The 113,023-nt window shown below is 66.4% G+C and carries 110 protein-coding genes, 1 rRNA gene and 1 riboswitch (1 of these 112 cut by a window edge); of the genes, 76 read left to right on the plus strand and 35 right to left on the minus strand.

Going from position 1 to position 113,023, the window contains the following annotated elements; all coding sequences use genetic code 11:
- Nucleotides 1-160 precede the first annotated feature (160 nt).
- Nucleotides 161-273 (plus strand): 5S ribosomal RNA (gene rrf / locus BM252_RS22115).
- 136 nt (nt 274-409) lie between these two features.
- On the opposite strand, the gene BM252_RS22120 is transcribed toward rrf, so the two are convergent.
- From BM252_RS22120 to BM252_RS22135, 4 genes are all read right to left on the minus strand, one after another.
- Entirely contained in the window at nt 410-751 is a 342-nt protein-coding gene (locus tag BM252_RS22120) for a DUF1840 domain-containing protein (RefSeq protein WP_093389849.1), read from the minus strand.
- A 133-nt stretch (nt 752-884) separates the two neighbouring features.
- A complete protein-coding gene (locus BM252_RS22125; RefSeq protein ID WP_093389850.1) occupies nt 885-1,430 on the minus strand; it encodes a hypothetical protein in 546 nt (181 codons plus the stop codon).
- Between the two features lie 46 nt (nt 1,431-1,476).
- Complete coding sequence (locus BM252_RS22130; RefSeq protein ID WP_093389851.1) at nt 1,477-2,988, minus strand: YifB family Mg chelatase-like AAA ATPase; 1,512 nt, start codon at nt 2,986-2,988, stop codon at nt 1,477-1,479.
- Nucleotides 2,989-3,302: 314 nt separating this feature from the next.
- Nucleotides 3,303-3,548, minus strand: coding sequence for an accessory factor UbiK family protein (locus BM252_RS22135; RefSeq protein WP_093389852.1), 246 nt, complete (start codon nt 3,546-3,548; stop codon nt 3,303-3,305).
- Between the two features lie 264 nt (nt 3,549-3,812).
- Here BM252_RS22135 and BM252_RS22140 point away from each other — a divergent pair, with 264 nt between their 5' ends.
- From BM252_RS22140 to BM252_RS22200, 13 genes are all read left to right on the plus strand, one after another.
- On the plus strand, nt 3,813-4,568 hold the full coding sequence (locus BM252_RS22140; protein ID WP_093389853.1) for a TorF family putative porin: 756 nt from the start codon (nt 3,813-3,815) through the stop codon (nt 4,566-4,568).
- An 11-nt stretch (nt 4,569-4,579) separates the two neighbouring features.
- Nucleotides 4,580-4,918, plus strand: coding sequence for a P-II family nitrogen regulator (locus BM252_RS22145; RefSeq protein WP_010393464.1), 339 nt, complete (start codon nt 4,580-4,582; stop codon nt 4,916-4,918).
- An 11-nt stretch (nt 4,919-4,929) separates the two neighbouring features.
- Nucleotides 4,930-6,480: an ammonium transporter gene (locus BM252_RS22150; RefSeq protein ID WP_093389854.1), complete on the plus strand. Its 1,551-nt coding sequence runs from the start codon at nt 4,930-4,932 to the stop codon at nt 6,478-6,480.
- Between the two features lie 178 nt (nt 6,481-6,658).
- Nucleotides 6,659-7,960: a glutamate--cysteine ligase gene (gene gshA, locus BM252_RS22155; protein WP_093389855.1), complete on the plus strand. Its 1,302-nt coding sequence runs from the start codon at nt 6,659-6,661 to the stop codon at nt 7,958-7,960.
- A gap of 82 nt (nt 7,961-8,042) precedes the next feature.
- Entirely contained in the window at nt 8,043-8,981 is a 939-nt protein-coding gene (gene gshB / locus BM252_RS22160) for a glutathione synthase (protein WP_093389856.1), read from the plus strand.
- Nucleotides 8,982-9,047: 66 nt separating this feature from the next.
- Nucleotides 9,048-9,455 (plus strand): PTS sugar transporter subunit IIA, encoded by a 408-nt coding sequence (locus BM252_RS22165; RefSeq protein WP_093389857.1) that lies wholly within the window; start codon nt 9,048-9,050, stop codon nt 9,453-9,455.
- A gap of 64 nt (nt 9,456-9,519) precedes the next feature.
- Nucleotides 9,520-9,789, plus strand: a complete 270-nt coding sequence (locus BM252_RS22170; RefSeq protein ID WP_093389858.1) for an HPr family phosphocarrier protein — start codon at nt 9,520-9,522, stop codon at nt 9,787-9,789.
- 44 nt (nt 9,790-9,833) lie between these two features.
- Nucleotides 9,834-11,576: a phosphoenolpyruvate--protein phosphotransferase gene (ptsP, locus tag BM252_RS22175; protein WP_093389859.1), complete on the plus strand. Its 1,743-nt coding sequence runs from the start codon at nt 9,834-9,836 to the stop codon at nt 11,574-11,576.
- Nucleotides 11,577-11,769: 193 nt separating this feature from the next.
- Nucleotides 11,770-12,975: a homoserine O-succinyltransferase MetX gene (gene metX / locus BM252_RS22180; RefSeq protein WP_281249377.1), complete on the plus strand. Its 1,206-nt coding sequence runs from the start codon at nt 11,770-11,772 to the stop codon at nt 12,973-12,975.
- Complete coding sequence (metW, locus tag BM252_RS22185) at nt 12,972-13,583, plus strand: methionine biosynthesis protein MetW (protein WP_093389860.1); 612 nt, start codon at nt 12,972-12,974, stop codon at nt 13,581-13,583. Before metX ends, metW begins: the two co-directional genes overlap by 4 nt.
- Entirely contained in the window at nt 13,583-14,836 is a 1,254-nt protein-coding gene (locus tag BM252_RS22190; protein WP_093389861.1) for an AmpG family muropeptide MFS transporter, read from the plus strand. Before metW ends, BM252_RS22190 begins: the two co-directional genes overlap by 1 nt.
- Nucleotides 14,833-15,729: a M48 family metallopeptidase gene (locus BM252_RS22195; protein ID WP_093389862.1), complete on the plus strand. Its 897-nt coding sequence runs from the start codon at nt 14,833-14,835 to the stop codon at nt 15,727-15,729. Before BM252_RS22190 ends, BM252_RS22195 begins: the two co-directional genes overlap by 4 nt.
- A gap of 7 nt (nt 15,730-15,736) precedes the next feature.
- On the plus strand, nt 15,737-16,645 hold the full coding sequence (locus tag BM252_RS22200; protein ID WP_093389863.1) for a pseudouridine synthase: 909 nt from the start codon (nt 15,737-15,739) through the stop codon (nt 16,643-16,645).
- A gap of 153 nt (nt 16,646-16,798) precedes the next feature.
- On the opposite strand, the gene BM252_RS22205 is transcribed toward BM252_RS22200, so the two are convergent.
- On the minus strand, nt 16,799-17,569 hold the full coding sequence (locus tag BM252_RS22205) for an exodeoxyribonuclease III (RefSeq protein WP_093389864.1): 771 nt from the start codon (nt 17,567-17,569) through the stop codon (nt 16,799-16,801).
- Between the two features lie 152 nt (nt 17,570-17,721).
- Between BM252_RS22205 and pyrE the strand changes: the two genes are divergently transcribed.
- The 6 genes from pyrE (at nt 17,722) to BM252_RS22235 (ending at nt 22,869) form a co-directional block, all read left to right on the plus strand.
- Complete coding sequence (gene pyrE / locus BM252_RS22210; protein WP_093389865.1) at nt 17,722-18,387, plus strand: orotate phosphoribosyltransferase; 666 nt, start codon at nt 17,722-17,724, stop codon at nt 18,385-18,387.
- 138 nt (nt 18,388-18,525) lie between these two features.
- The gene (locus BM252_RS22215) at nt 18,526-18,900 is read left to right on the plus strand and encodes a hypothetical protein (protein ID WP_093389866.1); all 375 of its coding nucleotides are present in this window, start codon (nt 18,526-18,528) and stop codon (nt 18,898-18,900) included.
- Between the two features lie 117 nt (nt 18,901-19,017).
- Nucleotides 19,018-19,869 carry an alpha/beta fold hydrolase gene (locus BM252_RS22220; protein WP_093389867.1) on the plus strand — a complete coding sequence of 284 codons (852 nt, stop codon included), beginning with the start codon at nt 19,018-19,020 and terminating at the stop codon, nt 19,867-19,869.
- A 130-nt stretch (nt 19,870-19,999) separates the two neighbouring features.
- On the plus strand, nt 20,000-20,539 hold the full coding sequence (locus BM252_RS22225) for a PEP-CTERM sorting domain-containing protein (protein WP_093389868.1): 540 nt from the start codon (nt 20,000-20,002) through the stop codon (nt 20,537-20,539).
- A gap of 157 nt (nt 20,540-20,696) precedes the next feature.
- Entirely contained in the window at nt 20,697-22,067 is a 1,371-nt protein-coding gene (locus BM252_RS22230) for an AAA family ATPase (RefSeq protein ID WP_093389869.1), read from the plus strand.
- Nucleotides 22,051-22,869 (plus strand): retron system putative HNH endonuclease, encoded by an 819-nt coding sequence (locus BM252_RS22235; protein WP_093389870.1) that lies wholly within the window; start codon nt 22,051-22,053, stop codon nt 22,867-22,869. The genes BM252_RS22230 and BM252_RS22235 overlap by 17 nt, the downstream gene beginning before the upstream one ends.
- Before the next feature lie 85 nt (nt 22,870-22,954).
- Here BM252_RS22235 and gatB read toward each other — a convergent pair whose 3' ends face one another.
- The 3 genes from gatB to gatC all read right to left on the minus strand — a co-directional run bounded on the left by gatB (nt 22,955) and on the right by gatC (nt 26,378).
- Nucleotides 22,955-24,415, minus strand: a complete 1,461-nt coding sequence (gene gatB, locus BM252_RS22240; RefSeq protein ID WP_093389871.1) for an Asp-tRNA(Asn)/Glu-tRNA(Gln) amidotransferase subunit GatB — start codon at nt 24,413-24,415, stop codon at nt 22,955-22,957.
- A 59-nt stretch (nt 24,416-24,474) separates the two neighbouring features.
- Nucleotides 24,475-25,959, minus strand: coding sequence for an Asp-tRNA(Asn)/Glu-tRNA(Gln) amidotransferase subunit GatA (gatA, locus tag BM252_RS22245; RefSeq protein WP_093389872.1), 1,485 nt, complete (start codon nt 25,957-25,959; stop codon nt 24,475-24,477).
- Nucleotides 25,960-26,075: 116 nt separating this feature from the next.
- A complete protein-coding gene (gene gatC / locus BM252_RS22250) occupies nt 26,076-26,378 on the minus strand; it encodes an Asp-tRNA(Asn)/Glu-tRNA(Gln) amidotransferase subunit GatC (RefSeq protein ID WP_093389873.1) in 303 nt (100 codons plus the stop codon).
- A gap of 303 nt (nt 26,379-26,681) precedes the next feature.
- Here gatC and BM252_RS22255 point away from each other — a divergent pair, with 303 nt between their 5' ends.
- The 6 genes from BM252_RS22255 (at nt 26,682) to BM252_RS22280 (ending at nt 34,014) form a co-directional block, all read left to right on the plus strand.
- Nucleotides 26,682-27,725, plus strand: coding sequence for a rod shape-determining protein (locus BM252_RS22255; RefSeq protein WP_093389874.1), 1,044 nt, complete (start codon nt 26,682-26,684; stop codon nt 27,723-27,725).
- Between the two features lie 100 nt (nt 27,726-27,825).
- Nucleotides 27,826-28,989 (plus strand): rod shape-determining protein MreC, encoded by a 1,164-nt coding sequence (gene mreC / locus BM252_RS22260; RefSeq protein WP_093389875.1) that lies wholly within the window; start codon nt 27,826-27,828, stop codon nt 28,987-28,989.
- Complete coding sequence (gene mreD / locus BM252_RS22265; protein ID WP_093389876.1) at nt 28,986-29,498, plus strand: rod shape-determining protein MreD; 513 nt, start codon at nt 28,986-28,988, stop codon at nt 29,496-29,498. Before mreC ends, mreD begins: the two co-directional genes overlap by 4 nt.
- Nucleotides 29,499-29,568: 70 nt before the next feature.
- The gene (gene mrdA / locus BM252_RS22270) at nt 29,569-31,824 is read left to right on the plus strand and encodes a penicillin-binding protein 2 (RefSeq protein ID WP_093389877.1); all 2,256 of its coding nucleotides are present in this window, start codon (nt 29,569-29,571) and stop codon (nt 31,822-31,824) included.
- Nucleotides 31,825-31,834: 10 nt separating this feature from the next.
- The gene (rodA, locus tag BM252_RS22275) at nt 31,835-32,947 is read left to right on the plus strand and encodes a rod shape-determining protein RodA (protein WP_093389878.1); all 1,113 of its coding nucleotides are present in this window, start codon (nt 31,835-31,837) and stop codon (nt 32,945-32,947) included.
- A 20-nt stretch (nt 32,948-32,967) separates the two neighbouring features.
- Nucleotides 32,968-34,014, plus strand: coding sequence for a septal ring lytic transglycosylase RlpA family protein (locus tag BM252_RS22280; protein WP_093389879.1), 1,047 nt, complete (start codon nt 32,968-32,970; stop codon nt 34,012-34,014).
- 24 nt (nt 34,015-34,038) lie between these two features.
- On the opposite strand, the gene BM252_RS22285 is transcribed toward BM252_RS22280, so the two are convergent.
- From BM252_RS22285 to argS, 7 genes are read right to left on the minus strand one after another with little or no spacing between them, the layout of a single operon-like run.
- A complete protein-coding gene (locus tag BM252_RS22285; RefSeq protein WP_093389969.1) occupies nt 34,039-34,734 on the minus strand; it encodes an SPOR domain-containing protein in 696 nt (231 codons plus the stop codon).
- A 12-nt stretch (nt 34,735-34,746) separates the two neighbouring features.
- Entirely contained in the window at nt 34,747-35,496 is a 750-nt protein-coding gene (locus BM252_RS22290; protein ID WP_093389880.1) for a type III pantothenate kinase, read from the minus strand.
- Nucleotides 35,493-36,326, minus strand: a complete 834-nt coding sequence (locus BM252_RS22295) for a biotin--[acetyl-CoA-carboxylase] ligase (protein WP_093389881.1) — start codon at nt 36,324-36,326, stop codon at nt 35,493-35,495. The genes BM252_RS22290 and BM252_RS22295 overlap by 4 nt, the downstream gene beginning before the upstream one ends.
- The gene (locus BM252_RS22300) at nt 36,323-37,102 is read right to left on the minus strand and encodes an SDR family oxidoreductase (protein WP_093389882.1); all 780 of its coding nucleotides are present in this window, start codon (nt 37,100-37,102) and stop codon (nt 36,323-36,325) included. Before BM252_RS22300 ends, BM252_RS22295 begins: the two co-directional genes overlap by 4 nt.
- Before the next feature lie 28 nt (nt 37,103-37,130).
- Nucleotides 37,131-37,814, minus strand: a complete 684-nt coding sequence (locus BM252_RS22305) for a thiol:disulfide interchange protein DsbA/DsbL (protein WP_093389883.1) — start codon at nt 37,812-37,814, stop codon at nt 37,131-37,133.
- 28 nt (nt 37,815-37,842) lie between these two features.
- Nucleotides 37,843-38,580: an SPOR domain-containing protein gene (locus BM252_RS22310; RefSeq protein WP_093389884.1), complete on the minus strand. Its 738-nt coding sequence runs from the start codon at nt 38,578-38,580 to the stop codon at nt 37,843-37,845.
- A 21-nt stretch (nt 38,581-38,601) separates the two neighbouring features.
- Nucleotides 38,602-40,311, minus strand: a complete 1,710-nt coding sequence (gene argS, locus BM252_RS22315; protein ID WP_093389885.1) for an arginine--tRNA ligase — start codon at nt 40,309-40,311, stop codon at nt 38,602-38,604.
- A gap of 467 nt (nt 40,312-40,778) precedes the next feature.
- Between argS and rsmB the strand changes: the two genes are divergently transcribed.
- The 6 genes from rsmB to BM252_RS22345 all read left to right on the plus strand — a co-directional run bounded on the left by rsmB (nt 40,779) and on the right by BM252_RS22345 (nt 46,699).
- A complete protein-coding gene (rsmB, locus tag BM252_RS22320) occupies nt 40,779-42,182 on the plus strand; it encodes a 16S rRNA (cytosine(967)-C(5))-methyltransferase RsmB (protein WP_093389886.1) in 1,404 nt (467 codons plus the stop codon).
- On the plus strand, nt 42,175-42,801 hold the full coding sequence (locus BM252_RS22325; RefSeq protein ID WP_093389887.1) for a DUF4390 domain-containing protein: 627 nt from the start codon (nt 42,175-42,177) through the stop codon (nt 42,799-42,801). The genes rsmB and BM252_RS22325 overlap by 8 nt, the downstream gene beginning before the upstream one ends.
- Entirely contained in the window at nt 42,802-45,093 is a 2,292-nt protein-coding gene (locus tag BM252_RS22330) for a sensor histidine kinase (RefSeq protein ID WP_093389888.1), read from the plus strand.
- Between the two features lie 57 nt (nt 45,094-45,150).
- On the plus strand, nt 45,151-45,858 hold the full coding sequence (locus BM252_RS22335) for a response regulator (RefSeq protein ID WP_093389889.1): 708 nt from the start codon (nt 45,151-45,153) through the stop codon (nt 45,856-45,858).
- Nucleotides 45,855-46,310 (plus strand): GTPase, encoded by a 456-nt coding sequence (locus BM252_RS22340; protein ID WP_227458004.1) that lies wholly within the window; start codon nt 45,855-45,857, stop codon nt 46,308-46,310. The genes BM252_RS22335 and BM252_RS22340 overlap by 4 nt, the downstream gene beginning before the upstream one ends.
- Before the next feature lie 131 nt (nt 46,311-46,441).
- Nucleotides 46,442-46,699, plus strand: a complete 258-nt coding sequence (locus BM252_RS22345; protein ID WP_093389890.1) for a BTH_I0359 family protein — start codon at nt 46,442-46,444, stop codon at nt 46,697-46,699.
- A 103-nt stretch (nt 46,700-46,802) separates the two neighbouring features.
- Here BM252_RS22345 and BM252_RS22350 read toward each other — a convergent pair whose 3' ends face one another.
- A complete protein-coding gene (locus tag BM252_RS22350; protein ID WP_245774387.1) occupies nt 46,803-47,672 on the minus strand; it encodes a Fic family protein in 870 nt (289 codons plus the stop codon).
- A gap of 223 nt (nt 47,673-47,895) precedes the next feature.
- On the opposite strand from BM252_RS22350, the gene BM252_RS22355 reads away from it, so the two are divergent.
- Together BM252_RS22355 and BM252_RS22360 are read left to right on the plus strand one after the other, a co-directional pair.
- Nucleotides 47,896-48,675, plus strand: coding sequence for a class II glutamine amidotransferase (locus BM252_RS22355; RefSeq protein WP_093389891.1), 780 nt, complete (start codon nt 47,896-47,898; stop codon nt 48,673-48,675).
- A 164-nt stretch (nt 48,676-48,839) separates the two neighbouring features.
- Entirely contained in the window at nt 48,840-50,120 is a 1,281-nt protein-coding gene (locus BM252_RS22360) for an EAL and HDOD domain-containing protein (protein ID WP_093389892.1), read from the plus strand.
- A 97-nt stretch (nt 50,121-50,217) separates the two neighbouring features.
- Here BM252_RS22360 and BM252_RS22365 read toward each other — a convergent pair whose 3' ends face one another.
- Nucleotides 50,218-50,595 carry an SPW repeat protein gene (locus tag BM252_RS22365; protein ID WP_093389893.1) on the minus strand — a complete coding sequence of 126 codons (378 nt, stop codon included), beginning with the start codon at nt 50,593-50,595 and terminating at the stop codon, nt 50,218-50,220.
- A 232-nt stretch (nt 50,596-50,827) separates the two neighbouring features.
- Here BM252_RS22365 and BM252_RS22370 point away from each other — a divergent pair, with 232 nt between their 5' ends.
- A complete protein-coding gene (locus BM252_RS22370) occupies nt 50,828-51,493 on the plus strand; it encodes a hypothetical protein (protein ID WP_093389894.1) in 666 nt (221 codons plus the stop codon).
- On the opposite strand, the gene metH is transcribed toward BM252_RS22370, so the two are convergent.
- Both metH and BM252_RS22380 read right to left on the minus strand, forming a co-directional pair.
- Nucleotides 51,447-55,235 (minus strand): methionine synthase, encoded by a 3,789-nt coding sequence (gene metH, locus BM252_RS22375; protein ID WP_093389895.1) that lies wholly within the window; start codon nt 55,233-55,235, stop codon nt 51,447-51,449. The genes BM252_RS22370 and metH overlap by 47 nt on opposite strands.
- Before the next feature lie 154 nt (nt 55,236-55,389).
- Nucleotides 55,390-56,079, minus strand: a complete 690-nt coding sequence (locus BM252_RS22380) for a Crp/Fnr family transcriptional regulator (RefSeq protein WP_093389896.1) — start codon at nt 56,077-56,079, stop codon at nt 55,390-55,392.
- Nucleotides 56,080-56,234: 155 nt separating this feature from the next.
- On the opposite strand from BM252_RS22380, the gene BM252_RS22385 reads away from it, so the two are divergent.
- The 3 genes from BM252_RS22385 (at nt 56,235) to BM252_RS22395 (ending at nt 58,301) form a co-directional block, all read left to right on the plus strand.
- Nucleotides 56,235-56,990 (plus strand): class II aldolase/adducin family protein, encoded by a 756-nt coding sequence (locus BM252_RS22385; protein WP_093389897.1) that lies wholly within the window; start codon nt 56,235-56,237, stop codon nt 56,988-56,990.
- Nucleotides 56,991-57,274: 284 nt separating this feature from the next.
- Complete coding sequence (locus BM252_RS22390; protein ID WP_093389898.1) at nt 57,275-57,895, plus strand: cysteine hydrolase family protein; 621 nt, start codon at nt 57,275-57,277, stop codon at nt 57,893-57,895.
- A 4-nt stretch (nt 57,896-57,899) separates the two neighbouring features.
- Nucleotides 57,900-58,301: a tautomerase family protein gene (locus tag BM252_RS22395; RefSeq protein ID WP_093389899.1), complete on the plus strand. Its 402-nt coding sequence runs from the start codon at nt 57,900-57,902 to the stop codon at nt 58,299-58,301.
- Here BM252_RS22395 and BM252_RS22400 read toward each other — a convergent pair.
- The 5 genes from BM252_RS22400 to def form a co-directional block, all read right to left on the minus strand.
- Nucleotides 58,207-58,620: a GNAT family N-acetyltransferase gene (locus BM252_RS22400; protein ID WP_093389900.1), complete on the minus strand. Its 414-nt coding sequence runs from the start codon at nt 58,618-58,620 to the stop codon at nt 58,207-58,209. The two genes, BM252_RS22395 and BM252_RS22400, sit on opposite strands and share 95 nt — an antisense overlap.
- Nucleotides 58,621-58,696: 76 nt before the next feature.
- Nucleotides 58,697-59,521, minus strand: a complete 825-nt coding sequence (locus BM252_RS22405) for a class I SAM-dependent methyltransferase (protein ID WP_093389901.1) — start codon at nt 59,519-59,521, stop codon at nt 58,697-58,699.
- 171 nt (nt 59,522-59,692) lie between these two features.
- Nucleotides 59,693-60,595: a LysR family transcriptional regulator gene (locus tag BM252_RS22410; RefSeq protein WP_093389902.1), complete on the minus strand. Its 903-nt coding sequence runs from the start codon at nt 60,593-60,595 to the stop codon at nt 59,693-59,695.
- 67 nt (nt 60,596-60,662) lie between these two features.
- Nucleotides 60,663-61,619 carry a methionyl-tRNA formyltransferase gene (fmt, locus tag BM252_RS22415; RefSeq protein WP_093389903.1) on the minus strand — a complete coding sequence of 319 codons (957 nt, stop codon included), beginning with the start codon at nt 61,617-61,619 and terminating at the stop codon, nt 60,663-60,665.
- An 84-nt stretch (nt 61,620-61,703) separates the two neighbouring features.
- Nucleotides 61,704-62,246, minus strand: a complete 543-nt coding sequence (gene def / locus BM252_RS22420) for a peptide deformylase (protein ID WP_093389904.1) — start codon at nt 62,244-62,246, stop codon at nt 61,704-61,706.
- Between the two features lie 274 nt (nt 62,247-62,520).
- Here def and BM252_RS22425 point away from each other — a divergent pair, with 274 nt between their 5' ends.
- The 5 genes from BM252_RS22425 to BM252_RS22445 all read left to right on the plus strand — a co-directional run bounded on the left by BM252_RS22425 (nt 62,521) and on the right by BM252_RS22445 (nt 68,625).
- Nucleotides 62,521-63,612: a LysM peptidoglycan-binding domain-containing protein gene (locus tag BM252_RS22425; protein WP_093389905.1), complete on the plus strand. Its 1,092-nt coding sequence runs from the start codon at nt 62,521-62,523 to the stop codon at nt 63,610-63,612.
- A gap of 8 nt (nt 63,613-63,620) precedes the next feature.
- A complete protein-coding gene (dprA, locus tag BM252_RS22430; RefSeq protein ID WP_245774388.1) occupies nt 63,621-64,733 on the plus strand; it encodes a DNA-processing protein DprA in 1,113 nt (370 codons plus the stop codon).
- A gap of 120 nt (nt 64,734-64,853) precedes the next feature.
- Entirely contained in the window at nt 64,854-65,318 is a 465-nt protein-coding gene (locus BM252_RS22435; protein WP_093389907.1) for a Smg family protein, read from the plus strand.
- Nucleotides 65,319-65,540: 222 nt separating this feature from the next.
- Complete coding sequence (locus BM252_RS22440; RefSeq protein WP_093389908.1) at nt 65,541-68,234, plus strand: DNA topoisomerase III; 2,694 nt, start codon at nt 65,541-65,543, stop codon at nt 68,232-68,234.
- Nucleotides 68,235-68,334: 100 nt separating this feature from the next.
- The gene (locus tag BM252_RS22445) at nt 68,335-68,625 is read left to right on the plus strand and encodes a YciI family protein (protein ID WP_093389909.1); all 291 of its coding nucleotides are present in this window, start codon (nt 68,335-68,337) and stop codon (nt 68,623-68,625) included.
- Nucleotides 68,626-68,762: 137 nt separating this feature from the next.
- Here BM252_RS22445 and BM252_RS22450 read toward each other — a convergent pair whose 3' ends face one another.
- Entirely contained in the window at nt 68,763-68,951 is a 189-nt protein-coding gene (locus BM252_RS22450) for a hypothetical protein (protein WP_093389910.1), read from the minus strand.
- A gap of 114 nt (nt 68,952-69,065) precedes the next feature.
- The gene (locus BM252_RS22455) at nt 69,066-70,163 is read right to left on the minus strand and encodes an NADP-dependent oxidoreductase (RefSeq protein WP_245774389.1); all 1,098 of its coding nucleotides are present in this window, start codon (nt 70,161-70,163) and stop codon (nt 69,066-69,068) included.
- Nucleotides 70,164-70,199: 36 nt separating this feature from the next.
- Here BM252_RS22455 and BM252_RS22460 point away from each other — a divergent pair, with 36 nt between their 5' ends.
- The gene (locus BM252_RS22460; RefSeq protein ID WP_281249378.1) at nt 70,200-70,856 is read left to right on the plus strand and encodes an SGNH/GDSL hydrolase family protein; all 657 of its coding nucleotides are present in this window, start codon (nt 70,200-70,202) and stop codon (nt 70,854-70,856) included.
- On the opposite strand, the gene BM252_RS22465 is transcribed toward BM252_RS22460, so the two are convergent.
- The 4 genes from BM252_RS22465 to BM252_RS22480 form a co-directional block, all read right to left on the minus strand.
- On the minus strand, nt 70,853-74,428 hold the full coding sequence (locus tag BM252_RS22465; RefSeq protein WP_093389913.1) for an ABC transporter permease/M1 family aminopeptidase: 3,576 nt from the start codon (nt 74,426-74,428) through the stop codon (nt 70,853-70,855). The two genes, BM252_RS22460 and BM252_RS22465, sit on opposite strands and share 4 nt — an antisense overlap.
- Before the next feature lie 10 nt (nt 74,429-74,438).
- Complete coding sequence (locus BM252_RS22470) at nt 74,439-75,332, minus strand: ABC transporter ATP-binding protein (RefSeq protein WP_093389914.1); 894 nt, start codon at nt 75,330-75,332, stop codon at nt 74,439-74,441.
- A gap of 236 nt (nt 75,333-75,568) precedes the next feature.
- A complete protein-coding gene (locus BM252_RS22475) occupies nt 75,569-76,765 on the minus strand; it encodes an ABC transporter permease (RefSeq protein WP_093389915.1) in 1,197 nt (398 codons plus the stop codon).
- A gap of 3 nt (nt 76,766-76,768) precedes the next feature.
- Nucleotides 76,769-77,548 (minus strand): ABC transporter ATP-binding protein, encoded by a 780-nt coding sequence (locus tag BM252_RS22480; RefSeq protein ID WP_093389916.1) that lies wholly within the window; start codon nt 77,546-77,548, stop codon nt 76,769-76,771.
- A 169-nt stretch (nt 77,549-77,717) separates the two neighbouring features.
- On the opposite strand from BM252_RS22480, the gene BM252_RS22485 reads away from it, so the two are divergent.
- Together BM252_RS22485 and coq7 are read left to right on the plus strand one after the other, a co-directional pair.
- The gene (locus BM252_RS22485) at nt 77,718-78,149 is read left to right on the plus strand and encodes a hypothetical protein (RefSeq protein WP_093389917.1); all 432 of its coding nucleotides are present in this window, start codon (nt 77,718-77,720) and stop codon (nt 78,147-78,149) included.
- Nucleotides 78,150-78,235: 86 nt separating this feature from the next.
- Entirely contained in the window at nt 78,236-78,880 is a 645-nt protein-coding gene (gene coq7 / locus BM252_RS22490) for a 2-polyprenyl-3-methyl-6-methoxy-1,4-benzoquinone monooxygenase (RefSeq protein WP_093389918.1), read from the plus strand.
- Between the two features lie 88 nt (nt 78,881-78,968).
- Here the strand turns inward: coq7 and BM252_RS22495 are convergent, their stop codons facing one another.
- The gene (locus BM252_RS22495) at nt 78,969-79,394 is read right to left on the minus strand and encodes an OsmC family protein (RefSeq protein ID WP_093389919.1); all 426 of its coding nucleotides are present in this window, start codon (nt 79,392-79,394) and stop codon (nt 78,969-78,971) included.
- 243 nt (nt 79,395-79,637) lie between these two features.
- Between BM252_RS22495 and rplM the strand changes: the two genes are divergently transcribed.
- From rplM to erpA, 5 genes are all read left to right on the plus strand, one after another.
- Complete coding sequence (rplM, locus tag BM252_RS22500; protein WP_093389920.1) at nt 79,638-80,066, plus strand: 50S ribosomal protein L13; 429 nt, start codon at nt 79,638-79,640, stop codon at nt 80,064-80,066.
- Nucleotides 80,067-80,075: 9 nt separating this feature from the next.
- A complete protein-coding gene (rpsI, locus tag BM252_RS22505; protein ID WP_019924401.1) occupies nt 80,076-80,468 on the plus strand; it encodes a 30S ribosomal protein S9 in 393 nt (130 codons plus the stop codon).
- Nucleotides 80,469-80,638: 170 nt separating this feature from the next.
- Complete coding sequence (gene argC / locus BM252_RS22510) at nt 80,639-81,676, plus strand: N-acetyl-gamma-glutamyl-phosphate reductase (RefSeq protein ID WP_093389921.1); 1,038 nt, start codon at nt 80,639-80,641, stop codon at nt 81,674-81,676.
- A gap of 239 nt (nt 81,677-81,915) precedes the next feature.
- Nucleotides 81,916-82,305: a bactofilin family protein gene (locus BM252_RS22515; protein ID WP_093389922.1), complete on the plus strand. Its 390-nt coding sequence runs from the start codon at nt 81,916-81,918 to the stop codon at nt 82,303-82,305.
- 51 nt (nt 82,306-82,356) lie between these two features.
- A complete protein-coding gene (erpA, locus tag BM252_RS22520; protein WP_093389923.1) occupies nt 82,357-82,719 on the plus strand; it encodes an iron-sulfur cluster insertion protein ErpA in 363 nt (120 codons plus the stop codon).
- Nucleotides 82,720-82,823: 104 nt separating this feature from the next.
- Here the strand turns inward: erpA and BM252_RS22525 are convergent, their stop codons facing one another.
- Nucleotides 82,824-83,921: an anhydro-N-acetylmuramic acid kinase gene (locus BM252_RS22525; RefSeq protein ID WP_093389924.1), complete on the minus strand. Its 1,098-nt coding sequence runs from the start codon at nt 83,919-83,921 to the stop codon at nt 82,824-82,826.
- Nucleotides 83,922-84,201: 280 nt separating this feature from the next.
- Nucleotides 84,202-85,584 (minus strand): M23 family metallopeptidase, encoded by a 1,383-nt coding sequence (locus tag BM252_RS22530; protein WP_093389925.1) that lies wholly within the window; start codon nt 85,582-85,584, stop codon nt 84,202-84,204.
- Nucleotides 85,585-85,743: 159 nt separating this feature from the next.
- On the opposite strand from BM252_RS22530, the gene tyrS reads away from it, so the two are divergent.
- From tyrS to BM252_RS22595, 12 genes are all read left to right on the plus strand, one after another.
- Complete coding sequence (gene tyrS / locus BM252_RS22535; RefSeq protein WP_093389926.1) at nt 85,744-87,003, plus strand: tyrosine--tRNA ligase; 1,260 nt, start codon at nt 85,744-85,746, stop codon at nt 87,001-87,003.
- Nucleotides 87,000-87,446, plus strand: coding sequence for a D-aminoacyl-tRNA deacylase (gene dtd, locus BM252_RS22540; RefSeq protein ID WP_093389927.1), 447 nt, complete (start codon nt 87,000-87,002; stop codon nt 87,444-87,446). Before tyrS ends, dtd begins: the two co-directional genes overlap by 4 nt.
- Before the next feature lie 82 nt (nt 87,447-87,528).
- Nucleotides 87,529-88,191, plus strand: coding sequence for a YbhB/YbcL family Raf kinase inhibitor-like protein (locus tag BM252_RS22545; protein WP_093389928.1), 663 nt, complete (start codon nt 87,529-87,531; stop codon nt 88,189-88,191).
- A 6-nt stretch (nt 88,192-88,197) separates the two neighbouring features.
- On the plus strand, nt 88,198-88,842 hold the full coding sequence (locus BM252_RS22550; protein ID WP_093389929.1) for a histidine phosphatase family protein: 645 nt from the start codon (nt 88,198-88,200) through the stop codon (nt 88,840-88,842).
- A gap of 192 nt (nt 88,843-89,034) precedes the next feature.
- Nucleotides 89,035-90,051: a tRNA dihydrouridine synthase DusB gene (gene dusB / locus BM252_RS22555; protein ID WP_174900637.1), complete on the plus strand. Its 1,017-nt coding sequence runs from the start codon at nt 89,035-89,037 to the stop codon at nt 90,049-90,051.
- Between the two features lie 110 nt (nt 90,052-90,161).
- Nucleotides 90,162-90,395: a helix-turn-helix domain-containing protein gene (locus BM252_RS22560; protein ID WP_008445162.1), complete on the plus strand. Its 234-nt coding sequence runs from the start codon at nt 90,162-90,164 to the stop codon at nt 90,393-90,395.
- Nucleotides 90,396-90,505: 110 nt separating this feature from the next.
- Nucleotides 90,506-92,077: a bifunctional phosphoribosylaminoimidazolecarboxamide formyltransferase/IMP cyclohydrolase gene (gene purH, locus BM252_RS22565; RefSeq protein ID WP_093389931.1), complete on the plus strand. Its 1,572-nt coding sequence runs from the start codon at nt 90,506-90,508 to the stop codon at nt 92,075-92,077.
- Between the two features lie 123 nt (nt 92,078-92,200).
- A complete protein-coding gene (gene ruvC, locus BM252_RS22570; protein WP_093389932.1) occupies nt 92,201-92,737 on the plus strand; it encodes a crossover junction endodeoxyribonuclease RuvC in 537 nt (178 codons plus the stop codon).
- Between the two features lie 36 nt (nt 92,738-92,773).
- The gene (ruvA, locus tag BM252_RS22575) at nt 92,774-93,355 is read left to right on the plus strand and encodes a Holliday junction branch migration protein RuvA (protein WP_093389933.1); all 582 of its coding nucleotides are present in this window, start codon (nt 92,774-92,776) and stop codon (nt 93,353-93,355) included.
- A gap of 100 nt (nt 93,356-93,455) precedes the next feature.
- Nucleotides 93,456-94,169, plus strand: coding sequence for a phosphoribosyltransferase (locus BM252_RS22580; protein WP_093389934.1), 714 nt, complete (start codon nt 93,456-93,458; stop codon nt 94,167-94,169).
- Nucleotides 94,170-94,359: 190 nt separating this feature from the next.
- Nucleotides 94,360-95,415, plus strand: a complete 1,056-nt coding sequence (gene ruvB, locus BM252_RS22590; protein WP_093389936.1) for a Holliday junction branch migration DNA helicase RuvB — start codon at nt 94,360-94,362, stop codon at nt 95,413-95,415.
- On the plus strand, nt 95,415-95,864 hold the full coding sequence (locus BM252_RS22595) for a YaiI/YqxD family protein (RefSeq protein WP_093389971.1): 450 nt from the start codon (nt 95,415-95,417) through the stop codon (nt 95,862-95,864). The genes ruvB and BM252_RS22595 overlap by 1 nt, the downstream gene beginning before the upstream one ends.
- Before the next feature lie 66 nt (nt 95,865-95,930).
- Here the strand turns inward: BM252_RS22595 and BM252_RS22600 are convergent, their stop codons facing one another.
- Nucleotides 95,931-96,389, minus strand: coding sequence for a DUF2147 domain-containing protein (locus BM252_RS22600; protein ID WP_093389937.1), 459 nt, complete (start codon nt 96,387-96,389; stop codon nt 95,931-95,933).
- Between the two features lie 161 nt (nt 96,390-96,550).
- Nucleotides 96,551-99,358 (minus strand): valine--tRNA ligase, encoded by a 2,808-nt coding sequence (locus BM252_RS22605; protein WP_093389938.1) that lies wholly within the window; start codon nt 99,356-99,358, stop codon nt 96,551-96,553.
- A 231-nt stretch (nt 99,359-99,589) separates the two neighbouring features.
- Here BM252_RS22605 and BM252_RS22610 point away from each other — a divergent pair, with 231 nt between their 5' ends.
- From BM252_RS22610 to BM252_RS22670, 13 genes are all read left to right on the plus strand, one after another.
- Nucleotides 99,590-101,071 carry a DUF4214 domain-containing protein gene (locus tag BM252_RS22610; protein ID WP_174900634.1) on the plus strand — a complete coding sequence of 494 codons (1,482 nt, stop codon included), beginning with the start codon at nt 99,590-99,592 and terminating at the stop codon, nt 101,069-101,071.
- Nucleotides 101,072-101,208: 137 nt separating this feature from the next.
- On the plus strand, nt 101,209-102,816 hold the full coding sequence (locus BM252_RS22615; RefSeq protein ID WP_093389972.1) for a M28 family metallopeptidase: 1,608 nt from the start codon (nt 101,209-101,211) through the stop codon (nt 102,814-102,816).
- 290 nt (nt 102,817-103,106) lie between these two features.
- The gene (locus BM252_RS22620; RefSeq protein WP_093389940.1) at nt 103,107-104,618 is read left to right on the plus strand and encodes a methyl-accepting chemotaxis protein; all 1,512 of its coding nucleotides are present in this window, start codon (nt 103,107-103,109) and stop codon (nt 104,616-104,618) included.
- A gap of 115 nt (nt 104,619-104,733) precedes the next feature.
- Nucleotides 104,734-105,135, plus strand: coding sequence for a hypothetical protein (locus tag BM252_RS22625; protein WP_139236671.1), 402 nt, complete (start codon nt 104,734-104,736; stop codon nt 105,133-105,135).
- A gap of 93 nt (nt 105,136-105,228) precedes the next feature.
- Nucleotides 105,229-105,334, plus strand: a riboswitch (TPP riboswitch).
- Nucleotides 105,335-105,416: 82 nt separating this feature from the next.
- Nucleotides 105,417-107,333, plus strand: a complete 1,917-nt coding sequence (gene thiC / locus BM252_RS22630) for a phosphomethylpyrimidine synthase ThiC (protein ID WP_093389942.1) — start codon at nt 105,417-105,419, stop codon at nt 107,331-107,333.
- Nucleotides 107,334-107,340: 7 nt separating this feature from the next.
- Nucleotides 107,341-107,544 carry a sulfur carrier protein ThiS gene (gene thiS, locus BM252_RS22635; protein ID WP_093389943.1) on the plus strand — a complete coding sequence of 68 codons (204 nt, stop codon included), beginning with the start codon at nt 107,341-107,343 and terminating at the stop codon, nt 107,542-107,544.
- 117 nt (nt 107,545-107,661) lie between these two features.
- Complete coding sequence (locus BM252_RS22640; RefSeq protein ID WP_093389944.1) at nt 107,662-108,453, plus strand: thiazole synthase; 792 nt, start codon at nt 107,662-107,664, stop codon at nt 108,451-108,453.
- A complete protein-coding gene (gene thiD, locus BM252_RS22645) occupies nt 108,450-109,265 on the plus strand; it encodes a bifunctional hydroxymethylpyrimidine kinase/phosphomethylpyrimidine kinase (protein WP_245774390.1) in 816 nt (271 codons plus the stop codon). The genes BM252_RS22640 and thiD overlap by 4 nt, the downstream gene beginning before the upstream one ends.
- Nucleotides 109,266-109,314: 49 nt before the next feature.
- Complete coding sequence (gene thiE / locus BM252_RS22650; RefSeq protein WP_093389946.1) at nt 109,315-109,953, plus strand: thiamine phosphate synthase; 639 nt, start codon at nt 109,315-109,317, stop codon at nt 109,951-109,953.
- A gap of 65 nt (nt 109,954-110,018) precedes the next feature.
- A complete protein-coding gene (locus BM252_RS22655; protein WP_093389947.1) occupies nt 110,019-110,648 on the plus strand; it encodes an ANTAR domain-containing response regulator in 630 nt (209 codons plus the stop codon).
- A 226-nt stretch (nt 110,649-110,874) separates the two neighbouring features.
- Complete coding sequence (locus BM252_RS22660; RefSeq protein ID WP_174900635.1) at nt 110,875-111,384, plus strand: response regulator; 510 nt, start codon at nt 110,875-110,877, stop codon at nt 111,382-111,384.
- A gap of 108 nt (nt 111,385-111,492) precedes the next feature.
- Entirely contained in the window at nt 111,493-112,599 is a 1,107-nt protein-coding gene (locus BM252_RS22665; RefSeq protein ID WP_093389949.1) for an S-(hydroxymethyl)glutathione dehydrogenase/class III alcohol dehydrogenase, read from the plus strand.
- Between the two features lie 147 nt (nt 112,600-112,746).
- On the plus strand, nt 112,747-113,023 hold the start of the coding sequence (locus BM252_RS22670; protein ID WP_093389950.1) for a UvrD-helicase domain-containing protein. Its footprint extends 2,033 nt past the window's final position; the window shows 277 of its 2,310 coding nt (coding positions 1-277); the start codon lies at nt 112,747-112,749; the stop codon falls past the right edge of the window.

Here is a 113,023-nt window from a genome sequence, read left to right on the forward strand (position 1 = left end):
GTACGGCTTGTCCCTATAACCTTAGCAGGTTGTAAGAATGAGAAGTTACGTGTTCCTGAGTTGTTGAGACATACTTCATTACCCCATTCTTTACTGATACTTCTTCCCAATTTTAGAGCGCCGTCGCCCATCCGGGGACGCGCGTTCGTACAAGTCAATGCCTGATGACCATAGCAAGTTGGTACCACCCCTTCCCATCCCGAACAGGACCGTGAAACAACTCTGCGCCGATGATAGTGCTGCAACCAGTGTGAAAGTAGGTTATCGTCAGGCTAGTTATTCTAAAAAACCCCATCCGGTGATCCGGTGGGGTTTTTTTTCGTCCATCGCTTTGGATGTAAAAAACCCCGTAGGTGGATGTTGTGGCCCAGGCCATCGCATCCACCTAAGGGGTTTTCGTCTATGCGGCTTAGATGCCCCAGACGATGTCGTTGCCGTCCTGCTTGGCCGCGCGCAGCATTTCCAGCAACGGATATGCGCGCGCCGCGAAGCCGACGCGCTGTTGCACGGCATGCTCCTGGGTTTCGCCTTCCTCCGCCTCGTGGGCGTGGATGTCGTGCTCGACATCCACATCGGGATGTTGTTTGCTGAGTGCCACCTCGTGCTCGAGCAGCGACAGGGCCGTTGCCGCCTCGGCGGCGGTAATCACTCCCCGGCTAGGACTCTTGTGCAGCAGATCCAGTATGCGTTGTGCATGTTCCTGATACATCAGGACTTCTGGCGATGATTTGGATTTAAAAGTAATCAACATAAGTGCTTTCCGAGTCTTGTTGTTAGTAGCTTCAAACAATAGCACGACTTGCCATTTTGAATACTTCAAGATGTTGACAAGGTGCTTCCGGTTCAGCAAACAAGCGGCCGTCTGTGGTCTTCGCTGTTGAAACTTAGTTCAGTTTAAAGGAGCTCAGGAAGGTGTCAACTGTCTCGCGCACAATGTGTTTTTCCCGCCCCATGATGATGACTTGATAGATCCGTTTGTCCTTGGCGACGAAGCGGCCGATCAGTAGCATCGATTCGCCGTTGCGCGTGCCCTTCGCCTCGACGTCCAGCGTGGTTTGCTGCGCCGCCGCGCCACCGTTGCCCGACGACTGAGCCGCCACCTTGTCGGCGGTCACGCTGGCGCCGATGTTCTTGAGCAGCGCCGTCTTCATCGCCGGCAAGGCCGCCTGCGCCTTGGCCGCGTCCGCCAGCAGCGCGCTGCCGACGGCGAAGGTGATGCCGTCGACCTCGGCGGCGGCCATGGTCATGCTCACCTCGGTGCCGGCCAGGTCGATTTTGCGCGTTTGCGTTGCCGGCTTGCCGGGGAACAGCACGGCGTAGGGGGCGTCGTTGCTGCGGTAGTCGCGCCAGTCGAACTTGGGGCTGCAGGCGGACAGGACGGCGCCGGTCAGCGCCGTCGCCAGGAGGAGGGGGAGGGAAAGTTTTCGCATGCTTGATGGTAGCAGGCTGCGGGGCGCGCGGGCAAACGGCACGGCCTCAGCGCTCGCGCAGCGCGCGCCGGTACTGTATCGCCTCGCCCACATGCGCCATGGTGATGGTGCGTGCGCCGTCCAGGTCGGCGACGCTGCGGGCCACGCGCAGCACGCGGTGGTAGGCGCGCGCCGACCATTGGAATTGCTGCATGGTGCTGCGCAACAGATGTTCGCCGGCGCGGTCCGGTTTGCAGTGGCGGTCTATATCGCGCGGCAGCAGTTGCTGGTTGCTCTTTTGTTGGCGCTGCAGTTGCCGCAGCCGGGCCTGTTCGACGCGCGCCGCGATGACGGCGCTGCTGTCGCCGTCGGCCGGCGCGGCCAAGGTCTCCGGCTCCACCTCGGCCATTTCGAGCTGGATGTCGATGCGGTCGAGCAGCGGGCCGGAGATGCGGCCCTGGTAGCGCAGGATGGTATCGGGCGAGCAGCGGCATTGGCCGCTGGCATGGCCCAGGTAGCCGCAGGGGCAGGGATTCATCGCGGCGATCAGCTGGAAGCGGGCGGGGAACTCGGCCTGGCGCGCCGCGCGCGAAATGACGATGCGGCCCGATTCCATCGGTTCGCGCAGCACGTCGAGCACACGACGGTCGAATTCGGCCAGCTCGTCGAGGAACAGCACGCCGCAATGGGCCAGCGAGATCTCGCCCGGCCGGGGTTGGCTGCCGCCGCCGACCAGGGCCGGCCCCGAGGCGGTGTGGTGCGGCGCGCGGAACGGCCGGCGCTTCCACAGCTCGGGGTTGAAGCGGCCACAGAGCGATTGCACGGCGGCCGACTCCAACGCCTCCTCGTCGCTCATCGGCGGCAACAGGCCGGCGAAGCGGCTGGCCAGCATGGTCTTGCCGGTGCCGGGCGAGCCGACCAACAGCACGCTGTGGCCGCCCGCCGCCGCCACCTCCAGCGCGCGCTTGGCGAACAACTGGCCTTTCACCTCGGCGAAGTCGGCGTACTCGGCGGCCGCCAGCAGCAGGCTGGGCTGGTGGCGCTGCAGGGCTGCGTCCGGCGTCAGCGCGGCGAAGTGGGCGCACACTTGCAGCAGCGAGCGGGCCGGGTAGATGGCGGCGCCGGCCACCAGGGCCGCCTCGTCGGCGTTGGCCTGCGGCACGATGAAGGCGTGCTCGGCGCCGTCGCGGCGCATGGCGAAGGACATCGCCAGCGCGCCGCGGATGGGCCGCAACTCGCCCGACAGCGACAGTTCGCCGGCGTATTCATAGCGGTGCAACTGGCTGGAGGGAAGCTGGCGCGAGGCGGCCAGGATGCCGAGCGCGATCGGCAGGTCGAAGCGGCCGGATTCCTTGGGCAGGTCGGCCGGCGCCAGGTTGACGGTGATGCGCTGGGCCGGCATCTCGAAGCCGCCGTTCTGGATCGCCGCGCGGACCCGGTCGCGCGCCTCTTTGACCTCGGTCTCGGGCAGGCCGACGATGGTGAAGGAGGGCAGGCCGTTGGCCAGATGCACCTCGACGCTCACTTCCGGCGCCTCCATGCCGGCCAGGGCGCGGCTTTTCAGCACGGCTAAGCTCATCGGATTCCTCGCTCGGGAAGGACGGGACTGCAGCTGAAATCGTAGAGCGCGGCGGGCGCGGCGCCTTGCGCCAGACTAAGCGCGCGGCTGTTTCAAGCGGAAGGAGGTGGCGGGGTGGGCCTCGGCCTGTCAATTTCGCAACAGTAGCGATGCGCTAGTCGCGCCCGGCGTGCCGGCGTCACGCGGCGGTCATGCGTTTGCGCCATGCTGGTGCCATGGCCGCACCACGGCGGTCGCGTGTTGGCCGTGCATTGGCCGTGCATTGGCCGCAGACGGGCCGGGCATCGGCCGCGTCGGCGCAGGTGGGCGGGTGCTTACTTCGCGCCGTCGAGGCGCGCTTCCAGCTCGGCCAGGCGGGCTTCCACCGCTTCGAGCTTGCTGCGGGTCTTGGCCAGCACCTGGGCCTGGATGTCGAACTCCTCGCGGGTGACCAGATCGAGACGTGAAAAACCCTGGGTCATCATCGATTTGACGTTCTTTTCGATGTCTTTGGCCGGCGAGTTCTCGATGGCTTGGTTGATCTTGCTCTGCAAGTCGTTAAAAAAAGTATTCATATCCATGATAGTCCTTGATGTGGCCGACAATGCAACGCACCATTGCAGTGCACTTCGGCCTAATGTGGTGCGAATTTTTGATACTGACTAGTGCGCCGACCGCGATTCTCACCTCAGCCTGCCTCAATCCGCTTGCCTAGACACGGTTGCAACTGCCTGTCCACCAACATTAGCTGGCACGCATTCTGCTACAGGTACTGATGAAAGCTTTTGATCAGCCTAGATTTTAAACCGCAACCGCTACCCAAGTTCAATTCAAAGGAAATCGCCATGAAAAGCCTCACCAAGAATCTTACTCTTGCCGCCGCACTGACCTTGGCCTTTGCCTCTTTCGGCGCCGTCTCGGCCCATGCGGAAGAGGCCGCCGCAGCCAAGCCGGACAACGACGTCAGCTACAACGTCGCGCTGACCAGCGACTACCGTTTCCGCGGCATCTCGCAATCGCGCTTGAATCCGGCGCTGCAGGGCGGGGCGGATTATACCCACAATCCTAGCGGTTTCTACGCCGGCACCTGGCTGTCGACGATCAAGTGGACCAAGGACGCGGGCGGCGACGGCGACATCGAATGGGACATCTACGGTGGCAAGCGCGGCGAGATCAGCAAGGACATCGCCTACGACGTCGGCGGCCTGTACTACTTCTACCCGTCCAACGGCCTGCACCCGAGCGCCAACACCTTCGAGCTGTACGGCCAGTTGTCGGCCGGCCCGTTCTCGGTCAAGTACTCGCACTCGACCACCAACCTGTTCGCGGCGCCCGACAGCAAGAACAGCGGCTACCTCGAGGCGGCCTTCACCTACGACGTCTACGACGGCTACAACCTGGGCCTGCACGTCGGCCACCAGAACGTCAAGAACAACGGCGCCTTCAGCTACAGCGACTACAAGGTCGGCGTGAGCAAGGACTTCGGCTTCGCCACCGTGGCACTGGCCGCCGTCTACGCCGACAGCAACGCCTACGTCACCCCGGCCGGCAAGAGCACCGCCAAGACCGGCGCCGTCCTGACCATCTCCAAAACCTTCTAAGCGAGGCCAGCATGAAAATGATTACCGCCATTATCAAGCCGTTCAAGCTCGACGAAGTGCGTGAAGCCTTGTCGGCGATCAACGTGCAAGGCATCACCGTCACCGAGGTCAAGGGTTTCGGCCGGCAAAAGGGCCACACCGAGCTGTATCGCGGCGCCGAATACGTGGTCGACTTCCTGCCCAAGACCAAGATCGAGGCGGCCGTCGACGACGCCATCGTCGACCAGGCGATCGAGGCCATCGAGGGCGCCGCGCGCACCGGCAAGATCGGCGACGGCAAGATCTTCGTCTACAACCTGGAGCAGGTGATCCGCATCCGCACCGGCGAAACCGGCAACGAAGCACTTTAAGGGGAACATTGATGAAAAAAACAATAACCAAGTTGCTAGCTGGGGTCGCTTTCCTGTTCGCATGTAACCTCGCCGCGCCGGCCTTCGCCGCCGACGAGGCCAAGCCGGCCGAGGCCGCGCCGGCGGCGGCCGCCGCCGCGCCCGAAGTTGCTCCCGCCGCCGCTCCGGTAGCCGCGCCGGCCGCCGCCCCGGCCGCCGCCGCGCCGGCCGAGGCGCCGGCCGCCGCCGCGCCCACCCCGAACAAGGGCGACACGGCCTGGATGATGACCTCGACCATGCTGGTCATCATGATGACCATCCCCGGCCTGGCCCTGTTCTACGGCGGTCTGGTACGCTCGAAAAACATGCTGTCGATCCTGTTGCAAGTGTTCATGGTCTTCGCCGTCATCATCGTGCTGTGGTGCATCTACGGCTACTCGCTGGCCTTCACCGAGGGCAACGCCTTCTACGGCAAGTTCGACCGCCTGTTCCTGAACGGCATCTGGGACCCGACCAAGGCCGCCTTCTCCACCGCCGCCACCTTCAGCAAGGGCGTCGTGCTGCCCGAGTTCGTCTTTGTCGCCTTCCAGGCCACCTTCGCCGCCATCACCTGCGCGCTGATCATCGGCGCCTTCGCCGAGCGCGCCAAGTTCGTCGCCGTGCTGGCCTTCGTCGTGCTGTGGTTCACCTTCTCCTACCTGCCGATCGCCCACATGGTCTGGTTCTGGACCGGTCCGGACGCCATCAAGGACGCCGCTAGCGCCGTCACCGAAGGCGCCAAGGCCGGCTGGCTGTTCCAAAAAGGCGCGCTGGACTTCGCCGGCGGCACCGTGGTGCACATCAACGCCGCCGTCGCCGGCCTGGTCGGTGCCTTCATGATCGGCAAACGCGTCGGCTACGGCCGTGAATCGATGGCGCCGCACTCCTTGACCATGACCATGATCGGCGCTTCGCTGCTGTGGGTCGGCTGGTTCGGCTTCAACGCCGGCTCGGCGCTGGAAGCGGGCGACGTCGCCGCCCTGGCCTTCATCAACACCCTGTTGGCGACCGCCGCCGCGACCGTGTCGTGGGTCGGTGGCGAATGGGTCGCCAAGGGCAAGCCGTCGATGCTGGGCGGTGCCTCCGGCGCGGTGGCCGGTCTGGTGGCCATCACCCCGGCCTGCGGTTTCGTCGGTCCGATGGGCGCGCTGGTCATCGGCCTGCTCGCCGGTGTGGTCTGCCTGTGGGGTGTGAACGGTCTGAAACGCCTGCTCGGCGCCGACGACTCGCTCGACGTGTTCGGTGTGCACGGCGTCGGCGGTATCCTCGGCGCGCTGCTGACCGGCGTGTTCGCCTCGCCTTCGCTGGGCGGCCAGGGCATCTTCGACTACGTCAGCAACAAGATGTCGTCCGACGCCTACTCGATCGTCGGCCAGGTGACCACCCAGGCCACCGCCGTCGGCACCACCATCATCTGGTCGGCCATCGTCTCGGTGATCGCCTACAAGCTGGTCGACGTGGTGATCGGCCTGCGCGTGCCGGAAGAGGAAGAGCGCGAAGGCCTGGACATCACCAGCCACGGCGAGTCCGCCTACCACGCCTGACCCTTGCATGGACCGGCCCGCCGCGCGCGGGCCAGCCGAAAGCGCCCCAGCCTGGGGCGCTTTTTTTGCTTTCGGCCTTTAAAACGCGGTTTTCGCCCCGATTTGGAGTAGTTGCACGGTAATATAGATAGCCCGGTGTGCCCTGTCCCTGTCCGGCACGCATATTAAGGAAGTAACCATGGTTCCCCATCTCGTCACGGCCCTGACCGGACCGCTGCTCGACCTCGAAGAAAAAATCCTGGCCGCCACGCCGGCCATCGAACGCTGGTTCCGACTCGAGTGGCAGGAGCACACGCCGCCGTTCTATTGCTCGGTCGACATGCGCAACGCCGGCTACAAGCTGGCCCCGGTCGACACCAACCTGTTCCCCGGCGGCTTCAACAACCTGGCCACCGAGATGCTGCCGCTGTCGGTGCAGGCCGCCATGGCCGCCATCGACAAGTATTGCCCCGACGCGCGCAACCTGCTGTTGATCCCCGAGGTGCGCGAGCGCCATCCGCTGTACCTGCAGAACGTGGCGCGGCTGATGCAGATCTTCCGCCAGACCGGGCTGCACGTGCGGCTCGGCTCGCTGTCGCCGGAGATCACCCAGCCGACCCCGCTGGCCCTGCCAGACGGCAACATGCTGGTCATCGAGCCCTTGGTGCGCTCGGCCAACGGCCGCCGCCTGGGGCTGAAGGACTTCGACCCCTGCACCATCCTGCTCAACAACGACCTGTCGGCCGGCATCCCGGAGATCCTGCAGAACATCCACGAGCAGAGCCTGCTGCCGCCGCTGCACGCCGGCTGGGCGCTGCGGCGCAAGAGCAACCACCTGGCCGCCTACGACGAGGTGGCCAAGAAGTTCGGCAAGCTGATCGGCGTCGACCCGTGGATGCTCAACCCCTTCCACGCCAAGTGCGGCGAGGTCAACCTGCGCACCGGCGAGGGCGAGGACTGCCTGATCGCCAACATCGACACCCTGCTGGCCAAGATCAAGAAGAAGTACAAGGAATACGGCATCAAGGAGCACAAGCCCTTCGTCATCATCAAGCCCGACGCCGGCACCTACGGCACCGGCATCCTGACCATCAAGGACTCGGCCGAGATCAAGGCGCTGACGCCGGCCCAGCGCGAGCGCCTGTCGGTGGTCAAGGACGGCAAGGTGGTCAGCGACATCATCATCCAGGAGGGCGTGCCGACCTTCGAGAGCATCAAGGACGCCGTCGCCGAGCCGGTGGTCTACATGATCGACCGCTACGTGGTCGGCGGCTTCTACCGCGTCCACGCCGAGAAGGGCGTCGACCAGAACCTCAACGCGCCCGGCTCGCAATATGTGCCGCTGGCCTTCGCCCAGCAGCACGCCGTGCCCGACCTGAAAGCCAAGCCCGGCACGGCGGCGCCGAACCGCTTCTACGTCTACGGCGTGGTGGCCCGGCTGGCCCTGCTGGCGGCCTCGCTGGAGATGGAACGCACCGATCCGAACCCGGAAGTCTACTGAGCGCGGCGCACGGCCGGGGCCGCCCGAGGTGCCGGTGGCCGACATCGGCTAAAATCAGGCATTACCCAGATTGGATGCGCCCATGAAAATCGCTTTCCTCGCCGATCCCTTGGCAGGTTTCAAGACCTACAAGGATTCGACCTACGCCATGATGGTCGAGGCCGACCGCCGCGGCCACGCCGTCTACGCCTTCGAACAGCAGGACATGGCGCTCGACGGCGGCAGCGTGTTCGCCAACGCCGCCCGCCTGACGCTGACCGGCGACAGCCACGACTGGTACCGCGCCGCGCCGGCGCACGAGACCGACCTGTCGACCTTCGACGCCATCATCCAGCGCAAGGACCCGCCGTTCGACATGGAGTACATCTACGGCACCTACCTGCTCGAGCTGGCCGAGCGGCAGGGCGCGCGGGTGTTCAACAAGCCCTCGGCGATCCGCGACCACAACGAGAAGCTGGCCATCGCCCAGTTCTCGCGGTACACCGCGCCGACCCTGGTGACCTCGAACGAGGCGCGCATCCGCGCCTTCCAGGCCCACCACGGCGACATCATCCTCAAGCCGCTCGACGGCATGGGCGGCGCCGGCGTGTTCCGCATCAACGCCGAGGGCCTGAACCTGGGCGCCGTGGTCGAGACGCTGAGCGACAACGGCCGCCGCACCATCATGGCGCAGCGCTACATTCCGGAGATCGTCAAGGGCGACAAGCGCATCCTTGTCATCAACGGCAAGGCGGTGCCGTTCTCGCTGGCGCGCATCCCCCAGGCCGGCGAGGTGCGCGGCAACCTGGCCGCCGGCGGCACCGGCGTGGCCCAGCCGCTGACGGCGCGCGACCGCGAGATCGCCGAGGCGCTCGGCCCCGAACTGGCCAGCCGCGGCCTGTTGCTGGTAGGATTGGACGTGATCGGCGACTTCCTCACCGAGGTCAACGTCACCAGCCCGACCTGCTTCCAGGAGATCGCCCAGCAGACCGGCTTCGACGTCGCCGCCATGTTCATCGACGCGGTGGAGCAGGCGCGATGAGCCGGCCGGCGACTAATTGCGCGGCGCGCGTTGCAAAACGCTCGCCCTCACTGGCGGAATAGGCATATGGTTGGCATACTGCTGATGACACACGCGCCGCTGGGCCAGGCCTTCATCGCCGCCTGCGCCCACGTGTTCCGCGGCCCGACCGAGCGGCTCGAGGCGATCGACGTCACCGCCGACCAGGACCTGGGCGAGGTGCAGACGCTGGCGGCGGCGGCCATCTGCCGCCTCGACGAGGGCGACGGCGTGCTGGTGATCACCGACGTCAAGGGCGGCACGCCGGCCAACTGCTGCAACAAACTGGCCGACGCCGGCCGCGTCGAGGTGATCGCCGGCATCAGCCTGCCGATGCTGCTGCGCGCCATCACCTACCGGCGCGACGCGCTCGACGTGGTGGTGGAAATGGCCCTGGCCGGGGCGCAGAACGGCGCGGTGCGGGTCGACAACCGCATCCGCGTGGGACAGAACTAGGGTAGCCGCCGCGCCGGCCGTGGCGGCGGTTTTTTGCAGTGCGCACTGATTGAGACGAGAAAAAATGATTCAACAAGAACTTGAGATTATCAACAAGCTTGGCTTGCATGCGCGCGCCTCGGCCAAGTTCACCCAGTTGGCGGCGAAGTTCCAAAGCGACGTCTGGCTCACCCGCAACGCCAGGCGCATCAACGCCAAGTCCATCATGGGCGTGATGATGCTGGCCGCCGGCAAGGGCGCCAAGGTCACGCTGGAGGCCGACGGCAGCGACGAGCAGGACTGCATCACCGCCTTGTCCGCACTGGTCAACGACAAGTTTGGCGAAGGCGAGTAATGCCCGCTGAGAACAGCCGCCCCCGTACTCTGACAGGTCCACCGATGGCATCGTTCACGCTTCACGGCATTCCCGTCTCCCGCGGCATCGCGATCGGCCGGGCCCACCTGCTGGCGCCGGCCGCGCTCGACGTCAAGCACTACCTGGTCACCGAGGAGCACCTCGAGGCCGAGGTGCGCCGCCTGCAGCAGGCGCTGGCCGCCGTGCACAAGGAGCTGCAGACCTTGTGGCTGGAGCTGCCCAAGGACGCCCCCACCGAGCTGGGCGCCTTCATCGACGTGCACGCCCTGATCCTGTCGGACCCGATGATCTCCGAGGCGCCGCTCGACATCATCCGCAGCCGCCACTACAACGCCGAATGGGCGCTGCTGACCCAGATCGACGAGTTGTCGGCGCAGTTCGACGAGATCGAGGACCCCTACCTGCGCGAGCGCAAGGCCGACATCCAGCAGGTCGCCGAGCGCGTCCTGAAGGTGCTGCTGGGCAGCGAGCAGACCCTGCCCAAGACGCTGGGCGAGGAGCAGTTCCAGGCGCAGATGATCGTCGTCGCCCACGACATCTCGCCGGCCGACATGCTGCAGTTCCGCGACCGCAGCTTCGTCGGCTTCGTCACCGACGTCGGCGGGCAGAACTCGCACACCGCCATCGTCGCGCGCAGCCTGGACATTCCGGCGGCGGTCGGCATGTCGCAGGCCTCCGCCCTGATCGAGCAGGACGACTGGCTGATCATCGACGGCGACGCCGGCGTGGTCATCGCCAACCCCAGCACCCTGGTGCTGGAGCAGTACCGCGAACGCCAGGGCGCGCTGCAACGGGCGCGCAAGAAGCTCAACAAGCTGAAGAAGACCCCGGCGGTGACGCGCGACGGCACCACCATCCTGCTGATGGCCAACATCGAGCTGCCCGACGACTGCGCCACCGCGCTGGAGGCGGGCGCCAACGGCGTCGGCCTGTTCCGCTCCGAGTTCCTGTTCATGGGCCGCAACAGCAAGATCCCCTCCGAGGACGAGCAGTTCGAGCAGTACAAGCGCGCGGTGGTGGCGATGAAGGGCCGGCCGGTGACCATCCGCACGCTCGACATCGGCGCCGACAAGCCGCTCGACCAGAGCGAGCACACCGCGCTCAACCCGGCGCTGGGCCTGCGGGCGATCCGCTACTGCCTGGCCGAGCCGCAGATCTTCCTGACCCAGCTGCGCGCCATCCTGCGCGCCTCGGCCTTCGGCAAGGTGCGCATCCTGATCCCGATGCTGGCGCACGCCTTCGAGATCGACCAGTCGCTGGCCATGATCGCCCAGGCCAAGGCCGAGCTGCGCGAGGCCGACATCAAGTTCGACGACGCCGTCGAGGTCGGCGCCATGATCGAAATCCCGGCCGCCGCGCTGGCGCTGCCGATGTTCGTCAAGCGGATGGACTTCCTGTCGATCGGCACCAACGACCTGATCCAGTACACCCTGGCCATCGACCGGGTTGATTATGAGGTGGCGCACCTTTACAATCCACTCCATCCGGCGGTGCTGCAACTGATCGCCATGACCATCGCCGCCGGCCACAAGGCCGGCATCGACGTCGCCGTGTGCGGCGAGATGGCCGGCGACGTCAAGCTGACCCGCCTGCTGCTGGGCATGGGCCTGCGCGAGTTCTCCATGCATCCGGCCCAGCTGTTGTCGGTCAAGCAGGAGATCCTCAACAGCGACCTGGCGCGCATCACGCCGCAGACCCGCAAGGTGATGCGGGCGATGGAGCCGGCGGTGATCGCCGAGGCGGTCGAACAACTGCAACGCCTGTAACACACCGTCGCGCGGACTGTCATCTGGCCGCCGCGACGGGGCCGGAGCTACAGACCGGCGAGACGGCGCACCTGCCGACCGCGCGGCGGTCCGGGCGGCGCCGATACTGTAAGCTGTCAGCCTGCGCCGCCCATCCTCGCGGCGGCGCATCATTTTTGGCCCGTGGGGCCGCTCCACTACCATCGACAATTTTATGCGATCCATTGGATACGTCACCCCGCAAACCATGCACTTCGCCGAGCCGCTGCGGCTGCAAAGCGGCGCCGCGCTGGCCGACTACACGCTGATGTACGAGACCTACGGCACGCTCAACGCCGACCGGTCGAACGCCGTGCTGGTCTGCCATGCCCTCAACGCCTCGCACCACGTCGCCGGCGAGTACCAGGGCCAGCCCAAGAGCACCGGCTGGTGGGACAACATGGTCGGCCCCGGCAAGCCGCTCGACACCGACAAATTCTTCGTCATCGGCGTCAACAACCTCGGTTCCTGCTTCGGCTCGACCGGGCCGATGCACACCAACCCGGCCAGCGGCAAACCCTACGGCGCCAGCTTCCCGGTGGTGACGGTGGAGGACTGGGTGGCGGCGCAGGCGCGCCTGGCCGACCGCCTCGGCATCGTCCAGTTCGCCGCCGTGATGGGCGGCTCGCTGGGCGGCATGCAGGCGCTGGCCTGGAGCATCCTGTTCCCGGCGCGGCTGCGCCACTGCGTGGTGATCGCCTCGACGGCCAAGCTGTCGGCGCAGAACATCGCCTTCAACGACGTGGCGCGCCAGGCCATCCTGTCCGACCCCGACTACCACGGCGGCGACTTCTACGCCCACGGGGTGGTGCCGAAGAACGGCCTGCGGGTGGCGCGCATGGTCGGCCACATCACCTACCTGTCGAACGACGACATGGCGGAAAAGTTCGGCCGCAAGCTGCGCGACGTGGCCGCCGGCGGCGACTACAAGTTCGACTTCGGCGTCGACTTCGAGATCGAGTCCTACCTGCGCTACCAGGGCGACAAGTTCTCCGAGTACTTCGACGCCAACACCTACCTGCTGATCACCAAGGCGCTCGACTACTTCGACCCGGCGCGCGGCCACGGCGGCGACCTGGCCAAGGCGCTGGCCGGCACCCGGGCCAAGTTCTTCCTCGCCTCGTTCACCACCGACTGGCGCTTCTCGCCCGAGCGCAGCCGCGAGATCGTGCAGGCGCTGGTGTGCAACCGGCGCAGCGTGACCTACGCCGAGATCGACGCGCCGCACGGCCACGACGCCTTCCTGCTGGAGGACCCGCGCTATATGGACATGGTGCGCGCCTACTACCAACAGGTGTGGCTGGAAACCGCCACGGCAGGCAAGGGCGCCGCCACGGCGGCGCCATCGATCAAGGCAGCAAGCGGCAAGGAGCACGCATGAACTTCGACCAACTGAGCAGCGCCCGGCCGGACCTGGCCTTCATCGCCCACTGGGTGCCCAAGTCGGCCCACGTGCTCGACGTCGGCTGCGGCGACGGCGTCATGCTCGACTATCTGCAGAGCGACAAGCAGTGCAGCGGCTACGGCATCGAGATCGCCGACGACAAGGTGCTGGCCAGCACCCAGCGCGGCGTGCAGGTGATCCAGCAGGACATGGAGAAGGGCCTGGCGCTGTTCGGCGACGACTCCTTCGACACCGTGCTGTGCCTGTCCTCGCTGCAGATGATGAAACACGTCGAGCGCCTGCTGCGCGACATCGTCCGGGTCGGCAAGGAGGCCATCGTCTCCTTCCCCAACTTCGCCTACTGGCCGCACCGGGTGGCGCTGCTGAAGGGCCGCATGCCGGTCTCGAAGTCGCTGCCCTACCAGTGGTACGACACGCCCAACGTGCGCTGCGCGACCATCAAGGACTTCCGCCAGCTGGCCGAGGAGTGCGGCCTGGAGGTCATCGACTGCGTCGCCCTGGCCGAGGGCCGCACCGTCAGCGTGCTGCCCAACCTGCGCGGCGACCTGGCCGTGTTCCGCCTGCGCAAAAAGGCGGTGCATTGATGTCGCCAGCGGTGCCGCCGCCGGCCGCCGGCTGGCGCACCTACCTCAACGGCCGCATCGCGGCCGTGCTGTTCCTCGGCTTCAGCTCGGGCCTGCCGCTGTTTACGCTGATCTACCTGATGCAGGCCTGGCTGGCCAAGTCCGGCCTGGACGTCAAGGCGCTCGGCCTGTTCGCGCTGGTGACCTTCCCGTACACGTTCAAGTTCCTTTGGGCGCCGCTGATGGACCGCTACAGCATCGGCAGCCTGGGGCGGCGGCGTGGCTGGATGGCGCTCAGCCAGGTCGGCCTGTTCCTGGCCATCGGCGGCATGGGCATGCTGAATCCGCTCAACCAGCTCGGCCTGGTGGCCGCCTTCGTGCTGGCGGTGGCCTTCCTGTCGGCCAGCCAGGACGTGGTGATCGACGCCTATCGCCGCGAGATCCTCAGCGACAGCGAGCAGGGCCTGGGTGCGGCGGTGATCGTCAACGCCTACAAGGCGGCCAGCCTGATCCCTAGCGCGCTGGGCCTGGTGCTGGCCGACAGCCAGCCCTGGTCCCTGGTGTTCTGGGTGGTGGCCGCCTTCATGCTGCCCGGCCTGGTGTGCACCCTGCTGATCGCCGAGCCGGCCGCCTACGGCGAGCCGCCGAAGAACCTGCAGCAGGCCATCGTGCTGCCATTCCGCGAATTCATCCAGCGCGACGGCTGGCGCCAGGCGTTGCTGATCGTCGGCTTCGTCCTTCTGTACAAGCTGGGTGACAGCATGGCCACCGCGCTGGCCACCAAGTTCTTCCTCGACATCGGCTTCACCACCAAGCAGATCGGCCTGGCGGCGAATGCCACCGGCTGGTGGGCCAGCCTGGCCGGCGGCATTGTCGGCGGCGTCTGGATGGTCAAGATCGGCATCAACCGCGCGCTGTGGGTGTTCGGCCTGCTGCAGGCGCTGGCCGTGCTCGGCTTCGCCTGGCTGGCCAAGGTGGGGCCGGACCCGCTGCTGCTGAGCGCCGTGTTCGGTTTCGAATCGTTCGCCAGCCTGGGGTTGGGCGCCGCCGCGCTGGTGGCGTTTATTTCGCGTTCGACCGACCCGCGTTACACTGCCACCCAATACGCGCTATTTTCCAGCCTGGCCGCCGTGCCGCGCACCTTTATCAATTCCTCGGTCGGCTTCATCGTCGCCGAGACGGGCTGGTTCATGTTCTTTATCGTGTGCTTCTTCCTGGCCTTTCCTGCCATGATGATGCTGCCGAAAATCGCACCATGGAATGCCAAACAATGAAAACCGTCAAACACACAATCGCCTTGCTGGCGCTGGCCGTCTGCGCCGGCGCCGGCGCCGCGTCCGCCCAGCCGCAAGGCGAGCCGGACGGCATCCCCGTCACCCGCATGTCGCGCATGCGCGTGTTCTCCGACCCGCAACAGTTCGAGCAGCAGTCCAAGCTGCAGTACAGCCAGCTGCTCAGCGAGGCCCAGCAAAAGCAGGCGCTGGTGCCGGCCAACCATCCGCAGGTGCTGCGCCTGCGCGCCATCGCCAAGCGGCTGATCCCCTACGCCACGCGCTGGAACCCCGAGGCGGCGCGCTGGCAGTGGGAGGTCAACCTGCTCAACTCGAAGCAGGTCAACGCCTTCTGCATGCCGGGCGGGCGCATCGCCTTCTTCAGCGGCATCCTGACCCAGCTCAACCTGACCGACGACGAGGTGGCCATCGTCATGGGCCACGAGATCGGCCACGCGCTGCGCGAGCACGGCCGCGAGCGCGCCGCCAAGTCGGAGGCCACCAACCTGGTCGGCAAGCTGGCCGGCGCCGGCCTGTCGGCCTGGCTCGGCGTCGACCCGCGGCTGACCGGCGCCGCCACCAACGCGGCGGCCCAGCTGACCGTGCTGCACTTCTCGCGCGAGGAGGAGACCGAGGCCGACATGGTCGGCATCGACCTGGCCGCGCGCGCCGGCTACGACCCGCGCGCCGGCATCGCGCTGTGGGAAAAAATGGGCGCCGTCAGCCAGGGCCAGGGCCAGCCGCTACCCTTCCTGTCGACCCACCCGAGCGGCGACAGCCGCATCGCCGAGATGAACAAGAACATGGCGCTGGTGCTGCCGGTGTACGCGCGCGCCAAGGGCGTCAACCCGAACGCGCTGCCGGCCTACCGGACCAGCGCCGTCGCCACGCGCTGAGGTGGCCATGGGACGACAACAGCAGGGCCACGGCAAGGCGCCGCTGCCGATGCGCGACGGCGTCGCCGCCAGCTACCTGTGGCTGCCCGAGGGCCAGTGGCCGGACATGCTGACCTTCATGGTGCAGCGCTACCCCGACGTCAACGAGGCCTCGTGGCGCGAGCGCATGGCGCGCGGCGACGTGGTCGACGCCGACGGCACGCCGCTGCATCCGGCCAGCGCCTATCGGCGCGGCATGCGCATCTTCTACTACCGCGAGTTGGAGCGCGAAACGCCGATCCCCTTCAGCGAGCAGATCCTGTTCCAGGACGAGCACCTGGTGGTGGTCGACAAGCCGCACTTCCTGCCGATGATCCCGACCGGCCGCTTCCTGCACGAGACCTTGCTGGTGCGCCTGAAGAAGACCCTGGGCGAGGAGGAGCTGACGCCGATCCACCGGCTCGACCGCGAGACGGCCGGCGTGGTGATTTTTTCGCGCCGCCAGTCCAGCCGGGGCGCCTACCAGTCGATGTTCCAGAAGCGCGTCATCGAGAAGGAATACGAGGCGCTGGCGCCACGGCTGGAGGGGCGCGAGTTCCCCTTCACCTACCGCAGCCGGATGGTCGACGGCGACAAGTTTTTCCTGATGCGCGAGGAGCCGGGCGAGCCGAACTCGGAGACGCTGATCGACGTCATCGAGCACCGCGCCGACGCCACCTTGTACCGCTTGCGGCCGCACACCGGGCGCAAGCACCAGCTGCGCGTGCATTTGTCCTCGCTGGGCATCCCCATCGTCAACGACGCCTTCTATCCGGTGGCGCTGCCGTGCAAGCAGGACGACGTGTCGCAGCCGCTCAAGCTGCTGGCGCGGGCGATCGCCTTCACCGATCCGCTGAGCGGGCTGCGCCGCGAGTTCGCCAGCGCCCGCTCCTTGTAGCCGACCGCAGGTGTGCGGCGAGACCCACAGGCGCAACCCTAGGGTCAGACCCTAGGGTCTGACCCTGGTTCTTCGCCGCCGGGGTTCGCCGGCATCCCCGGCGCCTTGAAGTCCCGCCAAAAAAAACGCCGGCGGATGCCGGCGTCGTTGGTTTTACAAACGGTAGTCGATGGTCAGCGGCGCGTGGTCGGAGAAGCGCTCGTCCTTGTAGATCGACACCGCCTTGGCCTGCGCCGCGATGCCCGGGGTGGCGACGTGGTAGTCGATGCGCCAACCGACGTTCTTGGCCCAGGCCTGGCCACGGTTGCTCCACCAGGTGTACTGCTCCTCGCGCTTGTCGATGCCGCGGTGGACGTCGACATAGCCGGCCTCGTCGAACACGCGGGTCAGCCAGGCGCGCTCCTCGGGCAGGAAGCCGGAGTTCTTCTTGTTGCCCTTCCAGTTCTTCAGGTCGATCTCGTGGTGGGCGATGTTCCAGTCGCCGCAGATGACCACCTCGCGGCCCTCGGCGCGCAACTCCAGCAGGTGCGGCAGGAACAGGTCCATGAAACGGAACTTGGCCTCCTGGCGCTCCGGCGACGAGGAGCCGGACGGGCAGTACACCGAGATCACGGTCAGCGAGCCGAAGTCGCAGCGCACATAGCGGCCCTCGGCGTCGAACTCAGGGCTGCCGAAGCCGATCCGCACCTGGTCCGGCGCGCTCCGGCTGTAGATGCCGGTGCCGGAGTAGCCCTTCTTCTCGGCGTAGTGGAAGTTGCCGTGGTAGCCGGGCGGATTGAGGAAGTCCTCGCTCATGTCGGGCGCCTGGGCCTTCAATTCCTGCACGCAGACGAAGTCGGCGTCCTGCGCCGCCATCCAAGTGAAGAAGCCTTTTTTGGCGGCGGAGCGGATTCCGTTCAGGTTGGCGGAAATGATTTTTGGCATGGTCGTCGGATCGGAAAAAAGGGGATAAGTGGGGCGCGCACGGCGCGCGAGGCGCTAGTTTATCGCGTTTCTTCCATCGCTGCGGACAGGCATTGATTGTCGCGCCGGGGCGGCGGGATTAAAATACAGGCACTTTTATGATACGGGGCATTATGAACAACTTACGGCAGGAATTTATCGCTTTCTCGGTCGCCACCGGCGTGCTGCGCTTTGGCGACTTCACCACCAAGGCGGGGCGCCAGTCGCCGTACTTCTTCAATGCCGGCCTGTTCCACGACGGCGCCACCCTGGCCCAACTGGCCCAGTTCTACGCCCAGACCCTGCTCGACTCCGGCGTCGAGTTCGACATGCTGTTCGGCCCGGCCTACAAGGGCATCACGCTGGCCTCGGCCACCGCCGTGGCGCTGGCCGGCAAGGGCCGCAACACCTCGTTCGCCTTCAACCGCAAGGAAGCCAAGGACCACGGCGAGGGCGGCACCATCGTCGGCGCCAAGCTGCAGGGCAAGGTCGTCATCATCGACGACGTGATCTCGGCCGGCACCTCGGTGCGCGAATCGGTCGACATGATCCGCGCCGCCGGCGCCGAACCCTGCGCCGTGCTGATCGCGCTGGACCGCATGGAGCGCTCGGGCAAGGACGGCGCGCTGTCGCCCAGCTCGGCGGTGCAGGAGGTCAGCAAGACCTACAACATCCCGGTCATTTCGATCGGCAACCTGGACGATTTGTTCAGCTACCTGAACGGCGCCGGCGCCGATCCGCAATTGCAGCAGTTCAAGGACGCGGTGGCGGCCTACCGTAGCCGTTACGGCGTGCAATAATCCAAGCGGGCGGCGCAGGCGAAACACCGTTGCGTTGGCGTGGACTTTGAAATTGCTTTGGTGTAACCTTTACCGGAACGCACGTTTGGACGTTTATTCAACACCGACCACCCTGGTCGAGGAGACGAAGGCACAACCATGAACATTGCAACCCTGAAAGTCAACGGCGACGACGACGCACTGGCCGACATCCGCGACGGCCTGCCGGCCGAACCGGACGGCAGCTGGCAAAAAGGCGACGTGCGCCCGGACGGTCGGGTGCGCATCGACTCCGGCTTCTACGTCAGCCTGGGCACGGACAAGAACCCGGACAAGCTGCTCAAGCAGGTGCGTTCCTTCCTGGCCGAGTGCACCGCGCGCGGCATCCACTTCGAACGCTCGGACGTGGCGGCCGAACTGCGCATCGCCTTCACCGTCGACGATCCGAGCAAGCCGACGCCGACGCTGGACTTCCTGCTGGCCGACCTGGCCCTGCTGGTGGAAACCGGCATCTCGCTGAGCATCACGGCCTAAGACCCTTGCCGGGTCGCCGGCACGGCGCCGACCCGCTCGGCGCCGCGCGGTGTTGCGCGCAAGCACCAACCAACGCTACACTGTCAGTTTTGCCAAAAGCATAACTGGAGCCTGCCCATGCGTTTTTCCGAAGACCGTTACGCCGCCCTCCCGGTCGGCGGCCAGACCGAACGCAAGATCCATGTGTGGGAACCGGCCGCGCCGCGCGCCGTCATCCTGGCGCTGCACGGCGGCATGGCCCATGCCGGCGACTACGTCACGCCGGCGCTGTATTTCCGCGCCCACGGCATCGCCACCGTCAGCTACGACATGTGCGGCCACGAGGGCGCGCACCGCGCCGACATTCCCGGTTTTCAAGTCTTCCTCGACGAAGGTGAAAAATTTTTAAGCTGGGTCAAGCGCAACTACCCCGGCCTGCCGATCTATGTGATGGGCCACTCGATGGGCGGCCTGATCGCCACCCACCTGGGGCTGGAGCGCTTCCCGGCCGATGCGGCCATCAAGGGCTTCATCCTGTCGTCGCCGTACTACGTCAACGCGATCAAGGTCTCGCCGGTCCTGCAGGCGCTGTCCGGCGTGCTGGCCAAGCTGGCGCCGACCATGAAGGTGCCGCTGGCGCCGCTGGCCGAGGTGCTGACGCACGACCGCGCGATCACCGCGCGCCACCAGGCCGACGAGCGCGACAACATCCGCGCCAGCGAGATCACGGTGCGCTTCGCCCACGCCCTCGGCCAGGCCCAGCTGGGGCTGGCCGACAAGCTGCCGGCCTGGCGCTATCCGCTGTTCGCCGCCATCGCCGGCGACGACCGCCTGGCCGACTCGGCCGCCAGCGAGGCGATGCTGGCCAAGTTGCCGGCCGGCCTGCTGGAACTGCACCGCTACCCGGCGAACTTCCACGAGAACTTCAACGAACTCAACCGTGAAGAGATCTTCGCCCAGATCCTCGACTGGATCGACAGGCACGGCTAGGCGGATTCTTGCTTTTGTTGAATTGTTGGCACACAATTAACAAAAAATAAGAAAATATTATCGGATTCGGTATCATGCGGGCTCGCGCCGCTTGTGCGGCACTTGCCCCGTTCACACCAAGGAATCCGACATGAAAAAGCTGTTCTGCGCCGCGCTGCTCGCGGCCTCGTTCGCCTCGGCCGCACAGGCCGAGGTCTACAATTTCTCCTACACCTTCGGCGGCAACGGCCTGGTCATCGACGGCTCGATGAACGGCACGCTGCACGGCGACCTGCTGGACGACATCTCCGACGTCAAGATCAACTTCAACGGCAACGCCTTCAGCGGCACGCTGTACCAGGCCGCCTGGAACGAGCAGACCAACAATTGGGACAACACCTTGGGCGCGGTGGTCTCCACCAACGCCGCGAAGAACAACTTCGTCTTCGTCGACGCCAGCGAGCCGGCCAATTTCCACAACAACTACTTCTACTTCACCAACAACTCGAGCATCGGCAGCGAGGTCTTCGCCGTCAGCTACAGCCGGGGCGACATCGCGCTGGACAACCCGGCCAACGCCCACGGCGGCTGGTCGCTGGCGGTGTCGCCGGTGCCTGAGCCGGCCGGGGGCGCCATGTTGCTGGCCGGCCTGGGCCTGATGGGCGTGCTGGCGCGGCGCCGCCGGATGTAAGGGCGAAGGCAGTGCGCAACCGGCGGGCGCCGGCGCGGCCGTCCATGTTGCCACCGAGGGGAGTCGCTCTATGAGAGAATATGTCATCGCGTAGCCAGCGAAGGGGTGTTGCATAGCACCCGGTGACAACAGCGAACGACCACACAGAGCCTATCCCATGCCAGAATTGAGTATTCAGACCTTGCGGCTACGCGACTATCGCTGCTTCGAGGATGTCGAGATCGAATTCCATGACAAGTTGACGGTACTCATTGCTTCGAACGGGGCCGGTAAAACCTCCATTCTGGACGCCATTGCCGTCGCGTTCGGACCGTATGTGGGGGCATTCGACGAGGGGGTGGACAAGCGCTTCCTGCCCAGCGATATCCGCCTGTCCCGCGTGCGGGCGACCAGCAGCAATGAGATGGAGTACGCCGCCGGCGGCGCGTGGCTGGAGGCCACCGGCCGCATTGGCGACGCCACATTGCGACCTTGGCGGCGCAGCCTCGCCGGTCCTGCCAAGGCCAAGACCACCAGCAAGGACGCCAAGCGGCTGACCGATTTGGGCAAGGCCTTGCAGGTTAGGGTGCGCACGCCGGATACCGAGACGGCCTTGCCGCTGCTTGCCTACTATGGCACAGGGCGGCTCTGGCAGCGCAAGAATTTGACGGACGGCGGCAAACTGCATCGGACCACGCGCACCGTCGGCTACTCGAATTGTCTGGACCCTGCCTCTAGCTACAAGGCGCTGGTCGCCTGGTTCCGCTACTGGAGCACCAACTCGCTGAAAGCGCAGGTCGACGCCAGCAGGAACGGGCAAGCCTATCAGGCCAACGAGTTCGATGACTATATTCGTTCCGTCGCCTCGGCGGTCGATGCCTGTCTTGCCCCGGCCGGTTGGAAGGACATCGCCTATTCCCTGGCGCAGGAGCAACTTGTCGCCCACCACGACAAGCATGGTGAGCTGCCGGTGGAGCTGTTGAGCGACGGCATACGAAACATGATAGGCATGGTGGCCGATATCGCCTTCCGCGCCACCAAGCTCAATCCCCATTTCGGTGCTGCCGCGTCGAAGCGGACTTCCGGCGTCGTGCTGATTGACGAGGTGGACATGCACCTGCATCCCGAATGGCAGCAATCGGTATTGCACAGTCTGACGACGGCGTTCCCCTTGATACAGTTCATTGTCACCACGCACAGCCCGCAGGTCATTTCGTCTGTGCCCTCCGAAAGCGTGCGGGTACTGTCGGACTTCGCCGTGTTCAGCGCACCGCCGGGCACCGAGGGGGCGGAATCGTCGCGTGTGCTCAAGCGCGTTTTCGACGTGGCGCCGCGCCCGCATATCGAGGCGACTCATGAGTTGGAGCGCTATTTGGCGCTGGTCTACGCCGACCAGTGGGACAGCGCGCCGGCCCAGGCGCTGCGGGTGAAGTTGGATGAGCGTTATCGCGGCGAAGAGCCGGCGCTGACGGAGGCCGACCTGCATATCGAGAACCGGAAGTGGGAGCGCTCGCTGGAGGCCGGGGCGACGCATGAAGACCCTGCTTAAGTCGGCCCCGCCGAACGAGTTGACGCGCTTCGCCACCGCCTTTCCGGCTGAAGACTGGGACAATGATTTCCGCAACTATTCAGCTGCGCCGAATCAGCCGGGACACGACTACCGTGAAATCAAGAAGCGGCTGATCGCGGATCAAGGCGGACTGTGTGCGTACTGCGAGAGGCTGATCGCCGGCTTGTCGGTTGACCAGCAGAAGGTCGAACACATCCACCCGAAATCGGACAAGTCCAACGCCGCGCTCAACTGGGGTTTGATGTGGACGAACATCGTCGCCGTATGCACCGGTGGCGAGCACGATGACAAATCGTTGCACCCCCTGCCGCGCAATCTGAGTTGCGACTCCCACAAGAACCACTGGCTGTCGAAGGCGGCCAGGACACCCCAGTTGGCGGCGATGCTGGCCGCGTTGATCAATCCGCTGCAGCTAGCTGCTTTTCCATGCCTGTTCGATTTCGACAAGGCGGATGGGCGCCTGTTTCCGAACGACGACCTTTGTTTGCAGGTCGATGCGGCGGCCGCGCTCGCCCTGGGAACGACCAGGGAGCGTTTGACAGTCACGATAGAAACGGCGCTGAACCTCAATTGCGACAGGTTGCGCACCGAGCGCAAGCTCGTGTTGAACGAGTATAACCGGGCGGTTACCGAGGCCAGGCGGCGCAACGACATCCACTTCAAGACCAAGCTGGCGGCCCGCTGGTTCGGCAGCAGGTGGCCGAGCTATTTCACGACGCGCCGCATCCTGTTGGGGGGCGCTGCCGAGCAGTATTTGCGCGGGATCGCGTATCGGGGCTGACGCTGGCGCGGCCGTTGTTGTTGGCAATGAAAAAGGACGCACGCTGCGTCCTTTTTTCATTATTCCCGGCTAGCTCGCTTCACACTCAGCCCGCCAGTTTTTGCTTCAGCAGCTCGGTCAGCTGGGCCGGGTTGGCCTTGCCTTTCGAGGCCTTCATGGCCTGGCCGATCAGCGCGTTGATGGCAGCCTCCTTGCCGGCGCGGTACTGCTCGACCGACTTGGCGTTGGCCGCCAGCACCTCGTTGACGATGGCTTCGAGCGCGCCGCTGTCGGAGATCTGCTTGAGGCCCTTGGCCTCGATGATGGCGTCGACCAGCTGCTCGTCGGCCGACTTGGCCTCCCACATCGCGGCGAACACCTCCTTGGCGATCTTGTTGGAGATGGTGCCGTCGGCGATGCGTTGCAGCATCAGCGCCAGCTGCGCGGCCGACACCGGCGCGGCGGCGATCTCGACGCCCTCGCGGTTCAGGGTCGAGGCGACGTCGCCCATCAGCCAGTTGGCGGCCGCCTTGGCGTGGTCCTTGCCGGCCTTGGCCACCACCGCCTCGAAGTAGCGCGCCATCTCGAGCGACTGGGTCAGCACCAGCGCGTCGTAGTCGGACAGCGCGTAGTCGGCGCCGAAGCGGGCGCGCATGGCGTCCGGCAGTTCCGGCATGGCGTCCTTGACGCGGGCGATCCATTCCGGCGAGATCATCAGCGGCGGCAGGTCCGGGTCGGGGAAGTAGCGGTAGTCCTGGGCGTCTTCCTTGCTGCGCATTTCGCGCGTTTCCTTGCGGTCCGGGTCGTACAGGCGGGTCGCCTGCACCACCTTGCCGCCGTCCTCGATCAGCTCGATCTGGCGGCGCACCTCGACGTGCACGGCCTCCTCGATGAAGCGGAAGGAGTTCAGGTTCTTGATCTCGCAGCGGGTGCCCAGCTCGGTGTCGCCGACCCGGCGCACCGAGACGTTGACGTCGCAGCGGAACGAGCCCTCCTGCATGTTGCCGTCGCACACGCCCAGCCACATCACCAGCGAGTGCAGCGCCTTGGCGTAGGCCACCGCCTCGGCGGCGCTGCGGATCTCCGGCTCGGAGACGATCTCCAGCAGCGGCGTGCCGGCGCGGTTCAGGTCGATGCCGCTCATGCCGTGGTAGTCCTCGTGCAGCGACTTGCCGGCGTCCTCTTCCAGGTGGGCGCGGGTCAGGTTGACGGTCTTGGTGACGAACTCGCCGTCCTTCTCGTAGCCGAAGGTGAGCGAGCCGCCTTGCACCACCGGGTCGGCGAACTGGCTGATCTGGTAGCCCTTGGGCAGGTCGGGGTAGAAGTAGTTCTTGCGCGCGAAGATGGACTGCGGCGCGATGGTGGCGCCGACCGCCAGGCCGAAGCGGATGGCGCGTTCGACGGCGGCCTTGTTCATCACCGGCAGCACGCCCGGCAGCGCCAGATCGACCGGGCTGGCCTGGGTGTTCGGCTCGGCGCCGAATTTGATCGGCGAACCGCTGAAGATTTTTGATTCGGTCGTGAGTTGCACGTGGTTCTCAAGACCGATGACGACTTCCCATTGCATAGTGTTCTCGCTTTACTTGTTGGCCCGCGGGCCGAATTCGTTTCGGTGGTGCCGCTGTCTTAGATGCCGGCCGGCGCGCGCAGGTGCCAGTCGGTGGCCAGTTGGAACTGGTGGGCGACGTTGAGCAGCTTGGCTTCGCCGAAGTGCTTGCCGATGATCTGCAGGCCGACCGGGCGCTGGCTGTTCTTCTCGCCCTGGCCGAAGCCGCAGGGGATGGACATGCCGGGCAGGCCGGCCAGGCTGGTCGACAGGGTGAAGATGTCGGCCAGGTAGGCGGCCACCGGGTCGTCGGACTTGTCGCCCAGGTCCCAGGCGACGGTCGGCGCGACCGGTCCCATGATGACGTCGCAGACCGCGTTGGGGCCGTTCAGCACCGCCTCGAAGTCCTGCGCGATCAGGCGGCGGATCTTTTGCGCCTTCAGGTAGTAGGCGTCGTAGTAGCCGTGGCACAGCACGTAGGTGCCGACCATGATGCGGCGCTTGACCTCGGCGCCGAAGCCTTCGGCGCGGGTCTTCTTGTACATGTCCTGCAGGTCCTTGTACTCGGCGGCGCGGTGGCCGTAGCGCACGCCGTCGAAGCGCGACAGGTTGGACGAGGCCTCGGCCGGGGCGATCATGTAGTAGGCCGGGATAGCCAGCGCGGTGTTGGGCAGCGAGATGTCGACCAGGCTGGCGCCCAGCTTCACATACTGCGCCAGCGCGGCGCGCACGGCCTGTTCGACGTCGGCCGCCAGGCCTTCGCCGAAGTATTCCTTGGGCACGCCGATGCGCAGGCCGGTCAAGGGGGCGTTCAGCTCGCGCGTGAAGTCCTCGTCGACGCCGCCTTGTTCAGGCGTCAGGCTGGTCGAGTCGCGCTCGTCGAAGCCGGCCATGGCGTTGAGCAGCAGGGCGCAGTCCTCGGCGGTCTGGGCGATCGGGCCGCCCTGGTCGAGCGAGGAGGCGAAGGCGATCATGCCGAAGCGCGAAACGCGGCCGTAGGTCGGCTTGATGCCGGTCACGCCGCAGAAGGCGGCCGGCTGGCGGATCGAGCCGCCGGTGTCGGTGGCGGTGGCGCCCGGCGCCAGGCGCGCGGCGACGGCGGCGGCCGAGCCGCCCGAGGAGCCGCCCGGCACGGCGCGGGTGTCCCAGGGGTTCTTGACGGCGCCGAAGGCCGAGTTCTCGTTGGCCGAGCCCATGGCGAACTCGTCGCAGTTGAGCTTGCCCAGGGTGACCATGCCGGCGGCCTTGAACTTCTCCACCACGGTGGCGTCGAAGGGGCTGACGTAGTCGGCCAGCATCTTCGAGCCGGCCGTCGAGCGCCAGTCGCGCGTGACGAAGATGTCCTTGTGGGCGATCGGCACGCCGGTCAGCGGCGTGGCGTTGCCGGCGGCGAGGCGGGCGTCGGCGGCGGCGGCCTGGGCCAGGGTCAGCGCGCGGTCGACGTGCAGGTAGGCGTTCAGCTGGCTCGCCTCGATGCGGTCGAGGAAGTGGCCGGCCAGTTCGGTGGCGGAGATGGCTTTGCTTTGCAGCAGAGTCGACAGCTCTTTGATGGTTTTAGTGTGCATGGCGGATCTATTCAATTCGGTCGGTGGCGGGGATCGTCGGTGCTCGGCGCGGGCCGGGCCGGCGCGCGGGCGCGGGTCCGGGGCGGGCGTGCGGGCGCGCAGGCGCGCTTAGGCGATCACTCGATCACCTTGGGCACCAGGTACAGGCCGTCCTGGGTCTTCGGCGCGACGGCCTGGTAGTCGGCGCGGCGGTTGCCCTCGGTGGCGACGTCCTCGCGCAGGCGCAGGGCGATGTTGTTCATGTGGGCCGCCAGCGGATGGCTGAGCGGCGCGACGCCGTCGGTATCGACCGCCTGCATCTGTTCGGCCAGCGCGAAGATGCCGTTCAGTTGGCCCAGCGCGGTGGCGGCCTGCTCCTCGCTCATCTCAAGTTGGGCCAGGTGGGCGATGCGTTTTACGTCGGATAGGGTCAGGGACATGGCGAATGGCGCGGACGGACCGCGCAATGATTAATTGTTATATTGATAAAAGTCTTAAAGTAAAGCTATTCGTCGGCAAAAGCGCCGGAACGCCGGGCAAATCGCGCTTTGGCGGGCCGCACTTTCGCTTGGATTTTCGGCAAATCGCATTCAAATTATAAGGTAGAATGGCGGGTTGATGCGTTGCCGGCGCTGAATTGTCGCTGCCGCCGCGTCCGAACAGACAGCGATCGCGCCGCCGGCGCCCGCTCGGCTACTCCCTATAACGGCTTACGCGCACATTCGAGGCGCCACAGGATACTCATGTTTGGTTTTTTACGTCGATATATCTCCACCGATCTGGCCATTGACTTGGGCACGGCCAACACCCTGATTTACGTACGCGGCCAGGGCATCGTCCTGGACGAGCCGTCGGTCGTCGCGATCCGCCAGGAAGGCGGCCCGAACGGCAAGAAGACGATCCAGGCGGTCGGCAAGGAAGCCAAGCAGATGCTGGGCAAGGTGCCCGGCAACATCGAGGCGATCCGCCCGATGAAGGACGGCGTGATCGCCGACTTCACCGTCACCGAACAAATGCTCAAGCAGTTCATCCGCATGGTGCACGACTCCAAGTTCTTCCGTCCGTCGCCGCGCATCATCATCTGCGTGCCGTGCGGCTCGACCCAGGTGGAGCGCCGCGCGATCCGCGAATCGGCGCTCGGCGCCGGCGCCTCGCAGGTCTACCTGATCGAGGAGCCGATGGCGGCCGCAATAGGCGCCGGCCTGCCGGTGTCGGAAGCGACCGGTTCGATGGTGGTCGACATCGGCGGCGGCACCACCGAGGTGGGCATCATCTCGCTGGGCGGCATGGTCTACAAGGGTTCGGTGCGCGTCGGCGGCGACAAGTTCGACGAGGCCATCGTCAACTACATCCGCCGCAACTACGGCATGCTGATCGGCGAGCAGACCGCCGAGGCGATCAAGAAGGCCATCGGTTCGGCCTTCCCCGGCTCCGAAGTGAAGGAAATGGAAGTCAAGGGCCGCAACCTGTCCGAAGGCATCCCGCGCTCCTTCACCATCTCGTCCAACGAGATCCTCGAGGCGCTGACCGACCCGCTCAACAACATCGTCTCGGCCGTCAAGAACGCGCTGGAGCAGACCCCGCCGGAACTGGGCGCCGACATCGCCGAAAAGGGCATGATGCTGACCGGCGGCGGCGCGCTGCTGCGCGACCTGGACCGTCTGCTGATGGAGGAAACCGGCCTGCCGGTGCTGGTGGCGGAGGACCCGCTGACCTGCGTGGTGCGCGGCTCGGGCATGGCGCTGGAACGGATGGACCAACTCGGCTCGATCTTCTCCTACGAATGATCACCACGCGGGGCCGCCAAACAGCGGCCCCGCTGCAATTTTGGATGCGGTGATAGGATAGCCGGTTCGTTGGCGCGCGAGCGCCGGATTATTGGAAGTCATGGAATACAGTCCTCCGCCACTTTTCAAACAAGGCGCCTCGGCCCGGGGCAAGATGACGGTGTTCGCCTGCATATCGATCGCGCTGCTGCTGATCGATTCGCGCATGCATTCGCTGGCCACGCTGCGCACCACCGTCGGCACCGCGCTGTACCCGCTGCAAATGGTCGCGCTGCTGCCGCGCGACGCCATCTACGGCATGGGCGATTATTTTTCCAGCCTGGCGGCGCTGGAGAAGCAGGTGCGCGAACTCAAGCGCCAGCAGATCGCCACCTCGCAGGCGCTGCAGCAGGCGCAACTCAATTCCGTTGAAAACAACCATCTGCGCAAGCTGATGGACGCGCACGAGCGCCTGCCGGTCAAGTCGATGCTGGCCGAGGTGCTGTACGACGCGCGCGACGTCAACAGCCGCAAGATCGTGCTCGACCGCGGCACCCAGCAGGGCGTCGCGCTGGGCCTGCCGGTGATCGACAACCAGGGCGTGGTCGGCCAGGTGACGCGGGTGTTCCCGTTCACCTCCGAGGTCACGCTGCTGACCGACAAGGAGCAGGCCATTCCGGTGCAGCTGCTGCGCAACGGCCTGCGCAGCGTGGCCTACGGCCGCGGCAAGGCCGGCACGCTGGAGCTGCGCTTCACCGCGCCCAACGCCGACATCCAGGTCGGCGACATCGTCGTCACCTCGGGCTTGGACGGGGTCTACCCGGCCGGCCTGGCGGTGGCCCGCGTCAGCCAGGTGGAGAACAGCGCCGGCGGCTCGTTCGGCGGCGTGGTCTGCCAGCCGCTGGCCGGCATCGCCAACAACACCCAGCTGCTGATCCTGATGTCGACGCCGGACCTGCCGGCCCGGCCGCCGGAGGAGGAAGTGCGCACGCTGAAAAAACACGCCGGCAAGATGGGCCCGATCAAGGAGGCGCCGAAGGAGGGCGCCGCCGCACCTGCCGCAGCGGCCGGCGCGCCGGCGGCGGCCACCGCCGCCACCGTGATCACGCCGGCCGCCAGCGGCGCCAAGCCGGCGGCGCCGGCGCCAACGCCGGCCACCAGCGGCGCCAAGCCGGCAGCGGCCAGCGGCGCCGCGCCGGCCGCCATCGCCACCACAAGCGCCGTCAAGCCGGCGGCGGCCACCGCCGCGCCGGCCAGCACCAAACCGAAAGAGGAGGCGCGATGAACCGCCCGCACTATATTCTGCTGCCGGTCAGCCCGCTGTTCATCGCCTTCAGCCTGTTCTGCGCCTTCCTGCTCAACCTGCTGCCCTGGGGCGGCTTCATCGGCGCGCCCGACTTCGTCGCGCTGGTGCTGGTGTTCTGGGGCGTGCACCAGCCGCGCAAGGTCGGCATCGGCACCGCCTTCTTCCTCGGCCTGCTGATGGACGTGCACGACTCGACCCTGCTGGGCGAGAACGCGCTGGCCTACACGCTGCTGTCCTACTTCGCCATCATGCTGCATCGCCGCGTGCTGTGGTTCCCGCTGCTGACCCAGGCCATGCACGTGTTCCCGCTGCTGTTGCTGGCGCAGTCGGTGCAGATGCTGGTGCGCTTCTTCGCCTCCGGCAAATTCCCCGGCTGGTTCTATTTCATCGAAAGCGTGGTGGCGGTGGCCTTGTGGCCGATCGCCACCTGGCTGCTGCTGGCACCGCAGCGGCGCGCGGTCGACCGCGACCACACGCGGCCGATTTGAAGCGGCTGGTTGCGGCGGCGGCGCCGCGCCGCCGTCCCACTGTGTCACTTTGAGGTGTTGAGTCCCCCGCATGACTGAAATTAAGAATACGGAACGCGAGCTGCACTTGTTCCGCCTGCGCCTGACGGCGCTGGGCGCTCTGGTGTTCGTCTGCTTCGCGCTGCTGCTGGCGCGCTTCGTCTGGCTGCAGGTGATCAAGCACAGCGACTACGCCGCCCAGGCCGAGGACAACCGCATCGCCGTGGTGCCGATCGTGCCCAACCGCGGCCTGATCCTCGACCGCAACGGCGTGGTGCTGGCGCGCAACTACTCGGCCTACACGCTGGAGGTGACGCCGTCCAAGCTGCGCGTGCCGCTCGACGAGACCATCGACGAGCTGGCCAAGCTGGTCGAGGTCGACATCAAGGACCGCAAGCGCTTCAAGAAGCTGCTCGAGGAGTCGAAGAACTTCGAGAGCGTGCCGCTGCGCACCCGCCTGAGCGACGAGGAGGTGGCGCGCTTCACCGCGCAGCGCTTCCGCTTCCCCGGCGTGGAGATCCAGGCGCGCCTGTTCCGCCAGTATCCGCTGGGCGAGACCGCCTCGCACGTGATCGGCTTCATCGGCCGCATCAACCAGGGCGAGGCCAAGGCCATCGAGGCGCGCGAGGACGCCGCCAACTACAACGGCACCGACCATATCGGCAAGGAGGGCCTGGAGAAAAGCTACGAGCGCCAGCTGCACGGCACCACCGGCTACGAGGAGGTCGAGGTGTCGGCCGGCGGGCGGGCCATCCGCACGCTGTCGCGCACCCCGGCGGTGCCGGGCAACAACCTGATCCTGTCGGTCGACATCGAGCTGCAGAAGGTGATCGAGGAGGCCTTCGGCGAATGGCGCGGCGCGCTGGTGGCGATCGAGCCGTCGACCGGCGACGTGCTGGCCTTCGTCTCGCGGCCCGGCTACGACCCCAACCTGTTCGTCGACGGCATCGACCAGCAGAGCTGGTCGGAGCTGAACAACTCGCTGGACCGGCCGATGGTCAACCGGCCGCTGTCGGGCACCTACGCGCCCGGCTCGACCTTCAAGCCCTTCATGGCGCTGGCCGCGCTGGAGACCGGCAAGCGCACCACCAGCCAGGCGATCTTCGACCCCGGCTTCTACATGCTGGGCGGGCACCGCTTCAACGACGACCTGCGCGGCGGCCACGGCACGGTCGACATGCGCAAGTCCATCGTGGTGTCCTGCAACACCTACTACTATGTGCTCGGCCACGACATGGGCATCGACCAGATCCACGACTTCATGAAGCCGTTCGGCTTCGGCCAGCCGACCGGCATCGACCTGGAGAACGAGAAGATCGGCGTGCTGCCGTCGCAGGCATGGAAGCGGGCCCGCTTCAAGGGCGCCTCGGCGCAGAAGTGGGTCGGCGGCGACACCATCTCGGTCAGCAACGGCTCCGGCTACAACAACTACACGCCGCTGCAGATCGCCCACGCCGTGGCCAACCTGGCCAACAACGGCGTGGTGATGAAGCCGCACCTGGTCAAAATCGTCGAGGACGGCGCCACGCGGGCGCGCCAGCTGACGGTGGCCAAGGAGAGCTACCGCATCCCGCTCAAGCAGGAGAACATCGACTTCATCAAAAACGCCATGGTCGGCGTGACCAGCGAGCCGGGCGGCACCGCCTACCGCGTCTTCGCCAACGCCGGCTACACGGTGGGCGGCAAGACCGGCACGGCGCAGGTGATCGCGATGAAAAAGAACGAGAAGTACAACGCCGCCAAACTGGCCGAGCGCCTGCGCGACAACTCGCTGTTCACCGCCTTCGCGCCGGCCGACAAGCCGCGCATCGTCATCGCCATGGTGGTGGAGAACGCCGGCTTCGGCGCCGCCATCGCCGCGCCGATCGCCCGCAAGGCGCTCGACTACTACCTGCTGGGCAAACGCCCGACGGAAAAGGAGACCACCAAGGTGCCGAAGGAGGACGCCGAGACGCTGGCGCCGGTGGAGGAGCCGAGCTCCGAGGAGGTGGCGGCGGCGATCGAGCTGGCCAAGCGGCCGGCGGCAGGCGCGGCGGCGCCGGCCCCGGCCCCGGCGGCAGCGGTGGCGGCTGCCCCGGCCAAGGTGCCGGCCCCGGCCCCGGCGCTCATCTCGCCGACCGGCCCGGCGCCCGCGGCGGGCAAGAACCCGGCCGCCGCGGCGCCGAAGAATCCCGCCCCGGCGCCGGCCAAGACTCCCGCAACCGCGCCGGCGCCGGCGGCGACCCCGGCGCCGCTGCCGCGCGCGCCGGCCGCCCCGGCGCCGACGACGCCGGCCGCGCCGGTGGCGCCCGAGCGCAAGAAACAATAAGGACAACCCTATGCGTATCAACGAAAGGCGTTCGCTGTGGCGTCGCCTGCGACCCTATTTCACCGTGTTCGACGGCCCGCTGGCGCTGATCATCATCCTGCTGCTGTCGACCGGCCTGGTGACGCTGTACTCGGCCGGCATCGGCATCCCCGGCAAGGTCGAGGACCAGCTGCGCAACATCGTCATGTCCTTCCTGGTGATGTGGATGGTGGCCAACATCAGCCCGCAAACGATGATGCGCATCGCCGTGCCGGTGTACATCGTGGCGGTGCTGCTGCTGGTGGCGGTGGCGCTGTTCGGCACCATCAAGCTGGGCGCGCGGCGCTGGCTGCACGTCGGCATCGACATCCAGCCGTCCGAGTTCATGAAGATCGCCATGCCGCTGATGCTGGCCTGGTTCTTCCAACAGCGCGCCGGGCAGCTGCGCTGGCACTCCTACGCCATCGCCGCCGTGCTGCTGGCCATACCGGTCGGCCTGATCGCCAAGCAGCCCGACCTGGGCACCGCCCTGCTGGTGGTGGCCGCCGGCTTCAGCGTGATCTTCCTGGCCGGCCTGTCGTGGAAGGCGCTGGCCGGGCTGGCGGTGGCGGTCGGCGCCAGCCTGCCGGTGGTCTGGTCGGTGCTGCACGACTACCAGCGCGAGCGCGTGATGACGCTGATCGACCCCACCTCGGACCCGCTGGGCAAGGGCTTCCACATCATCCAGTCGACCATCGCGGTCGGCTCGGGCGGCATCACCGGCAAGGGCTGGACGCACGGCACCCAGGCCCACCTGGAGTTCATCCCCGAGCGCACCACCGACTTCATTTTCGCCGTCTTCTCCGAGGAGTTCGGCCTGGCCGGCAACCTGGTGCTGATGCTGCTGTACCTGCTGCTGATCGGGCGCGGCCTGATGATCGCCGGCAACGCGCCGAACTTTTTCACGCGCCTGCTGGCCGGCGCCATCACCATGATTTACTTCACCTACGCCTTCGTCAACATGGGCATGGTCAGCGGCATCCTGCCGGTGGTCGGCGTGCCGCTTCCCTTCATGAGCTACGGCGGCACCGCGCTGCTGACCCTGGGGCTGGGCGCCGGTATTTTGATGAGCATTCAACGCCACCGCAAGCTGGTACAAACCTGATGAGGAACGCCATGATTCCAATGACGACGCCGCGCAAGGAGACCCCGGCGCGCCTGACGCCGGCCCTGCCGGCCCTGCTGACCCTGTTGCTGGCGCTGGCCGGCTGTTCCAGCGTGCCGCTGAGCTCGACCGCGCCGGCCGCCCACACGCCGGCGCCGGCGCCGGCCACGGCGGGCAAGGCGAGCCGGCCCGAAGCGGGCACGCCGGCACTGCCGGCGGCCGGTTCCGGCCGGGGCGGCTACTACCAGGACGACGGCCCGGGCGAGAACCCGCCGCCCAACCTGGCCGCCGTGCCGGACGCCGAGGTGCGCAACGATCCGCCGCTGCCGCGTTCGAACCGGCCCTACGTGGTGTTCGGCAAGACCTACACGCCGATGACCGACAACCAGCCCTACACGCAGCGCGGCATCGGCAGCTGGTACGGCAAGAAGTTCCACGGCCAGCGCACCTCGTCGGGCGAGCTGTACGACATGTACAAGATGACGGCGGCCCATCCGACGCTGCCGATTCCCTCGTATGCGCGGCTGACCAACCTGGTCAGCGGCAACCAGGTGGTGGTGCGCATCAACGACCGTGGTCCCTTCCACGCGAACCGGGCGATCGACGTGTCCTACACGGCGGCGCTGAAACTGGGCCTGCTGGGCAAGGGCAGCCACGAGCTGCAGATCGAACGCATCCTGCCCAACGAGATCGAGCGCATGATCGCCGGGCGCGGCAGCAAGCCGACGCCGTCGCAGCCGTCGCAGCCGCAGCCATCGCAGCAGCAATTGGTGCTGGTGCCGGCGGCGGTGTCGCCGCCGACGGCCGCCTTGGCCGCCGTCAGCGGCGGCGCGGCGCCGGTCACCGCCGGCTTCTATCTGCAACTGGGGGCGTATGCGCGGGCGGAGAACGCCGAGTCGGCGCGCAGCCGCCTGCTGCAGGCCGGCTTGAGGGCCTTGGAGGTGGTGCAGGGTGGCTCGGTGCACCGGCTGTTCAGCGGGCCGTTCGCCAGCCGCCAGGAAGCGAGCGAGGCGGCGCAAGGGCTGCCCGCCGCCTTGAGCCTGAAACCGATCATCATCCAGCGCTGATTCGGCGCAGGCGCGCGGCCATCGCTACTTGCAGGCGCGCGCTTCGGTGCCGGGGTGGCCGGCGCGCAGCTGTTCCAGCTTGCCCTTGAGGGTGGCGTCGACGTCGCGGAACTGGTAGGCCAGCAGCTTGCTGCCGCTCATGCGCGGCGCCAGCTTGGCGCTGCGCACGCCCTGTTTCTGCAGGGCCGCCAGCAGGTTCTGCGCCGCCGGCTCGGTCTTGAACACCCCCAGCGAAATCGCCCAACGCATGGCCGAGTTGTCGGACATGACGAAGTAGTTGGTCACGCCCAGCTGTTTGAGCTCGGCCGCCTTCTTGTCGGCGGCTTCCTTGCTGCCCTGCGGCGGGACGAACACGATGTAGCTCGACACCTCGGTGCCGGGCAGGTTGTGGCGGGCCTGGCGGTCGCCCAGGCCCAGCGGCGCCAGCTGGGCCTCGAAGCGGCGCGCGTCGGCCAGGACGAAATTGCCGATCTCGAGGCAGGCCAGCAGCTGCGGTGGCGCCGGCTTGGCCGCCGCCGCAGGGCCGCCGGCAGTATCGGCCGCACCGGCCGCGCCGTTGGCCCGCTCGGCCGAGACCAGCGTCAGCCTGCCACCGTTGAGTTGGTTGCGCAGCCGCGCCGGTTCGCGCTCGTTGCCGCTGAAATGGCCGAGGTAGCCCTGGCCGTAGGCGAACAGGGCGGCGTTTGCGGCGAGCAGCGACCAGAAGATAAATTTCAGCACGGGCGATCCCAATCAGGCGCTGCCGGCGGCAGCATGCAAACCGATGAGCACGACGTTGTCGACGACGCGGTGGGCCACCTTCAAGGTCGGCGCGATGAAGGGCGCGGCGCCGCCGGAGACGATGCAGTCGCTGGCCTGGTGCAGCGCGACGGCGTGTTCGATGGCGCCGCCCTGGGCCGCCAGGCAGCCGCTGAGGATGGCGTCGTCGGTGTTGTCGGCGAATCCGGCGGGCAGCTTGGCGTCTGGCGCGATCTGTGGCAACTGCGCCGTGTTGCGCGCCAGTGAGCTGGCCATCAGCGCCAGGCCGGGCAGGATCATCCCGCCGAGGAAGACGCCGTCGGCGCTGACGGCGTCGATGGTGGTGGCGGTGCCGCAATTGGCGACGATGACGGCGCGTCCCGGCGCCAGCGCGCGCGCGGCGATGGCGGCGGCGAAGCGGTCGCAGCCCAGCTGGGCCGGATTGCGGTAGCCGTTGCGCACGCCGGCCAGCTCGGCCACCGAGGCGAACCAGAGCACCGCCGGCGCCGGCAGGGTGGACGGCAAGATCAATTGCAGCTGGGCGCGCAGGCCGGCGCCGGCGACATTGGCCAGCAGCGCGCGGTGGATGTGGCGGCCGGCCAGCGCGGCGTTCCAGGCGGCCGGCAGTTGGCCCAGCTCGGCGTGCGGCACGGCACCAAAGGCGCGCCAGGCGCCCAGCGCGGCGCCGACCTCCACCAGGGCCCATTTGATGCGGGTATTGCCGGCGTCGATCAGCAGGATCATGCGTCCGCCAGTCGCAAGGAGACGTCGCCGGAGAGGATCTCGACGCGGCCGGCGGCGGTGTCGAGCAGCAGGCGGCCGATGGCGTCGACGCCGGCGGCGCGGCCCTGTTGCAGCACGCGGCCGGCGTCGACGATGCTGACCTCGCGGCCGTGCCAGGCGTGCAGCGCGTTCCAGCGCTCGCAGAAGGGGGCGAAGCCGGTGTCGTCGAATTCGGCCAGCACGGCGGCCAGGCGGCTGAGCAGGGTGGCCAGCAGCAGGTTGCGCTCCATCTGCGCCAGCCACGGCGCGGCGGCGACGCTGCGGCCGATGTCTTGTTCCAGCTGGTCCGGCATCAGCAGGTTGATGCCGGCGCCGACCACCGCCCAGACGGCGCCGTCCGGCGCGCTCTGCATCTCCACCAGGATGCCGGCCAACTTGTCGCCGTCGCGCAGCAGGTCGTTGGGCCATTTCAAGCGCACCGGCACACCCAGGCCGACTATGGTTTCGGCCAGCGCCACGCCCACCGCCAGCGGCAGGCCGACCAGGTTGCGCATGGGGCCCTTGAAGCGCCAGGCCAGCGAGAAGGTCAGGCTGGCGCCGGGCGCCGACAACCAGGGCCGGCCGGCGCGGCCGCGTCCGGCGGTCTGCCGCTCGGCGACGCGCAGCAGCGGGCCGGGCAGGGTGGCGACGCGGGCCAGCAGGTCGGCGTTGGTGGAGCCGGTTTCGGCCACCACCTCGATCGCCACATGGCTGGCGCTGCCGGCGCAGTGGGCGGCGATGGCGGCGGCGGACAGGGCGGCGGCGCCGGCGTTGTTGGCGTTGGCGTCGGTGGTGTGGGCGGCGGTGCTCATGGCAGCGGCTGGCGGGTCTTGTGTGGCGCCCTGGCGAAGGCCAGGTCGTACAGGGTGTTGGGCAGCAGGCGCAGCAGCTTGGCCACCACGCCCATTTGCCAGGGGATCACGGCGTAGCTGCTGCCGCCGGCGATCTTGCGCAGCGCGGCGGCGGCGAAGCGCTCGACCGGCATCAGGAAGGGCATCGGATAGGTGTTCACCTTGGTCATCGGCGTGTCGATGTAGCCGGGGCACAGCGTCACCACCTTGATGCCGTAGGGGCGCATCTCCAGCCGCAGCGATTCGCAGTAGCTGATGACGGCGGCCTTGGAGGCGCTGTAGGCCTCGGCGCCGGGCAGGCCGCGTATGCCGGCCACGCTGCCGATGCCGACCAGGCGCGCCGGCGTGCGCTGCGCCCGCATGGTGGCGATGAAGGGGGCGAAGGTGGCGGCGGTGGCGAGCAGGTTGGTGGCGATGATGGTGTCGAACACCGCCAGGTCCTCGGCGTGTTCGGTCAGGGTGCCGGCCGAGACGCCGGCGTTGGCCACCACCACGTCGATGCCGCCGGCGTGGGCCAGGAAGTCCCGCGCGGCGGCGGCGATGGCGGCGTGGTCGCGCACGTCGACGCTGTAGGCGCGGTGGCGTTCGGGGTGGGGCAGGCCGGCGACCAGCGTGTCGAGCGCGTCGCGGCGGCGCGCCAGCAGGCCCAGGGTGGCGCCCTCGGCGGCGTAGCGCGCCGCCAGCGCGGCGCCGATGCCGCTGGAGGCGCCGGTGATGAAGACGCGCTGCGGCGTCATGCTGTGTGGGCGCCGGTCGCGGGCATGCTTATTTCTTTTCCGCTTTCGCTTTCGCCAGCAGCACGTCCATCACCTGCAGCACCTCGGTGTGCAGCTGGGCTTCGGTGGTGGCGGATTTTTTCTCGTCGTCGGCCATCGAGGGCGAGGTGATGAAGCGGCCGTCGACGGCCAGCATCGGCCACGAGTCGATCTGGTAGGCGGCCATCATGGCGCTGGCCTTGCGCACGCGGCCGGCCACGCCGAAGGAACGGTAGGTGTCGACGAACTTCTGCTTGTCGACGCCCTGCTTGACGATGAAGTCGAAGACCTGCTCGTCGCGGTTCAGGCGGTTGTGGGCGAGGTGCATCTCGTCGAAGATCTTGTTGTGCATCTGCTCGCTCAACAGGCCCATCGCGTCGAGCGTGTAGAACAGCTTCTGCTGCGGCGCCACGCTCTCGTCGCGGCCGACGTGGACGCGCTTGTAGACGATGTTGTCGCCCTGTTTTTTGACCCAGGCCGCCAGCGCCGGCTCGAAGGAGTGGCAATGCGGGCAGTAATAGGCGAAGAACTCGGTGATCTCGATCTTCTTGCCCGACTCGGTCGGCTGCGGCGCGGACAGCAGCTGGTATTCGACGCCGGCCTTCGGCGCCGCCGGCGAGGCCGAGGCGGAGCCGGCGACCAGGGCCAAGGTGCCCAGCGCCAGCGCGCCCACTACCCGTTTCAGAATTCGCATCGTTACTCCCTCGGTATGTTGGCTGGGCTTACTTTTGATTGCGCACGACGGCGACGTCGACGCCGTTTTCCGACAGTTTGCTGCGTACCCGGTTCATCGACTCGACCTGGTTGAACGGGCCCATGCGCACACGGTGCAGCACGCCTGTGTCGGTGCTGCGGTCGGAGATGGTGGCCTCGAAACCGAGCAGGGCCAGCTTGGCGCGCGCGCTCTCGGCGTCGCCGATTTCGCGGAAGGCGCCGGCCTGCAGATAGTAGGTGTACTTCTCGTCGGCGGCGGCGGCCGGCGGCGTTGTGCCGGCCGGCTTGGTCGCCGCTGTCTTCGGCGGCGGGGTGATGCGGTCGACCACGGCCTGCAGCGGATCGGCGGCCGGCGCCTTCGGCTCCGGCTTGGCCTCCACCCGGGCGGGCGGCTTGGGCTCGGGCTGGGCCTCGACCCGGGTCTCCGGCTTGGTGTCTGGCTTAGTGTCCGGCTTAGTGTCCGGTTTGGCTTCGCGCACAAAATCCTTGGCCGCTTCGCGCGCCGCTTCCTTGTTGCCGTACATCGGCTTGTTCGGATCGGCCACCTGGCCCGCCGTCGGCTCGCTCGACTTGCCGTTGCGGCCGTTCTTGTCGGTGAAGGGCGTGGCGCCCTTGGTGATGGCCAGCGCGACGATGACGGCGATGACCAGACCGATGACCAGGCCGATGATGATGCCGACCAGGGTGTTGCCCTGTTGGCGGCGCGACGGAAGGCGGGCGGGGGTGTGGCGGAAGCGGAAATTCATTGTGCGTGATGTCCTTCGCGATTACATTTTGTTCGGAGCGGAGACGCCGATCAGCGCCAGGCCGTTGCGCAGCACTTGGCGGGTCGCCACCATCAGCGCCAGGCGGGCCAGCTTGAGCGCCTCGTCGTCGACCAGCACGCGCTCGGCGAAGTAGAAGCTGTGCAGGTTGGCGGCCAGCTCGCGCAGGTAGAAGGCGACCTGGTGCGGGCCCAGTTCGGCCTGGGCGCGCGCCAGCATGTCCGGGTAGGCGGCCAGGGTGGCCAGCAGCGTCGCCTCGGACGGTGCCGTCAGCGGCGCCAGGTCGACGCCGGCCAGGCTGGCGACGTCGCCGCCCCACTGTTCGAGCATGCGGCAGATGCGGGCGTGGGCGTACTGCACGTAATACACCGGGTTCTCGTCCGAGGTCTTCAGGGCGACGTCGACGTCGAAGACGAACTCGGTGTCGGCCTTGCGCGAGATGAGGAAGAAGCGCACCGCGTCGCGGCCCTTGGCGATGTCGCCGCCGCCGGACCATTCGATCAGGTCGCGCACGGTGACGTAGGAGCCGGCCCGCTTGGAGATCTTGACCTCCTCGCCGTCCTTCATCACGGTGACCATCTTGTGCAGCACGTAGTCGGGGTAGCCCTGCGGCACGCCCAGGTCGACCGCCTGCAGGCCGGCGCGCACGCGGGCGATGGTGCCGTGGTGGTCGGAGCCCTGCACGTTGATGGCCTGGATGAAGCCGCGCTGGAACTTGACGATGTGGTAGGCGACGTCCGGCACGAAGTAGGTGTAGCTGCCGTCGCTCTTGCGCATGACGCGGTCCTTGTCGTCGCCGTAGTCGGTGGTGCGCAGCCACAGCGCGCCCTCCTGCTCGTAGGTCTTGCCGGCCTTGACCAGGGTCTCGACGGCGCTGTTGACCTTGCCGTCGGCGTACAGCGACGATTCGAGGTAGTAGTTGTCGAACTTGACGCCGAAGGCCTGCAGGTCCATGTCCTGCTCGTTGCGCAGGTAGGTGACGGCGAAGGCGCGGATCGAGTCGATGTCGTCGACGTCGCCCGAGGCGGTGGCCGGCTGGCCGTCGCTGGCCGAGACGGTCTTCTTGGCGAGGAAGTCGGTGGCGATCTCGGCGATGTAGTCGCCGTTGTAGGCCGACTCCGGCCATTCGGCGTCGCCCGGCTTGAAGCCGCGCGCGCGCGCCTGCACCGAGTTGGCCAGGGTCTGGATCTGCACGCCGGCGTCGTTGTAGTAGAACTCGCGGGTGACCTGGTAGCCCTGGGCGCCGAACAGCGACGACAGGGCGTCGCCCAGCGCGGCCTGGCGGCCGTGGCCGACGTGTAGCGGGCCGGTCGGGTTGGCCGAGACGAATTCGATGATGACCTGCTTGCCGGCGCCGGCGGCGCTCTGGCCGAAGGCGGCGCCCTGCTCGAGCACGCTGTTGACCACGGCCTGCTTGGCGGCGTCGGTCACGCGCAGGTTGATGAAGCCGGGGCCGGCGATGTCGGCCGAGGCCACCAGGCCCTGGCCGGCCGGGTTGGCCAGCAGCGCGGCGACGATCTGGGTGGCCAGTTCGCGCGGGTTCATCTTCAGCTGTTTGGCCAGTTGCATGGCGATGTTGCAGGCCACGTCGCCGTGCGAGGGGTCGCGCGGACGCTCCAGCACGACGTTGGCGGTGACACTGGTGCCGGCCAGGACGGGGGCGAGGGCGGCCTGGAACAGGGCGGTGATTTCTTGTTTTTGGTGGGCGAGCATGAGCGGGTTGGCGGCCGGGCCGCGCTAAATGAAAACATCCGAAAGCGAAAACGGCAGGCACACTGGGGCGCCGGCCAAACAGCGGTAATTATAACGGTTTGATACCGCTTTGGCGTGCCCCGGTCGGCGCGGCGCGGCGGCGGCCGGGCGGCGCCGGCGAAACGGCGGCCAACGGGCCAAACGGCGGCAAACGGCGGCAAACGGCGGCAAACGGCGGAAAACGGTGCGGCGGCGGGGCGCGCCGGCCGTGAATCGGGCAAACTGTGGCGAATCGGGACGATTTGTTGACTTAATGCAAGCAATCGCGCCGCGCCCGCCGGCAGGGGCTACAATCGACTTTGCGTGCCTTGCCGTATTTTTTGGCGGGTTTGCTGCGGATTTGCTACCCATTTGCTTGTATACTGCGCGCTCGCGCCTGCCGGCCCGTTTTTGGACCGCGCGCGGCAACAACCCAGGAACCCCAGAATATGAACAAGCGCCCGACGCTCTCCTTGAAAACCGCCGCCCCGGCCGCCGCGCCCAAGCTGCGCGCCAGCCACGCGCGGGCGCTCAAACCGGCGCCGCAGAGCGCTTTCAAGACCGGCCTGAAGGCCGACTCGCTGGCGCTGAGCCTGCTCGGCGCGGCGCAGGCGGTGGCCCAGGTGCGCACCGGCACGGCGCTGCCGCAGGCGCTGGCCACGGTGTTCGCCAAGCACGACGCGCTGCCGCAGGCGCGCGGCGCGATGCAGGACATCGCCTACCGCTGCATGCGCCAGCTGGGCCAAAGCGAGACCCTGATCGGCCTGCTGGCGCCGAAGGCGCCCGAGCCGCTGGTGGGCGCGCTGCTGGCCTGCGCGCTGGCGCTGATCACCGCGCCGGACGCCAACGCGCCCTACGAGGAGTTCACCGTGGTCGACCAGACCGTGACGGCGGCCGACGCCCACCCCGACACGGCGCGCGCCAAGGGCATGGTCAACGCCGTGCTGCGCCGCTTCCTGCGCGAGCGGCGCGAGCTGCTCGAGACGGCCCTGCAGCAGCCGCTGGCCAAGTGGAACTACCCGCAGTGGTGGATCGACGCGGCGCGCGCCGCCTGGCCGCAGCAGTGGCAGCAGATCCTCGCCGCCGGCGACGGCGCGCCGCCGCTGACGCTGCGCGTCAACCCGCGCCGCGGCACGGTCGAGGCCTACCTGGCCCGCCTGGCCGAGGCCGGCATCGAGGCCGACCGCATCGGCCCGTGGGCGGTGCGCCTGGCCAAGCCGGTCGGCGTGGCGCTGATCCCCGGCTTCGCCGACGGCCTGGTCTCGGTGCAGGACGCCGGCGCCCAACTGGCCGCGCCGCTGCTCGACGTGGCCGACGGCATGCGCGTGCTCGACGCCTGCGCCGCGCCCGGCGGCAAGACCTGCCACATCCTCGAGCTGGCCGACGCGGCCGTGACGGCGCTGGACGCCGACGCCAAGCGCCTGCAGCGGGTCGGCGAGAACCTCGAGCGGCTCGGCCTGGCCGCCACCCTGCTGGCGGCCGAGGCGCAGTCGGCCGACTGGTGGGACGGCCAGCCCTTCGACCGCATCCTGGCCGACGTGCCCTGCACCGCCTCGGGCATCGTGCGGCGCCACCCGGACATCCGCTGGCTGCGCCGCAAGGGCGACGCGCTCCAACTTGCAACACTTTCGGCCAAAATTCTCGACAACCTTTGGCAGATGCTGCGGCCCAATGGTAAATTGCTCTTCGTGACATGTTCCTTGTGGCCACAGGAATCGGAAGCGCAGGCCGCCGCCTTCGCGCTGCGCAACGGGGCGACCCGGCTCGACGCGCCTGGCCAACTGCTCCCCGCCGGTGGGCCGGAACAAGATCACGACGGGCTGTTCTACGCGCTGTTCGAGAAAAATGCGTAAGCGTGTTGCCCGTCATTTCACTACGCAACCTGCGAGCATCGGCCCACACGTGACACGATTTTTCCGACTCCTCGCCTGGCAGCTGCTGATGGTGCTGGCCTGCGCGCTGCCGCGGGCGGCGCACGCCGCCGAAGGCGTCGAGATCAAGCGCGCCTACGTCGAGGCGGCCGAGGAGGGCTACCGGCTGGGGGCGGTCTACGGCTTCGAGCTCAACCACGGGCTGGAGGACGCCATCCAGTTCGGCGTGCAGCTCTACTTCACCACCGAGATCGAGTTCACCCGGCCGCGCTGGTACTGGCTCGACGAGAAGGCCATCGTGGCGCGGCAGACCTCGCGCATCTGGTACAACGTGCTGACGCGGCAGTACCACGTCTCCATCATCGGCAGCGTGCAGCAGAGCTTTTCCACCCTCGAGGACGCGCTGTTCCTGATCCGCCGGCCGAGCCGCTGGCTGGTGGCGCCGCGCGGCGCGCTGAAGGTGGGCGAGACCTACAACGTCACCGTGCGCATGGGCATCGACCGCAACTATCTGCCCAAGCCGATCCAGGTCAACGCCTTCAACAACAGCGAATGGCGCCTGGCGTCGGACAAGAAGACCTTCCAATATAAGGCGGAGTGAGTGAATAAGGCTTTGCGGTATGTGTTCGTCGTGGTCGGCGCCATCGTTAGTATCCTGCTCTTCCTGCTGGCCTCGGCGTCCGACAATTCCGGCCTGTTCGACCGCTACTATTCCTGGCTGCTGGGGCTGAACGCGGCGGTCGCCGTGGCGCTGCTGGTGCTGGTGTCGGTGTCGCTGTTCCGCCTCTACCTGCGCTTCAAGAGCGGCAAGTTCGGCTCCAAGCTGATGACCCGGCTGGTGCTGCTGTTCGCCGCCATCGGCGTGTTGCCCGGCCTGGTGATCTTCCTCGTCTCGGTGCAGTTCGTCTCCCACTCGATCGACTCCTGGTTCAACGTGCACATCGAGGAGGCCCTCGAGTCCGGCCTGAACCTGGGCCGCGCCGGCCTCGACACGGCCCTGGCCGAGCTCGACGCGACGGCGCGCAAGACCGGCCAGCAGCTGGCCGACCAACCCTTCGGCAGCGAGCCGGCGACCCTGGCGCGCCTGGTCAAGCAGCAGGCCGGCATGCAGAACGCCATGATCGTCGACGCCGACGGCGGCCTGATCGTCAGCGCCCGGGCGCGCCAGAGCGGCAACCTGAGCGCCGACCTGCCCACCAGCGCCATGCTGGCGACGGCCAAGAGCGAGGCGGCCTACGGCGCCGCCGAGGGCGGCAACGAGCTGCGCAGCGACATGGTCAACCCGCCCGGCGCGCCCGAGCTGGTCAACAACCTGCGCCTGCGCGTGCTGCTGGCCATCCCCGACCACGTGCAACCCAACGGCACCCACCTGGCGCCGCGCTACCTGCAGCTGATCCAGCTGGCGCCGGCCCTGCTGGCCAGCAACGGCGAGACCATCCGCAGCGCCTACAGCGAGTACAAGGAGCGCTTCGTGGCCCGCGTCGGCCTGCGCAAGATGTACATCGAGACGCTGACCCTGACCCTGCTGCTGGCCGTGTTCGGCGCCATCGCCAGCGCCTTCCTGATCGCCAGCGACCTGGCCCAGCCGCTGCTGCTGTTGGCCGAGGGCACCCGCGCGGTGGCCGAGGGCGACCTGTCGCCGCGCCCCATCGTCGCCACCTCGGACGAGCTGGGCACCCTGACGCAGTCCTTCAACACCATGACGCGCCAGCTGTCGGACGCGCGCAGCGCCGTCGAGCAGAACCGCGCCGCGCTGCAGAACGCCAAGGCCCACCTGGAGTCGGTGCTGGCGAACATGTCGGCCGGCGTGATGGTGTTCGACAGCGAGTTCCACGTGGTCAGCTGCAACGACTCGGTCGAGCGCATCCTGCAACTGGCCGGGCCGACCCTGATCGGCCAGCAGCTCGAGCAGGTCGCCGGCCTGCAGGACTTCGGCGCCGCCGTGGTCGGCGCCTTCTCGGCGCAGAGCGCGCAGTCGGCCGCCGGGCGCGCCGCGCCAAGGCAGCACTGGCAGCGCCAGATCGAGCTGCCGCGCCGGCCCGGCGCCGTCGAGGAGCACGAACTGACCCTGCTGACGCGCGGCTCGCGCCTGCCGGCCGAGAGCGGCAGCAGCTACCTGGTGGTGTTCGACGACATCTCCGACGTCATCTCGGCGCAGCGCTCGATCGCCTGGGGCGAGGTGGCGCGCCGGCTGGCGCACGAGATCAAGAACCCGCTGACGCCGATCCAGCTGTCGGCCGAACGCATGCAAATGAAGCTCGAGCACAAGCTCGACGGCGCCGACGCCGCCCTGCTCAACAAGGGCACGGCGACCATCGTCAACCAGGTGGCGGCGATGAAGCGCATGGTCGACGACTTCCGCGACTACGCCAAGACGCCGCCGGCGGTGCTCGGCACGCTCGACCTGAACGGCCTGGTCGACGAGATCCTGCACCTCTACAGCAATGGCGAGGGCGACGACATCATCCACCCGCAGCTGGCGCCCGGCCTGCCGCTGGTGATGGGCGACGAGACCCAGTTGCGCCAGGTGATACACAACCTGCTGCAGAACGCCCAGGACGCCATGGCCGAGCTGCCCGAGGGCGCCGCGCAAGCACGCATTGACGTGGTCACCGAAGCCATTCATTATCAGGGCGCGGACGGTGCCACGCGCACCGCCGTGCGCCTGGCCATCGTCGACAACGGCCCCGGCTTCGCGCCGAAAATCCTGGCGCGGGCGTTCGAACCGTATGTCACCTCGAAGGCGCGCGGCACCGGCCTGGGCCTGGCGATGGTGAAAAAGATTATCGACGAACATGGGGGCAGGATCGATATCCAGAACCATGTCGATAGAAGTGGCGCGTCAGTGGTGATTTTGCTGTTAAAGTTAGCACCGGCGACGCAAATTACCTAACGTTTCAATGACAATAAATTCATTGCCGCAACAAGACGGCGAGGAAGGCAGGGATAGATGGCAAACATTCTGGTAGTGGACGATGAAATGGGCATCCGCGAGTTGCTCTCGGAAATTCTGAGCGACGAGGGGCACGCGATACAACTGGCCGAGAACGCGCAACAAGCGCGCGAGGCGCGAGCGGGCGGCGCGCCCGACCTGGTGCTGCTCGATATCTGGATGCCGGATACCGACGGCGTCACCCTGCTCAAGGAGTGGCAACGCGACGGCCTGCTGACCATGCCGGTCATCATGATGTCCGGCCACGCGACGATCGACACGGCCGTCGAGGCCACCCGCATCGGCGCGCTGAACTTCCTCGAGAAGCCGATCGCGCTGCAGAAGCTGCTCAAGGCGGTGCAGCAGGGCCTGACGCGGGCGCAGGAGACGGTGCGCGCCCCGGCGCTGGCACCGCGTCCGGCGGCCCCGGCACCGGCCGAGGAGGCCAACGGCTTCGGCCAGCCGATCCTGGTGGCGGCCGGCGCGCGCGGCGGCGCCCAGGTGGTGGCCGGCGGCGACAGCCACAGTTTCAACCTGTCGTTCGACCTGCCGTTGCGCGAGGCGCGCGACGCCTTCGAGCGCATGTATTTCGAGCACCACCTGGGACGCGAGGGCGGCAGCATGACCCGCGTGGCCGAGAAGACCGGCCTCGAGCGCACCCACCTGTACCGCAAGCTCAAGCAACTCGGCGTCGAGCCGGGCAAGCTGGCGAAAAAGAACGCGTGAACGCGGGCGTGGCGGCCGTCGGCCGCGGCGCCGGTGCGCCGGCGCCGCGGCGCGCCGTGCCGACCACCCTGGTCCACGGCGGCAACGCCGGCGTGCGCGAGGCGGCCATCGCCGCCTTGCTGCGCCCCGGCGCGGCCGACGCCGTCATCCTCGAGGGCCTGGCCGACGGCAACGGCGCGCTGGCCGAGCTCGGTCGCGCCCCTGCGGCGCCGCCATCCCCTTCATCTTCCCCGTCTTCCTTCCCGCATATTGTGCGCATCGCCCCCGGTTGCCTGTGCTGTAGCGGGAATTTGGTTTTGCGCGTAACATTGAATCGTGTGCTGCGCCTCGCTCCCGCCCAGCTCTACATCAGCCTGGCCGACGCCAGCCACCTCGAACAGCTGCGCCAGTGGCTGTCCGACGCCCCCTACGGCGAGTTGCTTGCTCTACAACCCGACATCGCGGCCAGATAGCACGCCGCCTGCCCACAGATCCGCCGGCTCCGGCCGGATAGCGCTCTCGATCTTGAAAATGAGGCCAGCGAGCCCCAAATCGATTCCGAACGGCGGAGTGCATGCTCCGTCCCTTGAGAAAAGGATGCACTATGAACCTCATCTACAATAGCGAGCAATACAGCGTGGTCGAGTTCGGCGTCGACCGCGAGTTGGACGCCCTGCGCTTCGGCGGCTACGAGATCGTCGACAAGGGCGGCAAGCGGGAAATCTTCATCGCCGGGGAGCTGGCGCAAACCTTCCGGCGCGACGTCAACGAGTTGATCGCCGGCGAACCGACCATGGCGGAGATCGACGAGTTCCTCGGCAGCTACGACTCGCTGATGAGCCAACCGGTGCTGCTGCACTAGGCCGTGCCGTGCCCCGCCGCCCACCCGCCGGCGATTTGCTGGACTGTGGGGGCGGCTGGCGCATGGCAAGGTTGTGCCGTGGGGGCAGACAACGTACCGGGTTTTATTTCGGTTTGTTTAGCGCATCGGGGATGAAGCCCTCTGCCGACAGGGCGCGAATCACGCCCCGAATCAGAAAATTATTGCTAAACCCTATGGTGTACTGACGTGCCCCCTCTCGTATGGGGGCGAGCATCCGGTGTTCAACCAATTTGCGGATTTGATAGGTACGCTGGGTTTCTGTCATCCCGGGCATGGCGTCCTTCAAATCGCTGGCCTTGGCGATTCCTGCGCGGGCCGTGGTCAACAGCACCCGCTCTTCCAACTGTGTCAGTAGGGCGCGTTCGCGGGCGTAGTGCAGCGCCGGGGTCAAAATTCGCTCGATGAGGTAGTGCATATCGGTCAGTTGGTCTACCTTGCGCAATTCATCGAGCATGCCGTCAAGAACGTAGATGCACCATGTTTCGCGACCTTCAGGAGTGCCGTTGTCTGCTCGTCCCAACATGGAGTAGTAACGGTCGCGGTCGTTGCAGAACACCGCCGTCGGGTTGAGTACCCGCCCGCCCGTCTTGACGTTGAAGCCGTACTTTATGAGCAGAGTATAGGTGAGCAAACGCACCACTCGGCCGTTGCCATTGCCAAACGGATGTATCCACGCAAAACGATGGTGAGCCAGTGCGACCTTGATGAGGTCGTATTTCGGCGGGTCGGCACGGTTGATGAAGGTTACCAACTCGCTCATGTATTGAGGAACCTGCACGGCTTCGGGGGGGAGGTGTTCAGACAGAGAAATTTGCACGGCTCCTTGCCGATACGCCCCCGGGGATGTATCGCCTTCGCGCTGAAGCTCGTGCACTGTCATTGCATGGAGTTCACGCACAAAATGTTCCGTAACATCTTGCCCCGGTGTGAAGTTTTCTTCGATGTATGCCAAGAGCTATCTGTAAAAATATTCTGCAAGTCCTCGTAATTAAAGAACTTTTTCATACTCTGGTAGATTGAATATCTAGAATGAATGGCTGATTGCATCTGCAATCTGGCGATCTGCTTTTCCGCACGTCATGCGTTGATGCTTGTGGACGGTTGCGGGCAGACGTTGCGCTGTGTAGTGGAAACGAGCATTTACGCAATCGCCGGCCACATGTTAAAGTTTCCCCATGTGCCAATTACTCGGAATGAACTGCAATGTCCCCACCGACATTGTTTTTAGCTTTACCGGCTTCGCCATGCGCGGCGGCCACACCGACACCCACCACGACGGCTGGGGCATCGCCTTCTTCGAGGGCGCCGGCGTGCGCCACTTCGTCGACCACCAAGCCGCCATCGCCTCGCCGGTGGCCGAGCTGATCAAGCGCTACCCGATCAAATCGACCAACGTCATCGCCCACATCCGCAAGGCCACCCAGGGCCGGGTGGCGCTGGAGAACTGCCACCCCTTCGTGCGCGAGCTGTGGGGCCGCTACTGGGTGTTCGCCCACAACGGCGACCTGAAGCAGTTCGCGCCGACGCTGGACGGCGCCTTCCGCCCGGTCGGCAGCACCGACAGCGAGCTGGCCTTCTGCTATCTGCTGCAACAGCTGCGCCGCCGCTTCGGCGACAGCCGTCCGCCGCTGGCGGACCTGCGCGCCGCGCTGGCCGAACTGGTGGCCGAGATCGCCGTCCACGGCACCTTCAACATGATGTTGTCGAGCGGCGAGGAATTGTTCGCCCACTGCTCGACCCAGTTGTTCTACCTGGTGCGCCAGCATCCCTTCGTCACCGCCGAGCTGTCCGACGAGGACGTCAGCGTCGACTTTTCCCAGGTCACCACGCCGAACGACCGCGTCGCCATCATCGTCACCCAACCGCTCACCACCAACGAGCGCTGGACCGCCTTCGCGCCCGGCGAACTGAAGTTGTTTGTCGACGGCGTGCCGCAGGCGGCGCCGGCGGACTGAATTGTCCACAATTGTCCAAAACAAGCCCGGAAGTTGATGCCAAAACGTTAGTTAAAGGGAATAAATGGGGTAAAGTAGCGCTTATTCTCAGCATTGCCAACCCGTGGCTTGTGGTAGCGCTATCGCCGTTATCTCGGGTCAATCGAACAGAGTGACAGATTTCCATGATTGATATTTCCAGCAATGATACGAGCCTGAAGAGTTTGCGCGTGCGCGAATTCTATCTGGGCCGCCAACCGATCCTGGATCGGAACCAAGCGCTGTTCGGCTACGAGTTGCTGTTCCGCAACGCGCCGGTCGGCCCCGCGAATATCAGCAGCGACCTGAGCGCCACCGCTTCGGTGATCGCCCACGCCGCCCAACTGGGCATGGAAAAGGTGATCGGCGACGCGCTCGGCTTCGTCAACGTCGACGCCGACGTCATCATGAGCGACATCTTCAGCTTCCTGCCGCGCGAAAAAGTGGTGCTCGAGGTGGTCGAGACGATGAAGGTCAGCCAGCCGGTGCTCAACCGCATGGCAGAACTGGTCGGCCTGGGCTTCTCCTTCGCCCTCGACGACGTCACCCTCGACACCGGCCATGTGCAGGCGCTGTTGCCGCTGGTCGAATACATCAAGATGGACATGCGCGACATGCCGCTGTCGACCCTGATGAAGCTGGCGCCCCGCTTCAAGCAGGACAACAAGAAGCTGGTGGCCGAAAAGGTCGAGACGCGCGAGGAGTTCAAGAACTGCCTGGACCTGGGCTTCGACTATTTCCAGGGCTATTACTTCGCCAAGCCGGTCATCATGAGCGGCAAGAAGCTGTCGCCGTCGCAACTGGCGGTGATGGAGTTGATGACCCTGGTCACCTCCGAGGCCGACAACCTGGCCGTCGAGCGCGCCATCAAGAAGGACGTCTCGCTGGCGCTCAACCTGCTGCGCCTGGTCAACACGCCGGCCGTCGGCGTGCGCCAGCGCATCGATTCGCTGAGCCAGGCGGTGACCATCCTCGGCCGCCGCCAACTGCAGCGCTGGCTGCAGATCATGCTGTACGCCGAGCCGGCCAAGCGCGGCCACAGCATGACGCCGCTGCTGATGCTGGCCACCACCCGTGGCCGCCTGCTCGAACTGCTGGCCAACAAGCTGCGCCCGAGCCAGCGCAACGTCGCCGACGTCGCCTTCACGGTCGGCATCATGTCGCTGATGGACACGCTGTTCGGCATTCCGATGGCGGAGATTTTGACGCAGATCCCCGTCAACGACGAGGTGGCCGACGCGCTGATGTTCCGTGGCGGCTTCTTCGGCGACCTGCTCAAGCTGGCCGAATGCATCGAACGCATCGAGGAGCTCGAAGACCACATCGTGCCGACGCTGCGCGACCTGGCCATGTCGACCGACGAGCTGGTCGAGCTGGAGATGGCCGCCTTCGAGTGGAGCGACAACGTGGTGCGCTACGCGCTGTAGTTCGCCGCCGATCCCGACGCAACGCGCAACGGCGCCGCCTTCACAGCGGCGCCGTTGTTGTTTGCGGCTCGAGTGGCAAGTGCGGTCCGCCGCCCGGCTAGGTGGCGTGGCCGGCGCCGGGCCAGTGCTTGTGCAGTTCGGGGTCGGTGCGCATTTCCCAGATGGCCAGCACGGCCACGGCGATGCCGACGATCAGCGCACCCCACATCAGCGGGCGCTGGTCGGCCACTTTCAACACCCAGGGCGACACGGCCACCCAGATCCCCACGAGGAGGTTGAGCACCACCGCCCAGAAGAAGGTCTTGTACAGGTCGAACGCGGCGAGCACGGCGATCACCGCGCCGGAGATGAAGGCGTTCCAGGCCTCGGGTGAGGGGACGGGGTAGCTGAAGACCCAGGGTGTGATGAACAACCACAGGCCGAGCAGCAATATCAGCTGGTCTTGCCATCGTTTGACGGGTGTAGTGGTAGCCATAAGTACCTCCTTTAACATTGAACAATGCCGATGCCGGCGCCGCCGCTGCGCGTGCAGCCGGCGGTGTTCATGTTTAGTCCCGCGCGGGCAAAAAAAGTTCAGCAGGCGGCGTCGGCTTGGACTGGAAGGAAAATATATTTCCTGATGGTAAAGTTTTCTGGAGGCATTCCGTTACATAAGCATAGCGACCGGTTTTTTCCGTCTTGTTTTCCTAAGCCCTGAACCTTTATTGATGACAATATCCATCAAATCCCTGATCGCGCATTGCGTCAACCAGGTGATCCGCCAGCACTATCCGGTGCAATATTGCTCGTTGTGCCACGTCTACGCCATCGTCGGCGCCAACCTGATCAGCATCGTGCTCGACCGCGTTTACCGGCCGGTGGCCGGGCTGGCGGCGGTCGACTGCGGCGGCGGCCAGCTGATGCGCATGGCCGACAACGCCGCCTTCGCCAATCCGACCGGCGGCGCCTACCACTGCTGGATCGAGTCGGCCGACCGGCACGGCGGCGACGACGTCGACGTGGTCGATCTGACCTTCCGCCACAACCACACCTATGCCGTGAAGAACGACTTCACCTGGCAACGCGAACTGCCGCCCGACTACCTGTGGGGGCTGCGCAGCCAGATCGTGCTGCAAGCCGACATCGATGCGCTGCCCGAGTCCTTCCCCGACGGCACCGTCTGGCTGCAGGAGACCGACGAGGGCTGGGGCTGGATGATGGACCAGCTGGCGGCCCACCAGAACGCCTTCGTGGCCTTGACGGCCGAGGCGCTCAAGCTGCTGCAGGCCAGCCTGCCGCCCGACTCCGCGCTGCTGCCGGCGGCGCCGGCGGCAAGGCCCGGGGCGCTTAGGACAGGTTCGGCGCCAGCCAGCGCTCCAGCTCCGATTTGCTGACACCGCGGCGGGCGGCCATGTCGTCCAGTTGATCCATGCCGATCTTGCCGACCACGAAGTATTTCGACTCGGGGTGGGCGAAGTAGAAGCCCGACACCGCCGCGCCCGGATACATGGCGAACGATTCGGTCAACTCCATGCCGATCTCCTCGGCCTGCAAGACCTTGAACATGTCGGCCTTGACGGTGTGCTCGGGGCAGGCCGGGTAGCCCGGCGCCGGGCGGATGCCGACATACTTCTCGGCTATCATCTCCTCGTTGCTCAGCGTTTCGTTGGCGGCGTAGCCCCACAGGTCCTTGCGCACGCGCTCGTGCAGATACTCGGCGAAGGCCTCGGCCAGACGGTCGGCCAGCGACTTGAGCATGATCGACGAGTAGTCGTCGTGGGCGTCCTCGAAGCGCTTCTCGTATTTCTCGATGCCCAGGCCGCTGGTGACGGCGAACATGCCGATGTAGTCCTTGACGCCGGAGGGTTTGCCATCAACGAGCTTCGGCGCGACGAAGTCGGCCAGGCACTGGTTGGGCCGTTGCACGCCGTCCACCAGCGGCTTGACGCCCTGTTGGCGCAGGCCGTAGTAGGTGAAGGCGACGTTGTCGCGGCTGTCGTCGCTGTAGATCTCGATGTCGTCGTCGTTGACGCTGTTGGCCGGCAGCAGGGCGACGACGCCGTTGGCGGTCAGCCAGCGGCCGTCGATGAGTTTCTTCAGCAGCGCCTGGCCTTCCTCGTAGACCTTGCTGGCGGCCTCGCCGACCACCTCGTCGGTGAGGATGGCGGGGAAGGGGCCGGCCAGGTCCCAGGTCTGGAAGAACGGGCCCCAGTCGATGTACTGGGCGATGGCGGCCAGGTCGACGTTCTTGAAGACGCGGCGGCCGATGAACTTCGGCTTGCGCGGCGCCATCTCGCCGTCGAACGGCAGCACCATCTTGTTGGCGCGCGCGGCGGCCAGCGACAGGATCGGCAGCGCCTTCTTGTTGGCGTGCTGCTCGCGGATGCGCACGTAGTCCTGTTCGATGTCGTCGATGTACTGGTCGCGGCTCTCCGGCGTCAGCAGCGATTGCGCCACCGACACCGAGCGCGAGGCGTCCGGCACGTAGACCACCGGGCCCTCGTAGTTGTGGGCGATCTTCACCGCCGTGTGGGCGCGGCTGGTGGTGGCGCCGCCGATCAGCAGGGGGATCTTGAGCATGCGGAAGTGCGGGTCGCGCTGCATCTCCTTGGCGACGTGGGCCATCTCCTCGAGCGAGGGGGTGATCAGGCCGGACAGGCCGATGATGTCGGCGTTCTCCAGCTTGGCGCGGGCCAGGATCTCGGAGCAGGGCACCATCACGCCCATGTTGACGACCTCGAAGTTGTTGCACTGCAGGACCACCGAGACGATGTTCTTGCCGATGTCGTGGACGTCGCCCTTGACGGTGGCGATGACGATCTTGCCCTTCGGCTTGGCGACGATGCCGGTGCGCTTCTCCTCGGCCAGCTTTTCTTCTTCGATGTAGGGGATCAGGTGGGCCACCGCCTGCTTCATCACGCGGGCCGACTTGACCACCTGCGGCAGGAACATCTTGCCCTGGCCGAACAGGTCGCCGACCACGTTCATGCCGTCCATCAGCGGGCCTTCGATGACGTGGATCGGGCGGCCCTTGGCGGCCAGCACCTGCTGGCGCATCTCCTCGGTGTCCTCGACGATCCACTGGGTGATGCCGTGCACCAGCGCGTGCGACAGGCGTTTTTCCACCGTGCCCTCGCGCCATTCCAGGTTCTGCGCGTCCTGCTTGCCGGCGCCGGCCTTCAAGGTGCCGGCGATGTCGATCATGCGTTCGGTGGCGTCGTCGCGGCGGTTCAGCACCACGTCCTCGACGCGCTCGCGCAGCTCGGCCGGGATGTCGTCGTAGACGCCCATCATGCCGGCGTTGACGATGCCCATGGTCATGCCGGCCTTGATGGCGTGGTACAGGAACACGGTGTGGATGGCCTCGCGCGCCGGGTCGTTGCCGCGGAAGCTGAACGAGACGTTGGAGACGCCGCCGGAGATCTTGGCGTGCGGCAGGTTCTGCTTGATCCAGCGGGTCGCGTTGATGAAGTCGACCGCGTAGTTGTTGTGCTCCTCGATGCCGGTGGCGATGGCGAAGATGTTCGGGTCGAAGATGATGTCCTCGGGCGGGAAGCCGACCTGCTCGGTCAGCACTTTATACGCGCGGGCGCAGATCTCGGTCTTGCGCTCGAAGGTGTCGGCCTGGCCCTTCTCGTCGAAGGCCATGACGATCACGGCGGCGCCGTAGCGGCGGCACAGGCGGGCCTGGCGGATGAACTCCTCCTCGCCCTCCTTCATCGAGATCGAGTTGACGATGGCCTTGCCCTGCACGCACTTCAGGCCGGCCTCGATCACCGACCACTTCGACGAGTCGATCATGATGGGCACGCGCGAGATGTCCGGCTCGGAGGCGATCAGGTTGAGGAAGCGCGTCATCGCCGCCTGCGAGTCGAGCATCGCCTCGTCCATGTTGATGTCGATCACCTGGGCGCCGTTCTCGACCTGCTGGCGCGCCACGCTGAGCGCCTCGTCGTACTGCTCGTTGAGGATCATGCGGGCGAAGGCCTTCGAGCCGGTGACGTTGGTGCGCTCGCCGACGTTGACGAACAGCGAGCTCTCGTCGATGGTGAAGGGCTCCAGGCCGGACAGGCGCTGCGCCACCGGAATGGCCGGCACGGTGCGCGGCGGCGTGGTCGCCAGCATCTGCGCGATGGCGCCGATGTGGTCGGGCGTGGTGCCGCAGCAGCCGCCGGCCATGTTGATGAAGCCGGCGTCGGCGAACTCGCGCAGCAGCGCCGAGGTGTCGGCCGGCAGCTCGTCGAAGCCGGTGTCGCTCATCGGGTTGGGCAGGCCGGCGTTGGGGTAGATGCAGACGAAGGTGTCGGCGATCTGCGACAGCTCCTCGGCGTAGGGGCGCATCAGGGCGGCGCCCAGCGCGCAGTTCAGGCCGATGGTCAGTGGCTTGGCGTGGCGCACCGAGTTCCAGAAGGCCGGCACGGTCTGGCCCGACAGGATGCGGCCGGAGGCGTCGGTGACGGTGCCCGAGATCATCAGCGGCAGGCGCGGCGTGGCCGGGTGCTCGCTGAAGTACAGGTCGATGGCGAACAGCGCCGCCTTGCAGTTCAGGGTGTCGAAGATGGTTTCGACCAGCAGCACGTCGGCGCCGCCCTCGACCAGGCCCTGCACCTGCTGGTGGTAGGCGGTGACCAGTTGGTCGAAGGTGACGTTGCGCGCCGCCGGGTCGTTGACGTCGGGCGAGATCGAGGCGGTCTTCGGCGTCGGGCCGAGCGCGCCGGCGACGAAGCGCGGCTTGTCGGCGCTGCTGTACTTGTCGCAGGCGGCGCGCGCCAGCTTGGCGGCGGCGACGTTCATCTCGTAGGCCAGGTGGCCCATGTGGTAGTCGTCCTGGGCGATGGTGGTGGCGCCGAAGGTGTTGGTCTCGATCAGGTCGGCGCCGGCCGCCAGGTAGCGCTCGTGGATCTCCTGGATGATGTGCGGCTGGGTCAGCGTCAGCAGCTCGTTGTTGCCCTTGACGAAGAGCTCGCGCGCGCCGCTGCCGGTCGGCGCGGCGAAGTCGATGAAGCGTCCCTCGGGGCCGCCACGGTAGGCCACCTCGTCGAGTTTGTACTGTTGAATAATGGTGCCCATCGCGCCGTCGAGGATCATGATGCGGCGCGCCAGGATCTCGCGCAGCTGGGCATCGGTCTTGGACATGGCGGAAGGGGACGCTTTGTTATTCATTTGGTACTTTCTTTGGGCGGAGGGGCAGGCGCGCGCATGGTCTGGCGACGGTCTAAAATTATACGGCATCGCGCCGTATGCTTCAGGCCGGCGCGGCATTCCAACAACAGCGGCGCCGGCGCCGCCCTCAAGCGTCGCGCAGGGCGGCCAGGCGCGGCGCCGACAGCACGTCGATATAGCCGTAGCCGAGCGCGATCAAGCCCTCGGCGGCCAACCACTTCAACTCCTTCGACAGGGTCTGCCGGGTCAGCCCCAGCATCATCGCCAGCGACTCCTGCGACACCGGCACGCGCGCGCGCGGCAGCGGCGACATGGTGGCGTCGCCACGCGCCAGCAACAGCAGGCGGCGGGCGACGCGGGCGCGGGTCGAGCGCAGCGTGACGTCCTCGACGATGCCGTACAGCAGACGGATGCGCGCCGCCAGCATGGCCGCGATGGCCTGGGCGAAAGGGCGGCGGCGCATCAGCGCGTCGAAGGCCGCGCGCGGCAGCAGCAGCACCTCGGCCGCGCCCAGCGCGGTGGCGTCGTGGGTGCGCGGCTGGCCGTCGATCAGCGAGATCTCGCCGAACCAGTTGCCGCTTTCGAGCACCACCAGGATCGCCTCCTTGCCGTCCTCGCTCAACGACGACATTTTCAGCGTGCCCGACACCAGCGCGTAGAAGCCGCCGGCCGCGTCGCCCTGGCGGAACAGCATCTCGCCCGGCTGCAGGCGCTGGCGCTCGGCGCCGCTCAGCATGCGCATGCGCTCGGCCAGCGGCAGCGCGGCGAACCAGGGGTTGGCCGACAGCGGCGCGAGCAGTTCCAGGTTCGAGGCCATTTTGGCGAAATGTAAAAAATTTGACAGTTGCCAGTATAAGCCCGGAGTAAGGTGGTGGCTCTGCGCATCGGCCCCGGCCTGATCCAGCGCAAGGCCGCAGCAAGCTTGGTACAAACCCGGCGGCGCCACCACCCACCCCATACGGAGACAAACACATGGAAATCCCCTCGGTCCGACACCTGGTCAGCGATGAAGAATGGCAGTTGCGCGTCGAGCTGGCCGCCTGCTACCGGCTGGCCGCCGCCTACGGCTGGAGCGATCTGGTGTTCACCCACATCAGCGCGCGCATCCCCGGCCCCGAGCACCACTTCCTGATCAACCCCTACGGTTTGATGTTCGAGGAGATCACCGCCTCGTCGCTGGTCAAGGTCGACCAGCGGTGCAACAAGCTGCTCGACTCGCCGTTTCCGGTCAACCCGGCCGGCTTCGTCATCCACAGCGCCGTGCACGAGGTGCGCGACGACGCCGGCTGCGTCATCCACACCCACACCCGCGCCGGCGTGGCGCTCAGCGCGCAGCAGGGCGGCGTGCTGCCGATCTCGCAGCAGTCGACCTTTGTGCTGGCCTCGCTGGCCTACCACGGCTACGAGGGCGTCGCCTTCCGCGACGAGGAGAAGCCGCGCCTGCAGGCCGACCTGGGCCGCGCCAACTTCCTCGTGCTGCGCAACCACGGCCTGCTGGTGGTCGGCAAAACGGTGGCCGACGCCTTCCTCGCCATGTACACCTTCGAGAGCACCTGCCAGATCCAGCTGGCGGCGCAGGCCGGCGGCCCGTTGACCATGGTGGCGCCGCAGATCGTGCAGGGCGTGGCCGAGGCGATGCGGGTGCAGACCGGCGGCCTGGGCGGCGCCTTCGTCTGGCCGGCGCTGGTGCGCAAGCTGGAGCGCCTGGACCCCGGCTACAAGAGCTGAGAGCGGCGCCAAGAAACCCCTGCGGCCAAAATCTAGGGTCAGACCCTAGGGTCTGACCCTGGCTCTTTGCCTTAGGGTGGTTTTGGAGCCGCCGGCGCCTTAAGTAAGCGGCATCAAGCCCCTCTGCTTTGAACGCAGAGATTATGGCGACCAAATCGACAATCACGCTTCTGCTTCTGTTACTTGTGCGAATTTAGCACAAGTAATGTGCTCGCCGATGGCTGGTGCGGCGGCGGGCGGACCCATAAGATGGCTGCACTCACCCATCAAAAAAGGAATCCGCCATGTCCCGCACCATCCGCAGCATCGCCGGCCTGCGCGCCGCCACCAGCCTGGACGCCGCCAGCACCGCGCTGGTGCTGATCGACTTCCAAAACGAGTACTACAGCGGCCGCCTGCCGATTCCCGACGGCCTGCCGGCGTTGCGCCAGGCCGCCCGCCTGGCCGCGCTGGCCGACCGCCACGGCATGCCGGTGTTCCACATCCAGCACATCAACCCGGCCGGCGCCGCGCTGTTCGCCGCCGGCGGCGCGCTGGCCGAGATCCACACCGAGTTGACGCCGGCACCGCATCACCACGTGCTGCACAAGAGCACCACCAGCAGCTTCGCCAGCACCGACCTGCACGCGCAGTTGCAGGCGCGCGGCATCAAAACCCTGATCATCGCCGGGCTGATGACGCACATGTGCGTCTCCACCGCCGCGCGCGACGCGCGCCAGTTCGGCGCCAACAGCTACAACGTGATCGTCGCCGCCGACGCCTGCGCCACGCGCGACATCGACAGCTGGAACGGCGGCGTGACCAGCCATCGCGAGCTGCACAACGTCACGCTGACGGCGCTGTCGGACAACTTCGCCGACATCATGCCGACCGCCGCCATCCTCGACCTCACCGTGAAGGCCTGACATCATGCCCATCCTGAATGTAACCCTGTCCAGCGCGCTCGACGTGGCGCAATCGACCCGCATCGCCGCCACGCTGACGCGGCTGACCAAGCAGTTGTTGCTGAAGGACGAGACGCTGACCTCGGTGGCGATCAGCCACGTCGCGCCGGCGCACTGGTTCATCGGCGCCACCGCGCTGGCGCAGTTGGAGAAGACCACCTTCCTCCTCAACATCCTGGTTACCGACGAGACCAACACCGCCAGCCAGAAGGCGGCCTATATCGCGGCGGTGTTCGCCGCGATGGCCGAGGAGCTGGGCGATTTGCACGAGGTCAGCTACATCCACATCCACGACGCCCGCGCCGCCGCCTGGGGCTACGGCGGCTTGACGCAGCAGTATCGCGCGGTGAGGAAAACGCTGGGCTGAAACCGTTGCACGGGTTAGCTTGTCGTCTGTGCGCCAGCGCGGCTTGTTCGGCCCGCAGCAGCAGCGCCGCCGCCACGCCCTGGCCGAGGAAGTCCGGGTGGGTGGCGATGGTGTACACCCGCGCCACCGACAGCCCGGCGCGGAACAGCAGCATGATGTAGCCGCGCAGCGCGCCGTCCTGTTCGTCGAGCAGCGTCAGCGCGCTCGCGCTTCCCAGTAGGTGGCGCCAGCTGCGCCGGCTGACGCGGTCGCCCGCGAAGCTGGCGTGTTCGATGGTCGCCAATGCGGCGGCGTCCGAGGTGGTGGCAGGGCGTATCAAGTTGGCTTTCGTGCGACGGCGTCAGTGCGGCGCCGCTTCATCATGTCCATCGTGCGTGGCTTTCAGGACGGCACGTCTAAGCTTTTACCGCCTCTATTTCTAGTACACCGGCTATGCGGTTTAGCAGTGGAATTCTGCAGAGGAAACCATCAAGCAACACCAAAGCCGGGCCAAATACGCTGTAAATTTTGCGTATCGCATTTGGCATGCCAGTCAAATTCTTTGGTATCAAATTTGCTCGTCTAAGGTGAACCATACGGAATCCCGCCTCAGTCAAGAGGAGCTCGATTTCCGCGGCCGAATAACGACGTGGATGAGAGTAGCCGAGCTTAAGCCGCCTTACAACCGCCTCCTGCCAAGCTGCTTTCTGGGGGAGTTGATAGATAAGAAACCTACCGTTCGGCGTAAGCACCCGAGCAATCTCCGTTAACGATTTCCGCTCGTTGCCAACCTCACCGCTACACTCATCAACATGTTCGAGCACGCCACAACTCAAAACAGCCTCAAATGTTTCTTCTTGAAAAGGCAACTGCGTTGGATGAGTGGTCCGAGTGACTTGAAGAGTATGGCAAAGGGGTATGTCTGGTAGTACTGCGTCGTCATGACCGATGTCGAAGGAGGTAATGTTAAAGCTCCGTCTCTTAAGCAACCATGTCATTTGGCCGTAACCACAGCCCCAATCTAGGACGCGTGGGTTCAGGTGCTTCCCAGCCGCATTCTTCGCCGTCACGGAACGCAACCTTGACTCGATGTCGTTTGCGATGCGGACATAGTTAATTAGACTGATAGGCTGGTCAAGATGCGGTAAGTGAAGGGCACGACTACGGATGCAGTCGGCGTTCTTCTTCAGGAACTCAACGTCATGTTTGTCGCCAGTAAGCTCGATTCCGCCGTAATTCATGTAGTAATGCTTTCAAAGTAAACGTCGCTGATCCCTAATGAGTGCTCAGCTGGACGGAAGGCTCGAGTTCGGCCCACATAGATGCATGCCATTTTCTCATATGTGGGCAACACGCGGCAGGCCTCGCGCCGCCGGTGCTGCCAACTGCGCCGGGAGCCCGCCTTAGCCCGCTCAGTCCCAATCGCGCTGCTGATACAGCGCGCTGGCGAAGTCGACGAACGCTCGCACCTTCGGCGACAGGTGGCGGTTCTGCGGATACAGCACGTACAGCTCGCGCGGCCGTATCGTGTAGTCGCACAGCACGCGCACCAGCTCGCCGCGCCGCACGTCCTCGTGGACGATGAACGAGGCCGTGGTGGCGATGCCGGTGCCGGCCAGCGCAGCCGTGCGCAGGGCGATGCCGGTGTTGGCGCGCAGATTGCCCTTCACCGCCACCGTCTCGCGGGCGCCGTCGGCGGACGTGAAGCTCCACTCGTTGGGCCGCTCGGCCAGCGTGTAGGTCAGGCAGTTGTGGCGCAGCAGATCGCTCGGCACGGCCGGCGCGCCGTGCTCGCGCAGGTAGGCCGGCGAGGCCACCAGCATCACCTGGCTGCTGGCCAAACGCTTGGCCACCAGGGTCGAGTCGGGCAGGTCGCGGGTGAGCCGCAGGGCGACGTCGAAGCCTTCCTCGATCAGGTCGACGATGCGGTCGTTGCAGACCAGGTCGATGTTCAGCTCGGGATAGCGGGCGATGAATTGCGGCAGCCAGTTGGCCAGCTCCAGCGTGCCGAAGGCCATCGGCGCGTTGATGCGCAGGCTGCCGGTGGGGCGCGCCTGGTGCTGGCCGACGGCGCGGTCGGCGTCGTCGATGGCGTCGAGGATCTGCCGGCTGGCCTCGTAGTAGTCCTTGCCGGCGCCGGTCAGCACCAGGCGGCGGGTGGTGCGGTTGAGTAGTTGCGCGCCGAGCTGTTGCTCCAGCTGGCGGACCTGGCGCGAGACGATGGTGTGCGAGATGCCGAGCGCGTCGGCGGCGGCGGTGAAGCTACCGAGTTCCACCACGCGCCGCAGCGCGCGCATCGCGGCCAGTTGATCCATCGGCGCCGCTCAGCGAAGCGGGCGACGCGGTGGATGGCAGGCGAGGGCGCGGCGGGCGCGCCCCGCCTCAGGCAAAGCGCAGCCCCTCGAGCGGGAAGCCCTTGATGAACTCGGCGGCCGGCAGGCGCTTGCCGCCCGGCTTTTGCAGTTCGGTCAGGCGCAGCGAGCCGGCGCCGCAGGCGACCACGATGCCGAGCTGGGCGTCGGCGGCCAGCACCTGGCCGGGCTCGAAGCTGCTGTCGGCCTCGATCGCCTCGGCCGCCCAGATCTTGACCACCACGCCGTTGACCAGCGCGTGGGCGCCGGGGAAGGGGTTGAAGGCGCGGATTTTCAAGCCGACCTCGAGCGCCGGCAGGTTGAAGTCGAGCGCCGCCTCCTCCTTGCTGATCTTGGCGGCGTAGGTGACGCCGGCCTCGGGCTGGGGCACGGCCTCCAGCGTGCCCTGCTCCATCTTGCGCAGCGCCTGGACGATCATCTTGGCGCCCAGCGCGGCCAGGCTGTCGTGCAGCATGCCGGTGTTGTCGTGCGGGCCGATGGCCACACGCTCCATCAGCAGCATCGGGCCGGTGTCCAGGCCTTCCTCCATCTGCATGATGGTGACGCCGGTCTCGTCGTCGCCGGCCTCGATGGCGCGGTGGATAGGCGCGGCGCCGCGCCAGCGCGGCAGCAGCGAGCCGTGGATGTTCAGGCAGGGCTTGATGTCCAGGGTGGCGCGCGGCAGGATCAGGCCGTAGGCGGCCACCACCATCACGTCGTAGTCGGTGGCCAGCAGGCGCTCGTGGGCGGCCTTGGCCTCGGCGGCGCGCTGCGGGTCCTTGCTGTCCATGCGCAGCGACAGCGGCTGCAGCACCTCGATGCCCTGGCTCAGCGCGAACTGCTTGACGGCGGACGGCTGCAGGTGCAGGCCGCGGCCGGCGGGGCGGTCGGGCTGGGTCAGCACCAGCGGGATCTCGAAGCCGGCCTCGTGCAGGGAGCGCAGGGCGACGGCGGCAAATTCCGGCGTGCCGGCGAAGATGACTTTCATGGTGTTTCCTTTGTGTTGCACTGCGCCGGCGCCGGCCGCGCGCGTGGGCCGGCCGCTGGCGCGGCCGTTCGAATCAGCTACCGCTCAGAAGCGGCGGCCCTGGGCGCGCAGCATCGCTTCGCGTTCCAGGCCGCGCTCTTCCTTCAGCATCTTGGTCTTGATGCGGTTGCGCTTGAGCGGCGACAGGTACTCGACGAACACCTTGCCCACCAGGTGGTCCATCTCGTGCTGGATGCAGACGGCCAGCAGGCCGTCGGCTTCGACTTCGAAGGGCTGGCCCTTGACGTCGAAGGCGCGCACCTTGACGCGGGAGTGGCGTTCGACGCCGTCGTAGACGCCGGGCACCGACAGGCATCCCTCATCATAGACCTCCATCTCGTCGCTGGCCCAAATGATTTCGGGGTTGATGTAGGCGACCAGCGCGTCCTTGGTCTCGGACACGTCGATGATGACCAGTTGTTCGTGCACGTCGACCTGCGAGGCGGCCAGGCCGACGCCGGGGGCGTCGTACATGGTCTCGGCCATGTCGGCGACGAGTTTTTCCAGGCGCGCATCGAAGGCGGCGACGGGTTTGGCGATCTTGTGCAGGCGCGGATCGGGGTAGCGGAGAATATTGAGTATCGACATACGTATTTGCTGGTAATGAATAGGAATGGGGTGGAGCGGTGCGCGCTGCCGTCCCTGTGCACAATGCGGGCGCCGCGCCGTGTGCCGCAGCGCGTTTCGCTTGCTAGTTCAGGGTTTTATGGGCAGAATTTGATTCAGTTCGGCAAGCCTTATCATCCAAGAAGTCGATAGGGTAGCGTGTTCATGCTGTCTCTTGCTCTGTGGCGGGCGGGGCGTTTTGGCCCAGCCGTCGGGCGTTCGGCCTTCCGTCGTGCGGCACCTAACGGACATATTAATGAAAAATTTTAGCACAGTCGGCGCCCGCCTAGGGTTTGCGGCCTTGTTTTGCACGCTGACGGGCGGCGCGGCGCAGGCGCTGGAGTGCACCTTCCGGGCCGACGCGCCGGACCAGCACACGGTGCTGGCGGGCGACACGCTGTGGGGCATCGCCGGCAAGTTTCTCGACCGGCCCTGGTGCTGGCCCCAGGTGTGGGGCATGAACCGCGAGCAGATCCGCGACCCGCACTGGATCTATCCGGGCCAGGTGGTCTACCTGGACCGCGCCAGCGGCCAGCTGCGGCTGGGCCGCCGGCTCGGCGGCGCCGGCGAGCCGGCCGCGCTGCGCCTGTCGCCGCGGGTGCGCACGGAGGGGCTGGGGCAGGACGCGGTGCAGTCGATTCCGTCCGGCGTCATCGAACCCTTCCTGACCCAGCCGCTGATCGTCGAGGGCGACGAACTGGCCGCCGCGCCGCGCGTCGTCGCCACGCAGGAGGGCCACGTGTTCCTCGGCAAGGACGACAAGGCCTATGTGCGCGGCGACCTGAAGGGCGGCACCTCGTTCCAGGTGTTCCGTCCGGGCAAGCCGCTGAAGGATCCGGTCAGCCAGGCGGTGATCGGCACCGAGGCCTTCTATCTGGGCACGCTCAAGCTGCGCCAGGAGGCGCGCCCGGGCAGCGAGGTGCACACCTTCGTCGTCGCCAGCGCCAAGGAGGAGATGGGCGTGGGCGACCAGCTGATGGCGGCGCCGCCCACGCCGATGCGCAACTACGTGCCGCATCCGCCCGAGCAGAAGGTGACGGCGCGGGTGGTGGCGGTGTACGGCGGCGTCACCCACGCCGGGCAGAACCAGGTGGTCAGCATCAATCGCGGAAAGCTTGACGGGCTCGACATCGGCGCCGTGCTGCAGCTGTACCATGCGGGGAAGACGGTAGTCGATCCGGGCGCCAGCAAGGGCTGGCACGGCATGGGCAAGCCGCAGGTCAAGCTGCCGGACGAGGAAGTTGGCAGCTTGTTCATTTTCCGCGTGTTCAAGCATATCTCTTACGGCCTGATCATGCAGGTGACCGAGCCGGTCGAAGTGGGCGACGTCGCGCAATCACCGGAGTAGGCGCCACCGTGGCAGACACGGCACCCACCATCGCTAGCCAGCCCCTGTCGGACGTCCAGCGCGACTGGATACGGCTGGAGCGCGTGCCGGGCATCGGCCTGCTGACGGCCCGGCGCCTGCTCGAGCAGTTCGGCACGCCCGGCGCGGTGTTGCGCGCGCCGGCGGAGCGCCTGCGCGAGTTGCTGCGGCCGGCGCAGGCCGGGGCGCTGGCTCGCGCGTTGCAGCCGGACGCGGCGTTCGACGCGCACTGCGAGGCCATCGACGCCTGGCTGGCAACGCCGAACCGCCACCTGCTGGCGCTGGATGACCCGGCCTATCCCGCCGGCCTGCGCCAACTGGCCGATCCGCCCCTGCTGCTGTACGTGGTGGGCCGGCCGGCGCTGCTGGCCGGCCCGGCGCTGGCCGTGGTCGGCAGCCGCAACGCCAGCGCCCAGGGGCTGCGCAACGCCGAGCGCTTCGCCGAGGCGCTGTCGCACGCCGGCCTGGCTGTCGTCTCCGGGCTGGCGCTGGGCATCGACGCGGCGGCCCACCGGGGCGGCCTAAGCGGCGCCGGCTCGACCGTCGCGGTGGTCGGCACCGGCGCCGACCGCATCTATCCGGCGCGCAACGCCGCGCTGGCGCGGCAGATCGCCGAGCAGGGCTGCCTGCTCAGCGAGTATCCGCTGGGCACCACGCCGCGGCCGGAGAACTTTCCCAAACGCAACCGCCTGATCAGCGCCCTGGCGCGCGGCGTGCTGGTGGTCGAGGCGGCGGCCGGCTCCGGCTCGCTGATCACCGCCAGGCTGGCGCTGGACCTGGGGCGCGAGGTGTACGCCATCCCGGGCTCGATCCACTCGGCGCTGAGCAAGGGCTGCCACGCCCTGCTGCGCGACGGCGCCACCCTGGTCGAGTCGGCCGACGACATCCTCGGCCAGCTGGGCGGCGCCGTGGCGCCGGCGCCGGACGCGCGCTTCGTCGACGCGCTGCTCGAGGCCATCGGCTACGACCCGGCCACGGCCGACGTGCTGGCCGGCCGCCTCGGCGTCGGCGCGGCCGAGCTGCACGGCCAGCTGCTGGCGCTGGAGCTGGCCGGACTGCTCGAACGCTTGCCGGGCGGCATCTACCAGCGGGTGCCGGGCTGAGGCACAAAAAGTGCCGGCCGTATTGAAATTCGACAAGCTTGAGCGGAATGCATGTTTTCCGCCTCACCCCGCAGTTTTACGGGCTTGTGCCGGCGCGCTTTTAACTGATAGAGTAGAGCCATGTTCGACATCCTAGTTTATCTCTACGAGACGTATTACCGTCCCGATGCCTGCCCGGAACCGGCCGCATTGGCCAAGAAACTGTCGGCCGTCGGTTTTGACGATGTGGAGATCTCCGAGGCGCTGGTCTGGCTGACCGACCTGACCGCCATGGCCGGCGTCGAACAGACGCTGACGGCGGCCTCCACCGGCACCCGCTACTACGTCGAGGAAGAGCAGGACGTGCTCGGCACGGCGGCGATCGGCTTCATCCAGTTCCTCGAGAGCGCCAAGGTGTTGTCGCCGCTGCAACGCGAGATCGTCATCGAGCGGGCCCTGGCGCTCGACGAAGCGCCCGTCACCCTGGGCAAGCTGAAGGTGATCGTGCTGATGCTGCTGTGGAGCCAGGGCAAGGAGCCGGACGCGCTGATGTTCGACGACCTGTTCGGCTCGGACGAGGAGCAGGCGCCGCGCCTGCTGCATTAGCGCCACTGTCCACCCGGCGCCGGCCGCGCCGCCCGGTGCCCGCAGGCGCCGCCGGCGCCGCCGCGCAGTTCGCTTGCAGATTTCCCGGCAACCCGCTTATCATTGGCGCTTTGACAAGAATGTGTCCTTGTCCCGGGAGTGCAAATAATCAACGCCGCCCGCGATGCATGTATGATGCGCATGCTGAACCACCCCCATAGAGTAACCACGAGAACGTAAAACATGACCAAAACCCTCATCATCGCCGAGAAGCCATCTGTCGCGAACGATATCGCGAAGACGCTTGGCGGCTTCACCAAGCACGATGAGTACTTTGAATCCGACGAGTACGTGCTGTCCTCCGCCGTCGGCCACCTGCTGGAGATCGCCGTGCCGGAAGAGCACGACGTCAAACGCGGCAAGTGGAGTTTCGCCCATCTGCCGATGATCCCGCCGTATTTCGCGCTGAACCCGATCGCCAAGACCGAGGCCCGCCTTAAAGTCTTGAACAAGCTGATCAAGCGCAAGGACGTCACCACCCTGATCAACGCCTGCGATGCCGGGCGCGAGGGGGAGTTGATCTTCCGCCTGATCGCGCAAAACGCCAAGGCCAAGCAACCGGTCAAGCGCCTGTGGCTGCAGTCGATGACGCCCGGCGCGATCCGCGAGGGCTTCACCCAGCTGCGCACCGACGAGGAGATGATGCCGCTGGCCGACGCCGCCCGCTGCCGCTCCGAGGCCGACTGGCTGATCGGCATCAACGGCACCCGCGCCATGACCGCCTTCAACTCGAAGGAGGGCGGCTTCTACCTGACCACCGTCGGCCGGGTGCAGACGCCGACCCTGTCGATCGTCGTCGAGCGCGAGGAGAAGATCAAGAAGTTCGTCTCGCGCGACTTCTGGGAAGTGCGCGCCGAGTTCGTCTGCGCCGCCGGCATCTACGAGGGCCGCTGGCTCGACACCAAGTTCAAGAAGGACGAGACCGATCCGGAGAAGAAGGCCGAGCGCCTGTGGAGCAAGGCCGCCGCCGACTCGATCGCCACCGCCTGCCGTGGCCGCCAGGGCAACGTCACCGAGGAATCCAAACCGACCACCTCGATGGCGCCGGGCCTGTTCGACCTGACCAGCCTGCAGCGCGAGGCCAACTCGCGCTTCGGCTTCTCGGCCAAGAACACGCTGGGCCTGGCCCAGGCGCTGTACGAAAAACACAAGGTGCTGACCTACCCGCGTACCGACTCGCGCCACCTGCCGGAGGATTACATCCCGACCGTCAAGGAAGCGCTCGGCATGGTGATGGAGAACAACAACTACCACCAGTTCGCCAAGCAGATCCTCGACAAGGGCTGGGTCAAGCCGAACAAGCGCATCTTCGACAACACCAAGATCTCGGATCACTTCGCCATCATCCCGACCACGATCGCGCCGAAGAACCTGTCCGAGCCGGAACAGAAGCTGTACGACCTGGTCACCCGCCGCTTCATGGCGGTGTTCTTCCCGCCGGCCGAGTTCCAGGTCACCACCCGCTACACCGAGGTGACCGGCCACCAGTTCAAGACCGAGGGCAAGGTCATGACCAACCCCGGTTGGCTGGCGATCTACGGTAAGGAAGCCTCGACCGACGAGGACAAGCAGGACAACGCCGGCGGCAACCTGGTGCCGGTGGCCAAGGGCGAGAAGGTGCAGACCGAAGCGGTCAACGCCAACGGCCTGGTGACCAAGCCGCCCGCCCGCTACACCGAGGCGACCTTGCTGTCGGCCATGGAAGGCGCCGGCAAGCTGATCGACGACGACGAGCTGCGCGACGCCATGGCCGGCAAGGGCCTGGGCACGCCAGCGACGCGCGCCGCCACCATCGAGGGCCTGCTGACCGAACGCTACCTGATCCGCGAGGGCCGCGAGTTGATCCCGACCGCCAAGGCGTCGCAGCTGATGACGCTGCTGCGCGGCCTCGGCGTCAACGAGCTGACCGCGCCGGAACTGACCGGCGAGTGGGAATACAAGCTGTCGCAGATGGAGAAGGGCAAGATTTCGCGCGAGGAATTCATGCGCGAGATCGCCCAGATGACGCAGATCATCGTCAAGCGCGCCAAGGAATACGACAACGACACCATCCCCGGCGACTACCACACGATGACCACGCCGTGCCCGAACTGCGGCAGCGTGGTCAAAGAGAACTACCGCCGCTTCGCCTGCACCAAGTGCGACTTCTCGATGAGCAAGACGCCGGGCAGCCGCCAGTTCGAGATCGCCGAGGTCGAGGAGTTGTTGACCAAGCGCACCATCGGACCGCTGCAGGGCTTCCGCTCGAAGATGGGCCGGCCGTTCGCCGCCATCCTGCGCATCGTGCGCGACGAGGACATCAGCAACTTCAAGCTGGAGTTCGACTTCGGCCAGAACGACGACAACGAGGACGGCGAGGGTGTCGACTTCACCGGCCAGACCGCGCTGGGACCTTGTCCGAAGTGCGCCGCCGGCGTCTACGAGATGGGCCTGGCCTATGTGTGCGAACACAGCGTGGCGAAACCGAAGACTTGCGACTTCCGCAGCGGCCGCATCATCCTGCAACAGGAGATCCTGCCGGAACAAATGGTCAAGCTGCTCAACGACGGCAAGACCGACTTGATGCCGGGCTTCGTCTCGCAGCGCACGCGGCGGCCGTTCAAGGCCTTCCTGGTGCGCGGCAAGGACGGCAAGATCAGCTTCGAGTTCGAGGAGCGCAAGGCCAAAGCGCCCGCCAAGGGCAAGGCGGCGGCGATAGCCGACGACGGCGCGGAAGGCGCGGCGGAAGCGGCACCGGCCAAGAAGACAGCGGCCAAGGCGCCGGCTAAAAAAGCCGCCGCCAAAGCACCCGCCAAGACCACGGTCAAAAAGGCGGCGGTGAAGAAGGCGCCAGCCAAGAAAGCCCCGGCCAAGAAGGCGGCGGCGGCGGCGGAGTAAAACAGAACCGGGACCTAGCGTCCCGGTTTTTTATGGCCGCCGGAAAAGTGCTACGCTGGCGCTGGCCGGTTGCCGGCCTTGATACTTCCGGGAGGAATGAATGAACGACTACATCATCTTCATGCACGACGATGCGAAGGAGGAAACGGCCGCCGCGTGGGAGGCGTATTTGACGATGCTGAGGGCGAGCGGTCGCTTCTCCGGCGGCAGCGAAATCGGCCAGGGCGTTTGCGTGGCGGCGGGCGGCTCGCCCAAGCCGATCAGCGCGCATTTGTCCGGCTACCTGCTGGTCCAGGCGGAGAGTATCGAGGACGCGAAAAAGCTGTTGGTAGGAAATCCCACCCTGGACGGCGGCGGCACGGTCGAGATTCGCGAGTTGCCGCGCGGCTGAGCGGGCGCCGGAACCGGAGCCGGAGCCCCTTGGCGCGGCTTGGCGGAGCTCGATTCGACCACCCGCCAGCGCCGGTTAGACCTTGAGCGATGAAATCTGCGATTTTTCGAGGTCGTCTAGAGCATCCTTCGACCAGACTATTTTTCTAGCCATTTGCTCAGACGCCGTTCGACTTCTTCCTGAGAAAGAGTGCCTTCAGTCAGCGCGCGTGCTTCGCTTTTCTTGATCTTGGTGATGATGTAGAGGTGGTACTGGATGTCTTCCAGGGAGCAATCATCAGGCAGGGTTTGAAGCAAGCTGATGACCTCTTGTTTTGCTGCTGACATGTTCCTTCTCCTGATCGATTCTACTGTTCGACTTTAGTATAGCGCGCAGTTCGGCGCTTGATCGAATCGACGTGGGATAGTCGATATGGCGACACGGCGGCAGGCGTCGCGCGCTCAGGCCTTTACCAGCAGCTTGCCGCGATGCTCGCCGGTGAACAGCGAGTTGAGCGCGGCCGGCAGTTGCGCGAAGCCGTCGACGACGGTCTCCTCGAAGACGATCTGGCCGGCCCGCACCCAGGGCGCGACGATGCGCACCATCTCGTCCATGCGGTGGACGTAGTCGCGCGCCAGCATGCCCTGGATGGTGGCGCGCTGGTACAGCATGTGGTGCAGCAGGCGCGGCCCCAGTTCCGGCGTGTCGAGGCCGCCGCTGTACTGGCTGATCTGGCCGCAGATGACGATGCGGGCACGTCGGTTGATGAGCGGAATGACGGCGTCCGTCACCATGCCGCCGACGTTGTCGAAATACACGTCGACGCCGCCGGTCGCGGCGCGGATCGCCGCGCCCAGCGAGTCGGCGCTGTCGTGGACCTTGTAGTCGATGGCCCAGTCGGCGCCCAGGGTGTCGCGCAGCCAGTCGCACTTGGCCCGGCCGCCGGCGATGCCCAGCACCCTGGCGCCGTGGCGCTTGGCGAACTGCAGCACCAGCGAGCCGACGGCGCCGGCCGCGCCGGACACCACCACCACCTCGCCGGCATGCGGCCGGCCCGATTCGGTCAGGCCGAACCAGGCGGTGCGGCCGGGCATGCCCAGCACGCCCAGCGCGGTGGTGACGGGCGCCTGCGCCGGGTCGAGCAGTTTGAGTCCGCTGGCGTGCACCTTGGCGTGCGTTTGCCAGCCGCTGTAGCTGTAGACCCAGTCGCCCTCGGCGTAGCCGGCGGCGTTGCTGGCCAGCACCTGGCCGACCACGCCGCCCTGTTGCACGGTGTTCAGCGGATGCGGCTCGGCGTCGTAGGTGGGCTTGCCCGACTGGCCGATGCGCATGTACGGGTCGACGCTGAAGTAGCGCGCCGCCAGCAGCACCTCGTCCGCGCCGAGGCCGGTGTCGAGTTGCCGCTCGACCAATTCATAGTGTTCCGTGGTGATCTGGGCCAGCGGTTGTTGGCGGTAAATCCATTGTTGTTGGCTCAGCGTGGTCATGGCGGCGGTGGGGACAATGGGGGAATGGGACGATGGTACGATGCTCTTCGCGTCGCGTAAAGCGACTTGCATTCCGCACGATATTTTGTTGAGGGCTAGATGACGACAATGAGCAAACATGTACTTTGTTATGGCGATTCCATGTCCTGGGGGATCGTGCCGGGGACCAGGCAGCGGCACCCGTATGAACAACGCTGGACCGGCGTGCTGCAGAGCCTGCTTGGCGCCGGCGTCCGGGTGGTCGAGGAATGCCTGAACGGCCGCACCACGGCGTGGGACGACCCGTTCCGCCCCCAGCGCAACGGTCGCGATCTGCTGCTGCCGATATTGCACTCGCACGCGCCGATCGACTTGGTCGTCCTGTTCCTGGGCACCAACGATTTGCAGAGCATGTACGGGGTGGGCGCCTACGAGTCCTCGCTGGGCGCCGGCGTGCTGGTCGACATCGTCCAGGGCTGCCGGTCCGAGCCGATGGAGGCGGCGCCGAAGGTGCTGCTGGTCGCGCCGCCGCGCATCGGTCGTCCCTGCGGCGCGATGGAGGAAAAATTCCGTGGCGCGGCGGAGAAGTCGGCGCAATTCTCGCGCTGCTACCGGCGCGTTGCCGACGAGCGCGGCTGCTTCTTCCTCGACGCCGCCGAGCTCATCCAAGCGAGCGAGGTCGATGGCGTCCATCTCGACGCGCCGCAGCACCGCCAGTTCGCCGTCGGCATACACCGGCCGGTGGCGCAGATCCTCGACCTGCCCCAGGCCCAAGCCGAGGGTTAGGGCGCGGCGATCTCCACCGCCACCATGTTGTCGTCCGGCTTGCGGTCGATCAGCTTGTTGTCCGGGTCGATGCCGGCCTTGGCCGGCCGGCCGCCGACGATCACGCTGAAGTTGTTGTCCTTGCGCTCGATGAACTTGCGCACGCGCAGCAGGTTGTTGCCGTCCTTGTCGTCGACGCCGATGTCGATCCAGTCGTGCAGCGGCATCTCGGTCTCCTCGCCCAGTTCGCCCGCCTTGACCTTGCCGGCCTGCACGGCGAAGCTGACCTCGTAGCGGCCGTCGCCCAGCTTGACGGCGCTGGCCGAGACGGCGCGGTTTTCGTACAGCACGATGGCGTTGAACAGGTCGTCGATCAGGTAGGCCTGCGCCGGCGGGGTGACCTTGCGCAGCGCCTCGAGCAGCGCCGTCACGCTCGGGTAGGGCGCGCCCTGGTTGGCGTGGGCGGCCAGCACCTGGCGCAGCGCCGCGTTGACCTTGCTCTCGCCGACCAGGTCCTGCAACTGGTACATGGCCAGGCTGCCCTTGCGGTAGTGGATGTAGTCCTGGTTCTCGTTGTCGGCCAGCGGCAACTCCTTGTCGCGCTCGACGGCCCGGCCCACCAGGTATTTCTCCAGGTCGTAGCGCAGGAAGCGGCGCATCTTGTCCGGGCCGTAGTTCTTCTTCATCACCATCAGCGCCGAATATTCGGCCAGCGTCTCGCTCAGCACGGTGGCGCCGCGCGTGTTGGCGCCGACCAGCTGGTGGCCCCACCACTGGTGCGCCACCTCGTGGGCCGTGACGTAGAAGGGGTAGTCGACGTCCTTCGGATTCTTGTCGTTGACCTTGGCGATGAAGCCGACGCCCTCGGAGAACGGAATGGTGTTCGGATACGCCTGGGCGAAGTTGGCGTAGCGGGGGAACTCGACCACCCGCAGCACCCGGTGCTGGTAGGGGCCGAAGTTCTTGCTGTTGTAGTCCAGTCCCTCCTTGATGCCCTTGACCATGCGGTCCAGATTGTATTCGTGGCCGGGCTGGTAGTAGATCTCGATGCCGACGTCCTGCCACCAGTCGTGGCGCACCTGGTAGCGCGCCGACTGGAAGGAGTAGAAGTTGAGGATGGGCTTGTCCATCTTGTAGTGGTAGTAGTGGCGGCCCTGGCTGATCCAGTCGCTCTCGAGCATGCCGGGGGCGATGGCGATCTGGTCGGCGCTGGTGCTGACGACGGCGTCGAAGCCGATCCAGTCGGCGTCGCTGCCCAGGTAGTTGTCGGCCAGGCCGGCGGCGGCGTCGCGCGGCAGCATGCGCTCGCGCTTGGGCAGCTGGTGCTTCTTGCGGTCGCGCGCGTCGCTCAGCTCGAGCTGTTGCTGGTAGCCGATGTGCGGCAGCACGCTGTTGTTGAAGAAGCTGCCGTTGGCCAGCACCGGCGTGTCGCGGCCGAGGCCGAGGATGCCGTTCGGCGCGTAGCCGATCTCGAACTCCAGCGGCAGTTGGGCGCCGGGCGCCAGCGGCGTGCTCAGCTTGTAGCTGTAGAAGCCCAGCCGCGCGTCCTTCAGGCCGGCGCGCACCTGTTGGCCGAAGCGCAGCGCGCGGATGGTCGAGTTGCTGTCCTGTTGCAACAGGATGTCGGTGATCGGCGTGCTGCCCTTGTTTTGCAGCAGATACGTGCCCTTCACCAGCAAGCTGCGCCGTTCCGGCATGATCTCCACGTTGAGCTTGACGTCGACGATGCGCGGCTGCGCCAGGCCGGCGTATTTCTTGTACTGGCGCTCGTAGTCGGCGCGCTCGGCGTCCTTGCGGTAGGCCGACTTGTAGTTGCCGGCCACTTCCATGTCGTAGAACAACACGGCGCCGGCGCCCAGCATCAGCGCGGCGCCCAGGCCCAGGGCGGTCAGCACCGGGCGGGTCAGCGCGTGGCGCGCCAGTTGCAGGCGCTGGCGCCATTCGTTGTTGGTGCCGCGCACCCAGAACAGCAGCGCCGTGACGATCAGCAGCAGGGCCGCGCCGCCCCAGTACAGCTCGAACCAGCGCTCGCGCGCCAGCTCGGCGCCGTAGCCGTTCATGGCCGAGTAGACCAGCGGCGTCGAGGCGGCGTACAACAGCATGGGATGGCCCAGGCCCAGCGCGCCCAGCGTCAGCGTCGCCAGGTAGTACAGGATCATCGCGAAGTGGGCCAGGTACTTGTGGTTGAGCAGCACCTGCAGCGCGATCGCCAGCACCGCCACCAGCGCGTAGTTGGGCAGTTGGATCAGGAACAGGGTCTGCAGGTAGAGGCCGGGTTCGAGCAGGAAATAGCCGTGGGCGATCTGGATGCCCATGCCGCACAGCATCACCAGCAGCAGCAGCAGGGCCTGCAGGGCGACCAGGGCGAGCAGCTTGGACAGCAGCGGCAGCCAGCTCGGCACTGGCAGGGCGTCGAGCATCTGGGCGACGCGGCCCTCGCGCTCGCGCCAGACCAGCTCGCCGGCGTAAAAGGTGGTGATGATCAGCATGAACAGGGCGAAGGTGTCGGACAACGCCTCCAGCACCTTGTAGGTGACCGGGTAGGTGTTGGTGCCGAACATCGAACCCATGTCGATGCCGCTGGCCAGCATCAGCAGCACGCCGGCCAGCACCAGCACCAGGAAGTAGACGTTCTTGGCGGTCTCGCGCAGGTTCAGCCAGCTGTTCTGCAACAGCAGCAGGCCCAGGCTGCGGCGCTGGAAGTCGGGCTCCTCGCGGGTGTTGGCCGAGACGGCGGCCAGGCGCAGCGGCGCCTCGCCCTCGCCGCGACTACCGCCGCCGTCGATGCTGGCGACGAAGTGGAAGCGCCAGTAGCCCAGCACCAGGCCGAGCAGGGCGAGGGCGGTCCAGATCAGCCGGTTCAGCAGGTAGACGCCCTCGGGCAGCAGCAGGCGGGTGTTGCGCTCGGCGATGGGCCAGTATTCGGTCAGGCGGATCACGGCGGTGGTGCCGAAGGGGTCGATCAGGGCGGCCAGGGTCTTGTAGTCGAGGTCGCGCGCCAGGCCGGGCGCGACCAGGTAGCCGACCAGCATCACCACGCTGCTGACGTAGACCGGCAGCATGCGCCGACTCAGCGCGGCGACGATGAAGAACACCGCGCCGAAGATGAAGATGTTGGGCAGGACGGTGCACAGGTAGGGGATCAGGTAGCCCAGCGCGCTGCCGTGGCCGATGCGCTCGGGGTCGATGCCGGGCACGTAGGTGCCCAGCCAGGCGCCCAGCGGCAGGCTGGTGAAGATCACCGCCAGGGTGGCGTAGGCGCCGAGGAAGCGGCCGAAGATGTACTGGCGCTTGCGGATCGGCGCGCTGAAGAAGAAGTGGTGCATGTCGTACTCGAAGTCCTGCTGCACCGAGCGGCCCATCATGGCGGCGATGACGATCACGCCGAGCGAGCCGAGGAAGCTGACGGTGAGCATCAGCGAGCGCGGCGCGTCGAGCAGCACGCGGCCGCCGAAGGTCACGCTGGCGCCCTTGAAGACGCCGCCGGCGGCGGCCATCCACAGCATCGCCAGCGCCAGGAACATGGCGAAGTAGACCCAGGTCGAGAGCAGCTTGAGCCGCTGCCGGGCTTCGAACAGTGCGATCGCGAGCATGGCGCCGCTCCTAGTCGCAGGCCGGCGCGGCCTGGTGGCGGCCGGCGATGGTGGCGAAGTACAGGTCCTCGAGGTCGCCGATGGCCTCCTCGAAGCCGTCGCCCGGGTCGTCCTCGCTGTAGACGTGGATCAGGGTGCGGCCCGACAGCAGGCGGGTCGAGATCACCGCGTGGCGCTGCTGGAACATGGCCAGCTCCTTCTTGTCGACGAAGCGGGCCCAGATCTTGTCGCTGACGGCGTCGATCAGCTGCTGGGTCTGGCCGCACAGCAGCAGGTGGCCCTTGTTGATGATGGCCATGTTGGCGCACAGGTCGGCCACGTCGCTGACGATGTGGGTCGACAAAATCACCGTCTTGTCCTCGCCGATGTCGGACAGCAGGTTGTGGAAGCGCACCCGCTCCTGCGGGTCGAGGCCGGCGGTGGGCTCGTCGACGATGATCAGCCCGGGGTCGCCGAGCAGGGCCTGGGCGATGCCGAAGCGCTGCCGCATGCCGCCGGAAAAGCCGCCCAGGCGCTGGTGGCGCACGTCGAACAGGTTGGTCTGCTGCAGCAGGCCGTCGACCACCTCGCGCCGCCGCGCCCGGTTCGACAGGCCCTTCAGCACGGCGAAGTGGTCGAGCATCTCGTAGGCCGTCACCTTCGGGTAGACGCCGAAGTCCTGCGGCAGGTAGCCGAGCAGGCGGCGGATCTCGTCCTTCTCGTCGAGCACGTCGAGCTCGCCGAAGAAGACCGAACCGGAGTCGCACTCCTGCAGGGTGGCGAGGGTGCGCATCAGCGTCGACTTGCCGGCGCCGTTGGGGCCGAGCAAGCCGAACATCCCGGCCGGGATGGTGAGCGAGATGTTGTCCAGCGCCACGACGCCGTTGCCGTAGGTCTTGGACAAGTTGCTGATGCGTAATTCCATACTGACTCCTGAACGGTTCCGGGCTGGCCCGGCGCGGCCGCGCGACGTTTCCGCACGGCCAAGCTTTTTTCACATGATGGCATTGTAGTGAGTTTGCGACAGATCCGGGGCGCCATTGCGACGGGCGGCGCATAGCGCGGCGCAGATTGCGCATTCCGGGGAGTGGCTGAGCGGTCGGGGCGGCCGGCGCGGCGGCGGCGGCAGGCGCCGCCCGCGCGGCCTTTTTGACAAGCTGCTCAATTGCGGAACAGCACCTGCTCGCGGTTGAACCACCAGCGGCACAGCAGCAGCAGGGCGGCGGCGATGACGCTGCTCGACAGCAGGATCACGGCGAACATGCGGTAGTCCATGGTGCCCTTGACCAGCTCCTTCATGGCCAGCGAGACGTTGGTCAGCGGCACCATCGCCCACATCCAGTTCAGCTCGACGCCGGGCAGCATCGCCACCAGCGTCGGCAGGATGGTGACGATGGCCAGCGGCGAGATCAGGCCGCTGGCCTCCTTGTAGCTCTTGGCGTAGATCGAGATCGACAGCAGGATGGCGGCGAAGATGGCCGCCGTTGGCAGCAGCATCAGCGCCACCATGGCCAGGTCGGCGGCGCCGATGGCGCGCACCATCAACGCCATGTCGCCCTCGATCATGGGGCCGAAGAAGAACAGCAGCGTGCCCATGCTGGCCACCATCAGCAGCGCCGAGGTCAGGCCGATGGTGAACAGCACGAAGAACTTGGCCAGCACGATGGCGCCGCGCGGCAGCGGCGCCAGCAGCAGCGTCTCGAGCGTGCCGCGCTCCTTCTCGCCGGCGCCGGTGTCGATCGCCGGATACATCGCCGCCATCAGGCAGACCATCAGCAGGATGTAGGGTAGGAAGCCGCCGACCAGGGCGCCGATCTGCTCGCGCTTGTCGGCCGTCGAATGGTCCTCCAGGCGGATCGGGTCGAGCGCGAAGCGCAGCTGCTGCTGGCTCAGCTTGAGTGTCGACAGGGCCTGTTCGCGCAGGCTGGCGTTCTGCGCCTCGATCACCGACATCACCCGCTTGCGCGTGACGTCGACCGTCACCGCGCTGTTGTAGTGCAGCGCGATGCTGCCCTGCTGCTGGGCGCCCAGCGCGGCGGCGAAGCCGGGCGGGATCACCAGGGCGAACTTGATGCGCTCGTCGCCGATGGCGTCGCGGATGGCGGCCGGCTCGGCCAGCGCCACCGCCTTGAAACCCTTGTCGGCGGCGAAGCGGGCGGCCAGTTCGGGCGCGTACTGGGCGCCGAAGATGGCGTAGGTCAACTCGGCCTGGCGGGCCTGCTTGAACAGGCTCGACGACAAATAGCCGAAGCCGGCGAAGATCAGCGGCATGGCGAAGATCGGGATGAAGACGGTGAAGATGAAGGTCTTGCGGTCGCGCGCCAGCTCCAGCATCTCCTTCAGGTAGATGGTCCACATGGCTCAGCCTCCTTGTTTGATGACGTCGACGAAGGCGTCGTACAGGTCGGCGCTGCCGCCCAGGTGGCGCAGTTCCTCGGTGCTGCCGTGGAAGGCCGTCTTGCCGTGGTTGATGATGCAGACCCGGTCGCACAGCTTGTCGACCTCGTGCAGGTGGTGGGTGGAGAAGATCAGCGGGATGCGCAGCGCCTTGTAGCTGGCGATGAAGTCGAGCAGGATCTTGGCCGACATCACGTCGAGCCCGGTGGTGGGCTCGTCGAGGATGACGATCTGCGGCTCGTGCACCACGGCGCGGGCGATGGCGCACTTCTGCTTCATGCCGGTCGACAGCTGGTCGGCCCGCTTGTCGACGAACTGGTGCATCTGCAGCAGCTCGAACAGCTCGTCGCAGCGGCGCCGCAGGTAGGGCGCGCTCATGCCGTGCAGGCGGCCGAAGTATTCGACGTTCTCGCGCGCCGTCAGGCGGCCGTACAGGCCGGTGGTGCCGGACAGGAAGCCGATGCGCTGGCGCGCCGCCAGCGGGTCGGCCAGCAAATCGACGCCGTTGGCGACGACGCTGCCGGCGTCGGCCTTGAGGGCGGTCGACAGCAGGCGCAAGGTGGTGGTCTTGCCGGCGCCGTTGGGGCCGAGCAGGCCGAGCACCTCGCCCGGCGCGCAGCGGAAGCTGACGTCGCGCACGGCGTGGAACCAACCGTCGTGGCCGCGCGGATCGTGCGACTGCGGGGGCTTGCCCTGGTGGGAGGGCAGGCGGAAGCGTTTTGCCAAGCCTCGAACTTCGATCATTGGGGCATCCAGGTTGTCAGGGATTTAAGATTAGCCGCAAAAAATCTTGCGTGCAAGGCACAAAGCGTAATTGTCTTGCTATAGTCGATGGAAGGCGCCCGCGCCGCCGCGCTCGGCGGCGCGGGCTAGCCGGATGCAAGTCGAACAGGAAAGTCTAGCGGGTGGCGAAATGAACGAAGAGCTGAAGAAGAAGGTGCTGGCGGTGACCCAGTGCGGCATGAACAAGGAGGAGGCGGTCGGCTTCTTCCGCGTCGCGCTGGGCTTGTACTACCTGGCCGGCCTGATGACCAAGGAGACGCTGGACTTCAAGCGCCTCGACCGCGATTTCAACCGCTTCATCTACCACGCCATCGGCAAGGGCCACAGCATCACCAGCGTGCTGCAGTTCATGAGCGGCGAGAAGGTGGTGCCGGTGGTCGAGTCGAAACGTTTCCTCAACGCCTACGCGGAGCACTGTCCCGAGGTGCCGCTGGAGAACATCCCCTTCCTGTTGGGGCTCAACCTGGGCGTCGCCAAGGACCTCTCCAAGATCGACGTGCGCGGCCCGGTGGCCGACTACATCGAGCGCCAGCGCCTGCTGCGCGAGGCCGCCGAGTCCTGACACCGGGCGCCGCCATGCCGGCCGGGCTGGCACGGCGGCGCGATCGTCCTATAATGGTGCTTTCCGACTGATTGCGACTGACGACCATGGCAGCGAACCGTTACCACCATCCCCTCGACCGTTTCATCTCCGGCGCCGACAAGGCCTTGCGCGTGATCGCCGGCGTCGCCTCGGCCTCGCGGCCGACGCCGGCCGCGCACGCCGCCGACGCCGCGCTCAGCGAGTCCGAGCAGCGCCACGCCGCCGGCTTGATGCGGGTCAACCACGTCGGCGAGGTCTGCGCCCAGGCGCTGTACAACTCGCAGGCCCGCTTCGCCAAGAGCGACGCGATGAAGCTGCAGTTCGAGCAGGCCGGGCGGGAGGAGGAGGATCACTTGGCCTGGACCGCGCAGCGGTTGGCCGAGCTGGGCTCGCGCACCAGCCTGCTCAACCCGCTGTTCTACGCCGGCGCCTACGCCGTCGGCACCGTGGCCGCCTATCTGGGCGACGCCCACAGCCTGGGCTTCGTGGTCGAGACCGAGCGCCAGGTCGAGGCCCATTTGGCCAGCCACCTGGACCGGCTGCCGCCGCAGGACGCCAAGTCGCGCGCCATCGTCGAGCAGATGCGGGTCGACGAGGTGGCCCACGGCGCCGCCGCCCAGGCCCTGGGCGCGGCGACCACGCCGCTGCCGGTGCGCGTGGTGATGCAGGGCATGGCCAAGGTCATGACCGGCAGCGCCTACTACATTTAGGGAAAGCGCCAGGGAATCGGCCAAGCAGGCGGCGCCGACCGAGGGTCGGACCCTGCGGGTCTGACCCTGGCATTGGCCTTGGGGTTGCTCAGGCCGCTTCGACGATCTCGAAGGAGTGGGTGATCTCGGCGGTCTTGCCCAGCATGATCGATGCGGAGCAATATTTATCGTGCGACAGGGTGATCGCCCGTTCCACGCTGGCCGGCTTCAGGTTCCTGCCGGTCACGACGAAGTGGAAGTTAATCTTGGTAAACACCTTCGGTTCCGTCTCGGCGCGCTCGGCGTTGAGCGTGCATTCGCAGCCGCGGATGTCCTCGCGGCCCTTTTTTAGGATCAGCACGACGTCGTAGGCGGTGCAGCCGCCGGTGCCGAGCAACACCATCTCCATCGGCCGGGGCGCCAGGTTGTGGCCGCCGCCCTCGGGCGCGCCGTCCATGTTGACCAGGTGGCCGGAGCCGGTCTGGGCCAAAAAACTCATGCCCGACGGGCCGTTCCAGCTAACTTTGCATTCCATTCGATTCTCCATAAGACTGTCCGTGGCCCTATTGTAAAGGAGCGGCGGGCGCGTCGCCGGGCGTGGCCGCCGGCCGTCGCCGGGCGGCGGCAAAGCGGGGCGGGGCTTGACTCGCGCTGCCAACGCCGCTTATAATTGCCGGCTTTCCGTTCGCTCAGGAAAAGTATTTATAAAAAGGCCGAGTCCGCTGAAGCAATGGCGGAACCACCATTTGAGCGTGTGTAATTCAATTAGGAAGTCAACATGAAAACATTTTCCGCTAAAGGGCATGAAGTCCAGCGCGATTGGTTCGTGGTTGACGCGACGGACAAAGTCCTCGGACGTGTTGCCAGCGAAGTGGCACTCCGACTGCGCGGCAAACACAAACCGGAATTTACTCCTCACGTCGATACGGGCGATTTCATCGTCGTCATCAACGCAGGCAAACTGCGCGTGACCGGTACCAAAGCTACCAACAAAACGTACTACCGTCACTCGGGCTACCCAGGCGGCATCTACGAAACCAACTTCCAGAAAATGCAACAGCGTTTTCCAGGTCGCGCGCTTGAGAAAGCGGTCAAGGGCATGTTGCCTAAAGGCCCACTCGGCTACGCAATGATCAAGAAGCTGAAAGTGTACGCGGAAGAAACTCATCCGCACGCAGCTCAGCAACCTAAAGCACTCGTTCTCTAAGGAACTGACATGATCGGTAACTACAATTACGGCACCGGCCGTCGCAAGAGTGCAGTAGCTCGCGTGTTCATCAAAGTTGGCACTGGCCAAATCATCGTTAACGGCAAGCCAGCGGCTGAGTACTTCTCGCGCGAAACCGGCCTGATGGTGATCCGTCAACCACTGGAACTGACCGGCAACGTCGAGCGTTTCGACATCAAGGTTAACGTTCACGGCGGCGGCGAGTCCGGCCAAGCTGGCGCAGTTCGCCACGGCATCACCCGCGCCCTGATCGACTACGACGCAGCGCTGAAACCGGATCTGGCCAAAGCCGGCTTCGTTACCCGCGATGCACGTGAAGTCGAGCGTAAAAAAGTTGGTCTGCGCAAAGCACGTCGCGCAAAGCAATTCTCGAAGCGTTAATTTATACGCTACAACACGCGGTTCGCCGCGTGTTGCTCGAAAAGCCGCCGGCCTGTTCCGGCGGCTTTTTTGCATTGAGGGGCCGTCATACGGCGGTCGCACAGGCCTGATAAAATGCGCCTTTCAGCATCACCCCGCAACTCCCCATACTACTTACCCAAGGAAAGAACATGATCAAAGTTGGCATCGTCGGCGGCACCGGTTACACCGGAGTGGAATTGCTGCGTCTGTTGGCAGTCCATCCCGATGTGCAGCTGACGGCGATCACCTCGCGCAAGGAAGACGGCCTGCCCGTCGCCGACATGTTCCCCTCGCTGCGCGGCCGCGTCGCGCTGGCCTTCTCGGCGCCTGAAAAAGCCGACCTGAGCCAATGTGACGTGGTGTTCTTCGCCACCCCGCACGGCGTCGCCATGGCGCAGGCGCCGGCCCTGCTGGCGGCCGGCGTCAAGGTGGTCGACCTGGCGGCCGACTTCCGCCTGAAGGACCAGGCCAGTTTCGAGCAGTGGTACAAGATCCCGCACACCTGCCCGGAGCTGCTGGAGCAGGCCGTGTATGGCTTGGCCGAGCTGAACCGTGAAGCGATCCAGGGCGCCTCGCTGATCGCCAACCCGGGTTGCTATCCGACCACCATGCAGCTGGGCTACTACCCGCTGCTGAAGGCCGGCCTGATCGACGCCGGCGCGCTGATCGCCGACTGCAAGTCCGGCGTCTCCGGCGCCGGCCGGAAGGCCGAGATCGGCACCCTGTTCTCCGAGTCCAGCGACAACTTCAAGGCCTACAGCGTGGCCGGCCACCGCCACACGCCGGAAACCGCCGCCCAGTTGCAGCGTTTCACCGAACAGAAGGTCGACTTGGTGTTTACGCCGCACCTGGTGCCGATGATCCGCGGCATGCATTCGACCCTGTACGCCCGCCTGACCAAGGAAGTCAGCAACGAGGAGCTGCAAAGCCTGTTCGAAGCGCAATACAAGGATGCGCCTTTCGTCGACGTGATGCCGTTCGGTTCGCATCCGGAAACCCGCTCGACGCGCGGTTCCAACATGTTGCGCATGGCGCTGCATCGTCCGGGCAACGGCAACACCGTGATCGTGCTGGTGGTGCAGGACAACCTGGTCAAGGGCGCCGCCGGCCAGGCAGTGCAGTGCATGAATTTGATGTTCGGCCTGGAGGAAACCACCGGCCTGACGCAGATCGCATTGATGCCATAAGTGTAGTTTCGGCGCGGATTAACGGGGTGCTGGCCTTACCCCAAAGGCAGAGGGGTCTGACCCCGTACGGGGTCAGACCCCGTGGCGTTGCGGGGTGCGGGGTAAGAGATACCGAGGCCGGCCCAGGCCGGTTTGGCGCGGCGGAGAAACGGCGAGCCAGATCAAGGCACGCCGGCCGCGCCGGAGTAGATTGAATGCTGGTCCCGGCGCCGCCGGGGCCGGCACAGCGAGGGCAGCGCATGTTCGGCCACAAAGCGAGAAGCAGCATGGACAGCCTGATCGGTCCGGCGACGCGGATCGACGGCGATCTGTTGTTTCGCGGCGGCCTGCGCATCGACGGCCGGGTGCGCGGCAACGTGGTCGCCGAGAACGAGCAGGACAGTTTTCTGGTGGTCTCCGAGCACGCCACCATCGAGGGGGCGGTGCGCTGCGCCCACCTGATCGTCAACGGCGCCATCCAGGGCGACGTGCACGCCAGCGAGTTGCTTGAAATCCAGCCGAAGGCCCGCATCTTGGGTGATATCAGTTACAAGGTGCTGGAAATCCACGCCGGCGCCCAGGTACAGGGGCGGCTTACCCATTTTGACTGTGTGGACAATGCCTTGCATTTGGCCGCAACGGGAGCATGACTTGCGCCAAAGGTCTATAATGATCCAAATGTTTTCACGTAGGAGTCTGAAATGAATGCTGTCGCCGAAGCGCAAGATGTAATCCCGTCGCCTATTATCTTCACCGATAGCGCTGCCCAAAAGGTAGCCCAGCTGATCGAAGAAGAGGGTAATCCTGATTTGAAACTGCGCGTCTTCGTGCAGGGTGGCGGCTGCTCCGGCTTCCAGTACGGCTTCACCTTTGACGAAATCGTCAACGAAGACGACACCACGATGATCAAAAACGGCGTCCAGCTGTTGATCGATTCGATGAGCTACCAGTACCTGGTCGGCGCGGAAATCGACTACAAGGACGACCTTGAAGGTGCCCAGTTCGTGATCAAGAATCCAACCGCGTCGTCGACTTGCGGTTGCGGTTCCTCGTTCTCGGTCTAAGCCACTTCGCAGCAACATCCCTCGCGGCGGCCAGTTGATCTGGCCGCCGTTGTCGTTTGTGCGGCAGTTTCGTTGCTACCGCGCCACATCGCCGCCGCCGCGCCTCAGCGCGGGTACAGCGCGCCCAACACCCTTGGCCCCGCCGCCCCCGTCACCGCCGGCAGATTGCCCGCCAGCCGCGCGTTGAAGCGGTAGCCCAGCCAGGCGAAGGCCAGCGCCTCGACCCGGTTCGGCGCCACGCCCAGCGCCTCGGTCGAGGCCACCGCCACCTTGCCGTCCAAGGCCGCCGCCAGGTCGCGCAGCAAGGTGCCGTTGTAGGCGCCGCCACCGCAGATGTAGAGCGCGTCCGCCCCGCCGCCGTACTGCGCCACCGCGCGCGCCAGCGTGACGGCGGTGAGCCGCGTCAGCGTGGCCTGCACGTCGGCCGGCGCCAACTGCGGGAAGGCGCTCAAACGGGCGTCCAGCCAGTCCATATGGAACAGGTCGCGGCCGGTGCTCTTGGGCGCCGGCAGGGCGAAGTAGGGCTCGGCCAGCAGCGCCGCCAGCAGCGCCGGTACGACCGTGCCGCTGGCGGCCCAGGCGCCGTCGGCGTCGTACTCGCGGCCCTGGTGGCGGGCGATCCAGCTGTCCATCAGCACGTTGCCGGGGCCGGTGTCGAAGCCGTCGACGCGGCCGTCGCCGTGCAGCACGCTGATGTTGGCGATGCCGCCGATGTTGGCCACCACGCGGCGCAGTCCGGCCACGCCGAACAGCGCCTGGTGGAAGGCCGGCACCAGCGGCGCGCCCTGGCCGCCGGCGGCCACGTCGCGGCTGCGGAAGTCGGCGACGACGTCGATGCCGCACAGCTCGGCCAGCAGCGCCGGATTGTTGGTCTGCCGCGTGAAGCCCAGTTCGGGCCGGTGGCGGATGGTCTGGCCGTGCGCCGCCACCGCGCTCACCGCGCCGGCCGCCACGCCGCCCTGGCGCAGCAGTTCCGCCACGCACTGGGCGTAGTGGATGGCGATCTGATTGGCCGCCAGCGCCTCGCGCTCCAGCTCGTTCGCGCCGGCCGCCTGCAGCGCCATCAGCTCGGCCCGCAGCGCCGTGGGGAAGGGCACGTAGGCCGCCGCCAGGGTGCGCGTGGCCGCGTCGCTGAAATCGGCGAGGGCGCCGTCGACACCGTCCAGGCTGGTGCCGGACATCAGACCGATATACAGGGCCATGAGCTTGTTCCTTCGTGCTTGAAAAGTGTATTTTGCCTCAGCGCCTCAGTCGGCGCGGGAATAATTGTGCGGTAATTGCGCGTGGCCGCCGCCATGCTGTTGTTGCCACCCACAATGCGCGCCAGCACACGGAAGCCTGCGGCGAAAAACCGCATCATGGTCTTACTTTCTGAGGGGAAAGGGAAGGGCGGCGTGTACCGGCATGGCCGCGCAAAAATGAAAACAGGCCATATGAGATGGCCTGTTTTTTACTACGCTGAAGGCGCTGCGCGCGCCGGGCTTACTTGGCGGCGACGCGGGTGTTGCTCGAACCGGCGGGGCGCAGCAGCGCGAAGCGGTGCGTCATGTCCGAGGCGAAGCTGCGGAAGCGGGCCATTTCGGCGGCCGTCAACGGCGCCTGGGCTTGCACGTTCAGGGTGTTCGGGTCCTTGGCTTCGCCGCCGACGCGGAACTCGTAGTGCAGGTGGGCGCCGGTCGACCAGCCGGTGCTGCCGACGTAGCCGATCACGTCGCCCTGGCTGACTTTCGTGCCCTTTTTCATGCCGGCCGCGAAGCGGCTCATGTGGGCGTAGGCGGTGGTGTAGTTGGCCCAGTGCTTGAGCACGACCACGTTGCCGTAGCCGCCCTGGGTGCCGGCGAAGTCGACCACGCCGTCGCCGGAGGCGCGGATCGGCGTGCCGGTCGCGGCGGCGAAGTCGACGCCCTTGTGCTGTTTCCAGTTGCCGGAAATCGGGTGCACGCGCATCGAGAAGCCGGAGGAGATACGGGAGAATTCGAGGGGGGATTTGAGGAAGGCTTTTTTGAGGGACTTGCCGTCGAAGCTGTAGTAACCGCCACCTTGCTTGCTGGCCGGATCTTCGAACCAGACCGACTGGTAGGTGTTGCCGCGGCTGGTGAACTCGCCGGCCAGGATGCGCCCGGCGCGGACGAACTCGCCGTCCTGCCAGAAGGTTTCGTAGACCACGTTGAAATGGTCGCCGCGCTTCAGGTCGGAGCGGAAGTCGATGTTGGTGGAGAACATCTCGACGATCTGGTGCACGATGGTGTCGGGCAGCTTGGCGCCGTCGCTGTTCGAGTCGGTCGCCGCGAACAGGGTCGAGGTGATGTTGCGCGCGTGCATTTCGACGCGGCGTTCCAGCTGGGCCGCCGTCTCGGTGGCGACGAAGCCGTCGCCCTTGCGGGTGATCGAAATATTCTTGACCGGAATGTCCTTGCCGTCGACCACGGAGGCGCGCAACCACTGCAGGTTGCCGTCCTCGTCGGTTTGCGCCTGGACCCGCTTGCCGGTCTTCAGTTGCATCACGCCGTGGGCGACCTTGTCCTTCTTGATGAAGTTCTCCGCCGCCTCGTCGTCCACGCCGAGGCGGGTCAACAGCGTGGCCAGCGTGTCGCCGGCGCGGATTTTTTCTTCGTGGACGTAGTGGTCGGTGGATTGTTGCTGCTGGAGGGAGTCGATCTGGGCGGCGATGTTCGGCATGGCGATCTCTTGCGAGACCGATTTGACTGGCAGGTCGGAGGCGTCTGGCGCGAGCGGCGCCACACCGGCGGCGCCGAAGGCGCAGACCGCCAGCAGCAGCGCCGACGTGCTAACGATGCGCGCCTTGCGGGTCGAACCTAGCAGTTGGAACAAGCGCGAGCTTGTGATTTTATTTGTAGGGTTCATGCAATCAGTTAAAATTTGCCGCTTGAACTATTCAGGAACGTTTTGTTTTTATAATTTTTGATTCGGTTCGTTTTCATACGGCAAGATTGATCGGACCGAACATTATAGCAAACTCCTGGAACCCCCTACCATTTCGAGAATTCAGGTAAGAAAAAACCTATGGACAACACCTCCACATCGCCCGCCAAGAAGGCGCCCGCTCCGCTGCTGCCACTGACCGACCGCGTCCAGGAAGCCCTCGCCATCACCAAGCGCGGTGTGGACGAACTGCTGATCGAAAGCGAGTTCGCGCAGAAGCTGGCGCGTTCCGAACAAAGCGGCGTGCCGCTGCGCGTCAAGCTGGGTCTGGACCCGACCGCGCCCGACCTGCACCTGGGCCACACCGTGGTGCTCAACAAGATGCGCCAGTTGCAGGACCTGGGCCACCAGGTCATTTTCCTGATCGGCGACTTCACCTCGATGATCGGCGACCCGTCCGGCCGCAACGTCACCCGCCCGCCGCTGACCAAGGAGCAGGTCGAGGACAACGCGATGACCTATTTCAAGCAGGCCTCGCTGGTGCTCGACGCCGGCAAGACCGAGATCCGCTACAACTCCGAATGGTGCGATCCGCTGGGCGCGCGCGGCATGATCCAGCTGGCCTCGCGCTACACGGTGGCGCGCATGATGGAGCGCGACGATTTCAGCAAACGCTTTAAGAGTGGGACACCGATCGCCGTCCATGAGTTCCTGTATCCGCTGATGCAGGGTTACGATTCGGTCGCCCTGAAGGCCGACCTGGAGCTGGGCGGCACCGACCAGAAGTTCAACCTGCTGGTCGGCCGCGAGCTGCAAAAGGACTACGGCCAGGAACAGCAGTGCGTGCTGACCATGCCGCTGCTCGAGGGCCTGGACGGCGTCGACAAGATGTCCAAGTCGAAGAACAACTACATCGGCATCACCGAGCCGGGCAACACCATGTTCGCCAAGCTGATGAGTATTTCCGACGTGATGATGTGGCGCTACTTCGAGCTGCTGTCGTTCCGCTCGCTCGCCGAGCTGGCCCAGCTCAAGGCCGAGATTGAAGGCGGCCGCAACCCGCGCGACGCCAAGGTGGCGCTGGCGCAGGAGATCGTCGCCCGCTTCCACTCCAAGCAGGCGGCCGACGACGCGCTGGCCGACTTCGTCAACCGCTCCAAGGGCGGCATTCCGGACGACGTGCCCGAGCTGACCCTGGCCGGCGCGCCGGCCGCCATCGCCCAACTGCTCAAGCAGAGCGGCCTGTGCGCCTCCGTCTCCGAGGCCACCCGCATGGTCGACCAAGGCGGCGTGCGGGTCGACGGCACGGTGGTCAGCGACAAGGCGCTGAAGATCGAGGCCGGCACCTTCGTGCTGCAAGTGGGCAAGCGCAAGTTCGCCCGCGTCACGCTGACGGCATGATCGCCCTGCTGCAAAGGGTCAGCGGCGCCAGCGTGGTGGTCGACGGCGCCAACATCGGCGCCATCGACGCCGGCCTGCTGGTGCTGCTGTGCGCCGAACGGGCCGACACGGAGAAGGAGGCCGACGCGCTGCTCAACAAGTTGCTCGGCTACCGCGTCTTCGCCGACGCCGCCGGCAAGATGAACCTGAGCGTGAGCGACGTCGCCGGCGGCCTGCTGCTGGTGCCCCAGTTCACGCTGGCGGCCGACACCAAGTCCGGCACGCGGCCCTCGTTCACGCCGGCCGCCAGCCCGCAGGACGGCCTGCGCCTGTTCGACTATTTTGTCGGCCAGGCGCGCGCCCGCCACCCCGTGGTGGCAACCGGCCGCTTCGGCGCCGACATGAAAGTGTCGCTGACCAACGACGGACCGGTGACCTTCTGGCTGCAAGTGAGCGCCAAATGAGCGCCCGATAGTATGATTTGATTGAGCTTCCTCAACGGGGCCGCCAAGACAAACAAGAAAATCATCTGACGGAGCGCAGACCATGAGACTTTGGAGTGATTCTTTCCGCGACGGCGGCTTCATCCCGCCCGCCTACGCGTTCGCGGAGATGGATCCGGCCAGCCGGGTGCGCCTGGCGGGCAACCGCAACCCCCACCTGGCCTGGGACGAGGTGCCCAACGGCACCGAGTCGCTGATCTTGTTCTGCATCGACGGCGACGCGCCGCAGGACGGCCGCGACGTCAACCAGGCCGGCCGCGAGCTGGCCATCGCCCTGCCGCGCGGCGACTTCTTCCATTGGACGCTGGCCGACCTGCCGCCGGCGTTGCGCGCCATCGGCGAGGGCAGCCTGTCGGACGGCGTCACGCCGCACGGCAAGCCGGGGCCGGCCGCGCTGCTCGGCGTCGGCAACGGCGGCGCCCGGCCGCTGCGCCAGGGCGTCAACGACTACAGCGCCTGGTTTTCCGCCGACCCGGCGATGGCCGGCGACTATTACGGGTATGATGGCCCCTGTCCGCCGTGGAACGATTTGCGCATCCACCACTACATCTTCCGCCTCTACGCGCTCGATGAGGCGCGCCTCGAGTTGCCGGAGCGCTTCACCGGCGCCGAGGCCTACGCCGCGCTGCGCGGCCACATTCTCGACGAAGCACAACTGATCGGCCGCTACACGCTGAACCCGGCGCTGGCGGCGGCCAAGAACTAGGATTGCATGAGTACCAAGATTTTACTGATCCGCCACGGCGAGACGGCGTGGAACGCCGTGCGCCGCCTGCAGGGCCACACCGACATCGCCCTCAACGACGAGGGCCTGCGCCAGGCCGAGGCGCTGGCCCGCGCCCTGGCCGACGAGCGCATCGACGCCGTCGTCGCCAGCGACCTGCAACGCGCCGTGCAGACGGCGCAGGCGGTCAGCGCGCTGCACGACTTGCCGCTGCACACAGACGCCGAACTGCGCGAGCGCTGCTACGGCGGCTTCGAGGGCTTGCTGTACAGCGACATCGAGCGGCGCTACCCGGCCGACTACGCGCTGTGGCAGGCGCGCGACATCGACGCCGTGATGCCCTCCGGCGAGCGCCAGGCCGAGAGCTTCCGCCAGTTCTATGACCGCAGCGTCGACGCCATCGTCGGCTGGGCCGAGCGCCACGCCGGCCGGACGGTGGTGGTGGTGGCGCACGGCGGCGTGCTCGAGTGCGCCTACCGCGCGGCGGTCGGCATGTCGCTCGACAGTCCGCGCGACTTCCAGGTCAAGAACGCCAGCATCAACCGCTTCACCTTGGTCGGCGGCAAGTTGTCGCTCGACAGCTGGGGCGAGGTCGAGCACCTGCAACTGGCCGCGCTGGACGACATCATTTAGTTTAAAGCAAGCTTTCCGCCGCCGCCGGCGCGCCGGTGGCGGGCGCACGCGCGTGCTAAAATTTTCACTGCGGCAACTGTCTTGGCGCCCTTCGCAACCATGCTTTCTGCGCGGCCATGAAAATAGTGCTTATTAATTGAGCAGTGCATCGGTTAAAATAGAAGGTTCCTCCCTCCCATTCAGGTAATGTCAGTGCAAATCGGCCCCTACTTACTGCGTAACAACGTCTTCGTCGCCCCCATGGCTGGCGTGACGGACCGGCCTTTCCGCCAACTGTGCAAGCAGCTCGGCGCCGGCTACGCGGTGTCGGAGATGGCCGCCTCGAATCCGCGCCTGTGGGCGACGGAAAAGAGTTCGCGCCGCACCGACCACACCGGCGAGATGGAGCCGAAGGCGGTGCAAATCGCCGGCGCCGACCCGCAGGACCTGGCCGACTGCGCCCGCTTCAACGTCGAACGGGGCGCCCAGATCATCGACATCAATATGGGTTGCCCGGTGAAAAAGGTTTGCAACAGCTGGTGCGGTTCGGCCCTGCTGCAGGACGAGGCGCTGGTGGAAAAGATTTTGCACGCGGTGGTCGGCGCGGTCGACGTGCCGGTCACCCTGAAGTTCCGTACCGGCTGGGACCGCCTGAACAAGAACGCCCTGAACATCGCCCGCATCGCCGAGGACGCCGGTATCGCCATGCTGACCTTGCATGGCCGCACCCGCGCCGACGGCTACAAGGGCGACGCCGAGTACGACACCATCGCGGCGGTCAAGCGCTCGGTTTCCATTCCGGTGGTGGCCAACGGCGACATCACCTCGCCGGAAAAGGCCAAGTATGTGCTGGAGCAAACCGGCGCCGACGCCATCATGGTCGGCCGCGCGGCGCAGGGCCGGCCGTGGATCTTCCGCGAGATCGAGCATTTCCTGCGCACCGGCAGCCACTTGCCGGCGCCCTATGTGGACGAGGTGCGCGCCCTGATGGACGAGCATCTGCGCGCCCACTACGCGTTTTATGGCGATTTCCTCGGCGTGCGCACGGCGCGCAAGCATATCGGTTGGTATGTGCGCGACCTGGCCGGCGGCGAGGAGTTCCGCCAGAAAATGAACCTGTTGGAGTCGATCGATGCGCAATTGCAGGCGGTCGACCAGTTTTTTGAATCGCAATGGAGTTTTGGTGAGCGGTTACAATACCGCCTCTCCGATGATTTGCAGCCCGCATAAGCAGGCTGCGGCAGCACCAAAAAAGTTATATAAAAAAAGGGCAAGTGCCCAGCGCCCGCAGCGGGCGCGGCACCGCGTCACGCAATATTAATTAGCCGAATGACATTAAAATGAGCAAAGAAAGCATCCAGGAAGTTGTCCAGAAGAGCCTTGAAGATTACTTCAACGACCTGGGCGAGCAGCAAGCTTCGAACATTTACGACATGGTCGTGTTGACCGTCGAAAAGCCGATCCTCGAAGTGGTCATGACCCGCGCCGACGGCAACCAGTCGCACGCCGCGCAAATGCTCGGCATCAACCGCAACACCTTGCGCAAGAAACTGCAAGAGCACGGCCTGCTGTAGCCCGTCGCCCGTTCCGCCCCGCTAGTGGCTGAGGACGGCCGCTGGTGGCGTGAATGTTGCGCCCAAGCAGCCTTGATTTGTACAGAATACTCAACCACCTAGCCACTGCCATGATCAAACAAGCTCTCATCTCCGTCTCCGACAAAACCGGCGTGCTCGACTTCGCGCGCGCGTTGGCCGCCATGGGCGTCAACATTCTGTCGACCGGCGGCACCGCCAAACTGCTGGCCGACAACGGCGTCGCCGTGACCGAGGTCGCCGACTACACCGGCTTCCCGGAGATGCTCGACGGCCGCGTCAAGACCCTGCATCCGATGGTGCACGGCGGCATCCTGGCGCGCCGCGATTTCCCCGAGCACATGGCCAAGCTGGAAGAGCACAAGATCCCGACCATCGACATGGTGGTGGTCAACCTGTACCCGTTCCAGGCCACCGTGGCCAAGGACAGCTGCACGCTGGAGGACGCGATCGAGAACATCGACATCGGCGGCCCGGCCATGCTGCGTTCGGCGGCCAAGAACCACAAGGACGTGGTGGTGATCTGCGACCCGGTCGACTACGCGGTGGTGCTGGACGAGATCAAGGCCGGCGCGGTCGGCTACGACACCCGTTTCAAGCTGGCCACCAAGGTCTACGCCCACACCGCGCAGTACGACGGCGCCATCGCCAACTACCTGACCAGCCTGGGCGCCGACAAGCAGCACGCCACCCGCGCCCAGTACCCGCAGACGCTGAACGTGGCGTTTGAAAAAGTCCAGGACATGCGCTACGGCGAGAACCCGCACCAGTCGGCCGCCTTCTACCGCGACCTGCAGGTCACCGAGGGCGCGCTGGGCAACTACCGCCAGCTGCAGGGCAAGGAACTGTCGTACAACAACATCGCCGACGCCGACGCCGCCTGGGAATGCGTCAAGAGCATGGGCGGCTTCGACCAGAGCGCCGCCTGCGTCATCGTCAAGCACGCCAACCCTTGCGGCGTGGCGCTGGGCGCCAACGCGGCGGACGCCTACAGCCGCGCGCTGAAGACGGACCCAACCTCGGCCTTCGGCGGCATCATCGCCTTCAACGTCGAAGTGGACGGCGCCGCCGCCACCGAGCTGGCCAAGCTGTTCGTCGAAGTGCTGATCGCGCCGTCGTTCTCGGCCGAAGCCAAGCAGATTCTGTCGGCGAAACAAAACGTGCGCCTGCTGGAAATCCCGCTGGGCAAGGGCGTCAACGCGATGGACTTCAAGCGCGTCGGCGGCGGCCTGCTGGTGCAGTCGGCCGACTCGAAGAACGTGCTGCTGGGCGACCTGAAAGTGGTGACCAAGCTGCAACCTACCCAACAGCAGTTGCAGGACCTGATGTTCGCCTGGCGCGTCGCCAAGTACGTCAAGTCGAACGCCATCGTCTTCTGTGGCGGCAACATGACGCTGGGTGTCGGCGCCGGCCAGATGAGCCGCATCGACTCGGCCCGCATCGCCTCGATCAAGGCGCAGAACGCCGGCCTGTCGCTGACCGGTTCGGTGGTCGCCTCGGACGCCTTCTTCCCCTTCCGCGACGGCCTCGACGTTGTCGTTGACGCGGGCGCCAACTGCGTCATCCAGCCGGGCGGCTCGATGCGCGACCAGGAAGTGATCGACGCCGCCGACGAGCGCGGTGTGGTCATGCTGTACACCGGCACCCGCCACTTCCGTCATTGATTTTTTGAGTCACCGCGCAGGGACCGTCCCGGGGCAGACCGCCCGGGGACGGTCCCTGTTTCTTTGTACCGGCCACGGCAGTCCGCCCTTGCTCCCACTTGCCTTAGTGCATACAATCTGACGATGATTATTCTCGGCATCGACCCTGGCTTGCGCACGACCGGCTTCGGCGTCATCGACAAGCAGGGCAACAAGCTGCGCTACATCGCGTCCGGCACCATCAAGAGCGGCGAGGGCGAGTTGCCGGCGCGCTTGAAGGTGATCCTGCGCAGCATCGCCGAGGTGGCCGCCACCTACCGGCCCGACTGCGCGGCGATCGAAAAAGTCTTCGTCAACGTCAATCCGCAGTCGACCCTGTTGCTCGGCCAGGCCCGTGGCGCCGCCATCTGCGCGCTGGTCGACGCCGAGCTCGAGGTGGCCGAATACACCGCGCTGCAGGTCAAGCAGGCCGTCACCGGCCACGGCAAGGCGGCCAAGGAGCAGGTGCAGGAGATGGTCGCGCGCCTGCTGGCGCTGCCCGGCCTGCCCGGCAGCGACGCCGCCGACGCGCTCGGCGTGGCGATCTGCCACGCCAACAGCCACGACACGCTGGCGCTGATCAGCGCCATCGGCCCCGGCCTGTCGGGCCTGCGCATGAAGCGCGGCCGCCTGGTCGGCTAGTTTCCCCCCCAAACATTCTTCAAAAAAGGTAACTCGATGATCGGTCGTCTCTCCGGTGTATTGCTCGAAAAAAATCCACCGCAACTGCTGGTCGACTGCCACGGCGTCGGCTACGAAGTCGACGTGCCGATGAGCACCTTCTACAACCTGCCCGGGGTCGGCGAGAAGGTGGTGCTGTTCACCCACCAGACCATCCGCGAGGACGCCCATTTGCTGTTCGGCTTCGGCCACGCCGAGGAGCGCGCCGTGTTCCGCCAGTTGATCAAGATCACCGGCGTGGGCGCGCGCATGGCCCTGTCTATCCTGTCCGGCATGACCATCGCCGACCTGGCCCAGGCCGTCACGCTGCAGGAGACCGGCCGCCTGGTCAAGGTGCCCGGCATCGGCAAGAAGACCGCCGAGCGCCTGCTGCTGGAACTCAAGGGCAAGCTGGGTGCCGACATCGGCGCCGGCGGCGGCGCGCACGCCGTGCCGGACTCGCAATCTGATATCCTGAACGCGCTGGTCGCGCTCGGCTATTCGGACAAGGAGGCGTTGCTGGCGCTGAAAGCCGTGCCGGCCGGCAGCGGCGTGTCCGATGGCATCAAGCTGGCGCTGAAGGCGCTGTCGAAAGGCTAATCAACAAGCAGTAAGCAGGATCAATGGCTAGACTGGGTTTGTGCGGGATGATGAAGCGATGCGTGTCGTTTCAATTGTTCAACGAACCGGGGGCGTGGCCATGGTCTTGCCATTGCGCTGTAGCTGGAACCATTTTCCAGAAGTGTTCATTCATGCGCCAGAAAGCGTGGTGAAACGTCATGTGGCGTATCTGCCGGCCAAAGCCGGAGATATCGATGCGGCGTTCGAACTAGTATTGAAGACGATGTCGAGCAGCGTAGTATCGACGATGCTGGAGGCATACGGGAAACATGCACCAACGTTGTTGGCTGTTCATGCGGAGGAGGCTGTCGGTGTGAATGCGATACCGGCAGAAATGGCGAACCTTTGCGCTCATTTTCTGAATTGGCCCGTGGAGCGCCGCATTGTGCAAGCGAACGTAGTGAATCACACGGGTGCGGACGGTTTTTCCAGAATGGCTCGCCAGGCCGAATTTATGGGGCCAGTAGTGGCGGGGAAAAAATACGTCATTGTTGATGATTTTGTCGGGCAGGGTGGGACAATAGCGAATCTGCGTGGATACATTCATGCGCATGGCGGCTATGTTGTCGGAGCAACGGCATTGACCGGCAAGACTTACTCGGCAAGATTGGTTCCTACTGTCGAGCAATTGATCGCGTTGAGGTGCAAACATGGACAAATTGAACATTGGTGGCGGCAACGTTTTGGATTCGGATTCGACTGCCTCACTGCTTCGGAGGCAAGATATCTCATTCAAACTCCAACAGCTGAGAGAATCATGGAGCGCATCGAAGCGCATCTTGGCGGGCACTAGCGAGGGGGAGCCCGTGGTGTTAACCTTGACCAGCTCGACAGTTCCCAAGGGAACCCCGCGCATGCTGACGCAAGCCGAGCTGGACGAGCTACGGCAAACACTGACGACGGCGGCCGAGCGGACTTCGTTTTTGCTCGACACCGATTTCTCAACATATCCTTCCAAATAGTAGGCTTCAAGAATCGATTGCATGAGTATCCAGACCGATAATTTCACCGAACAACGCATCATCGCGCCGACGCCGTCCTCGCCCAACGAGGAGGCGATCGAGCGGGCGCTGCGGCCCAAGCATCTGGACGAGTACGTCGGCCAGAGCAAGATCCGCGACCAGTTGGAGATCTTCATCGCGGCGGCGCGCAACCGGGGCGAGGCGCTCGACCACACCCTGCTGTTCGGTCCGCCCGGCCTGGGCAAGACCACCCTGGCCAACATCATCGCCCGCGAGATGGGCGTCAACCTGCGCCAGACCTCCGGCCCGGTGCTGGAGCGTCCCGGTGATTTGGCGGCCATCCTGACCAACCTGGAAGCCAACGACGTGCTGTTCATCGACGAGATCCACCGCCTGTCGCCGGTGGTCGAGGAGATTCTGTACCCGGCGCTGGAGGACTACCAGATCGACATCATGATCGGCGAGGGGCCGGCGGCCCGCTCGGTCAAGCTGGACCTGCAACCGTTCACCCTGGTCGGCGCCACCACCCGCGCCGGCATGCTGACCAACCCGCTGCGCGACCGCTTCGGCATCGTCGCCCGGCTGGAGTTCTACACCGCGCCCGAGCTGACCAAGATCGTCACGCGCAGCGCCGCGCTGCTGAAGGCCAACATCGAGCCGGACGGCGCCGTCGAGATCGCCCGCCGCGCGCGCGGCACGCCGCGCATCGCCAACCGCCTGCTGCGCCGCGTGCGCGACTATGCCGAGGTCAAGGGCAACGGCGACATCACCAAGGCCGTCGCCGACGCCGCCCTGGTGATGCTCGACGTCGACACGGTCGGCTTCGACGTGATGGACCGCAAGCTGCTCGAGGCGGTGCTGTTCAAGTTCGGCGGCGGCCCGGTCGGCGTCGGCAACCTGGCGGCGGCCATCGGCGAGGCGGCCGACACCATCGAGGACGTGCTCGAGCCGTATTTGATCCAGCAGGGTTTCCTGCAACGCACGCCGCGCGGCCGGGTGGCCACGCCGGCCGCCTACCTGCACTTCGGCGTCACGCCGCCCCGGGTCGGCCCGAACGGCGAGCTGTGGGAGTCATGATGCAGATCTGGGTGGACGCCGACGCCTGTCCGGCCGTGGTCAAGGAGATTTTGTACCGCGTCGCCGAGCGCACGCAGTTGCAGCTGACCCTGGTGGCCAACCAGTTGCTGCGCGTGCCGCCGTCGCGCTTCATCCGTTCGGTGCAGGTGCCGTCCGGCGCCGACGTGGCCGACCAGGAGATCGTGCGCCTGCTGACGGCCGGCGACCTGGTCGTCACCGGCGATATCCCGCTGGCCTCGGACGTGCTGAAGAAGGGCGGCTTCGCGCTCAACCCGCGCGGCGAGTTCTACACCAACGACAACATCGCGCAGATGCTGACCATGCGCGCCTTCATGGACGAGCTGCGCGGCAGCGGCGTCGACACCGGCGGCCCGGCCGCCTACAGCCAGTCCGACCGGCAGAGCTTCGCCAACAGCCTGGACCGTCACCTGCGCAAGCAGATCAAGTAAACGGCGATAAAAAACGCCGCCGGCAGCAAGCTGTCCGGCGGCGTTTTTCGTGGAGGAGGGTGGCGCTTATTCCTGCCGCACCCAGGTCTGCGATCGCCCCAGCATCGGAATGCCGATGTAGCCGCGCACGTTGAGTTTCTTGCCGCCGTCGGCCAGGTTCATCTTGCTCTTGTAGACCTTGCCGTTGTCCGGATCGAGGATCTCGCCGCCGGTGTACTCGCTGCCATCCTTCTTCAGCCCCGACATGATGACCAGGCCGAGCACCGGCGCGTCCTTGCGGGCGCCCTCGCACTTGTCGCACTTCGGATTTTGATCCTCGTTGGGGGCGCGGAACAGTTTTTCGATCTGGCCCTGCAGCGCACCGTTGCTCTCGGTGATGCGGATCAGCGCCTTCGGCTTGCCGGAGACGTCGTCGATGTTCTTCCACAGGCCGACCGGGCTGGCCTCGTCGGCCCACACCGGCGCCGCCAGCAGGGACGCGGCGATGGTGCCGGCGATGATTGCTACTTGTTTGATTGAGCGCATTTTGTTGTCTCCAAAGGTTTAGTTTTTATGCGAGGTCAAGTTTAGCAAACTGTCATCGCTTGTGAGCGTCCGCCGGCAAAATATTTGACCACTCGTGCTATTTCCTGTCCGGGACGTAAAAAAACCGGCCAGCGGCCGGTTTTTTGTTGCAAAGCAAAGACTTAGGCGACAGGCAGCTTGGCGAACTGCTCGCGCATCTTCTCCACCGTGGCGCCGAAGTTGGCGACCCGTTCCTTCTCCTGGGCCACCACCTCGACCGGCGCGCGGGCGACGAAGCTCTCGTTGGACAGCTTGCCGTTGGCCTTGGCGATCTCGCCTTCGAGGCGGGCGATCTCCTTGGACAGGCGCTCGCGCTCGGCCTTGACGTCGATCTCCACCTTCAGCATCAGCTTGGTGGTGCCGACGATGGAGACGGCGGCCGGCGATTCCGGCAGGGCGTCGACGATGTTGACCTCGGCCAGCTTGCCGAGCGACTGCACGTAGGGCGCGAACAGCTCCAACGCGGCGCGGTCGGCGGCGTCGCGCGCCTCGACGATCAGCGGCACGCGCAGCGACGGCGACAACTGCATCTCGCCGCGCAGGTTGCGGGTGGCGTCGGTCAGCGCCTTCAACTGCTGCATCCAGGCTTCGGCGGCCTCGTCGATCTTCGCGGTGTTGGCGATCGGGTAGGGCTGCATCATGATCGAATCGCCGGCCGGGTTCAGCGTCTTGCCGGCCAGCGGGGCGACGGTCTGCCACAGCGCTTCGGTGACGAAGGGAATGATCGGATGGGCCAGGCGCAGCACCACTTCCAGCACGCGCAGCAGGGTGTGGCGGGTGGCTTGTTGCTGGCCTTCCGTGCCGTGTTGCACTTGCACCTTGGCCACTTCCAGATACCAGTCGCAGTACTCGTCCCAGACGAACTTGTAGATGGTGCTGGCGATGTTGTCGAAGCGGAAGTCCTCGAAGCCCTTGGCGACGTCCAGCTCGGCCTTTTGCAGCAGCGAGATGATCCACTTGTCGGCCATCGACAGGTCCGCCTCGCTGGGCGAGCAGTCCTTGCCCTCGGTGTTCATCAGCACAAAGCGGGTGGCGTTCCACATCTTGTTGCAGAAGTTGCGGTAGCCTTCGCAGCGGCCCAGGTCGAAGTTGATGTTGCGGCCCAGCGAGGCGTAGCTGGCCATGGTGAAGCGCACCGCGTCGCTGCCATAGGCGGCGATACCGTTGGGGAATTCCTTGCGCGTCGCCTTGGCGATCTTCTCGGCGTCGCGCGGGTTCATCAGGCCGGTGGTGCGTTTGACGATCAGCCCCTCCAAGTCGATGCCGTCGATCAGGTCGATCGGGTCGAGCGTGTTGCCCTTCGACTTGGACATCTTCTGTCCCGTCGAATCGCGCACCAGGCCGTGCACATACACCGTGTTAAATGGCACTTTTCCCGTGAAGTGGGCGGTCATCATCACCATCCGGGCGACCCAGAAGAAGATGATGTCGAAGCCGGTGACCAGCACCGACGACGGCAGGAAGGCCTTGATGTCCGGCGTTTCCTCCGGCCAGCCCATGGTCGAGAAGGGGATCAGCGCCGACGAGAACCAGGTGTCGAGCACGTCGGCGTCGCGCCGCAGCATGCCGGTGCTGCCGGCGGCGTGGGCCTTGGCGCGCGCCTCTTCCTCGGTCTTGGCGACGAAGATGTTGCCCTTCTCGTCGTACCAGGCCGGGATCTGGTGGCCCCACCACAGTTGGCGCGAGATGCACCAGTCCTGGATGTTGTTGAGCCACTGGTTGTAGGTGGTGCTCCAGTTTTCCGGCACGAACTTGATCTCGCCGTTGGCGACCTTGTCGAGCGCCGTCTCGGCGATCGATTTGCCGGGGAAGAAGGTGCCTTCCGGCGCCGGCTTGCTCATCGCCACGAACCACTGGTCGGTCAGCATCGGCTCGATGACGACGCCGGTGCGGTCGCCGCGCGGCACCATCAGCTTGTGCGGCTTGACCTGCTCGAGCAGGCCGAGCGCGTCGAGGTCGGCGACGATCTGCTTGCGCGCGGCGAAGCGGTCCATGCCGCGGTAGGCGGCCGGCGCCTCGTCGCTGATCTTGGCGTCCAGCGTCAGGATGATCGGCATGTCGAGGTTGTGGCGCTGGCCGACGGCGTAGTCGTTCATGTCGTGGGCCGGGGTGATCTTCACGCAGCCGGTGCCGAATTCCTTGTCGACGTACTCGTCGGCGATGATCGGGATCTCGCGCTGCGACAGCGGCAGCTTGAGCATCTGGCCGACCAGCGACTGGTAGCGCTCGTCGGTCGGGTCGACCGCCACGGCGGTGTCGCCCAGCATGGTTTCCGGACGGGTGGTGGCCACCGTCAGGAAGCCGCTGCCGTCGGCCAGTGGGTACTTGATGTACCACATCGAGCCGTCTTCCTCTTCCGACACCACTTCCAGGTCGGAGACGGCGGTGCCCAGCACCGGGTCCCAGTTGACCAGGCGCTTGCCGCGGTAGATCAGGCCCTGCTCGTGCAGGCGCACGAAGACGTCGGTGACGACCTTCGAGCGGGTCTCGTCCATGGTGAAGTATTCGCGCTTCCAGTCCGGCGAGGTGCCCATGCGGCGCATCTGGCCGGTGATGGTGGAGCCGGATTTCTCTTTCCACTCCCAGACTTTTTCGACGAATTTTTCGCGGCCCAAATCATGGCGCGAGATCTTCTGCGCGTCCAGCTGGCGCTCGACGACGATCTGCGTGGCGATGCCGGCGTGGTCGGTGCCGGGAACCCAGGCGGTGTTGTGGCCGAGCATGCGGTGGTAGCGGGTCAGGCCGTCCATCACCGTCTGGTTGAAGGCGTGGCCCATGTGCAGCGTGCCGGTGACGTTCGGTGGCGGCAGCTGGATGCTGAAGGAAGGTTTGCCGGCGTCGAGGGTGGCGGCGAAGTAACCGCGCTGTTCCCACTCGCTGCGCCAGAATTGTTCAATGTCGGCAGGCTCGAAAGACTTGGCTAATTCCATGATTTGGCTTGTAAATTTGCGAAAACAATCATTATAGATGACGCGGCAAGCCGTGCGTGGCGGCGGAGCCGTCGACGCCGAATTTTCGCCGCTCCCGGGACACATTCCCCGACCGTCCGTGCGCCGCCGTCCGGCGGTGATCTTGTCGCATGTTAATAAAAGTATAAATTTACACCAATATACCTTTCCACTATGAAATAATGTTGTCTATTTTTTAAAATGGGAATTGACGTGGCAAATATAGACATCAAGTTATCGCAGAATGTGCTCAATACCGACAACCCGCTCAAGACCAACCCGGCCGGAAACAATGGCTCGCTTGGCGCGGTCTTTGACAGCATTGCCGTGGTCGGCCACAACGTCAACAACCAGCACACCTACTACTCCTCCTGGAGTTTCCTGGGATCCACGCTGCGCCTCAATTTTTCCGATGGCGCCTACCGCATCTACACCGGCGTGGTGCGGACCGATCCTTATGCGCAAAGCGGCACGGCGACGGTGACCGGAGCCGAGTTCCACCAGGATGGGCTGGTCAGCCTTGCCAGCTCGGGCCGCGTCACGCTGGACTACCAGATCGTCAACAACTCGTTGAGCATTTCTGGTGGACAGGGGACGACCAGCGCCGGCAAGCTCGCCACCTTGTTGCCGAGTTATTCGCCATCCTACGATGCGATCAGGGGTAATGTGAGCATCGGCTACGAGGGGGCGCTGTATCAAGATCGTGCAGGCAACACCAGCGGTAGTGTTGCCAAAGTGAGCGCGGCAGCGGACAAGTTCATCCTGTCGTCGGTCATCGAGGGCGACTTCCACTTGTCCGGCAACCTAGTCGATATCGGCAACGGCCTGGGCCACGCCAGCGTGACTGGCAATCTCAGCCGATACGCGACCGACTACCGGGATGGCAGCCATTTGTATATCAACGATATTTCAACCTATCTCGGCGCAGGCCAGGTACTCGACAGGAGCCTGCTATTGGATGCCAGCCGTTTCGGCGGCGACGACACCATCGCCCTCAACTTGCCTGGCAATTTGAGTGAGGACTTCACTATGGCAGCCGGCGCCGGCAGGGACCAGGTCACGCTCACGGGCGGCGGTGGCCGACTCAATCTGGACGCCGGTGCCGGCAACGACAGCGTTGCCATTGTGTCGGACCACCACCGTGTCGATGGCGGCAGCGGCGTCGACACGGTGCGCTACGCCGGCAGTCGGGCCCAATATCAGGTGGGGCAGGACAGCGCCCAGCTCAACGTGACGACCAATGGTGCCGCCGGCGTCGACCTGTTGACCAATGTGGAGCGTGTGCAGTTCGCCGACAAGGCTGTGGCTTTCGATATCGCGGGCAACAGCGGCCAAGCCTACCGCGCCTACCAGGCCGCCTTCGACCGCAAACCCGATACTGGAGGGTTGAGCTATTGGATCTCGGTGCTCGACGCCGGCCATACGCTGCGCGAGGTGGCCGACGCCTTCGTGCACTCCGGTGAGTTCAATTCCTTGTACGGCAGCAATGTCAACGACCGCGACTTCCTGCTCAAACTGTACAGCAATGTGTTGCACCGCGCGCCGGATCAGGGCGGCTTCGATTTCTGGTTAAGCACCTTCGGCCAGGGCAATACCCGCGCCGATGTCTTGGCCTTCTTCAGCGAAAGCCCGGAAAACCAAGCTCAGGTGATCGGCGCAATTCAACATGGCATCGAGTACACGCCGATCATCTAAACCGGGAGCGATCGGCCTACTTGTTCAAAAGCGTGATTTTTTCCTCTATTTGTCGATTTATGCAACTTTTTTGACTGGGGCGCGGCAACGGAATACTGTTGGCCGCCCGGAGTTCAATGGATGACAAGGAGATGGACATGACCCCACGCCTCATCGCCGTACTGCTGGCCGGCCTGTTGGCCGGCGCCGGCGGCCACGCCGCCGCGCAGTCGAACATGCAGTCAAACCTGCAGTCGAACACGCAGCCAAACCTGCAGTCGAACAAGATCTGGATCACCGTCGGCGACGCCGCCTACGGCCAGTTGCAAAAGATCGCGCCGCAGGCGATCGCCCGCGAGAGCCGCGCCACGCAGACCCAGGCGGCGCCCGGCCAGCGCGCCGGCGCCGAGCGCGTCCACCTGGTCGAGGTCGACGAGCGGCAGATGCTCGCCCTGTCGGCTGCTGTGCACAAGGAGCTGCGCCGCTGCGGCGGCTTCATGTACCACCCCAGCGAGGCGGCCGGCCTGTCCGCGCTGAGCCCGCCGTTGAAGACCTCCTTGCTGGCCACGCCCCGGCCGTCCTACGTGATCGACCAGCAGAGCGTGGTCAACCCGATGCTGGCGCAAATGCAGGCGAGCAACATCGGCCAGACCATCGTCGACCTGTCGGCCTTCGCCAACCGCTACTACACCACCAACAACGGCGTCAACGCCTCGGACTGGCTCAAGCAGCGCTGGAGCAGCATCGCCGCCGGCCGCAGCGACATCACGGTGAGCCAGTTCAGCCATGCCTCCTACCCGCAGAAATCGGTGATCCTGACCATCGCCGGCAGCGACAACGGCAGCGAAGTGGTGGTGCTGGGCGGCCACCTCGACTCGATCAACCAGAACGGCACCGGCGAGACCACGCGCGCGCCCGGCGCCGACGACGACGCCTCCGGCGTGGCCAGCCTGACCGAGGTGCTGCGCGCGATGGTGGCGGCCGGCTACCATCCGCGCCGCACCATCAAGCTGATCGGCTACGCCGCCGAGGAGGTCGGCCTGCGCGGCTCGCAGGACATCGCCCTGAACCACAAGAACAACAACGTCAAGGTGGTCGGCGTGATGCAGCTCGACATGACCAACTACAAGGGTTCGCCCTACGACATCTACATGTTCACCGACTACACCGACAGCGCGCAGAACGACTTCGTCGTCAAGCTGATCGGCACCTACCTGCCGACCTTGAAGATAGGCTACGACCAGTGCGGCTACGCCTGCTCCGACCACGCCTCGTGGACGGCGCAGGGCTACTGGAGCTCGATGCCCTTCGAGACCACGCTGGGCCAGGACAACCCCTACATCCACACCGCCAACGACACCTACGCCAACTCCGGCAACCAGGCCGACCACGCCCTCAAGTTCGCCCGCATGGCGCTGGCCTACGCCGTCGAGCTGGGCAGCGACGGCGCCGGCGTGACGCCGCCGGGCGACCGCACGGAGACCTTCAGCGGCAGCCTGAGCAAGGGGCAGAAGAAGAACTACGGCCCGTTCAAGGTGGCGGCCGGCGGCAGCTTCGCCGCCAGCCTGAGCGGCAGCGGCGACACCGACCTGTACCTGCGCAAGGGCAGCGCGCCCACCACCAGCAGCTACGACTGCAAGTCGGACGGCCCGACCAGCAGCGAGAGTTGCACGCTCGCCGTCAACGCCAACGGCGACCTGTACGTGCTGCTCAACGGCTACAGCGCGTCGAGCTACACCTTGACCTTGACCTACCGGCCGCAATAGGCCGCCTCCCATCCAGGTCGGCAAGGAAATCTTGCCGGGACGGCCAAGATAGCGGCCGTCCTTTTTTCGCCTTCTTTCCCTCGCCCCGCACTTTCGCAAGCAAGGCTCGCCGCCCACCTGATTTCTTGGAGATGCCGGCCCCGGCTGCTATAATGTTGCCTGAAAACACTTTTTCGCGCAGGCACCCGCCATCCACGGCGGCCGGTCGGCGCGCGATTCCAGGCCCAGCCCTCCGCCCCGGCTCCTCCTGCTTGGCCCGACCACAGCGGCCATCCACACGAGAGAACAACATGAAACTCAGCACCCGTATACTTCTTCTTTGCGCCGCCACTTTGTTCGGCATTGTCTGCATCGCCACTGTCTCGCTGTTCAGCCTGCGCGCGACGATGATGCAGGAGCGCAGCGCGCAACTGGGCAACCTGGTCGAGCTGGCCAACGCCGCCGTCGAGAAGGCCTACGCGCAGGAACAGTCCGGCAAGATGAGCCGCGAGGACGCGCAACGCCTGGCGGTGCAGACCCTGAGCAGCTTCCACAAGGACGAGATGTACTACTTCGTGCGCGAGGCCACCTCCGAGGTGCTGATCGCCCACCCGGACGCCAAGCGCATCGGCAAGGTGCAGACCAAGGAAAGCGGCGACGGCTACCGCAACGCGCTGGCCCGCGGCCGCATCGGCATCGTCGAGCAGGAGGGCACCCGTCCCGGCGTCAAGGAGAAGGTCGCCAAGATGTACGCGGTGATCAAGTTCCCGGCGTGGAACTGGCTGATCGGCACCGGCACCTACATCGACGACATCAACGAGCGCTTCTGGAAGCAGGCCACCATCCTGCTCGGCCTGGGCCTGGCCCTGATGGTGGTGGTCGGCGGCCTGGCCTGGCACATGCTGCGCCGCATCCTCGGCCAGCTCGGCGGCGAGCCGGACTACGCCGTCGGCATCGTCGGCCAGATCGCCCAGGGCGACCTGACCACGCCGATCACGCTGGCGCCGGCCGACAAGTCCAGCCTGTTGTTCGCCATCCTGGCGATGCGCGACAAGCTGGCGCACATCGTCAGCCAGGTGCGCAGCGACGCCAACGCCATCTCCACCGCCTCCGGCGAGATCTCGGCCGGCAACCACGATCTGTCGGCGCGCACCGAGCAGCAGGCCGGCGCGCTGGAGGAGACCGCCTCGACCATGGAAGAGATGACCTCGACCGTGCGGCAGAACGCCGACAACGCGCGCCAGGCCAACCAGCTGGCGATCTCCGCCTCGGAGGTGGCGACCCAGGCCGGCCGTGCGGTCGGCCAGGTGGTCGAGACCATGGGCGCGATCAACGAGGCGTCCAAGCAGATCAGCGACATCATCAGCGTGATCGACGGCATCGCCTTCCAGACCAACATTCTGGCGCTCAACGCCGCCGTCGAGGCGGCCCGTGCCGGCGAGCAGGGCAGGGGCTTCGCCGTGGTCGCCTCCGAGGTGCGCAACCTGGCGCAGCGCTCGGCCGGCGCGGCCAAGGAGATCAAGGAACTGATCAACAGCTCGGCCGAGAAGGTCGCCGCCGGCGAGCGCCTGGTCGAGGCCACCGGCAGCACCATGGACAAGGTGGTCGACAGCGTGCGCCGGGTCACCGACATCGTCGCCGAGATCAGCTCGGCCAGCCAGGAGCAGAGTTCGGGCATCGACCAGATCAACGACGCCATCGCCGAGATGGACAACATGACGCAGCAGAACGCCGCGCTGGTGGAGGAGGCCGCCGCCGCCGCCCAGTCGATGAACGAGCAGGCCGCCGGCCTGGCGCAGATCGTCAGCCTGTTCAAGGTCTGACGGCGCGCGCCGCCTGCCTGTTGTATCGATGGCGCGAGGCGATCGAATCGTTGCGTGGACGGAAGGCGCGCACTAGACTGGATGGCGGGTCGGACTAGTCACATTCGGAGGCAATATGATGCGATCGACAATCAGCCGCGTCCTGGCGGGTGCCCTACTGTTGGGCGGCGTGGCGGGCCAGGCGGCGGCGCAGTTGGAGAACCTGCCCGGCGCCGTGGACGCCTTGCGCGGCCGCCATTGGCACGGCGGCGAGTGCTGCGGCTGGACCTGGGACTGGGTGCAACAGTCCGGCCCCACCTTCAGCGGCTCGTTCAGCAACCCCAACGGCGAAAAACTGCAGGAAGCGAACATTGTCATCAGCATCAATGGCGACAATGTGCGCATCACGCGCGGCAACGGCGCCTGCGTCTACACTGGCAAGATCCATGTGGGCGGCGCGAGCGGAACCTACACCTGCGGCGGCCGGCCGGCCGGACCCTGGGCCGCCACCATCTACCAGACCGCGCCGACGCGCTAGCCGCGCCGGGCCGGGCCGCCGCCGCGCCGAATTCGCACATGGCGCTTGGCGCCGGCGCCGCCCGATGTATAATTGCCACCGCTGCCGCAAGGCGGCACACGCTAGGGGTCCTGGCCGTCGCATCGCGGCGGCTGGGTGAGAAATACCCTCCGAACCTGATCTGGATAATGCCAGCGAAGGGAAGCTTAGGATTTTGCCGCCGGGTCATCCACGCCATTCGACCCCGCGCCGGCGCCGTCCAACCCTCCTTTGCTGGCTCCTGTAGCCAACCAAGGAGCCAAATGAACGCCAATCCGAAATTCCTCTCCGCCACCGCCGTGGTCGACCAAGCCGCCATCGCGCCGCTGCCCAACTCGCGCAAGATCTACGTGCAGGGCAGCCGTCCCGACATCCGCGTGCCGATGCGCGAAATCAGTCAGTCCGACACGCCGGCCTCATTCGGTTTCGAGGCCAACCCGCCGGTCTACGTCTACGACACCTCCGGCCCCTACACCGACCCGGACGCGGTGATCGACATCCGCTCCGGCCTGGCCGCCACGCCGCGCCTGCCGTGGATCCTGGAGCGCGGCGACACCGAGGAGCTGGCCGGCCCGAGCTCCGAATACGGCCAGGCCCGCCTGGCCGACCCGGCGCTGGCCGAGCTGCGCTTCAACCTGCACCGCCTGCCGCGCCGCGCCAAGGCGGGCGCCAACGTCACCCAGATGCACTACGCGCGCCGGGGCATCGTCACGCCGGAGATGGAGTTCGTCGCCATCCGCGAGAACATGCGCCGCAAGGAGTACCTGGAGAACCTGAAGGGCTCCGGGCCGATGGGCCAGCGCCTGGCCGACCTGATGGGCCGCCAGCACCCGGGCCAGAACTACGGCGCCAGCATCCCGGCCGAGATCACGCCGGAGTTCGTGCGCGAGGAGATCGCCCGTGGCCGCGCCATCATCCCGGCCAACATCAACCACCCGGAGATCGAGCCGATGATCATCGGCCGCAACTTCCTCGTCAAGATCAACGCCAACATCGGCAACTCGGCCGTCACCTCGTCGATCGGCGAGGAGGTCGAGAAGATGACTTGGGCGATCCGCTGGGGCGGCGACAACGTCATGGACCTGTCGACCGGCAAGCACATCCACGAAACGCGCGAATGGATCATCCGCAACAGCCCGGTGCCGATCGGCACCGTGCCGATCTACCAGGCGCTGGAGAAGGTCAACGGCAAGGCCGAGGACCTGACCTGGGAGATCTTCCGCGACACCCTGATCGAACAGGCCGAGCAGGGCGTCGACTACTTCACCATCCACGCCGGCGTGCTGCTGCGCTACGTGCCGATGACCGCCAAGCGGCTCACCGGCATCGTCTCGCGCGGCGGCTCGATCATGGCCAAGTGGTGCCTGGCGCACCACAAGGAATCCTTCCTGTACACGCACTTCAACGAGATCTGCGAAATCATGAAGGCCTACGACGTCTCCTTCTCGCTCGGCGACGGCCTGCGGCCCGGCTCGATCTACGACGCCAACGACGAGGCCCAGCTGGGCGAGCTGAAGACCCTGGGCGAGCTGACCCAGATCGCCTGGCAGCACGACGTGCAGGTGATGATCGAGGGCCCCGGCCACGTGCCGATGCAGCTGATCAAGGAGAACATGGACCTGCAGCTGGACCAGTGCGGCGAGGCGCCGTTCTACACCCTGGGACCTTTGACCACCGACATCGCGCCCGGCTACGACCACATCACCTCCGGCATCGGCGCTGCGCTGATCGGCTGGTACGGCACGGCCATGCTGTGTTACGTCACGCCGAAGGAGCACCTCGGCCTGCCGGACAAGAACGACGTCAAGGACGGCATCATCACCTACAAGATCGCGGCGCACGCGGCCGACCTGGCCAAGGGCCATCCGGGCGCGCAGATCCGCGACAACGCGCTGTCCAAGGCGCGCTTCGAGTTCCGCTGGGACGACCAGTTCAACCTCGGCCTGGACCCCGACAAGGCGCGCGAGTTCCACGACGAGACCCTGCCCAAGGACTCGGCCAAGGTGGCGCACTTCTGCTCGATGTGCGGGCCGCACTTCTGCTCGATGAAGATCACCCAAGAGGTGCGCGAGTACGCCGCCGCCAACGGCATGAGCGACGGCGCGGCGCTCGAGCAGGGCATGACGGTGAAGGCGATCGAGTTCGTCAAGAACGGCGCCGAGCTGTATCGGAAGTTGTGAGGCGGCGATGATTGCGATTGAACTCAACGGCGCGGCGCGCCAGGTGCCGGCACGGCACACGCTGGCCGCGCTGATCGACGAGCTTGAACTCAGTGGCCAGGCGCTGGCGCTGGCGGTCAACCGCAGCGTGGTGCCGCGCCAGCAATGGCCGCAGCGCGTGCTGCAGCCGCAGGACAAGGTCGAAATCGTGCGCGCCATCGGCGGCGGCTAAGCCCCAGGCCAAGGCAGGGGTCAGACCCCGTACGGGGTCTGACCCCTTAGTGCGGACGCCGGCGCTCCCGCAAACGCGCTGCGGGGTGCGCCGGCAAACCCATTCAGGAGAAACAACATGACACAAGCAAACCAAGACCTGCTGACCATCGCCGGCAAGAGCTACACCTCGCGCCTGCTGGTCGGCAGCGGCAAGTACAAGGACCTGGCGCAGACGCGCGAGGCGACCGACGCGGCCGGCGCCGAGATCATCACGGTGGCGATCCGCCGCGTCAACATCGGCCAGGACCCGAAGGCGCCCAGCCTGCTCGACGTGCTGCCGCCGTCGCAGTACACCATCCTGCCCAACACGGCCGGCTGCTACACCGCCAAGGACGCCGTCTACACCCTGCAGATGGCGCGCGAGCTGCTGGGCGGCCACAAGCTGGTCAAGCTGGAGGTGCTGGGCGACGAGAAGACCCTGTTCCCGCACATGCCGGAAACCCTGATCGCCGCCGAGGCGCTGGTGCGCGACGGCTTCGACGTGATGGTCTACTGCAGCGACGACCCGATCCAGGCCAAGCTGCTCGAGCAGATCGGCTGCGTCGCGGTGATGCCGCTGGCCTCGCTGATCGGCTCCGGCATGGGCATCCTCAACCCGTGGAACCTGTCGCTGATCATCGAGCAGGCCAAGGTGCCGGTGCTGGTCGACGCCGGCGTCGGCACCGCCTCGGACGCCGCCATCGCCATGGAGCTGGGCTGCGACGGCGTGCTGATGAACACCGCCATCGCCGGCGCGCGCGACCCGGTGCGCATGGCGCGCGCCATGCGCCTGGGCGTGCAGGCCGGCCGCGAGGCCTTCCTCGCCGGCCGCATCGACAAGCGCTTCGCCGCCTCGCCGTCGTCGCCGATGGCGGGCCGGCTGGCATGAGCATGGCCGACGGCGCCGGGCGCGGCGAACGGCGCGGCGGCGAGCGCCGCGCCGCCGTGCTGGTGTTCGCCGGCGTCGACCCGTCCGGCGGCGCCGGCCTGGCGGCCGACCTGCAGGCCGTCGCCGCCCAGGGCGCCCACGCGCTGACGGTGGTGACGGCGCTGACGGCGCAGGACAACGACCGCGTCCACGCCGTCGAGCCGGTGGCGGCGGAACTGCTGCTGCGCCAGGCCGAGGCGCTGATCGGCAAGATCGCCATCGCCGCCGTCAAGATCGGCATCCCCGGCAGCGCCGCCAACGCGCGCGCCATCGCCGGCCTGATCGAACGGCTGCGCCGCCTGCAGCCGCAACTGCCGGTGGTGCTCGACCCGGTGCTGGCCAGCGGCCACGGCGACCTGCTGTCGCGCGACGACGCCGTGCTGGCGCTGGCGCCGCTGCTGCCGCTGGCCACGCTGCTCACGCCCAACGGCCCGGAGGCGCGCGCGCTGACCGGGCAGACCACGCCGGGCGCGCAGGCGGCGGCGCTGCGCGCGCGCGGCTGCGGCCACGTGCTGCTCACCGGCGGCCACGACGACGACGGCGACGTCGTCGTCAACCGCTGGTACGGCGCCGGCCGCGAGCAGCTGTGGCGCTGGCCGCGCCTGGCCGGCCAGTTCCACGGCAGCGGCTGCACGCTGGCCTCGGCCTGCGCCGGCCTGCTGGCCCAGGGCCTGACCATGGAGCGCGCGCTGCAACGCGCCCAGCAATACTGCCAGCACGCCCTGGCCGACGCCTACGCCATCGCCGACGGCCAGCGCATGCCGCGCCGCTGAGCCGCCACCCGCCACCCGCCACCATCCATCCGATACGATTGAGAGCACCATGAAAGCGATTCAACAAGGACTGTATCTGGTCACCCCCAACTGGGACGACACCGACAAGCTGCTGGCCGCCACGGAGCGGGCGCTGGGCGCCGGCGTCGCCCTGCTGCAGTACCGCCATAAGGACGCTGGCCCGGCGCTGCGCGAGCGGCAGGCGCGGGCGTTGCTGGCGCTGTGCCGGCGCCACGGCGTGCCGCTGGTGATCAACGATTACACCGAGCTGTGCCAGCAGATCGGCGCCGACGGCGTCCACGTCGGCGGCACCGACGCCGGCGTGGCCGCCGTGCGCGCCGCGCTGGGGCCTGACAAGATCGTCGGCGCCTCCTGCTACGGCGACCTGCCGCGCGCCGTCGCCGCCCAGGCGGCCGGCGCCAGCTACGTCGCCTTCGGCGGCTTCTACCCGTCGCGCGTCAAGCAGTACGAGGTGACCACGGCGCCGGCCATCGTCGCCCGGGCGGCGGCCAGCATCGCCGTGCCGGCCGTGGTGATCGGCGGCATGACGCCGGCCAACGCGGCGCCGCTGGTGGCGCTGGGCGCCGACCTGGTGGCCGCCATCAGCAGCGTCTACCTGGCCGACGAGCCGGCGCTGGCGGTCGGCCAGTTCAACGCCCTGTTCGCGGCGCGCAACACGGGCCGATAAAAGCGCCATGGCGAGCGATTCGGTCCTATAATGGGCTGTTGATATTCATATAAGATTATCCTGCCATGAGCGCACGCGCCGACACCAAACGCCTGATCTTGATCGTCGACGACGATCTGTTGCTGCTCGAGTTCCTCAGCGCCGTGTTGAGCCACGCCGGCCACGACACGGTGACGGCCGCCTCGGCCGAGGAGGCGCTGGCGGTGATCGCCGTGCGCGAGCCCGACCTGGCCCTGCTCGACATCCACATGCCCGGCATGTCCGGCATGGAGCTGGCCAAGCAGTTGCAGGCGGCCACCTCGGTGCCGTTCATGTTCCTCTCCGGCCGCGGCGACGCCGACCTGAGCAGGCAGGCCGCCGAGTACGGCGCCGTCGGCTTCCTGGTCAAGCCGGTCGACGAGAAGCAGCTGATGCCGGCCTTCCAGGCCGGCCTGGCGCGCGCCGACGAGATCCGCCAACTGCGCCGCACCGAGCTCAACCTGAACGCCGCGCTGGCCGCCGGGCGCGAGACCAGCCTGGCCGTCGGCCTGCTGATGTGCAAGTTCCAGACCGACCGCAACACCGCCTTCGAGGTGCTGCGCGACCACGCCCGCTCCAGCCGGCGCAAGGTCAACGAGGTGGCCGAGCAGCTGCTGGCCGCCGAGGAGACCCTGAACAGCCTGCACGCCGCCTTCAGCGGCCGGCTGAAAAAATAGGCCGGGCCGGCCGGCGCGCCGGGCCGTTGATACCAGTTCGCAACAGCTCTTGCCGTGGCGCTTGTATTGTCGGCGCCATGTTGTACACTAGAAAAACCAACAGCGCCAACGGCGCCAACAACGCGCATGACACGGCCACGATGCCGGCGCCGCGTGTATCGTCCAGGCCGCCTTTCTCCTGCGGCCGTGGCAACATCGTTCGGCCCAACTCCGCCGGCACCCATCCATGAACCAGTCGGTCGGCCGCGCCCAGCGCGGACGGCGCCGGGTTCCTGTCGCCAGCGGAGAGCAGATGATCAACGACCACCTAGCCCTATTCACCGATTGCGCCGAGGCGGCGGCACCGTTCGGCAGCGGCGTGTTGCTGCCGCATGCCGCGCCGCGCGTGCTGCACGTCGACGGCGACGGCGACGCCGCCCTGGTGCTGGCCACCCTGCTGGTGCCGGAGACCCGCGTCACCCACGTCGCCACGCTGGCCGAGGCGCGCCGCGCCATCGCCGCCGGCGGCTACGCCCTGGTGGTGCTCGACCCCGACCTGCCCGACGGCGACGGCGCCAGCCTGCTGGCCGCGCTCAACGGCCGGGCGGACGCACCGCCGGTGCTGCTGTACTCGGCGCGCCAGCCGGCCCGCGGCGCCACCGGCGCGGCGGCCTTCCTGCCCAAGCCGTGGACCTCGCCGCGCGAGTTGTGGCGCGCCGTCGCCGGGCTGCTGGCCGAGACCGCCCCGGCCGCCTGAACGAAAACTGTTTTCCTTGCCGGCGTCGCCTTGATATCATGGCGCTGCGCCGGCACGGGCGTCGTCCGCGCCGTACCGGTCCCCACCCACACACCGACAGGAAAACACATGAAAACCAAAGCAGCCATCGCCTGGAAGGCGGGCCAGCCGCTGACCATCGAGGAAGTCGAACTGGGCGGCCCGCGCGAGGGCGAGGTGCTGGTCGAGATCAAGGCCACCGGCATCTGCCACACCGACTACTACACCCTGTCCGGCGCCGACCCCGAGGGCATCTTCCCGGCCATCCTGGGCCACGAGGGCGCCGGCGTGGTGGTCGACGTCGGCCCCGGCGTCAAGTCGCTGAAGAAGGACGACCACGTCATCCCGCTGTACACGCCGGAATGCCGCCAGTGCAAATTCTGCCTGTCGCAAAAGACCAACCTGTGCCAGTCGATCCGCTCGACCCAGGGGCGCGGCCTGATGCCCGACGCCACCAGCCGCTTCTCCATCGACGGCAAGCCGATCTACCACTACATGGGCACCTCGACCTTCTCCAACTACATCGTGGTGCCGGAGATCGCGCTGGCCAAGATCCGCCAGGACGCGCCCTTCGACAAGGTTTGCTACATCGGCTGCGGCGTCACCACCGGCGTCGGCGCGGTGCTGTTTACCGCCAAGGTCGAGGCCGGCGCCAACGTGGTGGTGTTCGGTTTGGGCGGCATCGGCCTGAACGTGATCCAGGCCGCCAAGATGGTCGGCGCCGACAAGATCATCGGCGTCGACATCAATCCGGCGCGCCAGGCCATGGCGCGCAAGTTCGGCATGACCCATTTCGTCAACCCGAACGAGGTGGAGAACGTGGTCGACGCCATCGTCCAGCTGACCGACGGCGGCGCCGACTACAGCTTCGAGTGCATCGGCAACACCACCACCATGCGCCAGGCGCTCGAGTGCTGCCACAAGGGCTGGGGCCAGTCGATCGTCATCGGCGTGGCGGCGGCCGGGCAGGAGATCTCGACGCGGCCGTTCCAGCTGGTCACCGGCCGGGTCTGGAAGGGCTCGGCCTTCGGCGGCGCGCGCGGCCGCACCGACGTGCCGAAGATCGTCGACTGGTACATGGAAGGCAAGCTCAACATCGACGACCTGATCACCCACCGCCTGCCGCTCGAGCGCATCAACGAGGGCTTCGACCTGATGAAGAGCGGCGAATCGATCCGCTCCGTGGTCATCTACTAAGCCCCAAGCAGCCCCAACACTCGGGGTCAGTGCCGACATTCGGACATTTTTTCCTGGAAATGTCCGAATGTCGGCACTGACCCCGCTTTTGTTCGGCGGACTGTATAGAAGCACAGCGGTTTGACGCCGGGCCGGTATAATCACGGCATGCACAATCTCCTCCACAACCTCAATCCCGAACAACTCGCCGCCGTCACCCTGCCGGCCCAGAGCGCGCTGATCCTGGCCGGCGCCGGCTCCGGCAAGACCCGCGTGCTGACCACCCGCATCGCCTGGCTGATCCAGACCGGGCAGGTGTCGCCGGCCGGCGTGCTGGCGGTGACCTTCACCAACAAGGCCGCCAAGGAGATGATGACGCGTTTGTCGGCGATGTTGCCGATCAATACGCGCGGCATGTGGATCGGCACCTTCCACGGCCTGTGCA

Source organism: Rugamonas rubra (genome assembly GCF_900114705.1).
GTDB classification, from domain to species: domain Bacteria; phylum Pseudomonadota; class Gammaproteobacteria; order Burkholderiales; family Burkholderiaceae_D; genus Rugamonas; species Rugamonas rubra.

Coding starts and splice junctions, on each gene's coding strand:
- BM252_RS22120 (WP_093389849.1), bottom strand. CDS start 751: ATGTTGATTACTTTTAAATCCAAATCATCGCCAGAAGTCCTGATGTAT.
- BM252_RS22125 (WP_093389850.1), bottom strand. CDS start 1,430: ATGCGAAAACTTTCCCTCCCCCTCCTCCTGGCGACGGCGCTGACCGGC.
- BM252_RS22130 (WP_093389851.1), bottom strand. CDS start 2,988: ATGAGCTTAGCCGTGCTGAAAAGCCGCGCCCTGGCCGGCATGGAGGCG.
- BM252_RS22135 (WP_093389852.1), bottom strand. CDS start 3,548: ATGGATATGAATACTTTTTTTAACGACTTGCAGAGCAAGATCAACCAA.
- BM252_RS22140 (WP_093389853.1), top strand. CDS start 3,813: ATGAAAAGCCTCACCAAGAATCTTACTCTTGCCGCCGCACTGACCTTG.
- BM252_RS22145 (WP_010393464.1), top strand. CDS start 4,580: ATGAAAATGATTACCGCCATTATCAAGCCGTTCAAGCTCGACGAAGTG.
- BM252_RS22150 (WP_093389854.1), top strand. CDS start 4,930: ATGAAAAAAACAATAACCAAGTTGCTAGCTGGGGTCGCTTTCCTGTTC.
- gshA (WP_093389855.1), top strand. CDS start 6,659: ATGGTTCCCCATCTCGTCACGGCCCTGACCGGACCGCTGCTCGACCTC.
- gshB (WP_093389856.1), top strand. CDS start 8,043: ATGAAAATCGCTTTCCTCGCCGATCCCTTGGCAGGTTTCAAGACCTAC.
- BM252_RS22165 (WP_093389857.1), top strand. CDS start 9,048: ATGGTTGGCATACTGCTGATGACACACGCGCCGCTGGGCCAGGCCTTC.
- BM252_RS22170 (WP_093389858.1), top strand. CDS start 9,520: ATGATTCAACAAGAACTTGAGATTATCAACAAGCTTGGCTTGCATGCG.
- ptsP (WP_093389859.1), top strand. CDS start 9,834: ATGGCATCGTTCACGCTTCACGGCATTCCCGTCTCCCGCGGCATCGCG.
- metX (WP_281249377.1), top strand. CDS start 11,770: ATGCGATCCATTGGATACGTCACCCCGCAAACCATGCACTTCGCCGAG.
- metW (WP_093389860.1), top strand. CDS start 12,972: ATGAACTTCGACCAACTGAGCAGCGCCCGGCCGGACCTGGCCTTCATC.
- BM252_RS22190 (WP_093389861.1), top strand. CDS start 13,583: ATGTCGCCAGCGGTGCCGCCGCCGGCCGCCGGCTGGCGCACCTACCTC.
- BM252_RS22195 (WP_093389862.1), top strand. CDS start 14,833: ATGAAAACCGTCAAACACACAATCGCCTTGCTGGCGCTGGCCGTCTGC.
- BM252_RS22200 (WP_093389863.1), top strand. CDS start 15,737: ATGGGACGACAACAGCAGGGCCACGGCAAGGCGCCGCTGCCGATGCGC.
- BM252_RS22205 (WP_093389864.1), bottom strand. CDS start 17,569: ATGCCAAAAATCATTTCCGCCAACCTGAACGGAATCCGCTCCGCCGCC.
- pyrE (WP_093389865.1), top strand. CDS start 17,722: ATGAACAACTTACGGCAGGAATTTATCGCTTTCTCGGTCGCCACCGGC.
- BM252_RS22215 (WP_093389866.1), top strand. CDS start 18,526: ATGAACATTGCAACCCTGAAAGTCAACGGCGACGACGACGCACTGGCC.
- BM252_RS22220 (WP_093389867.1), top strand. CDS start 19,018: ATGCGTTTTTCCGAAGACCGTTACGCCGCCCTCCCGGTCGGCGGCCAG.
- BM252_RS22225 (WP_093389868.1), top strand. CDS start 20,000: ATGAAAAAGCTGTTCTGCGCCGCGCTGCTCGCGGCCTCGTTCGCCTCG.
- BM252_RS22230 (WP_093389869.1), top strand. CDS start 20,697: ATGCCAGAATTGAGTATTCAGACCTTGCGGCTACGCGACTATCGCTGC.
- BM252_RS22235 (WP_093389870.1), top strand. CDS start 22,051: ATGAAGACCCTGCTTAAGTCGGCCCCGCCGAACGAGTTGACGCGCTTC.
- gatB (WP_093389871.1), bottom strand. CDS start 24,415: ATGCAATGGGAAGTCGTCATCGGTCTTGAGAACCACGTGCAACTCACG.
- gatA (WP_093389872.1), bottom strand. CDS start 25,959: ATGCACACTAAAACCATCAAAGAGCTGTCGACTCTGCTGCAAAGCAAA.
- gatC (WP_093389873.1), bottom strand. CDS start 26,378: ATGTCCCTGACCCTATCCGACGTAAAACGCATCGCCCACCTGGCCCAA.
- BM252_RS22255 (WP_093389874.1), top strand. CDS start 26,682: ATGTTTGGTTTTTTACGTCGATATATCTCCACCGATCTGGCCATTGAC.
- mreC (WP_093389875.1), top strand. CDS start 27,826: ATGGAATACAGTCCTCCGCCACTTTTCAAACAAGGCGCCTCGGCCCGG.
- mreD (WP_093389876.1), top strand. CDS start 28,986: ATGAACCGCCCGCACTATATTCTGCTGCCGGTCAGCCCGCTGTTCATC.
- mrdA (WP_093389877.1), top strand. CDS start 29,569: ATGACTGAAATTAAGAATACGGAACGCGAGCTGCACTTGTTCCGCCTG.
- rodA (WP_093389878.1), top strand. CDS start 31,835: ATGCGTATCAACGAAAGGCGTTCGCTGTGGCGTCGCCTGCGACCCTAT.
- BM252_RS22280 (WP_093389879.1), top strand. CDS start 32,968: ATGACGACGCCGCGCAAGGAGACCCCGGCGCGCCTGACGCCGGCCCTG.
- BM252_RS22290 (WP_093389880.1), bottom strand. CDS start 35,496: ATGATCCTGCTGATCGACGCCGGCAATACCCGCATCAAATGGGCCCTG.
- BM252_RS22295 (WP_093389881.1), bottom strand. CDS start 36,326: ATGAGCACCGCCGCCCACACCACCGACGCCAACGCCAACAACGCCGGC.
- BM252_RS22300 (WP_093389882.1), bottom strand. CDS start 37,102: ATGACGCCGCAGCGCGTCTTCATCACCGGCGCCTCCAGCGGCATCGGC.
- BM252_RS22305 (WP_093389883.1), bottom strand. CDS start 37,814: ATGCGAATTCTGAAACGGGTAGTGGGCGCGCTGGCGCTGGGCACCTTG.
- BM252_RS22310 (WP_093389884.1), bottom strand. CDS start 38,580: ATGAATTTCCGCTTCCGCCACACCCCCGCCCGCCTTCCGTCGCGCCGC.
- argS (WP_093389885.1), bottom strand. CDS start 40,311: ATGCTCGCCCACCAAAAACAAGAAATCACCGCCCTGTTCCAGGCCGCC.
- rsmB (WP_093389886.1), top strand. CDS start 40,779: ATGAACAAGCGCCCGACGCTCTCCTTGAAAACCGCCGCCCCGGCCGCC.
- BM252_RS22325 (WP_093389887.1), top strand. CDS start 42,175: ATGCGTAAGCGTGTTGCCCGTCATTTCACTACGCAACCTGCGAGCATC.
- BM252_RS22335 (WP_093389889.1), top strand. CDS start 45,151: ATGGCAAACATTCTGGTAGTGGACGATGAAATGGGCATCCGCGAGTTG.
- BM252_RS22345 (WP_093389890.1), top strand. CDS start 46,442: ATGAACCTCATCTACAATAGCGAGCAATACAGCGTGGTCGAGTTCGGC.
- BM252_RS22355 (WP_093389891.1), top strand. CDS start 47,896: ATGTGCCAATTACTCGGAATGAACTGCAATGTCCCCACCGACATTGTT.
- BM252_RS22360 (WP_093389892.1), top strand. CDS start 48,840: ATGATTGATATTTCCAGCAATGATACGAGCCTGAAGAGTTTGCGCGTG.
- BM252_RS22365 (WP_093389893.1), bottom strand. CDS start 50,595: ATGGCTACCACTACACCCGTCAAACGATGGCAAGACCAGCTGATATTG.
- BM252_RS22370 (WP_093389894.1), top strand. CDS start 50,828: ATGACAATATCCATCAAATCCCTGATCGCGCATTGCGTCAACCAGGTG.
- metH (WP_093389895.1), bottom strand. CDS start 55,235: ATGTCCAAGACCGATGCCCAGCTGCGCGAGATCCTGGCGCGCCGCATC.
- BM252_RS22380 (WP_093389896.1), bottom strand. CDS start 56,079: ATGGCCTCGAACCTGGAACTGCTCGCGCCGCTGTCGGCCAACCCCTGG.
- BM252_RS22385 (WP_093389897.1), top strand. CDS start 56,235: ATGGAAATCCCCTCGGTCCGACACCTGGTCAGCGATGAAGAATGGCAG.
- BM252_RS22390 (WP_093389898.1), top strand. CDS start 57,275: ATGTCCCGCACCATCCGCAGCATCGCCGGCCTGCGCGCCGCCACCAGC.
- BM252_RS22395 (WP_093389899.1), top strand. CDS start 57,900: ATGCCCATCCTGAATGTAACCCTGTCCAGCGCGCTCGACGTGGCGCAA.
- BM252_RS22405 (WP_093389901.1), bottom strand. CDS start 59,521: ATGAATTACGGCGGAATCGAGCTTACTGGCGACAAACATGACGTTGAG.
- BM252_RS22410 (WP_093389902.1), bottom strand. CDS start 60,595: ATGGATCAACTGGCCGCGATGCGCGCGCTGCGGCGCGTGGTGGAACTC.
- fmt (WP_093389903.1), bottom strand. CDS start 61,619: ATGAAAGTCATCTTCGCCGGCACGCCGGAATTTGCCGCCGTCGCCCTG.
- def (WP_093389904.1), bottom strand. CDS start 62,246: ATGTCGATACTCAATATTCTCCGCTACCCCGATCCGCGCCTGCACAAG.
- BM252_RS22425 (WP_093389905.1), top strand. CDS start 62,521: ATGAAAAATTTTAGCACAGTCGGCGCCCGCCTAGGGTTTGCGGCCTTG.
- BM252_RS22435 (WP_093389907.1), top strand. CDS start 64,854: ATGTTCGACATCCTAGTTTATCTCTACGAGACGTATTACCGTCCCGAT.
- BM252_RS22440 (WP_093389908.1), top strand. CDS start 65,541: ATGACCAAAACCCTCATCATCGCCGAGAAGCCATCTGTCGCGAACGAT.
- BM252_RS22445 (WP_093389909.1), top strand. CDS start 68,335: ATGAACGACTACATCATCTTCATGCACGACGATGCGAAGGAGGAAACG.
- BM252_RS22450 (WP_093389910.1), bottom strand. CDS start 68,951: ATGTCAGCAGCAAAACAAGAGGTCATCAGCTTGCTTCAAACCCTGCCT.
- BM252_RS22455 (WP_245774389.1), bottom strand. CDS start 70,163: ATGCAAGTCGCTTTACGCGACGCGAAGAGCATCGTACCATCGTCCCAT.
- BM252_RS22460 (WP_281249378.1), top strand. CDS start 70,200: ATGAGCAAACATGTACTTTGTTATGGCGATTCCATGTCCTGGGGGATC.
- BM252_RS22465 (WP_093389913.1), bottom strand. CDS start 74,428: ATGCTCGCGATCGCACTGTTCGAAGCCCGGCAGCGGCTCAAGCTGCTC.
- BM252_RS22470 (WP_093389914.1), bottom strand. CDS start 75,332: ATGGAATTACGCATCAGCAACTTGTCCAAGACCTACGGCAACGGCGTC.
- BM252_RS22475 (WP_093389915.1), bottom strand. CDS start 76,765: ATGTGGACCATCTACCTGAAGGAGATGCTGGAGCTGGCGCGCGACCGC.
- BM252_RS22480 (WP_093389916.1), bottom strand. CDS start 77,548: ATGATCGAAGTTCGAGGCTTGGCAAAACGCTTCCGCCTGCCCTCCCAC.
- BM252_RS22485 (WP_093389917.1), top strand. CDS start 77,718: ATGAACGAAGAGCTGAAGAAGAAGGTGCTGGCGGTGACCCAGTGCGGC.
- coq7 (WP_093389918.1), top strand. CDS start 78,236: ATGGCAGCGAACCGTTACCACCATCCCCTCGACCGTTTCATCTCCGGC.
- BM252_RS22495 (WP_093389919.1), bottom strand. CDS start 79,394: ATGGAATGCAAAGTTAGCTGGAACGGCCCGTCGGGCATGAGTTTTTTG.
- rplM (WP_093389920.1), top strand. CDS start 79,638: ATGAAAACATTTTCCGCTAAAGGGCATGAAGTCCAGCGCGATTGGTTC.
- rpsI (WP_019924401.1), top strand. CDS start 80,076: ATGATCGGTAACTACAATTACGGCACCGGCCGTCGCAAGAGTGCAGTA.
- argC (WP_093389921.1), top strand. CDS start 80,639: ATGATCAAAGTTGGCATCGTCGGCGGCACCGGTTACACCGGAGTGGAA.
- BM252_RS22515 (WP_093389922.1), top strand. CDS start 81,916: ATGTTCGGCCACAAAGCGAGAAGCAGCATGGACAGCCTGATCGGTCCG.
- erpA (WP_093389923.1), top strand. CDS start 82,357: ATGAATGCTGTCGCCGAAGCGCAAGATGTAATCCCGTCGCCTATTATC.
- BM252_RS22525 (WP_093389924.1), bottom strand. CDS start 83,921: ATGGCCCTGTATATCGGTCTGATGTCCGGCACCAGCCTGGACGGTGTC.
- BM252_RS22530 (WP_093389925.1), bottom strand. CDS start 85,584: ATGAACCCTACAAATAAAATCACAAGCTCGCGCTTGTTCCAACTGCTA.
- tyrS (WP_093389926.1), top strand. CDS start 85,744: ATGGACAACACCTCCACATCGCCCGCCAAGAAGGCGCCCGCTCCGCTG.
- dtd (WP_093389927.1), top strand. CDS start 87,000: ATGATCGCCCTGCTGCAAAGGGTCAGCGGCGCCAGCGTGGTGGTCGAC.
- BM252_RS22545 (WP_093389928.1), top strand. CDS start 87,529: ATGAGACTTTGGAGTGATTCTTTCCGCGACGGCGGCTTCATCCCGCCC.
- BM252_RS22550 (WP_093389929.1), top strand. CDS start 88,198: ATGAGTACCAAGATTTTACTGATCCGCCACGGCGAGACGGCGTGGAAC.
- BM252_RS22560 (WP_008445162.1), top strand. CDS start 90,162: ATGAGCAAAGAAAGCATCCAGGAAGTTGTCCAGAAGAGCCTTGAAGAT.
- purH (WP_093389931.1), top strand. CDS start 90,506: ATGATCAAACAAGCTCTCATCTCCGTCTCCGACAAAACCGGCGTGCTC.
- ruvC (WP_093389932.1), top strand. CDS start 92,201: ATGATTATTCTCGGCATCGACCCTGGCTTGCGCACGACCGGCTTCGGC.
- ruvA (WP_093389933.1), top strand. CDS start 92,774: ATGATCGGTCGTCTCTCCGGTGTATTGCTCGAAAAAAATCCACCGCAA.
- BM252_RS22580 (WP_093389934.1), top strand. CDS start 93,456: ATGGTCTTGCCATTGCGCTGTAGCTGGAACCATTTTCCAGAAGTGTTC.
- ruvB (WP_093389936.1), top strand. CDS start 94,360: ATGAGTATCCAGACCGATAATTTCACCGAACAACGCATCATCGCGCCG.
- BM252_RS22595 (WP_093389971.1), top strand. CDS start 95,415: ATGCAGATCTGGGTGGACGCCGACGCCTGTCCGGCCGTGGTCAAGGAG.
- BM252_RS22600 (WP_093389937.1), bottom strand. CDS start 96,389: ATGCGCTCAATCAAACAAGTAGCAATCATCGCCGGCACCATCGCCGCG.
- BM252_RS22605 (WP_093389938.1), bottom strand. CDS start 99,358: ATGGAATTAGCCAAGTCTTTCGAGCCTGCCGACATTGAACAATTCTGG.
- BM252_RS22615 (WP_093389972.1), top strand. CDS start 101,209: ATGACCCCACGCCTCATCGCCGTACTGCTGGCCGGCCTGTTGGCCGGC.
- BM252_RS22620 (WP_093389940.1), top strand. CDS start 103,107: ATGAAACTCAGCACCCGTATACTTCTTCTTTGCGCCGCCACTTTGTTC.
- BM252_RS22625 (WP_139236671.1), top strand. CDS start 104,734: ATGATGCGATCGACAATCAGCCGCGTCCTGGCGGGTGCCCTACTGTTG.
- thiC (WP_093389942.1), top strand. CDS start 105,417: ATGAACGCCAATCCGAAATTCCTCTCCGCCACCGCCGTGGTCGACCAA.
- thiS (WP_093389943.1), top strand. CDS start 107,341: ATGATTGCGATTGAACTCAACGGCGCGGCGCGCCAGGTGCCGGCACGG.
- BM252_RS22640 (WP_093389944.1), top strand. CDS start 107,662: ATGACACAAGCAAACCAAGACCTGCTGACCATCGCCGGCAAGAGCTAC.
- thiD (WP_245774390.1), top strand. CDS start 108,450: ATGAGCATGGCCGACGGCGCCGGGCGCGGCGAACGGCGCGGCGGCGAG.
- thiE (WP_093389946.1), top strand. CDS start 109,315: ATGAAAGCGATTCAACAAGGACTGTATCTGGTCACCCCCAACTGGGAC.
- BM252_RS22655 (WP_093389947.1), top strand. CDS start 110,019: ATGAGCGCACGCGCCGACACCAAACGCCTGATCTTGATCGTCGACGAC.
- BM252_RS22660 (WP_174900635.1), top strand. CDS start 110,875: ATGAACCAGTCGGTCGGCCGCGCCCAGCGCGGACGGCGCCGGGTTCCT.
- BM252_RS22665 (WP_093389949.1), top strand. CDS start 111,493: ATGAAAACCAAAGCAGCCATCGCCTGGAAGGCGGGCCAGCCGCTGACC.